96 protein-coding genes and 3 tRNA genes (1 of these 99 only partly in view) are annotated in these 113,450 nt (G+C 53.3%); 43 read left to right on the top strand and 56 right to left on the bottom strand.

Going from position 1 to position 113,450, the window contains the following annotated elements; translation table 11 throughout:
- The first annotated feature begins 152 nt into the window (after nt 1–152).
- Complete coding sequence (locus WKJ03_RS13145; RefSeq protein WP_337842671.1) at nt 153–1,544, top strand: TolC family protein; 1,392 nt, start codon at nt 153–155, stop codon at nt 1,542–1,544.
- 15 nt (nt 1,545–1,559) lie between these two features.
- The gene (locus tag WKJ03_RS13140; protein WP_337842676.1) at nt 1,560–2,942 is read left to right on the top strand and encodes a copper oxidase; all 1,383 of its coding nucleotides are present in this window, start codon (nt 1,560–1,562) and stop codon (nt 2,940–2,942) included.
- Nucleotides 2,943–3,075: 133 nt separating this feature from the next.
- Here WKJ03_RS13140 and WKJ03_RS13135 read toward each other — a convergent pair whose 3' ends face one another.
- The 4 genes from WKJ03_RS13135 to WKJ03_RS13120 all read right to left on the bottom strand — a co-directional run bounded on the left by WKJ03_RS13135 (nt 3,076) and on the right by WKJ03_RS13120 (nt 8,597).
- A complete protein-coding gene (locus tag WKJ03_RS13135; RefSeq protein ID WP_337842670.1) occupies nt 3,076–4,917 on the bottom strand; it encodes a 2Fe-2S iron-sulfur cluster-binding protein in 1,842 nt (613 codons plus the stop codon).
- Complete coding sequence (locus WKJ03_RS13130) at nt 4,914–5,663, bottom strand: PepSY domain-containing protein (protein WP_337842669.1); 750 nt, start codon at nt 5,661–5,663, stop codon at nt 4,914–4,916. Before WKJ03_RS13130 ends, WKJ03_RS13135 begins: the two co-directional genes overlap by 4 nt.
- Before the next feature lie 141 nt (nt 5,664–5,804).
- Nucleotides 5,805–6,230: a Cu(I)-responsive transcriptional regulator gene (locus WKJ03_RS13125; RefSeq protein WP_337842668.1), complete on the bottom strand. Its 426-nt coding sequence runs from the start codon at nt 6,228–6,230 to the stop codon at nt 5,805–5,807.
- A gap of 12 nt (nt 6,231–6,242) precedes the next feature.
- Entirely contained in the window at nt 6,243–8,597 is a 2,355-nt protein-coding gene (locus tag WKJ03_RS13120) for a heavy metal translocating P-type ATPase (protein ID WP_337842667.1), read from the bottom strand.
- A 173-nt stretch (nt 8,598–8,770) separates the two neighbouring features.
- On the opposite strand from WKJ03_RS13120, the gene WKJ03_RS13115 reads away from it, so the two are divergent.
- Complete coding sequence (locus WKJ03_RS13115; RefSeq protein ID WP_337842666.1) at nt 8,771–8,962, top strand: heavy-metal-associated domain-containing protein; 192 nt, start codon at nt 8,771–8,773, stop codon at nt 8,960–8,962.
- Nucleotides 8,963–9,048: 86 nt separating this feature from the next.
- Here WKJ03_RS13115 and WKJ03_RS13110 read toward each other — a convergent pair whose 3' ends face one another.
- Complete coding sequence (locus WKJ03_RS13110) at nt 9,049–9,375, bottom strand: hypothetical protein (protein ID WP_337842665.1); 327 nt, start codon at nt 9,373–9,375, stop codon at nt 9,049–9,051.
- Between the two features lie 374 nt (nt 9,376–9,749).
- Between WKJ03_RS13110 and WKJ03_RS13105 the strand changes: the two genes are divergently transcribed.
- Nucleotides 9,750–11,543 carry a S8 family peptidase gene (locus WKJ03_RS13105; protein ID WP_337842664.1) on the top strand — a complete coding sequence of 598 codons (1,794 nt, stop codon included), beginning with the start codon at nt 9,750–9,752 and terminating at the stop codon, nt 11,541–11,543.
- Between the two features lie 38 nt (nt 11,544–11,581).
- On the opposite strand, the gene WKJ03_RS13100 is transcribed toward WKJ03_RS13105, so the two are convergent.
- On the bottom strand, nt 11,582–12,376 hold the full coding sequence (locus WKJ03_RS13100; RefSeq protein ID WP_337842663.1) for an NAD(P)H-binding protein: 795 nt from the start codon (nt 12,374–12,376) through the stop codon (nt 11,582–11,584).
- A gap of 168 nt (nt 12,377–12,544) precedes the next feature.
- Between WKJ03_RS13100 and WKJ03_RS13095 the strand changes: the two genes are divergently transcribed.
- The 9 genes from WKJ03_RS13095 to WKJ03_RS13055 all read left to right on the top strand — a co-directional run bounded on the left by WKJ03_RS13095 (nt 12,545) and on the right by WKJ03_RS13055 (nt 22,376).
- Nucleotides 12,545–14,110: a cytochrome ubiquinol oxidase subunit I gene (locus tag WKJ03_RS13095; protein ID WP_337842662.1), complete on the top strand. Its 1,566-nt coding sequence runs from the start codon at nt 12,545–12,547 to the stop codon at nt 14,108–14,110.
- Nucleotides 14,100–15,236: a cytochrome d ubiquinol oxidase subunit II gene (gene cydB, locus WKJ03_RS13090; RefSeq protein WP_337842661.1), complete on the top strand. Its 1,137-nt coding sequence runs from the start codon at nt 14,100–14,102 to the stop codon at nt 15,234–15,236. The genes WKJ03_RS13095 and cydB overlap by 11 nt, the downstream gene beginning before the upstream one ends.
- A gap of 10 nt (nt 15,237–15,246) precedes the next feature.
- Nucleotides 15,247–15,357 carry a cytochrome bd-I oxidase subunit CydX gene (gene cydX, locus WKJ03_RS13085; protein WP_337842660.1) on the top strand — a complete coding sequence of 37 codons (111 nt, stop codon included), beginning with the start codon at nt 15,247–15,249 and terminating at the stop codon, nt 15,355–15,357.
- Nucleotides 15,354–17,090: a thiol reductant ABC exporter subunit CydD gene (gene cydD, locus WKJ03_RS13080; RefSeq protein WP_337842659.1), complete on the top strand. Its 1,737-nt coding sequence runs from the start codon at nt 15,354–15,356 to the stop codon at nt 17,088–17,090. The genes cydX and cydD overlap by 4 nt, the downstream gene beginning before the upstream one ends.
- Nucleotides 17,077–18,690 carry an ATP-binding cassette domain-containing protein gene (locus WKJ03_RS13075; protein ID WP_337842658.1) on the top strand — a complete coding sequence of 538 codons (1,614 nt, stop codon included), beginning with the start codon at nt 17,077–17,079 and terminating at the stop codon, nt 18,688–18,690. The genes cydD and WKJ03_RS13075 overlap by 14 nt, the downstream gene beginning before the upstream one ends.
- 198 nt (nt 18,691–18,888) lie before the next feature.
- A complete protein-coding gene (locus WKJ03_RS13070) occupies nt 18,889–20,013 on the top strand; it encodes a porin (RefSeq protein WP_337842657.1) in 1,125 nt (374 codons plus the stop codon).
- A 9-nt stretch (nt 20,014–20,022) separates the two neighbouring features.
- On the top strand, nt 20,023–20,436 hold the full coding sequence (locus WKJ03_RS13065) for a phosphate ABC transporter substrate-binding protein (RefSeq protein WP_337842656.1): 414 nt from the start codon (nt 20,023–20,025) through the stop codon (nt 20,434–20,436).
- A 50-nt stretch (nt 20,437–20,486) separates the two neighbouring features.
- Nucleotides 20,487–22,100: a methyl-accepting chemotaxis protein gene (locus WKJ03_RS13060; protein WP_337842655.1), complete on the top strand. Its 1,614-nt coding sequence runs from the start codon at nt 20,487–20,489 to the stop codon at nt 22,098–22,100.
- 144 nt (nt 22,101–22,244) lie between these two features.
- Entirely contained in the window at nt 22,245–22,376 is a 132-nt protein-coding gene (locus WKJ03_RS13055; protein WP_337842654.1) for a hypothetical protein, read from the top strand.
- 52 nt (nt 22,377–22,428) lie between these two features.
- Here WKJ03_RS13055 and WKJ03_RS13050 read toward each other — a convergent pair whose 3' ends face one another.
- The 3 genes from WKJ03_RS13050 to WKJ03_RS13040 all read right to left on the bottom strand — a co-directional run bounded on the left by WKJ03_RS13050 (nt 22,429) and on the right by WKJ03_RS13040 (nt 26,984).
- The gene (locus WKJ03_RS13050) at nt 22,429–24,243 is read right to left on the bottom strand and encodes a family 43 glycosylhydrolase (RefSeq protein ID WP_337842653.1); all 1,815 of its coding nucleotides are present in this window, start codon (nt 24,241–24,243) and stop codon (nt 22,429–22,431) included.
- A 160-nt stretch (nt 24,244–24,403) separates the two neighbouring features.
- Complete coding sequence (locus WKJ03_RS13045) at nt 24,404–25,786, bottom strand: family 43 glycosylhydrolase (protein WP_337842652.1); 1,383 nt, start codon at nt 25,784–25,786, stop codon at nt 24,404–24,406.
- A 178-nt stretch (nt 25,787–25,964) separates the two neighbouring features.
- On the bottom strand, nt 25,965–26,984 hold the full coding sequence (locus tag WKJ03_RS13040; protein ID WP_337842651.1) for an arabinan endo-1,5-alpha-L-arabinosidase: 1,020 nt from the start codon (nt 26,982–26,984) through the stop codon (nt 25,965–25,967).
- 302 nt (nt 26,985–27,286) lie between these two features.
- On the opposite strand from WKJ03_RS13040, the gene WKJ03_RS13035 reads away from it, so the two are divergent.
- The 3 genes from WKJ03_RS13035 to WKJ03_RS13025 are packed head-to-tail and all read left to right on the top strand — an operon-like array spanning nt 27,287 to nt 31,989.
- Nucleotides 27,287–28,672, top strand: coding sequence for an MFS transporter (locus tag WKJ03_RS13035; protein ID WP_337842650.1), 1,386 nt, complete (start codon nt 27,287–27,289; stop codon nt 28,670–28,672).
- Nucleotides 28,673–28,698: 26 nt separating this feature from the next.
- Nucleotides 28,699–29,646 (top strand): glycoside hydrolase family 43 protein, encoded by a 948-nt coding sequence (locus WKJ03_RS13030; RefSeq protein WP_337842649.1) that lies wholly within the window; start codon nt 28,699–28,701, stop codon nt 29,644–29,646.
- A gap of 3 nt (nt 29,647–29,649) precedes the next feature.
- Entirely contained in the window at nt 29,650–31,989 is a 2,340-nt protein-coding gene (locus WKJ03_RS13025) for a beta-L-arabinofuranosidase domain-containing protein (protein ID WP_337842648.1), read from the top strand.
- Here the strand turns inward: WKJ03_RS13025 and WKJ03_RS13020 are convergent.
- Nucleotides 31,967–33,121: an FAD-dependent oxidoreductase gene (locus WKJ03_RS13020; protein WP_337842647.1), complete on the bottom strand. Its 1,155-nt coding sequence runs from the start codon at nt 33,119–33,121 to the stop codon at nt 31,967–31,969. The genes WKJ03_RS13025 and WKJ03_RS13020 overlap by 23 nt on opposite strands.
- 162 nt (nt 33,122–33,283) lie before the next feature.
- On the opposite strand from WKJ03_RS13020, the gene WKJ03_RS13015 reads away from it, so the two are divergent.
- From WKJ03_RS13015 to WKJ03_RS12995, 5 genes are all read left to right on the top strand, one after another.
- Nucleotides 33,284–33,922, top strand: a complete 639-nt coding sequence (locus tag WKJ03_RS13015) for a peroxiredoxin-like family protein (RefSeq protein ID WP_337842646.1) — start codon at nt 33,284–33,286, stop codon at nt 33,920–33,922.
- Between the two features lie 238 nt (nt 33,923–34,160).
- A complete protein-coding gene (gene aguB / locus WKJ03_RS13010; RefSeq protein ID WP_337842645.1) occupies nt 34,161–35,051 on the top strand; it encodes an N-carbamoylputrescine amidase in 891 nt (296 codons plus the stop codon).
- Nucleotides 35,052–36,158: an agmatine deiminase gene (gene aguA / locus WKJ03_RS13005; protein WP_337842644.1), complete on the top strand. Its 1,107-nt coding sequence runs from the start codon at nt 35,052–35,054 to the stop codon at nt 36,156–36,158. It abuts the gene before it with no gap.
- A gap of 201 nt (nt 36,159–36,359) precedes the next feature.
- The gene (locus tag WKJ03_RS13000) at nt 36,360–38,648 is read left to right on the top strand and encodes a S8 family serine peptidase (protein ID WP_337842643.1); all 2,289 of its coding nucleotides are present in this window, start codon (nt 36,360–36,362) and stop codon (nt 38,646–38,648) included.
- Between the two features lie 14 nt (nt 38,649–38,662).
- On the top strand, nt 38,663–39,193 hold the full coding sequence (locus tag WKJ03_RS12995; protein ID WP_337842642.1) for a hypothetical protein: 531 nt from the start codon (nt 38,663–38,665) through the stop codon (nt 39,191–39,193).
- A 132-nt stretch (nt 39,194–39,325) separates the two neighbouring features.
- Here the strand turns inward: WKJ03_RS12995 and WKJ03_RS12990 are convergent, their stop codons facing one another.
- Nucleotides 39,326–43,306 carry a S8 family serine peptidase gene (locus WKJ03_RS12990; RefSeq protein ID WP_337842641.1) on the bottom strand — a complete coding sequence of 1,327 codons (3,981 nt, stop codon included), beginning with the start codon at nt 43,304–43,306 and terminating at the stop codon, nt 39,326–39,328.
- 331 nt (nt 43,307–43,637) lie between these two features.
- Between WKJ03_RS12990 and WKJ03_RS12985 the strand changes: the two genes are divergently transcribed.
- Both WKJ03_RS12985 and WKJ03_RS12980 read left to right on the top strand, forming a co-directional pair.
- Nucleotides 43,638–43,916 (top strand): peptidylprolyl isomerase, encoded by a 279-nt coding sequence (locus WKJ03_RS12985; RefSeq protein ID WP_337842640.1) that lies wholly within the window; start codon nt 43,638–43,640, stop codon nt 43,914–43,916.
- Between the two features lie 2 nt (nt 43,917–43,918).
- Nucleotides 43,919–44,440 carry an N-acetyltransferase family protein gene (locus tag WKJ03_RS12980; RefSeq protein ID WP_337842639.1) on the top strand — a complete coding sequence of 174 codons (522 nt, stop codon included), beginning with the start codon at nt 43,919–43,921 and terminating at the stop codon, nt 44,438–44,440.
- Nucleotide 44,441: 1 nt separating this feature from the next.
- Here the strand turns inward: WKJ03_RS12980 and WKJ03_RS12975 are convergent, their stop codons facing one another.
- Complete coding sequence (locus tag WKJ03_RS12975) at nt 44,442–45,701, bottom strand: DEAD/DEAH box helicase (protein ID WP_337842638.1); 1,260 nt, start codon at nt 45,699–45,701, stop codon at nt 44,442–44,444.
- Nucleotides 45,702–45,753: 52 nt separating this feature from the next.
- Here WKJ03_RS12975 and WKJ03_RS12970 point away from each other — a divergent pair, with 52 nt between their 5' ends.
- Both WKJ03_RS12970 and WKJ03_RS12965 read left to right on the top strand, forming a co-directional pair.
- Nucleotides 45,754–46,098 (top strand): GIY-YIG nuclease family protein, encoded by a 345-nt coding sequence (locus tag WKJ03_RS12970; protein WP_337842637.1) that lies wholly within the window; start codon nt 45,754–45,756, stop codon nt 46,096–46,098.
- 46 nt (nt 46,099–46,144) lie between these two features.
- Entirely contained in the window at nt 46,145–47,059 is a 915-nt protein-coding gene (locus WKJ03_RS12965) for an AEC family transporter (protein ID WP_337842636.1), read from the top strand.
- Here WKJ03_RS12965 and WKJ03_RS12960 read toward each other — a convergent pair.
- The 3 genes from WKJ03_RS12960 to WKJ03_RS12950 form a co-directional block, all read right to left on the bottom strand.
- The gene (locus tag WKJ03_RS12960) at nt 47,019–47,513 is read right to left on the bottom strand and encodes an HPP family protein (protein ID WP_337842635.1); all 495 of its coding nucleotides are present in this window, start codon (nt 47,511–47,513) and stop codon (nt 47,019–47,021) included. The two genes, WKJ03_RS12965 and WKJ03_RS12960, sit on opposite strands and share 41 nt — an antisense overlap.
- Nucleotides 47,514–47,853: 340 nt before the next feature.
- A complete protein-coding gene (locus tag WKJ03_RS12955; protein WP_337842634.1) occupies nt 47,854–48,039 on the bottom strand; it encodes a hypothetical protein in 186 nt (61 codons plus the stop codon).
- Nucleotides 48,040–48,051: 12 nt separating this feature from the next.
- A complete protein-coding gene (locus WKJ03_RS12950; RefSeq protein ID WP_337842633.1) occupies nt 48,052–48,903 on the bottom strand; it encodes an SPFH domain-containing protein in 852 nt (283 codons plus the stop codon).
- 161 nt (nt 48,904–49,064) lie between these two features.
- Between WKJ03_RS12950 and WKJ03_RS12945 the strand changes: the two genes are divergently transcribed.
- Nucleotides 49,065–49,610, top strand: a complete 546-nt coding sequence (locus WKJ03_RS12945; RefSeq protein ID WP_337842632.1) for a helix-turn-helix domain-containing protein — start codon at nt 49,065–49,067, stop codon at nt 49,608–49,610.
- 34 nt (nt 49,611–49,644) lie between these two features.
- On the opposite strand, the gene tyrS is transcribed toward WKJ03_RS12945, so the two are convergent.
- Entirely contained in the window at nt 49,645–50,847 is a 1,203-nt protein-coding gene (tyrS, locus tag WKJ03_RS12940; RefSeq protein ID WP_337842631.1) for a tyrosine--tRNA ligase, read from the bottom strand.
- A gap of 162 nt (nt 50,848–51,009) precedes the next feature.
- On the opposite strand from tyrS, the gene WKJ03_RS12935 reads away from it, so the two are divergent.
- Together WKJ03_RS12935 and WKJ03_RS12930 are read left to right on the top strand one after the other, a co-directional pair.
- A complete protein-coding gene (locus WKJ03_RS12935) occupies nt 51,010–52,317 on the top strand; it encodes a peptidoglycan DD-metalloendopeptidase family protein (protein WP_337842630.1) in 1,308 nt (435 codons plus the stop codon).
- Nucleotides 52,317–53,408, top strand: coding sequence for an anhydro-N-acetylmuramic acid kinase (locus WKJ03_RS12930; RefSeq protein WP_337842629.1), 1,092 nt, complete (start codon nt 52,317–52,319; stop codon nt 53,406–53,408). Before WKJ03_RS12935 ends, WKJ03_RS12930 begins: the two co-directional genes overlap by 1 nt.
- Nucleotides 53,409–53,457: 49 nt before the next feature.
- Here WKJ03_RS12930 and WKJ03_RS12925 read toward each other — a convergent pair whose 3' ends face one another.
- From WKJ03_RS12925 to WKJ03_RS12895, 7 genes are all read right to left on the bottom strand, one after another.
- Nucleotides 53,458–54,000: an ABC-type transport auxiliary lipoprotein family protein gene (locus tag WKJ03_RS12925; protein ID WP_337842628.1), complete on the bottom strand. Its 543-nt coding sequence runs from the start codon at nt 53,998–54,000 to the stop codon at nt 53,458–53,460.
- A complete protein-coding gene (gene pqiB, locus WKJ03_RS12920; protein WP_337842627.1) occupies nt 53,997–55,748 on the bottom strand; it encodes an intermembrane transport protein PqiB in 1,752 nt (583 codons plus the stop codon). Before pqiB ends, WKJ03_RS12925 begins: the two co-directional genes overlap by 4 nt.
- On the bottom strand, nt 55,741–57,030 hold the full coding sequence (locus WKJ03_RS12915; protein WP_337842626.1) for a PqiA/YebS family transporter subunit: 1,290 nt from the start codon (nt 57,028–57,030) through the stop codon (nt 55,741–55,743). Before WKJ03_RS12915 ends, pqiB begins: the two co-directional genes overlap by 8 nt.
- Before the next feature lie 103 nt (nt 57,031–57,133).
- Complete coding sequence (locus WKJ03_RS12910) at nt 57,134–58,801, bottom strand: M28 family metallopeptidase (RefSeq protein WP_337842625.1); 1,668 nt, start codon at nt 58,799–58,801, stop codon at nt 57,134–57,136.
- 61 nt (nt 58,802–58,862) lie between these two features.
- Nucleotides 58,863–60,161: an amidohydrolase family protein gene (locus tag WKJ03_RS12905; RefSeq protein WP_337842624.1), complete on the bottom strand. Its 1,299-nt coding sequence runs from the start codon at nt 60,159–60,161 to the stop codon at nt 58,863–58,865.
- A 10-nt stretch (nt 60,162–60,171) separates the two neighbouring features.
- Complete coding sequence (locus tag WKJ03_RS12900) at nt 60,172–63,267, bottom strand: amidohydrolase family protein (protein ID WP_337842623.1); 3,096 nt, start codon at nt 63,265–63,267, stop codon at nt 60,172–60,174.
- Nucleotides 63,268–63,303: 36 nt separating this feature from the next.
- Nucleotides 63,304–66,282: an EAL domain-containing protein gene (locus tag WKJ03_RS12895; protein ID WP_337842622.1), complete on the bottom strand. Its 2,979-nt coding sequence runs from the start codon at nt 66,280–66,282 to the stop codon at nt 63,304–63,306.
- A gap of 110 nt (nt 66,283–66,392) precedes the next feature.
- On the opposite strand from WKJ03_RS12895, the gene WKJ03_RS12890 reads away from it, so the two are divergent.
- The gene (locus WKJ03_RS12890; RefSeq protein ID WP_337842621.1) at nt 66,393–66,845 is read left to right on the top strand and encodes a cytochrome c; all 453 of its coding nucleotides are present in this window, start codon (nt 66,393–66,395) and stop codon (nt 66,843–66,845) included.
- A gap of 16 nt (nt 66,846–66,861) precedes the next feature.
- On the opposite strand, the gene WKJ03_RS12885 is transcribed toward WKJ03_RS12890, so the two are convergent.
- Nucleotides 66,862–67,506, bottom strand: coding sequence for a cytochrome b/b6 domain-containing protein (locus tag WKJ03_RS12885; RefSeq protein WP_337842620.1), 645 nt, complete (start codon nt 67,504–67,506; stop codon nt 66,862–66,864).
- A 59-nt stretch (nt 67,507–67,565) separates the two neighbouring features.
- On the opposite strand from WKJ03_RS12885, the gene WKJ03_RS12880 reads away from it, so the two are divergent.
- Both WKJ03_RS12880 and WKJ03_RS12875 read left to right on the top strand, forming a co-directional pair.
- Nucleotides 67,566–69,914, top strand: a complete 2,349-nt coding sequence (locus WKJ03_RS12880; RefSeq protein WP_337842619.1) for a penicillin acylase family protein — start codon at nt 67,566–67,568, stop codon at nt 69,912–69,914.
- Nucleotides 69,915–70,080: 166 nt separating this feature from the next.
- Nucleotides 70,081–71,241 (top strand): chorismate mutase, encoded by a 1,161-nt coding sequence (locus WKJ03_RS12875; RefSeq protein WP_337842618.1) that lies wholly within the window; start codon nt 70,081–70,083, stop codon nt 71,239–71,241.
- Between the two features lie 16 nt (nt 71,242–71,257).
- Here the strand turns inward: WKJ03_RS12875 and WKJ03_RS12870 are convergent, their stop codons facing one another.
- The gene (locus WKJ03_RS12870) at nt 71,258–72,664 is read right to left on the bottom strand and encodes an MBL fold metallo-hydrolase (RefSeq protein ID WP_337842617.1); all 1,407 of its coding nucleotides are present in this window, start codon (nt 72,662–72,664) and stop codon (nt 71,258–71,260) included.
- A gap of 107 nt (nt 72,665–72,771) precedes the next feature.
- Here WKJ03_RS12870 and WKJ03_RS12865 point away from each other — a divergent pair, with 107 nt between their 5' ends.
- Nucleotides 72,772–73,647, top strand: coding sequence for a TIGR00730 family Rossman fold protein (locus WKJ03_RS12865; RefSeq protein WP_337842616.1), 876 nt, complete (start codon nt 72,772–72,774; stop codon nt 73,645–73,647).
- A gap of 26 nt (nt 73,648–73,673) precedes the next feature.
- Here the strand turns inward: WKJ03_RS12865 and gpt are convergent, their stop codons facing one another.
- The 4 genes from gpt to WKJ03_RS12845 form a co-directional block, all read right to left on the bottom strand.
- Complete coding sequence (gpt, locus tag WKJ03_RS12860) at nt 73,674–74,147, bottom strand: xanthine phosphoribosyltransferase (protein WP_337842615.1); 474 nt, start codon at nt 74,145–74,147, stop codon at nt 73,674–73,676.
- A gap of 11 nt (nt 74,148–74,158) precedes the next feature.
- Entirely contained in the window at nt 74,159–74,863 is a 705-nt protein-coding gene (gene deoD, locus WKJ03_RS12855; protein WP_337842614.1) for a purine-nucleoside phosphorylase, read from the bottom strand.
- Nucleotides 74,864–74,875: 12 nt separating this feature from the next.
- The gene (locus tag WKJ03_RS12850; protein ID WP_337842613.1) at nt 74,876–76,075 is read right to left on the bottom strand and encodes a phosphopentomutase; all 1,200 of its coding nucleotides are present in this window, start codon (nt 76,073–76,075) and stop codon (nt 74,876–74,878) included.
- Between the two features lie 135 nt (nt 76,076–76,210).
- Nucleotides 76,211–77,827: a methyl-accepting chemotaxis protein gene (locus WKJ03_RS12845; RefSeq protein WP_337842612.1), complete on the bottom strand. Its 1,617-nt coding sequence runs from the start codon at nt 77,825–77,827 to the stop codon at nt 76,211–76,213.
- A 167-nt stretch (nt 77,828–77,994) separates the two neighbouring features.
- Between WKJ03_RS12845 and WKJ03_RS12840 the strand changes: the two genes are divergently transcribed.
- Nucleotides 77,995–78,687, top strand: coding sequence for an SDR family NAD(P)-dependent oxidoreductase (locus tag WKJ03_RS12840; protein ID WP_337842611.1), 693 nt, complete (start codon nt 77,995–77,997; stop codon nt 78,685–78,687).
- On the opposite strand, the gene WKJ03_RS12835 is transcribed toward WKJ03_RS12840, so the two are convergent.
- Together WKJ03_RS12835 and WKJ03_RS12830 are read right to left on the bottom strand one after the other, a co-directional pair.
- Nucleotides 78,568–79,092 carry a 2-amino-4-hydroxy-6-hydroxymethyldihydropteridine diphosphokinase gene (locus WKJ03_RS12835; RefSeq protein WP_337842675.1) on the bottom strand — a complete coding sequence of 175 codons (525 nt, stop codon included), beginning with the start codon at nt 79,090–79,092 and terminating at the stop codon, nt 78,568–78,570. The two genes, WKJ03_RS12840 and WKJ03_RS12835, sit on opposite strands and share 120 nt — an antisense overlap.
- Nucleotides 79,092–79,853 carry an MBL fold metallo-hydrolase gene (locus WKJ03_RS12830; protein WP_337842610.1) on the bottom strand — a complete coding sequence of 254 codons (762 nt, stop codon included), beginning with the start codon at nt 79,851–79,853 and terminating at the stop codon, nt 79,092–79,094. The genes WKJ03_RS12835 and WKJ03_RS12830 overlap by 1 nt, the downstream gene beginning before the upstream one ends.
- A gap of 156 nt (nt 79,854–80,009) precedes the next feature.
- Here WKJ03_RS12830 and WKJ03_RS12825 point away from each other — a divergent pair, with 156 nt between their 5' ends.
- Nucleotides 80,010–80,984 (top strand): PHB depolymerase family esterase, encoded by a 975-nt coding sequence (locus WKJ03_RS12825; protein WP_337842609.1) that lies wholly within the window; start codon nt 80,010–80,012, stop codon nt 80,982–80,984.
- A gap of 83 nt (nt 80,985–81,067) precedes the next feature.
- On the opposite strand, the gene lepB is transcribed toward WKJ03_RS12825, so the two are convergent.
- On the bottom strand, nt 81,068–81,703 hold the full coding sequence (gene lepB / locus WKJ03_RS12820) for a signal peptidase I (RefSeq protein ID WP_337842608.1): 636 nt from the start codon (nt 81,701–81,703) through the stop codon (nt 81,068–81,070).
- Between the two features lie 146 nt (nt 81,704–81,849).
- Here lepB and hxpB point away from each other — a divergent pair, with 146 nt between their 5' ends.
- Nucleotides 81,850–82,521 (top strand): hexitol phosphatase HxpB, encoded by a 672-nt coding sequence (hxpB, locus tag WKJ03_RS12815; protein ID WP_337842607.1) that lies wholly within the window; start codon nt 81,850–81,852, stop codon nt 82,519–82,521.
- Here hxpB and WKJ03_RS12810 read toward each other — a convergent pair.
- Nucleotides 82,505–84,199, bottom strand: coding sequence for a cyanophycinase (locus tag WKJ03_RS12810; protein WP_337842606.1), 1,695 nt, complete (start codon nt 84,197–84,199; stop codon nt 82,505–82,507). The two genes, hxpB and WKJ03_RS12810, sit on opposite strands and share 17 nt — an antisense overlap.
- Nucleotides 84,200–84,215: 16 nt before the next feature.
- The gene (locus tag WKJ03_RS12805; RefSeq protein ID WP_337842605.1) at nt 84,216–84,425 is read right to left on the bottom strand and encodes a hypothetical protein; all 210 of its coding nucleotides are present in this window, start codon (nt 84,423–84,425) and stop codon (nt 84,216–84,218) included.
- A gap of 251 nt (nt 84,426–84,676) precedes the next feature.
- Between WKJ03_RS12805 and yfcC the strand changes: the two genes are divergently transcribed.
- From yfcC to WKJ03_RS12790, 3 genes are all read left to right on the top strand, one after another.
- Nucleotides 84,677–86,170: a putative basic amino acid antiporter YfcC gene (yfcC, locus tag WKJ03_RS12800; protein WP_337842604.1), complete on the top strand. Its 1,494-nt coding sequence runs from the start codon at nt 84,677–84,679 to the stop codon at nt 86,168–86,170.
- A gap of 25 nt (nt 86,171–86,195) precedes the next feature.
- Nucleotides 86,196–87,395, top strand: coding sequence for a beta-aspartyl-peptidase (gene iadA, locus WKJ03_RS12795; RefSeq protein ID WP_337842603.1), 1,200 nt, complete (start codon nt 86,196–86,198; stop codon nt 87,393–87,395).
- Nucleotides 87,396–87,793: 398 nt separating this feature from the next.
- Nucleotides 87,794–90,373 (top strand): TonB-dependent receptor, encoded by a 2,580-nt coding sequence (locus WKJ03_RS12790; protein ID WP_337842602.1) that lies wholly within the window; start codon nt 87,794–87,796, stop codon nt 90,371–90,373.
- Between the two features lie 124 nt (nt 90,374–90,497).
- On the opposite strand, the gene WKJ03_RS12785 is transcribed toward WKJ03_RS12790, so the two are convergent.
- The 10 genes from WKJ03_RS12785 to hemA all read right to left on the bottom strand — a co-directional run bounded on the left by WKJ03_RS12785 (nt 90,498) and on the right by hemA (nt 97,950).
- A tRNA-Phe gene (locus tag WKJ03_RS12785) sits at nt 90,498–90,573 on the bottom strand.
- A gap of 12 nt (nt 90,574–90,585) precedes the next feature.
- Nucleotides 90,586–90,661, bottom strand: a tRNA-Thr gene (locus tag WKJ03_RS12780).
- A 47-nt stretch (nt 90,662–90,708) separates the two neighbouring features.
- Nucleotides 90,709–90,784 (bottom strand) — tRNA-Phe (locus WKJ03_RS12775).
- A gap of 122 nt (nt 90,785–90,906) precedes the next feature.
- Nucleotides 90,907–91,758, bottom strand: coding sequence for a 3-deoxy-8-phosphooctulonate synthase (gene kdsA, locus WKJ03_RS12770; RefSeq protein ID WP_337842601.1), 852 nt, complete (start codon nt 91,756–91,758; stop codon nt 90,907–90,909).
- 29 nt (nt 91,759–91,787) lie between these two features.
- Nucleotides 91,788–92,579 carry a tetratricopeptide repeat protein gene (locus WKJ03_RS12765; RefSeq protein WP_337842600.1) on the bottom strand — a complete coding sequence of 264 codons (792 nt, stop codon included), beginning with the start codon at nt 92,577–92,579 and terminating at the stop codon, nt 91,788–91,790.
- Between the two features lie 13 nt (nt 92,580–92,592).
- Complete coding sequence (locus tag WKJ03_RS12760; protein ID WP_337842599.1) at nt 92,593–92,967, bottom strand: SirB2 family protein; 375 nt, start codon at nt 92,965–92,967, stop codon at nt 92,593–92,595.
- 122 nt (nt 92,968–93,089) lie between these two features.
- Entirely contained in the window at nt 93,090–94,643 is a 1,554-nt protein-coding gene (locus WKJ03_RS12755) for a DUF3369 domain-containing protein (RefSeq protein WP_337842598.1), read from the bottom strand.
- A 100-nt stretch (nt 94,644–94,743) separates the two neighbouring features.
- A complete protein-coding gene (prmC, locus tag WKJ03_RS12750; RefSeq protein WP_337842597.1) occupies nt 94,744–95,601 on the bottom strand; it encodes a peptide chain release factor N(5)-glutamine methyltransferase in 858 nt (285 codons plus the stop codon).
- Nucleotides 95,601–96,692, bottom strand: a complete 1,092-nt coding sequence (gene prfA, locus WKJ03_RS12745) for a peptide chain release factor 1 (RefSeq protein ID WP_337842596.1) — start codon at nt 96,690–96,692, stop codon at nt 95,601–95,603. The genes prmC and prfA overlap by 1 nt, the downstream gene beginning before the upstream one ends.
- A 16-nt stretch (nt 96,693–96,708) precedes the next feature.
- Nucleotides 96,709–97,950 (bottom strand): glutamyl-tRNA reductase, encoded by a 1,242-nt coding sequence (gene hemA / locus WKJ03_RS12740; RefSeq protein ID WP_337842674.1) that lies wholly within the window; start codon nt 97,948–97,950, stop codon nt 96,709–96,711.
- A gap of 110 nt (nt 97,951–98,060) precedes the next feature.
- Between hemA and lolB the strand changes: the two genes are divergently transcribed.
- The 3 genes from lolB to WKJ03_RS12725 all read left to right on the top strand — a co-directional run bounded on the left by lolB (nt 98,061) and on the right by WKJ03_RS12725 (nt 100,513).
- Nucleotides 98,061–98,666, top strand: coding sequence for a lipoprotein insertase outer membrane protein LolB (gene lolB, locus WKJ03_RS12735; protein WP_337842595.1), 606 nt, complete (start codon nt 98,061–98,063; stop codon nt 98,664–98,666).
- Nucleotides 98,654–99,499, top strand: a complete 846-nt coding sequence (gene ispE, locus WKJ03_RS12730; protein WP_337842594.1) for a 4-(cytidine 5'-diphospho)-2-C-methyl-D-erythritol kinase — start codon at nt 98,654–98,656, stop codon at nt 99,497–99,499. The genes lolB and ispE overlap by 13 nt, the downstream gene beginning before the upstream one ends.
- Nucleotides 99,500–99,577: 78 nt before the next feature.
- Nucleotides 99,578–100,513 (top strand): ribose-phosphate pyrophosphokinase, encoded by a 936-nt coding sequence (locus WKJ03_RS12725; RefSeq protein ID WP_337842673.1) that lies wholly within the window; start codon nt 99,578–99,580, stop codon nt 100,511–100,513.
- Between the two features lie 60 nt (nt 100,514–100,573).
- On the opposite strand, the gene rpoS is transcribed toward WKJ03_RS12725, so the two are convergent.
- The 12 genes from rpoS to WKJ03_RS12665 all read right to left on the bottom strand — a co-directional run bounded on the left by rpoS (nt 100,574) and on the right by WKJ03_RS12665 (nt 110,775).
- Nucleotides 100,574–101,587, bottom strand: a complete 1,014-nt coding sequence (rpoS, locus tag WKJ03_RS12720; protein WP_337842593.1) for an RNA polymerase sigma factor RpoS — start codon at nt 101,585–101,587, stop codon at nt 100,574–100,576.
- 65 nt (nt 101,588–101,652) lie between these two features.
- Nucleotides 101,653–102,501: a peptidoglycan DD-metalloendopeptidase family protein gene (locus WKJ03_RS12715; RefSeq protein WP_337842592.1), complete on the bottom strand. Its 849-nt coding sequence runs from the start codon at nt 102,499–102,501 to the stop codon at nt 101,653–101,655.
- Between the two features lie 4 nt (nt 102,502–102,505).
- The gene (locus tag WKJ03_RS12710; RefSeq protein WP_337842591.1) at nt 102,506–103,084 is read right to left on the bottom strand and encodes a YqaA family protein; all 579 of its coding nucleotides are present in this window, start codon (nt 103,082–103,084) and stop codon (nt 102,506–102,508) included.
- A gap of 41 nt (nt 103,085–103,125) precedes the next feature.
- Complete coding sequence (locus WKJ03_RS12705) at nt 103,126–103,764, bottom strand: protein-L-isoaspartate(D-aspartate) O-methyltransferase (protein WP_337842590.1); 639 nt, start codon at nt 103,762–103,764, stop codon at nt 103,126–103,128.
- A 3-nt stretch (nt 103,765–103,767) separates the two neighbouring features.
- Nucleotides 103,768–104,520 (bottom strand): 5'/3'-nucleotidase SurE, encoded by a 753-nt coding sequence (gene surE / locus WKJ03_RS12700; protein WP_337842589.1) that lies wholly within the window; start codon nt 104,518–104,520, stop codon nt 103,768–103,770.
- A 16-nt stretch (nt 104,521–104,536) separates the two neighbouring features.
- Nucleotides 104,537–105,577 carry a tRNA pseudouridine(13) synthase TruD gene (gene truD / locus WKJ03_RS12695; RefSeq protein ID WP_337842588.1) on the bottom strand — a complete coding sequence of 347 codons (1,041 nt, stop codon included), beginning with the start codon at nt 105,575–105,577 and terminating at the stop codon, nt 104,537–104,539.
- Complete coding sequence (ispF, locus tag WKJ03_RS12690) at nt 105,577–106,059, bottom strand: 2-C-methyl-D-erythritol 2,4-cyclodiphosphate synthase (protein ID WP_337842587.1); 483 nt, start codon at nt 106,057–106,059, stop codon at nt 105,577–105,579. Before ispF ends, truD begins: the two co-directional genes overlap by 1 nt.
- A complete protein-coding gene (ispD, locus tag WKJ03_RS12685; RefSeq protein WP_337842586.1) occupies nt 106,059–106,739 on the bottom strand; it encodes a 2-C-methyl-D-erythritol 4-phosphate cytidylyltransferase in 681 nt (226 codons plus the stop codon). Before ispD ends, ispF begins: the two co-directional genes overlap by 1 nt.
- Nucleotides 106,736–107,020, bottom strand: a complete 285-nt coding sequence (gene ftsB, locus WKJ03_RS12680) for a cell division protein FtsB (protein WP_337842585.1) — start codon at nt 107,018–107,020, stop codon at nt 106,736–106,738. The genes ispD and ftsB overlap by 4 nt, the downstream gene beginning before the upstream one ends.
- Before the next feature lie 73 nt (nt 107,021–107,093).
- On the bottom strand, nt 107,094–107,738 hold the full coding sequence (locus WKJ03_RS12675) for a hypothetical protein (RefSeq protein ID WP_337842584.1): 645 nt from the start codon (nt 107,736–107,738) through the stop codon (nt 107,094–107,096).
- A gap of 44 nt (nt 107,739–107,782) precedes the next feature.
- Nucleotides 107,783–109,078, bottom strand: a complete 1,296-nt coding sequence (eno, locus tag WKJ03_RS12670; protein ID WP_337842583.1) for a phosphopyruvate hydratase — start codon at nt 109,076–109,078, stop codon at nt 107,783–107,785.
- A gap of 59 nt (nt 109,079–109,137) precedes the next feature.
- A complete protein-coding gene (locus WKJ03_RS12665) occupies nt 109,138–110,775 on the bottom strand; it encodes a CTP synthase (protein WP_337842582.1) in 1,638 nt (545 codons plus the stop codon).
- A gap of 220 nt (nt 110,776–110,995) precedes the next feature.
- Here WKJ03_RS12665 and WKJ03_RS12660 point away from each other — a divergent pair, with 220 nt between their 5' ends.
- Both WKJ03_RS12660 and WKJ03_RS12655 read left to right on the top strand, forming a co-directional pair.
- Nucleotides 110,996–112,807: a PAS domain S-box protein gene (locus WKJ03_RS12660; protein ID WP_337842581.1), complete on the top strand. Its 1,812-nt coding sequence runs from the start codon at nt 110,996–110,998 to the stop codon at nt 112,805–112,807.
- Nucleotides 112,804–113,450, top strand: partial view of an EAL domain-containing protein gene (locus tag WKJ03_RS12655; RefSeq protein WP_337842580.1) — the 5' portion only. It continues 1,738 nt past the right edge of the window; 647 of the gene's 2,385 nt are visible here — the first part of the coding sequence; the start codon lies at nt 112,804–112,806; its stop codon lies off the right edge, out of view. The genes WKJ03_RS12660 and WKJ03_RS12655 overlap by 4 nt, the downstream gene beginning before the upstream one ends.

The raw sequence follows: 113,450 nt of genomic DNA, 5'->3' as shown, positions 1-113,450 counted from the left end.
GGGCATGGATCATTCCAAGCACCAGGGCATGGATCATTCCAAACACCAGGGCATGGACCACTCGAAACATCAGGGCATGGACCACTCGAAACAGCAGGATATGGACCACTCCAGGCATCCATCGAAAACACCAGAGCCGAAGGAGACTGACAATGCGCATTCCAACCATCACTAAAACGCTACTGCTTTGCGCTGGGGCTGTGCTGGCTGGTTGTGCCAGCCCGGCACTGGAACTGACACAACAGGTGGAGCAGCAGGCCAACAGGGAGCAACTGCAACTGCCAGAGCTGCCAACTGACCTGAGCAGCGACACCAGCGCCGCCGTGAAAAGCTTAGTGCAACAGCCTCTAAGTTTTCAAAGCGTCGCGCAAATTGCCGTGTTAAATAACCCGGATTTCCTGGCTGCTATGGCCGCCCTGCAAGTCAGCAAAGCGGATTTAGAACAGGCCGGTTTGTTACCCAACCCCGGCTTGAGTATCAGCCGTGCACGTGGTGAAGAAGGCTATGAGACCGAACTGGAGTTTGGTTTTGATCTCTTTGGCTTGTTATTTCGCAATCAAAACCTGGCAATAGCCCAGCAGCAGGCCAATCAGCAGCAGTATCAGCTGGCCGAGCAGCTGGTCGCCCTGGTGGCTCAAAGCCGTTTGGCACTGGCGGAAGCCGTGACCGCAGAGCAGCAGCTCAACTATTTGTTGCAGGTGCAGGACGCCATAGACGCATCAGCCGAACTGGCCAGCCGGATGTATCAGGTCGGCAATTACAGTGCGCTGCAGAAAGCACGGGCGCAAAAATATGCGGCCGAAGTGAAATTGCAACTGGCCCAGGCCCAACAACAGCAAATTCAAAGCAGGGAAGCCTTGTACCGCCAGCTGGGGTTATGGGGCCAAGACCTTGCACTGCAGCTGCCACAGCAATTGCCGGATCTGCCGGATACCTTTACCCCAGATCCGAATGCAGAACAGCTCGCGGTCAGTCAACGTCTGGATTTGCACCAAGCCAGAGCCAGTCTGGCCGCGATGGCTGAACAACTGGAACTGACCCAAAGCAGCCGCTTTCTGCGCGGACTGGATGCAGAGCTCTCCGGTTCAGCCCAGCACAGCGAAAGCCGCAGCCTGACGCTGGGTTTTGAATTACCCTTGTTTGACCGCCACAGTGCCCGACTGAATAAAGCCCAGGCGCAACTGCAGCAACAGTTTTATCTGGCACAGGCCAAAGCTGTCAATGCCCGCTCTGAAGTGCGGTTAAACCAGGCCACCCTGGCACAAAACTATGCCATTGCCCGGCACTACCAGCAGCAACTGGTGCCGTTGGCGCAGCGAATTAACCAGGAAAATGTGCTGCGTTACAACGGCATGCTGATTGGTGTATTTGAATTGATCGCCGACACTCAGGCTCAGGTGGCAACCATCACCCAAGCCATGCAAGCGCTGAACAACTTCCACCAGGCCCGGATCCGTTTTGAACAATCCTTGTGGGGCGCTGCCGCACCAGCCAGTTCTGCTCAGCCCGAAGCCAGTTCAGCCGCCGCACCGGCTGGCCATTAGGAGACCCAGATTATGATGACTCGTCGAGATTTATTAAAAAGCGTTGGCGCCATCACAGCCGCAGTTGCTGGAGCTTCTGTCAGCCGCACCGCCATGGCCGCATTGCCTGAACCCGTGATCCAGACCAGCCCCAATACCATGGACCCCCTGGTTCCCAACACAGGCCGCCCCTACAACCCTGTGGTCACCCTCAATGGCTGGACTTTGCCCTGGCGCATGAACAAGGGTGTCAAAGAGTTTCATTTGGTGGCAGAACCCGTGGTCCGCGAATTGGCACCGGGCATGAATGCTCACCTCTGGGGCTACAATGGTCAGTCGCCCGGCCCGACCATTGAAGTGGTCGAAGGCGACCGGGTGCGCATATTTGTCACCAACAAACTGCCTGAACATACATCCGTGCACTGGCACGGCCAACGGCTGCCCAACGGTATGGACGGTGTGTCTGGATTAAACCAGCCGTCAATTAAACCGGGTCAGACCTTTGTGTATGAGTTTATCGCGCGCCGTCCTGGCACCTTTATGTATCACCCACATGCGGACGAAATGGTGCAGATGGCCATGGGCATGATGGGCATGTGGATCACTCACCCGAAAGAACCGCATCCGCAGATTGCCGACGTGGATCGTGATTTTTGTTTCCTGCTTAGCGCTTTTGATATTGAGCCCGGTAGCGCCACGCCAAAAATTATGACCATGACCGACTTTAATCTCTGGACCTGGAACAGCCGGGTCTTTCCGGGCATTGACCCGCTGGTCGTGCGGAAAAACGACAACGTAAGGATCCGGATTGGAAATCTGACGATGACCAACCACCCTATCCATATTCATGGCCATGAATTTATGGTGACAGGCACAGACGGTGGCCCGGTGCCCCACTCTGCCCGCTGGCCGGAAGTGACCACCGACATCGCTGTGGGTCAGATGCGGCAAATTGAACTGCTGGCAGACGAAGAAGGCGACTGGGCTTTCCATTGCCATAAATCGCACCACACCATGAACGCCATGGGCCATGAAGTGCCAACCATGATTGGCGTCGACCACAGCGGTCTGATGCAAAAAATCAATAAATTGGTGCCGGACTATATGGTGATGGGCGAACGTGGTATGGCCGACATGGCAGAAATGCAGATGCCGCTGCCAGCCAATACCTTGCCGATGATGACGGGACAAGGCCCCTTTGGTGGGGTGGAAATGGGCGGCATGTTCAGTGTGTTTAAAGTTCGTGCCGATCAGGGCAAAGGCGACTATTCAGATCCGGGCTGGTTTAAACACCCGAAAGGCACAGTAGCTTATGAGTGGACTGGGGCTAAGCCAGAAAGCCATAGCGCCGAACCCGCACCTGCTGGCGCAGAAGTGGAACTGAAAGTGAAAAAACCTGGTCATCACCACCACGAATAACCCTCCCCCAGTAAGCCGTCCTTTGGACGGCTTTTTTCCCCCACCACAGCCAGGCCCCTGCTGAATCGCGACCATCCGGCCAAAAAAAGCCGCCCCGGTAACAGAGGCGACTTCAGAGTCAAATTTGCCTGCGTTAGCTGAACACGTCAAAAGCAATGTTTTCTGCTTTCACACCCCTTTGTTGCAGTATGGTGAGTGTATCCGCCATTAACCCCTTGGGACCACAGAGATAAAACTCCAGACCGTCCACCGGACCTAAACTGTCCCAGTTCAGTTCCAGCACATGCTGGGCATAGCCTGTTGCCCCTAACCAGCCATGAGCGGCTTTGGACAACACAGGGTAGTAATGGAACCTTGGATGACGTTTGGCTAACTGGTACAGATAATCCCAATAGATCAAATCGTCTTCGGTGCGGGCGCCATAAAAGAAATGCACAGGACGGCTTAAACCCTGGCCCTGACGTTCCGCCAGGGCCAGTTGCTCTTCCAACAAGGCTTTGAGCGGGGCCATACCAGAACCGGCGCCGATCAACACCATACTGCGACTCGACTCTGGTTTGGCGGCAAACTCTTCAAAAGGTCCCAAAGCATCAATGCTGTCACCGACCGCAAGATTTCCGAGGTAGTGGGAACCTATGCCGGGTAATAACTGGCCGTCGGGCGATTTTTGCAGTTTGATCACAAACACCAGTTCTGCACAATCCGGGCAACTGGCCAACGAATAATTGCGGGTGCAGGCCGGGTGACTAAAGCTTTGGTTCTGCACATCCTGCCAGGCGGCCCTAAAGGCGTCTGGCACATCCGCAGGCACGGCCTGAGTCTGACCCGCCGGGATAAAGAACCGCATAAAGGCTCCGGCTTTGTACTGCAGTGGCTGTCTGGTTCTGGCTTTAAAACGTAATTCCTTGATAAAGGGGCTGATAAAAGTGGCCTGGGTTAATGTCAGGCTGTAGCGCTGTGCCTGGGTCACATCCATCAGCGTCATATGCTCCACATCGTTGGCAAAATGCTGACAGGCCAGACGGTAGCCCTGCCCCAATTCATCCACACTGAAATGCTGCAGGTCGGCGCTGGTAGGAGTTACAGTGGCATTGATCAGGACTTTACAGCGGCCACAGGTTCCTCCCCCGCCACAGGTCGACGGCAGCACAATATTATGTTTGACCAGCCCGTCTAACAAATTCTGGTGCGTTGAAAAGCCCAGTTCCCCCAAACAGCGCTGATGGCAATCGAAAAGTTTGACCTGATGTTTTTTACCCAACCAGCTCAGCTGGTACTGGCCGCGCCGGGCCAAGTCCAGGCTCCAGATCAAACCGGTGCCAGCCAGCCACAAGGTCACAAAGGCGAACAACGTCATCAGGGGGGTATTAAAACTGCCTTGGTTACCATAGTCCATAAAATGTAACATCAGGAAAAAGTCGGCCAGCCGTTTGTCATCATCAACATGAGCGGCCACCCGGCCGGATGCCGCATCGATGTAGACGCTGGTATGCAGCGGGTCGTCAAAGTTCACCCGCCAGAGCGGGTTTTGCTCTTTGGGCAGTTCCTCCAGCGGCGGTTGCAACAGTTCAGCAGATTGCACCGCACCAGGTCCGCTGTAAGAGGCGGTAGCCAGTTCAGTCGCCCACCTCTGGTCCAACGTGACCGCCCGACCGGACAGCGCATCCACCAGGCTATGGCTATTGGCAAAGTTGGCATAGAGCCCCCGCTGGTGATTGAGCAGGTAATACGGCTGGCTGTTCAACCAAATCAGTTTAAGTTCGGTGCTGGGCGGAAAGTTAGCCAGCACCAGTGCCGGCTCCACCAGCGTCTGGCCGCTCCAGCCCTGGGCGGCCTGATGATGGGCCCTGTGGCTGTGCCCTGCGGCTTTATCATGATCCATAAAGTTGAAGTACATGCCGCTGCCAAGCCAAATCAAAAACTGCAGGCCAACCATGGCTGACGCCCATTTATGTAGTTTGCGGGTCCAGTTCATGGCAAATCCCTCCCTGGTGTCATTGCCAAGTCGGCGCCAGGCAGCACCAAATCGTCCTGGTCACGCCGCACCACCCTGAAATACACCAGCACCAGACCGGCCAGACAGGCAAAAATGCCAAGGAAGCTGAAGCAGAACAACAGCAGGTTATCCACATCTTCACCATCGTCGTAGTCCATCACATGGAAGCGGAACATCCAATCAAACAGCCGCCAGAAATTGTGGCGCTTGCCCACCAATTCACCTGTTTGTGCCGAGATATACAGGCTGGGTTCACCCAAATCTGCAAAATTCACCCGCCAGGCAGGCAATGCATGCTGGCTAAGTTCAAATGGCGGGTTGTCGGTGATCAGCTGCACATCCTGCACAGCACCGCTGCCGCTGTAATGGAACTGCGCTACCTTGGATGCCAACTGCTCTGACAAAGGCGGCAGCAACTCGCCATTTTGGGCATTCAGCATCAGCTGCTGATCCTGAGCTTTGAAGCGGTACACCGCGTTGCCCATAAAAGCCCCTAGCCGCACGTCTTGAGCACCTGGGTACTGGTGCAACAACTGATGAAGCGGGTAAGTGACCTGACGGGCATCCAACTTAACTTGTTCATTACGGACCAGCGAGTCACCGTGGATATAATCAATATCAAAAAACACCATATAGGCGCCGGTCAGCGACCAGATCACAAACTGCAAGCCGGCGACAGCCATCAGCCATTTATGCAGCTTGCGGCTGGTTTTTAACACTTTCATTGTGTTGTTCATGCATACACTCTCGTTGCACCCCCCCCTTAAAGTCGCTGTGTTGAACCTAAGCTCCGGCCCCGGATGATCTCAGGTCAAAGGCCACTTAAACCTGACCAAATAACAGGGGCGGTGCGCCTGCTCTGCCCGTTATTGCGACTCAGCCGCCAGGTTCTGGTTCGGTGCCAGGCCATCCAGAATGGCACAGTGCGGCGATAAATCGCCACAGCAGCGGTCTGATAGCTGCTGTAGCACCTGCTCCATCTGGCTTAATTCCGCAATCTTTTGCCGGATTTCCGCCAGATGAAGTTCGGCCAGCTGTTTCACATCCCGGCTGCTGCGGTTGGGGTCCCGCCACAGCGCCAGCAAAGATTCAATTTGTATCAGCGAAAACCCCAGGTTCCTGGCCTGACGGATAAACCCCAGTTGCTGCAACTGCTGGCTGTTGTATAGCCGGTAACCCGCGTCGGTTCTGGATGTTTTTTGCAGCACGCCAATGTCTTCATAATGACGGATCATTTTTGCCGACACCCCACTGACGGCAGCGGCCTCTCCAATAGTCACTAAGCTTTTCATCTTAACTCCCGCTTACTCTTTGTATCTTTGCAGCAATAACGCATTGCTGACCACCAGCAGGCTGCTACAGGCCATCGCCGCGCCAGCCAGCACCGGATTCAGCCAGCCTAAAGCGGCCGCCGGAATACCGATCACGTTGAAAATAAAGGCCCAGAACAAATTTTGCCGGATTTTACGGTAAGTCAACCTGGATAAACGCAAGGCGGTACTGACCAACGCCGGATCGCCCCGCATCAGACTGATGGCCGATGCACTGACCGCCACTTCGGTCCCGGTCGCCATTGCAATGCCCAAATCGGCCTGAGCTAACGCTGGAGCATCATTGATCCCATCCCCCACCATCGCTACCCGATAGCCCTGTTGCTGGTACTGAGCCACCACAGCGGCTTTATCAGCCGGCAGCACCTGCGCATGCACCTTGTCCAGTCCCAGTTGCTCAGCGACGCGCTGCGCACTGGCCTGACTGTCCCCAGTTAACATCGCCACCGCAATACCTTGCTGTTGTAACTGCGTCACCGCTGCGTAAGACCGAGGCTTGAGCTCATCGCTGAAACAAAGCAGCGCTAACAGCTCGGTAGCTCCTGCTTGCTGGCGGGCCAGCCAGGACACCGAAGCACCAGCCACCTGGATGTGTTCCAAGGGTAGCTCTAGCCCCAGCTCCTGCATCCAGCCACTGCTGCCAAGCAGAAAAAGCGAGCCGTCCACCTTGGCTTGCACACCTTTGCCGGCCACCACTTTAAATTCAGTGGCGTCCAGCAAGGTCAGCCCTTGGGCGCTGGCCTGGTTTACCACAGCCCTGGCCAGCGGATGTTCACTGTGTTGTTGCAGACTGGCAGCCCACTGCAGCAGCGGGTCTTGAGTTGGCCTGAGTGCAGTAAACTGACTCAACACCGCTTTGCCCTGCGTCAGGGTTCCTGTCTTGTCAAACACAACCAGATCAATAGCGGTAGCGTGCTCCAGCGCCACCGCATCCTTGACCAGTACGCCAAGCTTCGCGGCGGTGCCGGTGCCAGCCATAATGGCGGCCGGTGTCGCCAGACCCAAGGCACAGGGGCAGGCAATCACCAACACTGCGACCGCATTAAGAATTGCAGCTGTCCAGTCACCACTGGTCAACCCCCAGCCAAGCAGGGTGATCAGGGCAATCAACAGCACCAAAGGCACAAAGACTGCACTGATTTTATCCACCAGCGCCTGCACAGGTGCTTTGGCCCCTTGCGCCTGCTCGACCAGACGAATAATACGTGACAAGGTGGACTCACTACCGACACTGGTGGCGGTCAGCTCAATCACCCCGTCCAGGTTGACCGAACCGCCAGTAACATGGTCACCATTGGCTTTGGCCACTGGCACAGACTCTCCGCTGATCAAGGCTTCATCAACATGGGTTTGCCCTGAGCTTACCAGACCATCCACCGGCACCCGTTCCCCCGGCAACACCCGCACCCAATCTCCGGCTTTCACCGCCGCCGCGGCCAGCATCTGCCACTGGCCACTGAGCTTGACTCTTGCCTGGCTGGGTTGCAGGTTTTCCAGCGCTTTGAGCGCATCTGTGGTGCGGCGTTTGGCTCTGAGTTCCAGGTATTTTCCCAGCAGCACCAGGGACAGCACTGCACTGCTGCTTTCAAAGTACAAATGCGGCATGCCCTGGTGCCCCTGGTGATTCCACCACAGATACAAGGACAAGCCATAAGCGGCACTGGTGCCAATAGCCACTAATAAATCCATATTACCGGTACGGGCTTTCAGAGCCCCCCAGCCCGCACGGTAAAATCGCGCGCCAAAGTAAAACTGCACCGGCGTCGCCAGCAACCACTGCCAAAAGGCTGGCAACATCCAATCACGCCCAAACAACATCCCAATCATCGGCACGACCAAAGGCAAGGTCAGCACGGCACTGCCAATCACCGGCCATAACGGCTGCCGGTGCCAGGAGACCTGGCTGGCATCCTGCTTCGCTTGTCCAGGTTGTGAAATTGCACTTAACTGATAACCGGCCTTGTCTAACGCCGTCGCCAGCTCTGCCTGAGTCACAGTGCAGAGCACAGACAGGCTGAGTTGTTCAGTCGTCAGGTTCACTGTCGCCTGCAGCACACCGGGCACTGCCAGCATGGCTTTCTCCACCCGCGTCACGCAGGAAGCACAGCTCATGCCACTGACCTGATAGACACGTTGCTCAGTGGGCACCTGATACCCCGCCTGCTGCACCGCTTGTACCAAGGCCAGCATCGCCGCAGTCCCGGTAATTGTCGCAGTTTCAGTGGCAAGATTTACGCTGGCGTCTGTGACACCGGGCACCGCTTTCAGTGCTTTTTCCACACGTCCTGAGCAGGACGCACAACTCATTCCTTCTATCGCTAACTGCATGTTCTGTTGCATCCTGGCCTCTTATTTAGTTACCTGCGGATCTTTGTATGTCCTTCAGGCTAAACTTTCCCCTCATGGTAAGGTCAAGCCGAAAGAAAAAAAACTTCATCACTTGACCTTGCCCCTGTCGGAAGGTCAAAGCTGCGCAGGGCTTTAACCAAGGAGAACCCTTTATGATTGAACTGACAGTTGAAAACATGACCTGCAACCATTGTGTCAGCATGGTCACCAAAGCCATTCGTCAGCTGCAAAGTGACGCTCAGGTGGAGGTCGATCTGAAAACAAAGCAAGTGAAAGTGCAAAGCCAGCTTAGCAGTGAAGAGCTGCAGCAGGCGCTGGAAGAGGCTGGTTACAAGGCCACGTAAAGTAAGCATTGCTGTTCGAAACAGCAAAGTTGCCACCACGACTAAAAAAAGCGGCGGCTGCCGCTTTTTTTCCAGCCGCCATCCCTTCAGCCGAAGTTATGGGCCAACTGCCAATAGCTGCGGGCCGCAGACGACATATAACCGCCAGATAAATCAACCAGCTCCCAAGGCTGCGAATCCAGCACATCTTCCGAACTCAGCAACACCAGCAGCGGCTCAGAACTCAAAACTGCCTGTGCATCTTGCACCCGTCTCCAAAAACTAAACACCTGCAGCTGACTCCCCCTGACAACACAACTCATCCCTTCACAGCCTGATTGCAGCAGCTTGTGCAACCAGCGGGTCTGAATCGCCTGCTCCAGTTGTTCCAAGCGCCCGGGAAAGGCGGTGAAGGTCCGGCTAAGCATGATCATAAGTTCGCTCCAGTAACAGTCAAGTACAAAACAGAATGCGGCTTGCCCCGAGGACAAGGTCAAGCCAGCGCCACCGCTTTTATAGAGCAAACGAGCATTTTGTTAGATTATTTTGAAATATAAAAATTAATTTTCAATATAAATACAATTGTGATCAATTGTAATCAAAACCTGATTTTTCGTCGCAAACAGACAGCACACCACCGCTAAAACTGCATTAAATTTGATAAAAACAGCATTAAAATTAAAAATCAGTAAAAACACCAACATTTACATTAACATTTTATTGACCAATGATTGGCCCTGCACGCCAAAAAAAAGAACCAATTCAGGTACAGGCGTGTTTACTCTAACAACTATCCAGAGAGAACTATATGCAAGCTAAAAAATTTACCCTGAGCAAAGTGGCTGTACTTTGCATGTCCACTGCCGCCCTGATGACTTCTGTCTCCGCTGTTGCCGCAAAGGAGAAAGACCCGGCGGCAACTGCTCAGCAGCAAAGCAACCAGCTGGTGACCCGCTTTATTGTTAAATACAAAGAAACCACTGAAAATTCTGTAGGTGAAAGCAACGCTTTCGGGTCTGCGCTATCTGAGCAGCAACGCACCCGTTTTGTGAAAGAGCACGTTGCCGGTGCACTGTCCACTCTGGCCGGAACTCAGCTGGACTTTGTCCGGACCAGCGGCATCAACTCCAAAAGCCACATTGTCAAAGCCGATCGTAAACTGAACGACAAAGAAACCAGGGAAATGCTGAAAAACCTGGCCAAAGACCCCAATGTTGAGCAGGTAGAAGAAGACAGAATGTTGCAAATTGCCGCAACCCCCAACGACACTCAATACACCAGCCAATGGCATTATTACGAATCCACTGGTGGCTTACGTGCCAACACAGCCTGGGACAATGCGACAGGCTCAGGTGTTGTAGTGGCCGTACTGGATACGGGTTACCGTCCTCATGCCGACCTGAATGCCAATATTCTGCCGGGTTATGACATGATCTCTGACAGCTTTGTTGGCAATGACGGCAATGGCCGTGATTCCAACGCACAGGATCCGGGCGATTGGATCCTGGCCAATGAATGTGGTGGCACCCATTCAGCACAAAACTCTTCATGGCACGGTACGCACGTTTCAGGCACCATTGCCGCCGTCACCAACAACAACAGTGGCGTTGCCGGTGTTGCCTATGGGGCAAAAGTAGTGCCGGTACGTGTACTGGGTAAATGCGGCGGCTACACCTCGGATATCGCCGATGGTATTGTCTGGGCGGCAGGGGGCACCGTTTCAGGTTTACCTGTCAACGCCAATCCGGCCAAAGTGATCAATATGAGCCTGGGCGGCTCCGGCGCCTGTGATTCGACCACCCAACAGGCCATCAACACAGCACGGGGTTTAGGTGCAGTCATTGTGATTGCCGCTGGGAATGACAATGGCAATGCCAATAACTTTAACCCAGGTAACTGTGCCGGTGTGGTGAATGTGGCCTCAACCAACCGCAGCGGTGGCCGGGCTTATTATTCCAACTATGGCACCTCCATTGACGTGGCAGCACCAGGCGGTGCCATGAGCTCAGCCAATGATCCAAATGGTGTGTTATCCACTTACAACACTGGAACCACCACCCCAGGGTCTGACAGCTATGGTTACAGCCAGGGCACGTCAATGGCGGCACCTCACGTCGCTGGTGTAGCGGCGCTCATCAAGCAAGTGAAACCTTCGGCCACGCCGGATGAAATTGAAAGCATCCTGAAAACCACCACCCGCGCTTTCCCGGCCACCTGCACCAGTTGCGGTACAGGTATTGTTGATGCCGCTGCTGCTGTGGCAGCGGCAGCCGGCACCGGAGGTGGCGGCACTGGCGAAGGGGAAACGGCCACTGTGACCAATATTTCGGTGGCAAAAAATGCCTGGAAACATTACACCCTGGCGGTCCCCGCCGGCATGTCCAACCTGACGGTGAGCATCTCTGGAGGTACAGGGGACGCAGACTTGTACGTACGTCAGGGGGCACAACCAACCACAAGTACTTACGATTGCCGCCCTTACCTGACAGGCAATAACGAGACCTGCAGCTTCACCAACCCAAGCGCGGCCACTTATTACATTAGCCTGCGTGGCTACACCGCTGCGTCAGGTATTACCCTGACTGCATCTTACCAGCCATAATCCCTGGCTCATTTGTGCCGGCCTTCGGGCCGGCTTTTTTAACAAGAGGCGATGGCATCAATCGCCGACAGACACCCATACTGAAAACCAGCGATCTGAAGCGATTTGGAACTGTCAATCTGACGCCCCGGCGCCGCCTTATCTGCAAAGACAGGTTCAGGGCCCCCCAAATCCGCACAAGCCTTCAGGTAGAAGGCCCGTCTGGTACAAAACTGCGGGCAAGACAGGTTAAATACGGCAGGCCAAAGCCGCTGTTGCAGCACCTGCAGCATAAAAGCGGCCACATCGCTGCTGTGCACCATATTCACGGCACCATCAGGATCGGAGCTGACGTTGCCAGCCAAAAAACGCCCCGGATGGCGGCCCGGCCCTATCAGGCCGGATAATCGCAAGGTGCAGACGTCGCGACTGCGTTGCAGTCTCAGTTCAGCCTCAAACAACAGTTTCACTCTGGGGTCTGTTAACTTAAGACGAGAATTCTCGCTGACGAGGCCTGTCAGCCCCTGATAGATGCCTGTGCTGCTGATATGAATACAAGCCAGGCTGCCAGCTTTTTGCATCAGCGCTGCCAGCGCATCTACTGCAGACAGATACAGCTGAGGCTGTTGACGACTGGCAGGGATCAGACAAACCACCACTGCCCCGGCAAAAAGCTGCAGCACGCGTTGATCCTGAAGCTCATCCCCATTCAGTGGCAGCACCAGACCTGCAGTGCCAAATTCAGCAGCTGTCTGAACACTGCGGCTGGTCAGACACACTGTAAAACCTGCCTGCTGCAAAGGTTGCCATAACTGTCGGGCTAACCAGCCGGCCCCTACCAAAATCAGTTTCATCTGTGTTCCATCTGGTTTGCCATCCTTTAACTAAACTCAGCCTGTCCAGAACCTTGATCTTTATCAAGATCCGTAGCGACTGAAATCAGTACATTGAACTTAACTAACAGCAGCTGTCGCTGTTTTAGCCAATTGTATGCCCATCAATCCGTTTACAGGAGCCCTCCGATGGATGTTGTAGAACTTTCCAGGTTGCAGTTTGCTGCAACTGCAATGTACCACTTTTTGTTTGTTCCCCTGACCCTTGGCATGACCTTTTTACTTGCCATTATGGAATCTGTGTACGTGATGACGGGGAAAGAAATTTACCGTGATATGACTAAATTCTGGGGCAAACTTTTTGCCATTAACTTCGCGCTGGGGGTCACCACAGGTATTGCGATGGAATTCCAGTTTGGCACCAACTGGTCTTATTATTCACATTATGTCGGGGATATCTTTGGGGCCCCGCTGGCCATTGAAGGTCTGATGGCGTTTTTCCTCGAATCCACATTGGTCGGGCTGTTTTTCTTTGGCTGGGATCGCTTGTCCAAAGTCCAGCATTTAGTGGTGACCTGGCTGGTTGCCCTGGGGTCGAACCTGTCGGCGCTTTGGATCCTGATCGCGAACGGCTGGATGCAACACCCTGTGGGTGCTGAGTTTAATTACCAGACCATGCGCATGGAAATGACCAGCTTCACCGAAGTCATTTTTAATCCGGTGGCCCAGGTAAAATTTGTCCATACGGTGTCCGCCGGCTATGTCACAGGCGCCATCTTTGTGCTGGCAATTTCTGCCTGGTATTTACTGAAAGGCCGGGATCTGGCTTTTGCCCGTCGCAGTTTTGCCATTGCCTCCGCTTTTGGCCTGGCCAGTGCATTGTCTGTCATAGTTCTGGGTGATGAATCCGGTTATGAACTCGGCGACGTCCAGAAAACCAAACTGGCGGCAGTCGAAGCCGAATGGAAAACCCATGAAGCCCCAGCTGCATTTACCGTCTTTGGACTGCCTAATGAAGACACCCAAAGCACCGACTACGCGCTGAAAATTCCCGGCGCCTTAGGCCTGATTGCGACCCGCTCACTGGATAAACCCGTCACAGGTATTGCCGAGCTGAAACAACAGCACCGTGAGCGTATTCTCAACGGGCAACAGGCCTATGGCCTGCTGAAACAGCTGCGCGCCGGAGATGACAGTATTGAAACCAGAACCGCCTTTGATGCCGTGAAAAAAGATCTGGGCTATGGTTTGCTGTTGACGGCTTATACAGAAGACCCGACCCAGGCCACTGCAGCACAGATTGACCAGGCGGTGGAGCACAGCGTGCCTAAAGTGGCCCCCATGTTCTGGAGTTTCCGTATTATGGTGGCCAGCGGATTTATCATGTTGCTGGTATTTGCCGCCGCCTTTTACCACAGCGCCAGGCGCACCATGGACAAACCCAAGTGGTTACTCAAAGCGGCCATATTCTCTCTGCCTTTGCCCTGGATTGCCTGTGAAGCCGGTTGGTTTGTTGCCGAATACGGCCGTCAGCCCTGGGCTGTGGGTGAAATTTTACCGACCCATCTGGCGGCATCGCAGCTGAGTGTCGGCGAAGTCTGGTTCAGTCTGGGCGCAATCACCTTGCTCTACACCATTTTTCTTATCATTGAAGTGTATCTGATGCAGCATTTTGCCCGCAAAGGCCCGTCTTCACTGCATACAGGCAACTATCATCACGAACAGGATCTGCAGGGGGTTAACCATGGACTATGAATTTCTGCGTTTTATCTGGTGGTTACTGGTTGGTGTGTTACTGATTGGTTTTGCCATTACCGACGGTTTTGATATGGGGGTCGGCGCCTTACTGAAAGTGATAGGGAAAGATGACACCGAACGCCGGGTCATGATTAACGCCGTCGCCCCGCACTGGGATGGTAACCAGGTGTGGCTGATCACCGCTGGTGGCGCCTTATTCGCCGCCTGGCCGCCTGTGTACGCCACCGCCTTCAGCGGCTTTTACCTGGCGATGATGACCACTCTGGCGGCATTGTTTTTGCGGCCCATCGGCTTTGATTACCGCTCCAAACTGGAGAGCCCACGCTGGCGCAGTAACTGGGACTGGGCGCTGACAGCAGGATCGGCCATTCCGCCTGTGATCTTCGGTGTGGCCTTTGGCAATCTGCTGCAGGGCGTGCCTTTTCACTTCGATGAACTGCTGCGTATCCATTACACAGGGTCATTTCTGGCACTGCTGAACCCTTTTGCCTTGCTGGTTGGTGTGCTCAGCCTGCTGATGTTTATCAATCAGGGCGCCACTTACCTGCAAATGAAAACCGAAGCTCCGCTGCGTCAGCGGGCAGAAACTGTCGCGTGGGGCTCGGCTTTATTTGCTGCTCTGCTGTTTGTGCTGGCTGGTGTCTGGTTATCGGCTGCAGGAATGGGCTATCAGCTGACCAGCCCCCTGGATCACAACGCCATCAATAATGCGGTCAGTAAAAGTGTGCAAATCAGCCCTGGAGCCTGGCTGGCTAACTTCAACAGTACCCCGCTGTTGTGGCTATTCCCGGCCTTGGGTGTAGCGTCCTTTTTGCTCTCGGCACTGTTGAGCAAAGCCGCCAAAGCCTGGCAAGCCTTTGTCGCCTCTTCATTGGCGATGACCGGGGTTATTATGACCTGCGGGGTGGCCATGTTCCCCTTTATTATGCCGTCCAGCAGCAGGCCGGATCACAGCCTGACCATGTGGGATGCCACCTCCAGCGAACTGACACTGAAAATCATGTTTGTTGTCGCCTGCATCTTTGTGCCGATCGTTTTGGCTTACACCTGCTGGAGCTATTACAAAATGTTTGGCCGGTTAAACCAGGACAGCATCAACAACAACCCGCATTCCCTGTATTAAGGAGCTGATTATGTGGTATTTCACCTGGATCCTCGGCGTTTTACTGGCCTGCTCTTTTGGCATTATCAATGCGATGTGGCTGGAGCTGAACGGTTACCCGGATGACAAGGACGGCGAGTGAATCACTCTGTGTCCGAGCTAAAAGACTGGCTGGCCCCTTACCGGGCTGGCCTTTGTTTTTCCGTGCTCGCCGGAACACTGGCGACACTGCTGTTGCTGCTGCAGTGCTGGTGGCTGGCCTGGTGTTGTGGCCAGTGGTTTGCCGGAGTTGCCATCAGCCTGACCGATAGCCTTTGGTTTATTCTGTGCTGGCTCGGCCGCACAGTGCTGCTGGCGCTGAAAGACTTACAGGCCATGCATGTCAGCCAGCAGGCACGGCAACACTTGCAACAGCAGCTGCTGCAGCAGCTGGAGCTTGCTGGCCCCCGCCGCACTCTGGTGGGCAATGATGGTGAGCTCTCCACCTTGTTACTGGAACAGGTGGACGCGCTGGATCCTTACCTTAGCCGCTATTGGCCACAACTCTGGCTGGTTGTGCTGACGCCGCTGCTGATTGCAACTGCAACCGCTTTTTTCAGCCCCTTTGCTGCTGGCCTGCTGCTAGTGACAGCACCGCTGATCCCACTCTTTATGATTTTATTGGGGAAAAAAGCAGCGCAGGAAAGCCAGCGTCAAATCAAAGCACTGGGGCTGCTGGGTGGCCGTTTCCTGGAGTTTTTGCGTGGTTTCGCCCAAATCAAACTGTTGGCTGCTGAAGATCAGGTGCTGCAGCAATTGGATGAGGCCAGTGCACAGTACCGTCGCCGTACCATGAAAGTGCTGCAAAAAGCCTTTTTATCCGGTGCGGTGCTGGAATTGCTGTCAGCTTTGGCCATTGCCTTTGTCGCTTTGTATCTGGGGCTGGGTCTGTTGGGTGAATTGCCCTGGGCCAAACAGCAGGTACCTGTGCCTTATCAGAATGCCTTGTTTATTTTGTTATTAGCCCCTGAATTTTATGCACCGCTGCGCCAGCTGGGCAGCGACTACCATGCCAAAGCTCAGGCCGTCGCCGCCTGGCAAAGCCTGAAGCCACTGTTGCAGCTTCAAGTACAGCAGGGTGGCGGGACCATGCCTGCTGCAGAGCCACAGCCACTGCATTTTGCCACCACCGCCTTTTTCAGCGCGCCTGAGCGACCTGCCCGTCTGGCGCCATTGCAGCTGACTATCCAATCAGGCCAGCGTGTGGCATTGATGGGTCGCAGTGGGTCTGGCAAAAGCTCGGTGCTGGAATTAGTGCTCGGATACGAACCTGAACTGAGCCAACAGATCTGGCTCGGCCCCCATCGTCTGTCGGAACTGGAACTGACCAGGTGGCGCCAGCAACTTCTGTTCCTGCCTCAACAGAGTCCATGGCAGACTGGCAGCATCAGACAGAATTTGTTGTGCCGCGACTATGACGAGTATGAGCTGCTGACCGCCTTAGAAAACAGCCAATGCCTGGAATTCTTGCAGCAGTTACCGCAAGGGCTTGAATTTGAGCTCGGAGAAGCCGGGCTTGGACTTTCGGGCGGGCAACTGCAGCGCCTGGCCTACGCCAGAGCTTTACTGAAGCCAGCGCTCTACTGGCTGCTGGATGAACCCTTTTCAATGCTGGGCAAAACGCAGCAGCGGCAACTGCAACAGCAGTTAAACTGCCTGAGCCAGGGCAAAACCTTATTGCTGGCCACCCATCAGCTCGACGGCCTGGAGTGGTTGGACCAGGTCTGTTACTTCGAGGCCGGACGGCTGAGCTGGCAGGGCACAGTGCAGCAGGCCAGACAACAACACTGGTATGGCGCATTGGAAGAACTGGAGCCTGACGATGCTGAAGCCTGAATCCCCCCTGAAATTGGGCAGTTTGTTGGCTGCGGAGCCGAAATTCTGGGCACTGGCGTTGATGGCCGGCTTGTTGTCCACCTTGGCAGCCTTTGGCCTGATGACGGTCTCCGGCTGGTTTTTAAGTGCCTGTGCACTGGCAGGCCTGCAGCTGGCAAACGCCGGCAGTTTTAATTATTTCAGTCCGGCGGCGCTGATCCGTTTGTCCGCCCTGACCCGTACCGCCGGACGTTATGGCGAGCGGCTGCTGTCGCATCAGGCTGTGCTGACTGTTTTGCATCAGCTACGGCTCTGGTTTATGCAAAGGTTTTTGTCCACCGCGCGCCCCTGCCAGGAACAGCAATCTGCCAACCTGCTGAACACTCTGCTGAGAGATATAGACCGCCTGGATATGTGGCCTTTACGGTTTTTATTGCCCATAGGCTGGGCTGTGCTGATCAGTCTCTGCTGGCTGGCTCTGGTGGCCTGCTGGTTTCCCAAGGTGCTGCCTTGGTTTGGCATGGCACTGATACTGCTTTATCTGTTGCTTGGCTTGCTGAACAGCCTGGCTTTTTCCAGCGCAAGACAACTTGAGCATCTGGATCAGCAACGACGCCCCGGATTACTGAACCCACTGCAACAGACCCCTCTGTTGCAGTTACATGGCCAATCCCTGACCAGCTGCTGCCTGCGGTTAGAACAGCGATATCAGCAACAGCTGTACCGACAGAAGTTATGCGATTTATTGCTGCAAGTGGCCCTGAGTTTTGGCTTTTTATGCGCCGCCTCAACCCTGTTACTGCAACAGCAGCAGACCCGGGATGATTTACCCGCTCTGGTCGGCTGCCTGCTGGGCCTTTTTGTACTGCTGGAGTTGCATCTGCCATTGCTCACTCTCTATCAAAGCCTCGCTCAGGCCAAAGCGGCACTGTCCAGGTTAAATCTGCAACAGTATCAGCCCGCTGTGCCACCTCTGCCCCTGTCTGTCCATCAGCTGCGCTGGCGGCAACTGAACGCAGGCTACCCCGGCAGTGCTCAATCTGTCCGCTGCAGAGATATCGATTTGGCTCCAGGCGATTGCTTATGGCTGCAAGGCCGATCGGGCAGCGGCAAATCAGCGCTGCTCTACACACTGAGCGGCTGGCTGCCCGCTTTGTCTGGCCAGATCTGGCTCAACCAGCACCAGGTCAAGCCGGAACATGCCCCGGCCTTGCGACAGCAGATAGCCCTGGTACCACAGCATGTCACCTTATTTAACCAAAGCCTTGCTGCAAACTTACGGCTGGGGAATCCCAAGGCCACTGCGGAGCAAATGACCACCTTGTTATACCAGTTAGGTCTTGCAGACTGGTTCAGCCAGTTACCCAAGGGCTTGCACACCCTGATGGGGGAATACGGCACCTCCGTTTCCGGTGGTCAGGCCAAACGACTGGCGTTGGCAAGGGCTTTACTGCAACAACCCAAAGTACTGCTGGTAGACGAACCTTATACGGGGTTGGACGCCGAAAGTGTCAGGGCCGTGGAAGCTTGCCTGAACAGGTTCAATGGCATCCTCCTCATTGCCAGTCACCAGAAACCACAGGGCCAAAAAACTTTATCCATTCTGGACCTGACCAACTAAACGATAAAAACGATAAATTTGATAAAAATATCTATCCTTTGATTTATAAAAAATTTATACTAACCGTTAATGGGTGCTTAAGCGTCTGCTTTACTCCAGGTATTAAATTTATTTTCAGTAAAAACAATAATCAGGGACGATCGATCTTTAGTTAGCATGGGCTCTTGGGCCTTACTTTGAACACGATGAGGATAAGGTATGCTAAAACGTTCTCTGTTGGCTGCGCTGATCACTGCCGCCTGCTGGAATCCGGCACAGGCCGAAGTGGAAATCAATGGCTTTGCGTCCATCAAAGCCGGCATGACACTGGGCAGCGATGAGTCTCTTTACGGTTATGACGACACACTGGATTTTAAAAATGAAAGCCTGGCTGCATTGCAGATTAAATCAGACCTCGGCGACAAACTGTCGGTCACAGCTCAGCTGTTAGGCCGCGGCACTGAGGACTGGGATGTCGGCTTTGAGTGGGCTTTTTTAAGTTATGACTTAACCGACGAGTTGCGGGTCAATGCTGGCCGTTTGCGCACGCCTTTTTACAAGTACTCGGATTTTCGTGATGTAGGTTATGCCTACGACTGGTCACGGGTGCCACAAAGTGTCTATGGCCTGGGTTTCGACACCATTGAAGGTGCTTCGTTGTACCACAACACCACACTTGGCATCTTTGATTCCAACCTGCAACTGATTATGGGCAGCTATGATGGCGAAGCTCAGATTACCAGTGAAGTGGCAAACGCCAAAATCGACAATATTGCCGGTTTGGCCTGGGATTTAGGTTATGACGGTTACAATTTAAGGGCCGCGTATCTGGTGGGAAAAACCACTTTCAGTCAGGCCGATTTTGATAGCTTTATGGCACAGCTGACAGGTTTTGGTTTGGGTGCTTTGGCAGCCCAGCTCGACGTACAGGACGAAAGCAGCTCGTTCACAGGGGTCAGTTTCAGCGTCGACAAAAACAACATTGTCTTTGTCACTGAAATCACCAAAGCCCAGGTCGATAACTCCTTTATTTCTGACCAGGAATCCTGGTATGCCTCTTTAGGCTACCGTTTTGAAAGCTTCACACCTTATATCTCGTACGAAAATGAAGACAATAACGCCAAACGGGAGATTTATGCGGCCCTGCCAGTCGCATCGCCTGTGTATGCGCCGGTCGCCGGTCTGGTCGAAAGCCTGGAGCTGGACCGCACCACCATCAATCTGGGGATCCGCTATGATTTCCACCCTTCAGCTGCGCTGAAAGTTCAGTACAGTGATGCCGACAACAAAACCCTGGACCGGGACGACAGAGCCCTGGTTCTTGGCGTCGACCTGGTGTTCTAAGGAGAACTTATGCTGAAAACTATCTTCGCAGCTGCAGCGCTGAGCATCAGTGTGGCCGCATTTGCCAACGTGGCAGTGATCGTTCATCCATCCAATGGCGCCGCTGTCAGCCAGGATGACCTGAATAAAATTTACACCGGCCGCAGTAAAAGCTTTGCCGATGGCAAAGCCGCTGAAGCCGTGAATCTGGCCGACTCAGTCGCTGTCAGAGCTGATTTTGACCAAAAAGCCCTGGGCCGCTCATCCAGCCAGATGAAAGCCTATTGGTCTAAACTGGTATTCACCGGCAAAGGCACACCCCCTAAAGAACTGGCTTCTGAACAGGAAGTTCTGGATTACGTGGCCAAGACACCGGGAGCCATTGGTTATGTCAGTGCCGGTGCCGTCAATGCCAATGTCAAAGTTGCCCTGACGCTGAACTGAAGCCCATAGCGGGTGCCTTGCACCCGCTTTTTGCAGTGTGGACACTCATTATGCTGAAACACCTGAGTTTGCTGAAAAAGATCTGGCTGATTATTGCCATAGCTATCCTGGCCTTTTTAATAGTTCTGAGTTCGTCGATTTATTTTACCGCCCGCAATGGCGGTAACATTAACCTGCTGAAAGACACCATGTACGACAGTGCCAAACTGGCCTCTCAGACCGTTGTCGAGTTTAACGCGGTCGAGGAGTTTTTTACTCAGGCGGTGTCCTTATCCGATCCTGATATTTTGGCCACAGCACAAAATACCCGGGAACGGGTACTGGCCAACCTGGCGAAATTAAAGCAGCTGGATACCGGCAATATCAGTCAGCTCAATACCTTGGAGCAGATGTTTTCAGAGTATTCAGCAGCCGCCAACGCCATAGCCCAGTCGATGATCGACGGCACCCTGGATTTAGCCGAAGCGCCGAAGAAAGTGCAGGAAAAAACCCAGCTCTATGAAAAAGCCAAAGCAGCATTTGAAGCTTATGGGACCCAGACTGACCATAACTTCCAGGGCGTTTTGGTCGATATGGATGAAACCTCCACCCGCTCAGTCACCATTGTGATTGTGGCAGGCAGCCTGTTGTTACTGGCGATGGCAGCCGTAGGTCATGTGATAGGCCGTGCAATCAGCAATGCAGCAAACAATCTGGCCAGTTCGCTGGAAGTGTTGGCATCAGGCAAAGGTTCATTGTCCAGCCGCCTGCCTATTGACTCCCAGGATGAATTCGGCGCAGTGGCGCACAATTTCAATAACTTTATAGCCTTGTTACAAAACTCATTTTTATCGATCGCCAACCTGGTGGATCCGCTGAGCCGCAATGCCGATCAACTGGCCGAAGGCATGCGTGAGTTGGACCGGATGGCTGGCCAGCAGAAAAACGATGCGGTCACTGTGTCCCAGTCGATGGAAGAAATGCAAAGCAGTGTTGGTGATATCAGCCAGTCTGCGGTCGCAGCGTCTGGCAGTGCCAACGATGCCAGCCAGTTGGCGAAGTCCGGTCTGCAAAAAACCACCACCTCTGTGCAGGCGTCCAAAGCACTGGCCAGCGAAATAGCCCAGACCAGCCAGGTTATTACAGAGCTGGCGCAACAAACCCAGGAAGTGGGCGGTATTTTAAAAAGCATCAATGACATTGCCGATCAGACCAACCTGCTGGCCTTAAACGCCGCTATTGAGGCAGCGCGGGCAGGCGAACAAGGCCGGGGTTTTGCCGTGGTCGCAGACGAAGTGCGGTTGTTGTCATCCCGCACTGCGGCCTCAGTGACCACCATTCGCGAACTGCTGGCCAAGCTGACTCAAAATGTCGACAGCGCGGTCAAACTGATGGATAAGGCGGTCAACAGGGCCCATGACAGTGCGGAGCTGACCTCGGAAGCCGGTGGCTCCATTGAACAAATTCACCAGGAAATCGACAAGATCAACCTGCTGAATGCGCAAATCGCCACCGCGACTGAAGAGCAAACTATGGTCGCCAGCCAGGTTTTGGACAACACCCACCAGATGGCCGCCTCGTTCAGCCGGACCATTGAAGTGCAACAAACTGTCGCCCATATTTCGGACCAACTGCGTCAGTTAGCTGGTGACCTGCACCAGGTGGCGTCGAAGTTTAAAGAGTAACTTCATCTCTGTTTTTGAAGCCGGCATCTGCCGGCTTTGTTTTTTTCCTGCCAGCCATTTCCCTTGCAAATTGCCGGTATTATGCCTAAAATTCACCCAGCTCAATTTGTATTACAATAACACATTTATCATTAAGGATAAAAAATGCAACAGACTCTGCCGCCGGGCCATAGTGATGCCTGGCGTTCTTTGCCCACCCCAGAAGGCGAATTAACTTTACCTCCGGCCGATGAACCGGACGAAGCTGAAGCCATAGTGGAACTGGGTTATAACTAAAACTGCTGATCTGATCAGAAGAGTTCGATCCCGGCTTTGTTGTGCGCTTAAGTCAGTCAGGTTCCCGCAGATAAAATTGCTGGCATAAGCTGTCAGCTTCGGCTGGCGCCTGACGCAGCACTCTGTCCTCTGCCAGTGCGCAACTTGGTAAATCCAGTACCTGCTGGCTGTGCACTGACTGCAATACCACAGCCCCATTGGATTGATGCTGCATTGTCCAGACCGCCGCTTTAGCTTCGCAACTGCCCAACACCAGCTCCGCACCTGCCGACAATGAATTTGCATGGACCTGGGCACAAAGATCTGGCGCTTGAGCTGGTTTAAGCAGCATGCCCTGCTCTGCATTCTGCCATAGCCACAACTGACAGGCCGAACCATCCCAGCTGTGCTGCGTCAGAGTTACCCCTGCTTTCAGTTCACAGCCGGAGCTGGAAAGCACTTTGCCGCTTTGACGGCTGCTGAGCACTGTGACGCCTTGTGGCAACAACCGCAGCTCAGCGCATTGGCCGCCCTGGCATGGCAGGCTCAACTTTTGCTGCGTCGCACTGTTTTCCAGTTGCCAGCCAGCTGTTCCTGCAGGCAGCAGTTGCCACTGCTGTGCCGCACTGTTCAGCCAGGGTCCTGTCGTTAAATCGGCATTGAGTACCAGACCTTCCTCGCTGACCAGTCGGTAGCGGCCTGCTGTTGTTGGGTCCAGCACCCAATGGCTCTGGTCACAACCGCCGGCACCGCTATAAGTCATGCACTCTGTGTCATTCAGACGCAGGGCCCAACGGATTCCTTCCGGCCGCACCACTAAAGGCCCGTTCTCCCCACTGGGAGCGGTCACGGCCCTGCCTTCCGGCACTGGTTTGCCAAACAGCGGCAGACCACTGTCGTCAAAACTGAACGGCTGAGCCCGCACCGAGCGGCTGGCCCCGCAGCCGTCCGTCTCCTTATTATTGCCGTGATACACCAGCCAGCGCTCAGTCCCATCCGGTGATGTAAAGAACCCATTATGACCAGGTCCATAGACATCGTCAGTACGTTCAAAAAACGGCTGGTCATATTTTTTCCAGGCGGCCGGGCTCATTGGATTATCGCCAGTTAATTCCAGCACACCCAGCTTGTAATCCGGGGTGTCGCAGAAGCTGGCGGAATACACCACAAAGGTACGGCCCTGGTGTTTCAGCACTTCCGGCCCCTCGTTCACTTTGCGTCCGGATTGCTCCCAGGGCAGCTCCGGGCGCGACAAGACCATGCGCTCACCGGTTAAGGTCCAGGGGTTGGACATTTCACTGATCCAATTGAGCTGCTCATCCCCCACCCACTCCGACCAGAGCAGGTACAACTTGCCATTGTGCGCCAGATAGTTGCCATCGATATTCCAGCTGTCCGGCATCGGCGAGCCTTTGTAGCTGTATGGCCCCATAGGATCATCGCCGGCACTTTCCAGCACCGACAAATGCTGACCATCCAGGTTTTCCTGTGTGCCTGAGGTGTACATCAGGTACCAGCGCGGGCCACTGGGTCCCTGCAGGCGGTGAAATTCAAAAGCCCAGAAATTGCAGCAACTTTTCGGGTTGGTTTCAGACCAGACATTGACCGGCGTCGCGGTTGCCAGACCCGCCAAAGTCGGTGATTTACGCATCACCAGTTGCGAGGTCCAGGTGGTCGTAGTCAGGTAGTAGTTGCCATTCCAGTATTCCAGCCAGGGGTCGGCACCGTTGACAAACAGCGGGTTGGTAAACTGCTGGCTGCTTGCTTCAGGAACACTGGCCACAGGTTCTGGCGCAGCAGCGGCTGGTTCAGTGGCTTGTTGCGCTGGTGTGCAGGCCTGGAGCGAGAGGGCAAGGCCAATGGCCCAACCCAGGCTGGTCAATTTCATATCCAACTATCCCCTGTGTCATTGGCCTTGTCGGCAAGGCGCTGGCGGCTGTGATCAGCCTGCGATTTTATTTGTAATACAATACCGCTATAAAATAAATCAGCAACCCATATAACACAAGAGGGCCGCCGAAGCCGCCCTTTTTTAGAAATATCAAAGACTAAAGGCGTTCAAGCAACCACTGCTGATTGCTGCCGCCAGTCTGGTTCCATTGCACAACATTGGCATCATTGGCCGTACTGGCACCGCTGACATCCAGCACCAGACCACTTAATACCGAGCGGATGCGGACATAACCAGCACCAGCATCCTCAAGAGTCCACTTCTGACCTGTTCCCCCCCAATAAGGCCACTGCGCAATATTGGCGCCGGCGGCAGTCGACATTTCCCAGACATCCAGCGCCTGACTACTGTGGCTGTTGATCAGGCTGTAGCTGCCATCACCCAGACTGATCAACTGCCATTGTTGATGCAGGCCCGTGCTCAAAGCATTCTGCTCTATATTGGCACCATTGCTGGTGCTGGCGTTATCCAGCGTCAGGTATTTGCCGCTGTGCCGGGCTTTGATCCGATAGCTGCCTTCGCTGATACCGCCGCAGGACGCCACCGAAAAACTACGGCTGAGGCTGGGCCAGCCATTGCTGAAACTCATTTTCAGCAGATCCAGTTTGGCATTGCCGTTGTCGTTCAGATCGTAATAATGAGTGGACACATACTGACAACCACTGTCTTTGAGCACACCGACATGGCCAGGCCCTTTGTATTGTCCGCTTTGGTTGGGCAACAGTGCGCGTTCATCCTGGTAAGGTCCCCAGACTGAACTGGCCCTGGCTACCTGAATGTAATAGCTGCTGTTACTGCCCTGGCAACAAGCGCCTCTGTTGATGTAGAGGTAATAGTAATTGCCCTGCCGGCTGATATAAGGCGCTTCAATGCTCTGGTGGTTGCCGCCATAAAGGTGCTGCACATTGCCCAGTGTTTTGCCGGTAGCCGGGTTGATTTCCACCAGACCAATGCCAGCAAAAAAGGAGCCGTAACTCATATAAATCCGGCCATCATGATCACGAAACAACGCAGGGTCTATCGCATTGATGTCGGTAGCAGCCCCACTGGAACTGACCACCATACCTAAATCCTGCCAGCTTGGGTTCTTCAGGGACGGGCTGCGGGCCACACCTATGGCCGAACGCGAACTGCCAAAGGTCGATACCGAATAATACAGGTAGTAATACCCTTTCATCTGGATCAGATCCGGCGCCCAGAACGAGCCACTGAAGCCTGGCACTGCGCTGTTAATCCAGGACGGCCAGCCACTGGGAAACACCGGGCCTGGTCCTGCAGTCCAGTGCGTCAGATTGGTCGAGGTGGAATACCAGATCCCTGCCCCTGTGGTGAAATGAAAATAGGTGTCGCCATCTTTGATCAGCCCGGCCGGGTCATGCGAGTTAGGCACGCCGGTGATGCCAATGGCAGCCGAATTCAGGCTAAAAGCACTGAACCAGAGCAGAAAAAGGCCGAGCAACGGCCTGTGCAGTTGTTGCATATCGTCTGTCCTCGTTTTGGTTATCTTTTTTGTAGCGCCATGATTTGTATTATCATAACAACTAAGTAACCTAGTTGAGTTCAGCCTGAATGCAAACTGCACAGGAAAAATTCTGCAGAGGATGCGGCAGAGAGCCCTGGTGCTGGCGGCCTCAGGGATGTTATGGAAAGGCGCCGGCTCAAGGCTGAATAAGCTGGCTTTGATAGTTCAGCCAGTCCTGTGGGTTCACCACTGGCCAGCCGTCCTGCCAGTCGAGCGCCGTAATTTTCAGTTTTTGCAACCCATTGTCGGCCTGCTCGTACGCGTGGAAAACCAGGTAGTCTTTACCATCCAGCCTATACACCGAGTTATGGCCCAAGCCAGGCCAATCCGGGGTGCCTTTGAGCAGCACTGTGCCACCGCCTTCAGTCATCGGCTTGCCGTCTTTATCCAGATAGGGGCCCTGCAGGCTTTTTGAGCGACCTACCACCATGTGGTAAGTGCTGTCTTTGCCGCGGCAGCATTTACCATAAGACACAAAGAGGTAGTAGTACCCTTCCTTCTGATAGATAAAAGGCGCTTCCAGCTCTGCCGGGCCAGGTTCAGTGTCGGCCAACGGCCAGGGGCGATTTGCTTTTGCCAGTGTCACCCACTGTTCAGGTTGTGCCACTTTGGTCAGGCTTTGATCCAGCCTGACCAACTTTAAACCAGCCCAGAAGGAACCAAAACTCATCCAGGGCTCGCCAGCTTCATCCAGAATCACCGCCGGGTCTATCGCGTTCCATAAATCCCGCTCAGGCACGGATTGCAGCACTATGCCCTGATCGGTCCAGCCGTACTCCGCATCGGCCGGGTTCAGTGATTTGCTGACCGTCACGCCAATGGCCGAGGTGTTTTTGCCAAAGGCCGATACGGAATAAAACAGGTAATACTTACCCTGGAAGTGGAAGATATCAGGTGCCCATAAATGGCCGTTAAACCCCGGCGCCACCTGCTTTGCCCAGTCAGGCTCTGTGGCAAACACCCTTCCGGCCAGAGTCCAGTGCTGCAGATCGGCAGATTGGTAAAACGTAATACCAGGCCCTGTACTGTATAAAAAATACTGACCATTTTGTTTGGCCAGCACGGGGTCGTGAATGCTGACCTGCTGAGGCGTCGCTTCACTGCAGCCCAGACTCAGGCTGACCGCCAAGGCCAGTCCCATCGAAAACCCTCTCATGTGATCCCCTGTCGTTGCTGTTTTTTAATTTGTCATACAAATAACACAAGATTTTCGCCTCGCCAATCTAAAGTCGGCAGACAAGGCCTCATCAATTCAGATAACACAGGCGGCTCACCAGGAAAAACCCTTCAGAAGCATTAGCTAAGCCATTGATATAAAACCATAAAACAAAGTAGTTCTGGCGTAAGCCAAACAGGCTTGTCAAACCAACTTCATTAGTAATACTATAAGACTTAATATAACACCGCACTCAACAGCACGGCGTCAGACCAGTGCAGCGGGCTCAACAGGGGACAGACATGGCCGGTTATAAATTGTCGGTTATGGAGAAAATAGGCTTTGGTGCCGGCGATATGGCCGTCAACGTGGTGATTTCCTCCATGATGCTGATTATTACTTTTTTCTACACAGATATTTTTGGTTTAAAGCCGGAAGATATCGCCCTTTTGTTTTTAGTGGTGCGGATGATTGACGCGGTGACTGACCCACTGATGGGCATGTTGACGGATAAATTCACCAGCCGTTGGGGCCGCTACCGCCATTACTTTTTGTTTATGGCCATCCCTTTTGGTATCTCGGTGTTTTTAACCTTCTCCACACCGGATCTGGACTACAACGGCAAACTGGTCTGGGCCTATGCCACCTATATCTTTGTCACCCTGATGTTTACGGCAGTAACCATTCCCTATATTTCGCTGATTGGCGTGTTAACCGACTGCCCGAAAGAGCGGCTATCGGCCAACGGCTACCGCTTATTTTTCGCCAAAATTGCCGCCTTTCTGGTCACCATTATTGTGCCTGTGCTGGCGCAGTATTGGGATGCACAAAACCTGGCGGCCGGCTATCAGGCGGCGATGGGCCTGATGGCCGCTATGGCCAGCCTGCTGTTTCTGTTTTGTTTTTTCACCACCACTGAGCGGCTGCAACATCAGGTGGATAAAAAACTATTCTGGAAACAATGCTGCTTACTGCTGAAAAACGATCAGTGGCTGGTGCTCTGTGCCGTTTGTGTGACCGGCACCATTGGTTATGTCATTCGCGGCTCAGTAGCGGCCTACTACGCCAAGTACTATCTGGGCGGTGATGCGGCGCTGATGTCGGCGTTTTTATCCACCGGTGTGGTGGCCGCGATTCTGGCCATGGTGGCGTCCACCTGGATCACTAAAAGTTACTGCAAGGTCAGACTGTTCCGCGAAAGCCAGATCCTGGTCGCACTGCTAAGCGGTCTGCTGTTTGTGCTGGTCAGCCCAGGCGACGTCTGGCTGGCCTTTGTGTTGTATTTCCTGCTGTCTTTTGTGGTGGATTTGCATGCACCAGTGTTCTGGTCGGCCATTGCCGAAGCGGTGGATTACGGCGAACACAAATCCGGCCAGCGTGTTTCAGGCCTGGCCTTTGGTGGCATCTCCTTTTGTCAAAAGGCCGGTATGGGGATTGCCGGTTTTATGGTGGGCTCCTTGCTGACGTACTTTGGCTACCAGCCGGATCAGCCTCAGACCGAATTCAGTTTATTGGGTATCGCCCTGATGCTGTCGGTGATCCCAGGCCTGTTTCATTTGCTGATGGGCCTCTTGATGTACAGATACAAAATTACCGACCGTTTTTATCTGCATATGCAACAAGGGGCGCCTGTCAGCCCAAAGCCTGATACAGCGGCTGCGCAGATAAACACTGTCAGTGCCAATTAACAGCATGGAGCAATAACGGAGTTGTTATGCAGTTACTTCAGCCATTGATCGAACAGCGGGCCGACCCCTGTATTTACCGCCATAGCGATGGCTGGTATTACTTTACTGCCTCAGTACCAGCCTATGACCGGGTGGAACTGCGCCGTGCCCGCACTATCGCCGAATTACCACAAGCCGAACCTGTCACGGCCTGGCTCAAACCTGACACTGGCCCTTATTCAGAGCTGATTTGGGCGCCGGAAATCCATTTCCGCCAGGGTGCCTGGTACATCTATTTTGCCGCCGCACCCAGCCGCGAAATTAAACACAAACTGTTTCAGCATCGCATGTATGTGATCCGCTGTCAGGATGCTAACCCTATCGAAGGCCATTGGGAATTTTTAGGCCAGATTGACACCGGCATCGACACCTTTTGCCTGGACGCCACCACCTTTGAACACAAAGGCCAGCTGTATTACCTCTGGGCCCAAAAAGACATGGCCATTGAAGGCAACAGTAACCTGTATATCGCCACCATGGATACACCGGATCGCCTCAGCAGCGCGCCAGTGCTGCTGAGTAAGCCTGAATACGACTGGGAGATCATTGGCTTTTGGGTGAACGAAGGCCCCAGTGTGCTGCAACGCAACGGCAAACTTTTTATCAGTTATTCCGCCAGCGCCACAGACGCCAACTACGCCATGGGCCTGTTGTGGGCCGATGAAAACGCCGATCCGATGGACCCGGCCAGCTGGCATAAATCGCCAACGCCAGTGCTACGAAGCTGTTTTGAACACAAAGTCTATGGCCCAGGCCATAACAGCTTTACGGTGGCCGAAGATGGTGTCACCGACTTGCTGGTGTATCACGCCCGCACCTACACTGACATTGTCGGCGATCCACTCTGGGATCCAAACCGCCATACCTATGTCAAAGCGCTGCGCTGGGATCAGCACGGCATGCCGGTGTTTGGCAGCCCGTCCATGCAGGAATAACCCATGAAACGGTTGTTGGTTGGGGTTGCGCTGTTGCTCTGCGCCAAACTGCAGGCGCTGGAGCTGGCACCGCTGTCGCAGGTGCGTTTGCAAGGTGGCCCGTTATTGGCCGCACAACAAACCAATCTGCGTTATCTGCTGGCGCTGGAACCTGAGCGGCTACTGGCACCGCTAAAACGCGAAGCTGGGCTCCCACTCGCCTCCCCCTCCTACGGCAACTGGGAAAACACCGGATTAGACGGCCATATGCTGGGCCATTATTTATCGGCGCTGGCGCTGATGCTGGCCACGACGGACGACCCGCTTATTCGCCAGCGGCTGGATCTGGTTTTAAATGAACTGGTCAAAATCCAGCAGGCCCACGGCAATGGTTACCTTGGCGGCGTGCCCGGCAGTAAAGCGCTGTGGCAACAAATTCAACAGGGAAAAATTGACGCCGACTTTTTCAGCCTGAATAAAAGCTGGGTGCCTTTTTACAATATTCATAAAACCTTTGCCGGGCTGCGCGACGTGCTGATCCACACAGGCGATGCGCGCGCCAAAAGCCTGCTCAGCCAGTTTGGTCAGTGGCTTCAACAGCTGACAAAGGATCTGACCGAGGCTCAGCTGCAACAGCTGCTGCTCACCGAACACGGCGGTATGAATGAAGTGCTGGCCGATATGTCGGTGCTGCTGCAGGACCCGGCCTATTTAACCCTGGCGGAGCGCTTTACCGAACGGCGTATCGTGGAGCCTTTACTGGCGCACAAAGACCAACTCACAGGCCTGCATGCCAATACGCAAATTCCGAAAATTGTCGGCATTGCCCGCCTGGCCCAACTGACAGGTCGCACCGACTACCTCAAAGCCGCTCAGTACTTTTTTGATCTGGTGGTGAAAGAACGCACTGTGGTGATTGGCGGCAACAGTGTGCGTGAGCATTTTCACGATAAAAACGATTTCAGCCCTATGCTGAACGAAGTGGAAGGGCCTGAGACCTGCAACAGCTACAACATGATGAAGCTGGCGCTGCTGCTGTATCTGCAAACTCAGGAGCTGCGGTATCTGGATTATTACGAGCGCACCTTGCTGAACCATATTCTGGCCAGCCAGCACCCACACCATGGTGGCCTGGTGTACTTTACGCCCATGCGGCCGCAGCATTACCGGGTTTATTCCAAAGTGGACCAAAGCATGTGGTGCTGCGTTGGCTCCGGTATTGAAAGCCACAGCAAACACGGCGAAGCCATTTACAGTCTGGACCCGGACTATGTGGCAGTGAATCTGCTGGCCCCCTCCAGCCTGCTCAGCCCGCCGCTTCAGCTGACCCAGTTCAGTGACTTTCCAGACAACAGCCAGAGCCGCATTCGTATTGATGCCGACAGCAGGGCCACCTTAAAAATCCGCCATCCTGGCTGGGTGGCTGCCGGTCAGCTCAAGGTCCGTCGTAATGGCCAGGTGCTGGCGGTGCAAAGCCAGCCCCGCCAGTACCTGACCTTGTCCGGCCCCTGGAAACAGGGAGATCGTATTGAGATAGACTGGCCAATGCAGCTCAGCCTGGAAATGATGCCCAAGCAACCGGACTATTACGCCGTGCTGTACGGCCCGCTGGCGCTGGCGAAAAAGAGCCAGCCATTTGCAGGCGAGCGCTTGCAGCTGATGGGTGATGACAGCCGGATGGGCCATATCGCCAGCGGTCAGAGCTGCCCTTTATCCGCAGCCCCACTGCATATAGGAGACCCACAAGGTTTTTTACGGAGCATTCGTCCTGTCACAAGCCAGCCACTGCAATTTCAAACCGGGGCGCTGACTGGCGGCCCGGCCACCTTGCTGCCATTTTTCCGCCTGCACGACAGCCGTTATCAGCTGTATTTTCAGCAGTTAAGTGCGGAGCAGGCGCAAGCGCAGCAGCAGGCGCAGCGCAAAGCGGATGCCGCTGCCGGGCGGCTTGCTGCAGCAACCCTGGATAAAGTCTTTCCCGGCGAGCAGCAGCCTGAATCGGATCATTTTTATCAGGGCGAACAAAGCGAAGCCGGAGTCAACAGCAACAGGCATTGGCGCCATAGCCGCGGTTGGTTCAGTTACCAATTGGCAACTCAGGGGGAAACATCGGCCCTGCTGCAGCTGGACTATTATGGTTTGGACCAGAACCGCCAGTTTGAGGTATGGATTGACGAGCAGAAGCTGGCCGATGTCAGCCTGAGTGGCACAGGCCAGGCCGACTGGTATAGCGTGGATTACCCGATCCCCGCCGAGTGGTTACAGGGAAAAACCAGCTTCCGGCTAAAGTTTGTCGCCAAACCCGGCCATATTGCCGGCGGTATTTATGGCGTGAGGCTACTCAAAGCACCGCGTAGCGACTGACCAGCCGCTTCAATGGCCCGGCCCGCTCGGCCAGGGTCAGGCCCAATTGCCGCGCCAGTTTCAGTGGCGGTAACTCATTGCTGAACAGCTGATAAAACCCATCCATCGCACTCATCATCAGGCCATTGGCGCGACGTCGTTCGCGCTCATAACGCGCCAGCAGAGCTTCACTGGCCAGCTGGCCAGTGTCGGCACCGAGCAGTAACTCAGACAGCAGACTGGCATCCGCAAAGCCCAGATTCACGCCCTGCCCCGCCAGCGGATTAATGCTGTGGGCGGCATCGCCAACCAGCACCAGCCGGCCTTTGGCATAGCTGTTGGCATGACTGCGGGCCAGCGGGAACCAGGCACAGCGGCTGACCTGCACCTGACCTAATTTGGCAGGAAAAGCGGCCTGCACCTGACGGCTTAGTTCCTGCAGGCTCAAAGCCGCCAGTTGCTGTACTTTCTGATGGGCGTCGTACCAGACCAAGGAGGCTTTATGGCCGGGTAAAGGCAACATAGCCCGCGGCCCTGTGGGGTGAAACTGCTGCCAGGTAATGTCCTGCTGCGGCAATTCGGTATCCACCTCCAGCACCAGACAAGCCTGCTGATACATCCAGCCGGTGCTGCCAATGCCAGCAAGCTGACGCAGCTGCGACTGGCCACCGTCCGCCGCGATCACCAGCTCTGCGCTTAAATTGCCAAATTCTGTCGTGCTTAACTGCGCATAATCCCGGTACTGAGTAAAACCTGTCACAGTGGCCGGACTAAACAGCGTCAGCTCCTGAGGAAACTGCTGCCATAAGGCTTGTTGGATCAGGCTGTTTTCGACTATATGCCCCAAATGCGTAAGCCTGAGCTCGTCCGCGGTAAAAGTCAGACCCGGTGTATCGCCTTCAAAGGCCTGCAAGCGGCGGTACGGGCACAGCCGCCATTGCTGCAACAAACTCCAGGCCCCCAGCGTTGTCAGCCAGGCTTCACTGCGTTGGTTGATGGCAGAAACCCGCAAATCCAGCGGCTGCGCCGCATCGTACACTTTAGGCGTCTGACGCTCCACCAAAGCGACCTTGAGACCGCCTTGCGCCAGTTTCAGAGCCACAGAAGCGCCCACCATGCCGCCACCGACGACAATCACATCAAATTTTTGCATGCTGCTGCCTTGTTATCCGCTGCTTTGCGACCCGCTATTAACTCCATTCTACCGGAAAAAACGTCGCTGTTTTTTGCGCTGGCGCAGGAGTTTTTTTCAAAACCCTGAAAGAAAAACCCGTTGACGCCGGTTTTATCAGACACCAAAACATGGAGAATCCCAATGAAACGCCTTTATACCACTTTATTTGCCTTACTTAGCCTGACTGGCGCAGCTCAGGCCAGCGAGATAGCTGCAAGCCAGATGGAAGTGCGGCCTGTGCCGGCCGGCTTGCCAGCGCCAGATGTGGCGCTGCAGAATGAAACCGGCGCGCCAGTGCAGTTAAAAAGCCTGCTGGGCAAACCCACAGTATTGGTGTTTTACCGCGGCGGCTGGTGCCCTTATTGCAATACCCAACTAGCTGGCCTTCGGGAACTAGAACCTAAATTGACTGCACTTGGCTATCAAATTCTGGCCATTACCCCAGACAGTCCGGCGGCTATTGCCAAAAGCCGCCAGGACACCAAAGGTGGCGCTTTACCTTATACTCTGTTGTCCGACAGCCAGTTTGTTGCCGCCAAAGCTTTTGGTATTGCTTATTACCTGGACGCCAAAACCAGCGATGCTTACCTGAACCAGTACAAGCTGAACCTGAATAAAGAAGAGCGCACTGGCAAGGTGGTGCTGCCGGTCCCAGCCGTGTATCTGGTGGGGGCAGACGGATTGCTGCAGTACAGCTTTACGCATATCAATTACAAGGTGCGGTTACAGCCCGAATTATTGCTGCACGCCGCCCGGCTGGCTTTGGAAAAAACCGAATAAAACTCGCATTTTTGCCCGTGAATGCTGCATAAAAACCCTGCTTTTATGCAGCATTTATCCTGCCCCTGAAAGTCATTGACGCACGCTGAAAAATACGGCATTTTGCGCGACCATTTTCCCCTGTACTGCTCCCCTTTTGTGGCTTTTGGTTTTGCCCTTCGAGGCAAAACTGACTAGAGTAGGCGGGGTTTTTAATTACAACTTCAGTGTTTACAACTCTGGCTTAAGGAGACTTTGCATGCGTAAGGTAACTGTGGCCGCCACCCAAATGATCGGTGGCTGGAATGTGGAAGAAAATATCGCCCGTGGCGAGCGTCTGGTGCGTGATGCGGCCGCTCAGGGTGCACAGATCATCCTGTTGCAGGAGTTGTTCGAACGCAATTATTTCTGTCAGAAACAGAAGTACGATTACCTGGCCTTTGCCACCACTGTCGAACAAAACCCGGCCATTGCGCATTTCACCAACATTGCCAAAGAGCTGAAGGTGGTTCTGCCGATCAGTTTTTATGAAAAAGCCGGTAACTGCCTGTACAACAGCGTGCTGGTGATTGACGCCGACGGCAGCCACTTAGGTATTTACCGTAAGAGCCATATTCCGGATGGCCCGGGCTACTCTGAGAAATTCTACTTCACACCAGGTGATACAGGTTTTAAAGTCTGGGACACCGCTTATGCCAAAATCGGCATCGGCATTTGCTGGGACCAATGGTTCCCGGAAACGGCCCGTTGCATGGCCCTGATGGGTGCTGAACTGCTGTTCTACCCAACCGCCATTGGTTCTGAGCCGCATGATGGCAACGTGAACTCACGCGACCACTGGCAGCGCACTCAGCAAGGCCACGCGGCCGCCAACCTGATCCCGCTGATCGCATCCAACCGTATTGGGGTGGAAAGCGAAGAGGATTACAGCATCACCTTCTACGGCAGTTCCTTTATTGCCAACGAATTTGGCGCCAAAGTGCAGGAAGCGGACGAAGTCAGCGAAGCCGTACTGGTGCATAGCTTTGATCTGGACCAGGTGGCAGCCCATCGCCGTAACTGGGGTGTGTACCGTGACCGTCGCATTGATATCTATGGCGCTTTGCAAACCAAAGACGGCCGTACAGTGCCAACAGAAGGAAACAACTAAGTGGCGCTTCCTCTTTCCTCCACCCCTCGTGCCGATGGCTTTTTTATGCCGGCCGAGTGGGCACCACACAAACAAAGCTGGATGGTCTGGCCTGAGCGCACTGACAACTGGCGTTTAGGCGCCAAACCGGCACAACAGGCCTTTTGCGCCGTGATTCATGCCATTGCCCGCTTCGAGCCTGTGACAGTGCTGGCTTCTGCCGCCCAGTTTGCCAATGCCGAAGCTCAGTTGTTGTCGACGCCTTCTGTGCACCCTATCCGGGTACTGGAAGTCAGTACGGATGACGCCTGGTGCCGTGACACAGGCCCGACTTTTGTCACCAATGGCACTGAAGTGCGTGGGGTCGACTGGACCTTCAACGCCTGGGGCGGCCTGAAGGGTGGTTTGTATTTCCCCTGGCAACGTGACGACCAGGTCGCGCATAAAATTCTTAATGTGGAGGGCTTAAAGCGCTACCGCACACAAGGTTTTGTGCTGGAAGGCGGCGCTATTCACACCGATGGCGAAGGCACCCTGCTGACCACCGAAGAATGTTTATTGAACCCAAACCGCAACCCGGATTTAAACCGCGAGCAAATTGAACAAATGCTGTCGGATTATTTGGGCATCGACAAAGTGATTTGGCTGAAAGAAGGCATTTTTAACGACGAGACCGACGGTCACGTTGACAATATGTGCTGTTTTGTCGGCCCGGCGGAAGTGTTATTGGCCTGGACGGACGATAAAAACGACCCGCAATACGAACGCTCACGCGCGGCGCTTGAAGTGCTGGAAAACAGCACAGATGCCAAAGGCCGCAAATTCACCGTACATAAACTGCCGGTGCCAGGCCCGTTACTGGCCAAAGCCGAAGAATACGCTACAGTGGATTTAACAGGTGTGGCGACGGCCCGTGAAGCCCAGGCACGCCTGGCCGGTTCTTACATCAATTTCTATTTGTGTAACGGTGGGCTGGTGTTGCCGGTGTTTGATGACCCGAATGACCAGGTTGCAGTTGAAATTCTGTCGAGGGTGTTCCCCAAACACCAGGTGGTGACTGTACCGGGCCGTGAAATTCTGCTCGGTGGCGGTAACGTGCACTGCATTACCCAGCAGCAACCACGTTAAAGGCCTGCTTCCCTCAGCGAAAGCCAGCAGCTTATGCTGGCTTTTTTATTTCAACAGACAAACACAATTGATAAACAAAATTAACAAATAAATTTCAACCATTCTGTGCTCGTGGTAGGATTTCCCGGTTCTGTGCACCCAAAGCGCATCGGGCATACGGAACAAATGGATTTCATCTTAGGAACACAGAGAGCAACACTAATGTTAAAGTTAAAACACTCTGCACTGGCCGCCGCTGTGCTGGTCGCATTAACCGCCTGTGGCGGTAGTGATGGCGATAATAATATCGCCCCTCAAGCCCTGAACGTGGATTTGTCTGGTATTCAGGCCCGTGACTGGGTCCCGGTGACAGGCAGCTTTTCTGCTGCAGACTCCAATAAAGGTGACACGCTTTCCATCAGTGCAATCACTGAGAATGGCGCAGCCCTAAGTGCCTCTTCAGGTGTCTATACCCTGAGCAAAGGCAAGTTAACTGTCAGCGGTCTGAATTTTACTTTTACCCCAACCGCAGCCGGCCAGCAGGTGTTTGGCTATACCGTCACTGACGGTGACAAAACCGCCTCTGCCACTGTGACCATCGCTGCTGCAGGCACAGACCCATTGGCGACCCAACAATGGCATTTGCATAACACAGGCCAGGCCGCCTATTCACAAAGTGACTCTTTGTATGAAACTTATTTCACCTTGCTGACCGACATATTCGGCCTGAGTGCTGAACGTGCCAACGCTATTGTGGAATCCCGTAAAGATCCGGAAATTCGTGTCGCGGGTGAAGATATGAACGTTCGCAAAGCGTACGAAGCCGGTGTGACCGGTGAAGGTGTTGTGGCTGTGGTGGTCGATTCAGGCTTAGAAATTGCCCATGAAGACCTGGTGAACAATGTACTGCCAAACCGTTCCCTGAACTTTGTGCCAGGCGTACTGAATCCAATGGATCCAACCAACCAAAGTACGACCGGTGATCATGGCACCAGCGTGGCGGGTCTGATTGCCGCAGAAGGCTGGAATGGTCTGGGTGGCCGCGGTGTAGCACCAGATGCCAAACTGATTGGTATGAACTATCTGGAAGAACAAAGCACGTTGGCCTATCTGTTAAGCCATGGTATTCCGGGTAGCGGTATTGCCGCCGATGAACAGGTTGCAGTGTTTAACCGCAGTTACGGCGCCACTATCCCTGCTGCTATCGCTTTTTCAGAATTTGATGAAGCGGTACAACAGTTCAGTGTCACTGAGCTGCGCTCTGGCTTAGGTGCGGTCAACACCAAATCCAGCGGCAATAGTTTTCAGGATGGCAGAACCGAATATGACAATGATCTCTGCGATGCCAACGGTGCCAACGATTTAGGCTTAACCTGTTACAACGCTAATATGGAACCATCACAGGCCACCTCCTATTACTTCAGTGTGGCGGCTGTGAACAGTGACGGTAAACACACAAGCTACTCCACAGCCGGTGCGAACCTGCTGGTGTCTGCGCCATCAGGCGAATACGGTGACTTTGCGCCTGCCATGGTGACCACGGATCAGATGTCCTGCCTGCGTGGTTACAGCAGTTTTGATTACGCCGACATCTATGACAGTGCCTATTTCCCTGGTTTCTTTGCGGGTTTTTACCCCTTTAACAACCCGGGTCACCCTGAGAATGCCAGCTGTAACTACACTTCAACCTTTAACGGAACCTCATCTGCTGCACCAAATGCAGCCGGTGTAGTGGCGCTGATCGCCTCAGCCAACCCGGCGTTAAGTTACCGTGATATCCGCCATATTCTGGTGAGCACCAGCAGCAAAGTCGACCCGGACAACGCCCCTGTGGTGCTGGAAACGGCCGACGGCGATTTTACAGCCCATCAGGGTTGGGTCAAAAACGCAGCCGGTTATAACTTTAACAATCTGTATGGTTATGGCCGTGTCAACGCAGGTGCCGCTGTGGCGATGGCGAAGAGTTATAACGTCAACTTGGGTGAAGAAGTGGTTTCTGACTGGAAAGGTGTCGGGGTTTATGCCGCTACAGAACCAGCCTCTTTAGGCCTGGCCGTCCCGGATAACAGTGCAGCTGGCGTCAGCCAGACCATTGAAGTCACTGAAAATGTTGTGTTGGAAGCCGTACAGTTTAAGTTTTCTGTTTCTAACCCGGAAATGGCCAGAGGCTTCACAGAAACAGTTCAAAGCACTGCAGGTATTGACCTGGCCATAGAAGTGACCTCTCCAGCTGGAACCAAAAGTGTATTGCTGTCGTCAAAACAGGCATTGATCCTGCCAGCCCTGACGGAAGATTACTACTTCCAGCCAAGCTATATCCTGAATGACACAGTGTTTTTATCCAATGCCTTTTACGGCGAAAATGCCAAAGGGACCTGGACCATTAAAGTTCTGGATGCTAACGGCAGCGATTATGCGGCAACAGGTGGTTTCCTGGACGTTGAAAGTTATGTGAACAACAGCACACTTTCAGAAGTTCGTGGTGTTGCGTTACGGGTCATGGGCCATTAATTAAGGAATTTAGTATGCGTTTAAAATTAACTTTAGTGGCGCTGACCTGTGCAGGCATGGCAGCGAGCGTACAGGCTCTGCCAACCAACCCGGTATTGCAACAGAAACCTGTAGCAAACACGGAATCACTCAAAACCGAAAAGGCTGACTTCGGTGTCTACCAGATACAAAGCAGCTTAACTGTGGCACCAGCCAACCTGGCGACGGGTAAAGTGGCGGAAGTCTCAGGTCAGGCGATAGTACAGGCCCCTCAGGCCACCACAGATAAAACCGTAAAAGCCAATACTGTGGTTCGCAATTTGTTGACTGGCGATTATGGCGTGGTCACTGGCCGCTTGTCGGTGCTGGTGAAAGACAAAAGCGCACTGACGGCTCTTGAACAGCAATTCGGCTTGAAGCCAGTCAAAACGGCCGGGCTGCGCATTGCCCTGCTGCAAGCACCAGCTGGTGCTGATTTGACGGCCTTATTGCAGTCAATCCGCCAGTCCGGTCTGGTGACCGAAGCTCGGCTGGATGTACTGGAAAAACGCAATAAGCCGCAATAAGCTGAGCTGAAAGCAAAAATAGCCGGTCAACTGACCGGCTTTTTATTGGCTCAAGGCAAAATGGCCATCACAGCGTGTTGGCATAAAAAAACCGCCGGACCAGCCGACGGTTTTTATCAGAGCATTACTTCATTATTTACGACGACGTAACAGTGCCAGAGGTAATAACAGCAGTGTTAACCAACCTGAACTACCACCTGAGCTCTTCTTCGGCTCTGGTACATCGGTAACATTCAGAGTGACCTGAACCGGAGCTGAGCTCAGGGTGCCGTCAGAAGCAACAACACTGAAAACAGCTGACGAACTGGCGGTTACAGCTGGCGCCGTCACAGTCACTGAAGCTGTAGTTGCATTGATCGCAATGGTCGGACCTGAAACCTGAGTCCAGCTGTACGTCAGTGGATCGCCATCCACATCAGCACCAGTCACAGACAAGGTAGCGGAAGCGCCTTCGTTGGCCGTGACTGCAGCACCAGCTGTCAAGGTTGGTGCATCATTCACAGCAGCCACGTTGACTGTCACTGTTGTAGGCACTGTTTTCACACCAGCTTCATCTTCAGACTGATAGGTGAAACTATCAGTCCCGTTGAAGTTTGCTGCAGGGGTATAAACGAACTTGCCTTCAGACACAGTCACTGCGCCGTGAGCTGGAGCTGTAACAACTTCTGGCGCAGATAATGCACCTTCTGGTTTAACCGTCAGTTTGTTGAACGCGCTTTGCGTCTGACCATTATTGGTCACTTTCACCTGGACTACTTTCTGGAATGAAGTCGCATCGTTTACCATCACGTCGACAGCTTCACTGACGCTGTCTTCATCAACCGCAATAGTGTCGGCTTTGCCTAAGGCCAGCTCGCCAGTGTTTTCCAGTTGATAGTTCATGGTCAGCTTGCCGCCACCTACACTGACTAAGTCCAGGCCAGTGGAAGATGCTGGCGCTGTACCACTGCCATTGTAGTAACGGGTGACCCCCAGAGTACCAGCTAAGTCTTCTGCACCAACAGTGACATCAGCTGGCATTGCGGCCATATCTACGTAGTTAAAGAAGATGTCTTGTGGTGCATTCAACGCCATCCAGGCCTGGAAGGTATATTCCTTGCCCGTTGTGTCGGCATAGACCTGAGCCTTATTCCATTCAACCACCAGGTAACGTACCCCCCCCACGGTATAGACACCGTAATACAGGTCGCCACCACCAGTGCTGCCACCGGTCAGATCTAAATCTGTCCAGAAAGGTGCTATCAGGTTATTTGGTGCTGTACCGCTTGGTAACTGTTGGTTTGCATAAGAAGGTGAAGGTGCTGTCGTGCCATTGGTAAAGTTAATAATACCGTTATCTGACAGGTACACACGGTTATAGGTCTGACCGTTAAAGGTCACAGGTAAACCTGCACCACCTAAGTTCAGGCCGGTATAGAACTCGTCACAGTCACCAGTACAAGCCACACGAGTACCACCAGTTCCTGCCACAGTAAAACCGCTCAGGAAGGAGCCGGCATTTAATTGCATTGACGGTGTGCTTAACGCACCTGACCAGGCGACAGTGCCTGCATCTTCGTTGGCATCAAACAAGTACTGAGTACCGTTTTCTACCGCAACAGAACCGCTGGATTCGACCAGTTTGGTGCCTGCAGGCAGCTTAGAGATAACTGAAATCTGACCAGTGAAAGATTTGTTGTTAAAGGTTGAAACCACAGCAGCAGGTGTAGACGAAGTTAATTCGCCAGACGCCACTGTAGACACAGCTGAACTGTCTGATGACATCGCAACCCGCACGGCAATTGGCATAGTAGCCGAAGGAATAGCCGAATCACTGGCTGTCCACAGCACATGACCAAAACTCCAGCTATCCAGAGCCGCAAAATTGCCATTCAGTTTCAGGCTGAATTCTGCAGAATCACCTTCTGTACCATAAGGTTTCAGAGTTACCGAAGTGACACTGAACTCGCCAGTCATGGCCGGATCGGTCAGTTCCAAAGACGGTGTCCAGATGACTTCTTTATCCGTCATATTGCGGATAGTGCGGGTGAAGGTACATTCGCCGACACAAGGGTCCTGCGCAAAAGATGGTTTGTCAAAGGTCACACCGGCTTTACTGGCGCGTTGCAAATCCAGACGACCGGCACCAATATCAAATGGCGTGGTCGGCGTTACTGCATCTTCTTTTTTCAGGCCATTCACTGCTGTTGACGTCAGGGCTGTTTTAATTTCAACCGGAGTCCACTCCGGGTACAACTGCTTCATGATGGCAGCGGCACCGGCCACATGTGGGGACGCCATAGAAGTACCGCTGTTCAGCTGGAAAGTCCGTGAGTCAGCAAAGGCATCAGGTGAGGTCGCCGACAGAATGCTGCTGCCTGGAGCACCGATATCCGGCTTCAGGAAGCTGCTATTACCATTGGGTCCTCGTGACGAGAAATCACTCATAATGTCGGCAAACTGAGTGGAAACAACCCGATCAGCGGTGATACTGATAGTCACAGCTGCATCACCAGCTTCAGCCAGCTTGGCACCATCGGCTTTACTGATCATCACTGCAGGGATAGTGATCCCTGGCGTTGACATAATGGACGGTGCACCATCCGAGTTCTGAATCACAATTAAACCAATAGCACCAGCGGCAGCGGCATTATTGGCCTTATCACTAAAAGCACAGGTCCCGCGGGAAATCACTGCAATTTTATCTTTAAACGCATCGGCCGGGAATGCAGTACAACCTAAAGCGTTGTCTGGAGCAACGTCCGTGGCAAACACCACAGGAGCGACCACGTCAGCGGTCAGGTCTTGTACATTTTCTGCAAAAGTTGAACCAGCAATGGCCAAATAGTCGGAACCACCAACGCTGACTTTGTTGGCAAAATAACGGCCATGAGTGGTACTAGCCACCGAAATGCCACTTTCAATACAAGAAGGGCAGCCAATGGTTTTGGCGGCAGGACCATCGTTACCTGCAGCTGTCACCACCACCACACCTGCTGCTTCAGCCGCATGGAATGACGACAGGTATGGGCTGGCAGCTGGATCGCCGCCAGCGCCGCCCCCCCAGGAATTGTTAATCACATCAGCGCCATCTTTGACAGCCCAATCCAACGCTTCCAGTAACATCACGTTAGAACCACTGCCTGTCACAGTCGTGACACCATTGGTCGTGCGGTAGACCTGGAATAAAGCCTTATAGGCCATCAGATACGCCCCCGGGGCCACACCTGACACTTCCACCTGGGTGTAACCTGGTGTTGGCTGAGTGACCACTTCGCCATCTGCGTCCGTATTGCCTGAACCATTAAAATAAATAGTGGTTGGCATCCCCAGCACTGTACCTGCAACGTGGGTACCATGACCGCCCTGGCCCAGTGGGCTCATATATTCTTGTTCAATAGTGGCAAAGGTAGGTGCGCTGTAACGGGCCACGATCAGTTTGTTGTTACAGAAATCAGGCTGAATAGTGGCACAGTAGTCGTCAGTCGGGCGGTGTGCCGGAGCAGTCATGCCATCGTCTCGGAACATCGGGTTTTCTGGCCGGATACCACCGTCAATCACTGCAACTTTAATGCCTTTACCCGCTTCGGCACTGCCCCCCAACTGTTCCCACACCTGCTTGGCTTTAATCAGGCTCAGCGATGCGTCCATCTGCTCGTAATACATTTCTTCGCGGAACACTTTAGTGACACCTGGTAAAGCAGACAGTTTTTCGAAAATATCATCCTGTGAGGTCACCACCACACCGTTAAATACAGTGTCGTAATGACGCTCTACCTGAGCATCCGGCAACGCCTTTTTCAGGCTTTGGGCAAAGCTGTTACGTTCAGCGGCCAGCACAGCAGAATGCTTAGTCGCAGCGGCTGAAGACATATCCAGGCGGTTACCTTTGGCGGATGCGGACACTGGTGCAGCAGAGACAGCGGCTTCAGCCAATGGAGCATTTTCCAGCTGAACGATAAAATAGTGTGGACGTTCTTCTAAATTGATTTTGTTTTTCACTGCAGTGTCGTAACTGACAATGCCTTCATACTCAGGTGAATAGATGGTTTTTTGTGGGGTGGACGCGAACGCCTGACCGGCCAATGCCGCAGAAACCGCTACTGCGAGCAAAGAATACCCTTTATGTTGCATATGAACCTTCCTAGATTTTAAGTTTTTTATTATTTACATTGCGTGAAACAATGCAGCTGCGCCTTAAACTTATATTACTTTTGAATTACAAATTACAAGTAGTTGTTAACTCCTCTCGTCGCAAGATTGCATAGAGATTTAGACAATCAATTAAAAATAAACAATAAAATCATACAGATAAAATTAATTCACTTATTAAAACAATACACTTGACTTAAACTTTTGTGAAAACAAAGTTAAAATCATCGAATCATCGGGGTTTTACGTCTGTTTCACGCCTTTGGTAATAAAGAGGTAGAATGCCGGAACAACGTCAACTAAGGTGTTCCCGATGCCCAAAGCCTGTGCCTGCCATATTCTGGTGAAAACTGCTGCAGAAGCAGAAAAATTAAAGCAACTCCTCGCCAAGGGCGCCAGTTTTCATGAACTGGCGAAAAAGCATTCGCTTTGTCCTTCCGGCAAAAAAGGGGGGGATTTAGGTGAGTTCAGACCAGGTCAGATGGTGAAGGCCTTTGATGAGGTAGTGTTTAAAAAAGCCATCCTTGAAGTGCACGGGCCGGTGAAAACCCAGTTTGGTTACCATCTGATTAAAACATTGTACAGGTCCTGATCATGCAGTTTGTTCATTGCTCCTTTGACCAGCATGCTGAAGCGATACTGGCTATTTTTAACCATGCCATTTTGCATACCACAGCCCTATACGAATACAAACCCCGCACCATGGAAACCATGCGCAGCTGGTTTGCGGCCAAAGAGGCGGGCAACTTCCCTGTGCTGGGGTTGATGGATGAACAAAACCGTCTGGTGGCGTTTGGCAGTTACGGTACCTTCAGAGCATTTCCTGCCTTTAAGTATTCAGTGGAACATTCGGTTTATGTGGCGCCAGACCAGCAAAGCAAAGGCTATGGCAAGCTGGTGCTGCAGCGCCTGATTGAACAGGCGGCAGCAGACAACTACCATTTGCTGATTGGGGGCATTGATGCGGCTAACGAAGGCAGCATTGCGCTGCACAAAAAACTCGGTTTTGTGCACAGCGGTACTATCACCGAAGCAGGTTTTAAATTTGGCCGTTGGCTGGATTTAGCCTTTTATCAACTGACACTGCCAACCCCAGCCAAGCCCATCGACGGGTAAGTTATTTTTTCCCAAGTGCCTGAGCCCGCAATTTGGCTTTTTCTTTGGACAGCTGCCGGTTGCGGCTGGGCAGCTTTTTACCGCTGTGCTCTTGGTCCGGCTTTGTGCTGCGATGATTCAGGCTGGCATTATGTTCGTAACCCGGCAGCACCTGGGGCTGCAGCACCTGCCGCGTCAGCTTTTCGATGCTGCGCAGCATGGGCATGTCGTCCTGCGTCAACAGTGTTAACGCCAGGCCAGACAGACCCGCCCTGCCGGTTCGCCCAATACGGTGTACATAATCTTCGGCATCCTGCGGCAAATCGTAATTGACCACCACAGGCAGCTGTTCAATATCCAGCCCTCTGGCCGCCACATCAGTTGCCACCAGCACGTTCAGTTTATTGCTTTTAAAATCGGCCAGGGCTTTCAGCCGGGCGCCCTGGCTTTTATCGCCATGAATAGCACCTGCTTCCAGGCCATCCAGCCGCAGTTGTTTACAAAGCCGCTCTGCGCCGTCCCGGGTACGGCAAAATACCAGCACCTGAGTCCATTGCCTGGAGCCTATCAGATAAGACAACAACTCACGTTTGCGCTGTGAGTCCACCTGATACACCAACTGCTCGACGTTGTCGGCGGTGCTGTTGGCGCGGGCCACTTCAATTTGCTCTGGATTGTTTAGCAAGGTTGCCGCTAATGCCTTCACAGCTTTGGAGAAGGTGGCGGAAAAAAACAAGGTTTGCCGGTTGGCGGGCAGACGCTTCAGAATACGCTGGATGTCAGGCAAAAAGCCCATATCCAGCATACGGTCGGCCTCATCCAGCACCAGGTACTGCAATTCATCCAGACGGATTGTGCCCTGATGCAAGTGGTCCAGCAGACGGCCAGGGGTGGCCACCAGCACATCTAGGCCGCGGGCCGCTGCATCATACTGGGGCCGGATCGACACACCGCCATAAAACACCGCTGATTTCAGCATCAGACCTTCACCATAACTCTGCAAAGAATCAAACACTTGCTGCGCCAGCTCTCGGGTCGGTGTCAGAACAAGTGCTCTGGCCTGCAAAAAATTGACCGCCTTGGCCTGATGGAGCAACAGGTGCAGCAAAGGCAATACAAAAGCAGCCGTTTTACCAGTGCCTGTCTGTGCCGCCGCTAACAGATCCCGGCCCTGCAACACCAGCGGAATACACTGTTGCTGCACAGCGGTGGGTTGCTGATATCCCAGCTGCTGCACTCGGGCTTGCAGGCGTTGATCCAGGGCAAAGCTGGCAAATGACATCACAGATCCTTTACAGTAGGCGGCAAAAAACGGCGCTAGTCTAATTCCTTCCATGCAGCTTAGCAAAAACAAGTCAGAACTCTGGTTTCTCTACCTGGTGAAAAGCCCGGCAGGGTTGCTTTATACAGGGATCAGCACAGAACCAGAACGCAGGCTCAGACAACATAACGGTGAATTGGCTGGTGGTGCCAAAGCACTGCGCGGTAAAGGCCCTTTTGAACTGGCATTCAGCCTGGCGTTTGCCGATAAAAGTACAGCCAGCAAAGCCGAAGTCCTGGTTAAAAGCTGGAGCAAAACACGTAAACTGCAACTGTGCCAACACAGTTCACAGCTGCTCGACCAGTTAAATCAACTGTGCGGCGAAAGTCGTATCGAACCTCAACAGGCAGGCAGTTAAACTAGGCGAGGCTGATTCAGCCGTCACCGCCAGCCCCGGAGCCCGTATGGAAAATTTTGTGTTAGTTTTGGTTTACCTGCTGTTGGGCTACGTTCTGCGTCGCCTGCCGCAGTTTCCTGCTAACACGGGCCTGGTGCTGAATCAGTTTGTGCTTTATATAGCGCTGCCAGCTTTGGTGTTGCAAAAAATTCCGTTGCTGCAGTTTTCCAGTCAGCTGTTGTTGCCTGCACTGGTGCCCTGGCTGTTGTTGTTATTGGTCGCCGGTGCTGTGGTCACAGCAGGCCGTGTTTGGGGCTGGCAACGCCAGACCACTGCGGCTTTACTGGTGGTGTTGCCTCTTGGCAATACCTCTTTTTTAGGCTTTCCGATGGTGGAAGCTTTTTTTGGAGCCCAAGCGCTGCCTGTGGCGATGATTTATGACCAGGCCGGTTCTTTTGTCGCATTGGCGACCTGGTCCACTATTATTGCTGCCTTGTACAACCCCAATGCTGAGCGGCCAACAGTCGCCAGTATCAGCCAACGTATTTTACTTTTTCCGTCTTTTATCGCTCTGGCCCTGGCATTGCTGTTACAACCCTGGGCTTACCCTTATCCGGCTTTGGTCGATTCCGTGCTTGGCAGCCTGTCGGCCACTTTAGTGCCGGTGATTATGATTGCTGTAGGCTTTCAGTTCAGATTGCAGCTGGAGCCCGGCGAAAAGGGCCCTTTGGCGTTTGCCCTGGCAGTGAAATTGTTGGCCATGCCATTAACCGCCTGGTTGCTGCTGCAAGCCTTGAATGCACAACCACAAATCCTGCAGGTGACTGTGTTTGAAGCGGCAATGCCACCTATGGTGTCTGCGGGCGCCATCGCCATAGCGGCAGGCCTGGCACCACGTTTTGTGTCTGCGCTGGTCGGTTTGGGCTTGGTATTGAGCTTTCTTACTCTGCCTTTATGGTCGGCGCTGCTCGGCGGCGTCTGAGCCAGTTAAGACTCAATTGATGGCGATGATGATAAACCCAGGCGACCAGGGTCATCACTGAAGCACCGGCAAGCACCGGATTGAACAAAAACCACCAGTCCGGTGCAGTCAGCATCACCAGCAAGGCCGTTGCCCCTGCCGGAGGATGCGTCAGATGCAGCAGCACCATCAGGCCGATGGACAATCCCACAGCCAACGCGACGACAGCAGTGCTTTGCCCAAACAGGTGCAACAACAGCAACGCAACCAGTGCACTGAGTCCATGCCCGCCTATCACATTTTTAGCGCTGGCGAGTGGGCTGTCAGGCAAAGCAAACAGAATCACAGCCGTCGCACCAAAGGGTGCCATCAGTAAAATATGCTGCCACTGCTGTAATGCTGCCAGTGTCGCTATAGCTGCGGTGGCACCAAGAGTTGAAACTAACGCTTTTAGCCACAACGGATAATGCTGCATCAATGAGAATCCGGCTTCACAAAGTGCCACATCTTAAAATTTGCATCTAGGGCTTGTTGACGTTTCGAGATTAAATTTTGTTCGCTCTGGCGGCGTTCTGAACGCGAAACGAGGAGCGAAGTTTAGTCATTCTAAATAAGCGACGAGTGACAAAGTGCAGGGCGCCGCCAGACCGAACCCGCAGGGCAGCGCTTGGCCGGCCTTTCTGCTGCGTTAGTGCTCGTTTATGTAGACTAACTACACTGCACTCGCACTGCCTTGCATAAAAACCGGCCAGACTGCTGCAAAAATAACCCTGAAACGTCAACAAGCCCTAGTCTGAGCAAGAACAAAGCAGGCATTATTTATCCACTTTCGGCTCCGCTGTGCCCGCCTGCGATTTTGGCAGGCGTCCGGCTTTGCGCAGCGCATCATGCAGCAAATATTCAATCTGACCATTCAGGCTGCGAAACTCCTGATCCGCCCACTGCTGCAATGCAGCCAGGCTCTGTTCATCCATTCGCAGCGCAAAAGGTTTTTTGGCCACACCAGCCTCCGGTTAGTAAAGAGAGCCAGCGTTCACCACAGGCTGCACCTGATGATCACCACAGAGCACGACCAACAGATTACTGACCATGGCCGCTTTGCGCTCTTCATCCAATTCCACAACCCCTTTCTCTGATAGACGGGCCAGCGCCAATTCCACCATACCCACAGCCCCTTCTACCAGCTGCTGCCTGGCCATCACCACAGCGCGCGCCTGCTGCCGCTGCAGCATGGCGCTGGCAATTTCCGGGGCATAAGCCAAATGGCTGATGCGGGCTTCCAGCACTTCAACACCGGCTTTTTCCAGCCGGGCCTGAATTTCCTGCTTCAGTAACTCGACAATTTCCTGCCCATTACTTCGCAAGCTCAGCTCGTGTTCCTCAGCTGCTTCATAAGGGTAACTGGACGCCAGGAAACGCAAAGCCGCTTCACTTTGAATGCTGACAAAGTTTTCATAGTCTTCTACTTCAAAGACGGCTTCGGCGCTGTCGACCACTTTCCACACCACCACAGCCGCAATTTCCACCGGATTACCGGCATGGTCGTTGACTTTCAACTTGCCACTTTCGAAGTTGCGCACCCGCAACGAGACACGTTGCTTGCTGTAAAAAGGATTGGCCCAGCGCAGGCCCGTCTGATGATCAGAACCCACATAACGGCCAAACAACTGCAGCACGGCAGCCTGGTTAGGCTGCACCATGTAAAAGCCAAACCAACAGACAAACACCAGTATCGCCAACACCAGCGCCAAAGCTTTCAACAGGCCCATCAAGAACACAACGGCACTAACGCTGAGTAACTGCAACACCAGCAAGGCCGCTAACATTGCAAAACCACTGCGGCTATTCACTTGAGTTTCTTTCATGATCACACCTTATTGATATCAATTTGATATCAATATTTATCATCGCTGCTCAAAAATCAAGCACAGGCACAAATTAATCTTTGAAAAAATTGATAAACACACAGATTGACATTGGTTCAAATGATAAATATGATAAAAACATACAAGTCAGAAGTTGTGTTATGTCAGATCATCATCAGTTACTTTCCACCCGTCAGGCCGCCCAAGTGCTTGGCGTGTCCGTCAGAACCATTCAGCTGTGGGTTGAACAGGGCTTATTGCATGCATGGAAAACCCCAGGGGGCCACAGGCGAATTGACCAGCAATCCCTGTTACAGCTGTTGCAACAAAAGCAACGGGAAATGCCTCTGCTGAATCTGGTGGCCTTGTCGTCTGAACCGAGTTTCGCCACACAGATAAAACTGCATCTCAGTCAGTGGCAATTGCCGGTGGAAGTCAGCTCGTCCCAGAATGGCGTGCAGGCCTTGTTGCTGGCCGGAAAGACCAAAGCCGATTTAATGCTGGTCCATCAGTTACCCGACGACATGGATACGAATTTACTGATTGGAGAGTTACAGCAACAAAATTGCCAGTTCATATTATGCTCAGATCCACAGCAGGCACAGCAGTATCAGGTGCCTTATCTGACTTACCCTTTTGAGCCCAGGTTCCTCAAGCCGCTGTTACAGCAGACCCTGTTACAGCGGGTTCGACAGAAAATAGACTAAAAAGGGCCTTGACGGCCCTTGTCTGTCACTATGTTCAATTCAGTGTGACTTTGGCAAATTTGCGCTTGCCGACCTGGAAAATATGGCAGGAGCCTTTGCTGAACTCCAGCTTGCTGTCGTCCACTTTCAGCTCACCATCCAGCTTGACCGCACCTTGTTTGATCATCCGCATTGCTTCCGAAGTGCTCTCCACCAGACCAGCTTCTTTCAGCAGGTTGGTAATGACAATGCTCGCCCCCTCCAGAGTTAAGCTCAGCTCTGGGATATCATCCGGCAATGCATTTCTGGAAAAACGCTGGATAAAATCCTGCTCGGCGGCATCGGCCGCGGCCTGATCGTGGAAACGGGCAATCAGCTCTTTGGCCAGCTCAATTTTAATGTCCCGAGGGTTACGGCCTGCTGCTGCCTGTTGTTTCAGCTCTGCAAGTTCAGCAAGCGGGCGGAAACTCAGCAAGTCGTAGTAGCGCCACATTAAATCGTCACTGATCGACATCACTTTGCCAAACATCTCTGACGGCGTGTCGGTGATACCGATGTAATTGCCCAAGGATTTGGACATTTTCTGCACACCGTCCAGACCTTCCAGCAGTGGCACCATAATAATGGTTTGCGGACGCTGACCTTCGTCTTTTTGCAACTCACGGCCCATCAGCAGGTTAAAACGCTGGTCGGTGCCACCCATTTCCACATCGGCCTGCAGCGCTACTGAATCCCAGCCTTGCACCAGCGGGTATAAAAACTCATGGATAGCAATGGACTGATTATTGGCATAACGTTTTTTGAAGTCGTCACGCTCCAGCATACGGGCAACCGTCTGACGGGATGCCAGTTTGATCATGCCAGCCGCGCCCAGCTGCTCCATCCATTCGGAGTTAAAGGCTACCCGGGTTTTCGCCGGGTCAAGAATTTTAAACACCTGCTCTTTATAGGTCTGGGCATTGGCCAGCACATCGTCGCGGGTCAACGGCTTGCGGGTGACATTTTTGCCGGTTGGGTCACCAATCATGCCGGTGAAGTCGCCAATCAGGAAAATGACTTCATGGCCTAACTGTTGGAAGGTGCGTAATTTGTTAATAAGAACCGTGTGGCCCAAATGCAAATCTGGTGCTGTTGGATCGAAGCCCGCCTTGATTTTTAAAGGTTTTCCTTCCTTTAACTTTTCAATTAAATCCTCTTCCAGCAAAATCTCTTCGCAGCCGCGTTTTATCTCAGCCAGCGCCTGCTCCCAGTGAGCCATGGTGCACTCCTACATCAAGTTTTGGTTCTTTAAAATCTAACACCGCATTCTACTGGAACATTTCTTTGGATCAAACCGACAAAACAGTAGCATCGGCTAAAAAATCGTTATATCCTCATTTTTTTAGTGGTTTGTCTGATAACAATAAGAGATGCGCTATTCATGTTTTCTTCTTTGCCTATCAAACATCGGTTATTAATCGGCGCTGTAAGCAGTATTGTTGCTGTTTTACTGCTGATCCCGTCAGAACAAGCCTCAGCGTCCAGAAGTACAGAAACCTCTGAGCTGGAAGTTGGGAAAAGATACAGTCTTGAAGTTCCTATGGTGGAGGAGAAAATTGCCGGACAGCAATTGGGTACCCTGCCGCAGGAAGATAACTCTTTAGAATGGGTCACGGTCGAAGTAAAAAAAGGCGACAACCTGTCGTCTGTGTTCAAAAAAGCCAATTTAGACCAGACAGTCATGCGGGATGTGTTGAGTCTGGGCAAAGAGGTGAAAACCCTGACCCGGATTTTTCCCGGTGAACAAATTGAGTTTGGTCTGAATAACCAGGGGTTATTGCAGGAAATCCGTTACCCGGTCAGCAACCTGAAAACGCTGCGGGTGACCCGCCACGGCGACAATAAATTTGCCGCCGAAGAACTGTTGAAAGAAGTGGAAGTGCGCACTGAGATTGTCAGTGGCGTCATTAACGGTTCATTCTGGAATGCCGGTCTGGAAGCGGGCTTGTCCGAATCCCAAATGCTCACCTTAGCCAACAGCATTTTCAGCTACGACATCGACTTTGGTCTGGATATTAAAGCGGGCGACAGCTTCAGCGTGTTGTTTGAAACCAAATACGCCGACGGCCAGTTTGTCGGCAACGGCGATATTCTGGCAGCGCAATTCCGTAACGAAGGCACCCTGTATCAGGCGGTCAAACACAAAGACGGCGGTTACTACAAACCGGACGGCAAGGCGATGCGTCAGGCGTTCCTGCGGGCGCCGGTCAGCTTCCAGTACGTCAGCTCCAATTTCAATCCAAAACGTTTCCACCCGGTGTTAAAGAAGGTTCGCCCGCATAATGGGGTGGACTATGTGGCCGCGGTCGGCACTCCCATTATGGCGGCCGGTGATGGCAAAGTCATTGCATCCACTTACAACGGTGTGAATGGCAACTATGTGTTTGTTCAGCATAAAAACAATATAGTGACCAAGTACCTGCACCTGTCCAAACGGGATGTGAAAAAAGGTGAAACTGTACGTCAGGGCCAGGTGATTGGTCGTTTGGGCGGCACAGGCCGGGTCACCGGCGCTCACTTGCACTATGAATTTGTGGTCGGTGGTGTACACCGTAATCCACGTACAGTGAAACTGCCGCAGGCCGAGCCGCTGTCAAACAAAGACCGCTTAGCTTTTGTGGCTCAGGCGCAACAACTGATCGCTCAGTTGGATACTCACGAACGTAGCATGACTGCTGCGGCAGAATAATGTCGCAGCTTTATGTCGGTATTATGTCCGGCACCAGTCTCGATGGGATCGATCTGGTGCTGGTCGATTTCTCCCCCCCTGCCCCTGTACTTGTCCGGACACATCACTGTGCCTTCCCAGCGGCATTACGCCAGCAGTTGTTCACCTTAAGTCAACCCGGCGCCAATGAAATTGACTGTTTAGGTCTGGCAGAAGCTCAGTTGGCAGAGGCCTATGCGACCGCCACCCTGCAGTTGCTGGAGCGTGCCGGCGTCACAGCGTCCGCCGTCAAAGCCATTGGTTGCCATGGTCAAACCATACGACACAGGCCTGACGGCCATTATGGCTTTAGCTACCAGGCCGGTGATATGTTCAGGCTGGCGGTGCAAAGCCAAATCCGGGTCATTTCAAAGTTCAGGCAAAAAGATATGGCATTGGGTGGCCAGGGTGCTCCGCTGGTCCCGGCTTTTCACAAGGCAGTCTTTGCCAGCCCTACAGAAGCACGGGCTGTAGTCAATATTGGCGGCATTGCCAACGCCACCCTGCTGCGCCCGGGCCAGCCGGTCACCGGCTTTGACACAGGACCAGGCAATTGCCTGATGGATTTATGGGTTCAACAGCACGGCCTGGGACCTTATGATCAGAACGGCGATTTTGCCGCTTCCGGCCAGCTGCATGCGGGGCTGCTGCAGTCCTTGTGGCAAGACCCTTATTTCAGCCGCTCAGGCCCCAAAAGCACAGGGCGCGAACACTTTAACCAGCAGTGGCTAAATAAGGCCCTGAAAGATTTTGCTCTGCCAGCAGCCGATGTGCAGCGCACTCTGACCCGCTTTACCGCAGAAACCATCATGGCCGCCTTACCGAAGAATGTGGCTCAACTCTACCTCTGTGGTGGCGGCGCCTACAACGCACAGCTGGTACGGGAGCTGCAGCAATTAAGGCCTGCCGCCGCTGTTGACAGCACCAAAGCGCTGGGCATAGACCCAAACTGGGTGGAAGCCATGGCTTTTGCCTGGCTGGCTTTTGCTTATGATCAGAAGCTTCCTGGCAATCTGCCCGAAGTGACAGGGGCCAGCAAAGCCACTGTGCTTGGCATCGAATTCAGCTATTAAAAAACCAATAAAAAAGCCGCAATCGCGGCTTCTTTATTGGGATTACGCCTTACAAATTTTCGCTGATTTGCTGCGCCAGTTGGTGCCAGCCCTGCCCCAATGTCTGCACGGCCACCGCATAACCATCATCCGGCAGGGGCAGACTCAGGCTGAAGCTTTGTTGTTTCAGCTCAGCCCCGTTGAGCAAATGCATACGGGCGCTGATCAGCACCTGACCTGTGCTGCTGATCTGAAACTGGCTGACCTGCACCGTCAGGCGTAAATCACTGGCTGAACTGGCTTCGCTGGCAATCTGGTAATCAGGCCTGAGTTTCGACAGTTGTGCCACTAAACTGCGGGTCAGTTGTTGGTCCAATGGCTCAGCCCACTGATGCAAACGGGTTGGGTTCAGTTCTACCTCAGACTGCTGATAAATCAGTGCATTGGTATTGAGGAAACTCGCCACCTGCACAGGTTCCAGCACCAGGCGTTTTTGTGCCTCTGCAGTAAAAGCCGGTTGCACTTCAGGCAACAGGTAATACTGAATGGTCGGCGCAGAGCTGCTGCAGGCAGTCAGCAGCATCACAGTTGCGTACACAGAAAATCTGATCATTTCGATGCCTCCGGCTCTGGATCATCAGCAGGTTCGGCCGAAAAAATCAGCGCATTACTCTGACTGTTCATGGTTTTAATCACAGGCTGTAAATCACGTAATAGCTGGTCCATCGCCTGCAGATTGCTGTTCAGTTTTTCGTAAGCCGGGGCGCCGGGGGCAAAACCGGCCATAGTCCGGCGCAGCTCCAGCAGGGTTTTTTGCATGTCCTGTGGCAACTCCTTCACCTGCTGGCTGCCCACCAGCGCGTCAAGTGACCGGAGCAGTGCGTCGGCGTTTTTCAGCATTTGCTCACTTTGCAGCAGCGTCTGTTCGCTTTGTTTCAGCACAGACTCGACCGGCAGCTGGTTCAGTTTATCCAGCACCTGCAAAATTTTCTGTTCTATATTCGCCAATCCGCTGGGAGAGGTCGGCAGCAGTTTGTGGCCCGCCAGTTCTGGTAACTGATAGCCGGGCACCATCCCTTCCTGGCTCTGAAAATCTGCTTTAGCCGTCGTCGACACGTCCACCTCTGAGTTATCTGCATCCGCGGCAAGAGCAGGCACGGCGGGGGCCTGTTTCGTCAGTTTGGTGTCAGTACGCACCAGCTCGATGTACAAGGCGCCGGTTAACAGACTGCCGGTTTTTAACACGGCCCGCAGGCCCTGTTGCACCGCCTGCTCCAGTTCAGATTCCAATAGTTTTAACGTCAAATCACCGGCCAGCCGACCAGACTCCAGCCGGATCAACACCGGAATGCCCTGGTTAAAGGCCACATCCAATGGGTTTTTCAGCTGAAAGAAATATGGCGCTGCCGCCACAGTACCAATACGGATCCCTTTGTATTCAATGGGTGCCCCCGGGCTTAAACCGCGGATGGATTCATCAAACAACAGCACGTATTCCAGGTAATCCGTGTACAAGCCTTCCTGAATACTCTTCTGGTTTTTAAACAGCTGAAATTGCGTGTTACTGGCCACCTTGTCGCCAACAGGCCAGCCTTCGAGCACATCAAAATGCACCCCGCCACTCAGTAAAGTCGCAATGGATGCCAGTTCAACCCGAATACCCTGCGCCGACATATCCAACGCCATACCACTGGCCTGCCAGAACCGCACGTTTTCAGTGACCAGGCTGTCATAAGGAGCGCGCACAAACAGCTGATACTGCATATGGCCAGCTTTGGCATCAAATTCACTGCGTTCCACAGTTCCCACCGCATAACCGTGATACAGCACAGGATCACCGACCGCCAATGCAGTGGCATCGTCACTGAGCAACTGCACCCGCACGCCTGCGGCATCAGCCGGTGCTATGGGCGGGCTGTCCAGCAATTCGAAATAATACTTCTGTACATCGGTTTTCCTGCCTGGCTGCAGCTCAATATAAGCACCAGATAACAAAGTATTCAGACCACTGACGCCACCACGGCCTATGGTCGGTTTGACGACCCAAAGCTGAGTATCTTCATTGAGCAAACCTTCAACGCCTGGGTCGAGCTGGGCTTTGACCAGCACTTTGCTCAGGTCCTCCGACAACTGCACAGATTCCACCCGGCCTATATCGACACTGCGGCTTTTGATCTGGGTTTTGCCTGCCACTATACCTTCGGCATTCAAGGTCACCAGAGTAATGACCGGCCCCTGGTTTTTCTGGGTGTAATACAACATCCAGATCCCTATGGCGATTGCAATAAAAGGCACTATCCAGATCGGTGACAACTGGCGGATTTTTTTCACTGCCGCCACCCTGTTCTGTGTTTTAGCCACCCTGTTCCTCCACAGTTTGTTGTTTTCGCTGATCCCACAGCAAGCGGGGATCAAAACTCATGGCTGCCAGCATTGTGGTGATCACCACGCAGGCAAACACCAATGCCCCCATACCAGGATACACACCCATTAATAAATCAAACCGGACCAAAGCCGCCAGTATAGCCACCACCAGCACATCCACCATAGACCAGCGACCTATCCAGTCGACCACCAGATAGACCCGGGTAGAGAGCAATTGCCGCTTGTGACCAGGCAAAGCCGCCAGATAACAAAGCCAGAACATAATGGCAATTTTCAGCACTGGGATCACCACACTGGCCAGCAGGATAATAATGGCCACTGGGTAAGCCCCGTCGCGCCACATCAGAATGATGCCGCTGATAATGGTGGACTGAATGCTGCTGCCCAGAGACACAGTTTCCATAATAGGCAGCAGGTTAGCCGGAATATACAGCACTGCAGCGGTGAGCAGCCAGGCCAGGGTTTTTTGCAGACTGTATGGTTCACGCAGCACCACTTTGGTGCCACAACGGCCACAAAACTTTTGCTCCACCGCCACTATGGCGGTACAGCAGCTGCAACTGGCCAGATTCAGTGCAATGCCATTGCGACCAGCCATTTCTGCGGCTGCCGGTTGTGGCGCTGGCGCAATGGACTGCCAGAGTGCATGGCGGTCAATCACCTGAAAGGTGCGTAAATGCAATAAACAAAACAGGCAAAAGGCCCAGAAGCTCATGCCGAGCGAAATATCGGCATACACCACCAGTTTGACAAAAGCGACCAGAACACCAATCAGGAAAATATCGACCATGCTCCAGGGCTTCAGCAGATACAGCACTCTGGCCGTCCAGACCAAGCCCCTCAATGGCCAGATCATGCCCAGCTTCAGATAGATCACCGCCAGCATGCACAGGGCCGGCACCGCCTGAATAAAAAGCCAGACCAGCACCGCCAGCCATTGATGCTGCTCTTCAAACAACACAGAGGAGGTGTCAATAAAATCCATAAAGTGGCTGTTACCCGCCACATTCATACCAATAAAAGGAAACAGGTTCGACAGCACCAGCATCAGTAAGGCACTGAGGGCATACAAAATGGGTCGTAGCACCGGGTCTTTTTGCCGCATATCCAGCAAATAACCGCAACGGCTGCAAGCGGCTTCCTGGCCCACCTGAAGCGGTGGCAACTGCTGCAGCAGATCACAATGACGGCACAATACCAGCTCATGCGGATGAGCTGTCTCCTTATGCACACTGGTCAAAGCCAGGTTCTCCGTCAAAACCACACCTCTGGTCATAGGTACTCAGACAGCCATTGTAAAAGTTTGACCGGATAAAACAAAGCCACCCGAAGGTGGCTTTTGGTTTTGTTTTTCTGCAGTACTATTTTTGCACGTTGTAACTCTGGCCAAAAATTTTGCCAAAGAAACTGTCTTTTAACCAGACCGGACGTTGCGGCGCATTGGCCACTTCAGTCGCAATGGCGTAGTTCAGGTCGGCAAATAAAGCGCCGGCATCGTAGCGGATAGCGCCAAAATCAGCCGTCAGGCCTGCGACATCGTCGCTTGGCTTGTGGTAGTGTTTGGCAAAAAACTTGCCCCAGACTTCACCGCCCTTTTGTTTCGGGTCCTGTGACGTAAAACCCGTCATCAGGAACACCGAAGGCACACCTTTCTGCACCAGAGTGTAGTGGTCGGAGCGGGTAAAAATAGCCTGTTCCGGCATAGGGTCTGCACTTTGTTTAATGCCCACCGACGCGGCCGCTTTATCCACCACAGCCCCCAGGCTGGAATGATTGGCACCAAACGCCACCACATCGGCAAACGGATACAGCAGCACCGGCATGTCCAGGTTTACGTTCGCCACCAGTTTGTCGATAGGGCGGGTCGGGTAATGGGCAAAATAATCCGCGCCCAATAAACCTTTTTCTTCCCCTGTCACAGCGACAAATAAAATGGAACGTTTGGGTTTTGCTGGCGCCTGACTGAACAAACGGGCCGTTTCCAGCAGAATGCCAACACCGGCGGCATTGTCCATCAGGCCATTGTTGATTTTATCTTTGCTGCGTACGTCATTGCTCAAACCAATATGGTCGGAGTGCGCTGTGACCACCACATATTCGTCTTTTAATTGTGGGTCTGAACCTGGCAGCACGGCCGCCACATTCGGGCTCTGAATCTCTTCCAGGGTGGATTCACGGTGCAGACTGACTTCACCTTTTAACGCAAAACCTTTTGGATGTTGGCCCGCGTCCATCTGGGCAAACACAGCATCCAGGCTTTCTGCTGCACCTTCAAACAAGGTTTTGGCCGTGTCGGTGTGCAGGTAAGCCCCCCCTTTCAGCTCTTTATGCTCGCCTTCAACAGAACCATCTTTATGCACCCAACCCATGCTTGGGCTGTTCAGATACAAAATGCTGGTGGCGTAAGGCCGTACTTTTTCACGTTCCGGTGTATGAATGGTCAGAATGCCGACAGCGCCATGTTCAGCCGCCAGTTTGCCTTTCAGACTTTGAATATGCGCGGCTTCTTCACTCGGCAGTGACTTAGGCCGGCCACTGAGCATCACCACAATTTTGCCTTTGACGTCCAGGCCCTGGTAATCGTTAATGCCAAACTCTTCCGATACCAGACCATAACCAACAAACATCAGACCGGCTTTCACCTGCGACACAGCCTCACTCAGACTGGGGCCGGTAAAAAACTGATTTGGGTAGCCAAAGTCAGTGGTTTTGCCATTCACCGTCAGGCTCATTTTGGCACTGCCCGGCTTCAGCAAAGCTTTGCGCATAGGTACGGTTTGAAAATAACCTTGTTCACCGGCTGGAGCCAGGCCCAAAGCCTGCAATTGGGTGGCAATATAGTGTGAAGCAATCTGATGCCCCCGGCTGCCAGTATCACGTCCTTCCAGGCTGTCATCCGCTAAAAAGGTCATATGAGCTTCTATGGCGGTCGCACTGGCTTTGGCCAAAGGTGCCGGGTTCTGGCTGGTTTGCTGGCAACCTGCCAGCAGCAATGCCGCTGTGGCGGCAGCAAGTAGAGATAATTTCATCGCTGTTCCTTTAAAAAATTCAGGGGCCGCAGCCCCTGAACAGGTCGTTTCTCTTGTTGGTTTAATTCGTATCTTGGTAGCGCTGCTGGTATTTGTCCCGCAGCTGGGTGTGCCGGCTGGATAAATCCACCTGACGACCGTCAATCCATAAATAACGGACCTTGTGCCCCAGATAGTCAAAAATGTCACCGTCTGACACCACTAAAGTGGCCGCTTTGCCCACTTCAATACTGCCTATTTTATCAGCCACCCCGGCAATAGCAGCGGCGTCAAGTGTAACAGAACGTAACGCAACCTCTTTGTCCAGCCCGTAACTGATCGCCTGACCTGCCGCAAACACCACGTTGCGGGTGTCCCAGTAGCCATCCAGTGACAAAGCGAACTTCACCCCTGCTTTGGCCAGCTGTGCCGGCGTGCGGAACGACTGGTTGCTGGCTTCATCGGCCCGTTCAGGAATACCGTAAGGCGTGGTGTAAATCACCGACACCTTGGCTGCAGCCAGTTGCGGCGCAATACGCCAGGCGTCACGGCCTCCGACAAAGGTCATGGCAAAACCGTATTGTTTTTGCAGCTGCAGGGCCTGCTCCATCTGGCGCTGATCATCCGCGTGCACAAAAACCGGTTTCTGACCGGCAAATACCGGGATCATCGCCTGCCAACGCGAATCCACAGCCACATCAGTGCCTGCGTTGACAGCATCGGCATAGGCTTTGGCGGTTTGAAAGTAGCGATAAAGCTGCGCTAAGTCTTTGGCGCTTTGTTTACGGATATCCTCCGGTTTTTGTGGCCGCCAGGGGCTGGTTTGTAAATCCGCTTTTGGCCATTTCAGATGCAGCGCCACCGAATCTGAGACTGTCGCATCCTGCCAGTTCCAGGCGTCCAGTTGCATCAGCGCTGACTGGCCCATCAGCATTGAGCCATTGGGGTACACCATACTGTAAGCAAAGCCATTGGCCCGAATGGTTGGGATCACTTCCGAATCGGCGTTGTAAGCAATTTGTGCTTTCAGGTCCGGGTTGGTCTGAGTCACTTCGGTGGTGTCGTCTGTCGAGCGTACCGCTTCAATTTCGGTCAATCCCAGCTGGTTTGCCAGTGCAATCAGCCCCGGGTACAGATGCTTACCTGTTAAATCCACCACTGTCGCGCCGGCTGGTGCTGTTAAATCTGTGCCAACAGCACTGATTTTGCCGTCCACCAGCAACACATCCGTGTTGTTCAGAGTGCCTTGGGTCACCGTATGCACTGTGGCATCCGTCAACAAAACAGGCGCCGACTGCGGTGCAGCCGGAACCACATCGTTGGCCATCACGCCGCTGCTGAATGCAGCCAGCAGAGCCAGTTTGAATACTGATAATTTCATCGCAGACTCCTTAGTGGCTATGGCCAATCAACTGATAACCGCCAACAGTCATCAGGTCGTGGTTATCTTCACAATGCCAGACCGGGTTGTTCGCCTTGTAACTGGCACCTGAACCTGCTTTGTCTTTGTCAGGTGCATTCAGCACTTTTTGGATCAGTTGCTGCTTTTCGGCTGCGACCTGCTGTTGCATCAGTTCATCCTGCTGCTGTGAGTAATACATAGCCCCTTCAATCCAGGTGGATTTGGCCTGAGCGTACACCGACAGCGGGTTGGCAGTCCAAATCACAAAGTCAGCCTGTTTGCCTTCTTCAATGGAGCCCACTTTGTGGTCAATTTTCAGCTGTTTGGCCGGATTAATGGTGGCCATATTCAATGCCGCCTGTTCATCCATGCCACAGTACACCACGGCTTTAGCCGCTTCCTGGTTCAGTCGGCGTTGCAGGTCAGGGCTGTCCGAATTGATGCTGGTCAGCACCCCTTGTTGCTGCATCAGACAGACGTTGTAAGGAATGGCATCCTGCACTTCCATTTTATAGGCCCACCAGTCGGCAAAACTGGAAGCGCTGGCACCATGTTTTTTCATCTCGTCGGCCACTTTGTAGCCTTCCAGAATGTGGGTAAAGGTGGTGATGTTAAAGCCCATTTCTTCAGCCAGTTTGATAATCATCAGGATTTCAGAAGCCACATAGGAATGCACATGAATAAAACGTTGTTTATCCAGAATCTCCACCAAGGCATTTAAGCGATAGTCCGGCCGTGGTGCGGCAGTTTTGGCTTTCTCCGAACGGGATAAATCCCCGTAAGCCGCCAGCTGGGCCTTGTACTCTTTCGCCGCCTGGAACGCATCACGGATAATAGTGTCCACGCCAATGCGGGTTTGCGGATACCGGATGGTAAAAGCTTCCCCCCAGTTGGCCTGTTTGACGTTTTCACCCAAGGCAAACTTGATGCTCGGTGGTGCGCCTTTAAATTTCAGTTGCGGCGCGCTGTCGCCCCAACGCAGCTGAATGATCTGTGCCTGGCCCCCAATTGGGTTGGCACTGCCGTGCAACAGTTGAGCTGTGGTGGTACCGCCTGCCAAACCGCGGTAAATATTGATATCGTCGGCGTCCAGCACATCGCCAATACGCACCTCGGAGGTAATGGCATCCGACCCCTCGTTCACGCCCTGATCAACCGCAATATGCGAGTGTTCGTCAATAATACCGGCGGTCACATGCAGGCCTGTGGCGTCAATGACCGTAAAACCTGAAGGGGTTTTCAGGTTCTGGCCAATTTTGACAAAGCGGCCGTCTTCCACCAGCAGATCGGTGTTTTCCAGCTTGCCGGCTGCTGCGGAGGTCCAGACCGTGGCATTCTTAATATGCACATTTTGCTGCCTGGCTTTGGTCATCACGCCGTAAGCACGGTTTGGTGTGGTCAGGCTGGACAGCAGGGTGATGTCAGGTTTCGCTGCTTTTTTATCCTCAGTTTTAGCGGCCGGCTGGCGTGCGCTGCTGACAGGGTAGCGCTGGCCATCCGCCATCACTAAAGTACCGGTCAGCACATTGCCGTCCAGCACACCGCTGAACTGAACCACCCCAGTCCCCTGCTCCAGCGCTTTCAGATCCAGGCTGAACTGCAGCTGGTTACGCTGATTCAGCACATGGCTGAGTTTGCTTTCTTTCCCTGCAACATTCACTTTTCCTTCCACTTTGCCGTCTTTGTCCGTCAGCTGCACCGGCACACTCAGGCCTGCCGCCGACAACGTATAAGTGCCGGCAAATTGCGGCATATCCATGGCTTTAAACTGCTGTTGCTGACCGCGGATCCAGGTCGCCACAATTTCACCGTCGGCGAATAAATCGCCTTTACTGACCACTAAATCGGCCAGGTAACCAGGCGCTACCTTGCCCAATTGTGCTTCCAGCCCCAGCCACTTTGCCGGTACTGTGGTTAACGCCGCTAACGCTTGCTGTTCACTCAGGCCATACTGCACGGCTTTACGCAAGTTCGGCCAGAATTGTTCTGGTTTTTCCAGCTTGTGTAGGGTCAGCGCAAACGGAATTTCAGCTTTGGCCAGTGCCGCCGCGTTGGCAGGCGCCCTTTCCCAGTGTCGCAATTGCGCCAGCTCCACATCCAGTTGGTCGTTTAGCTGCTGTACATTTGGCGCCGCCGGGAAGGCCAGCGGCAGAATGACTGAGCGGCCTGAAGCTTTCAGCTCTGCCAGACGGTTGTATTCATAGCCCGTGCCCACCAGGCTGGCTTTGCTGATACCAAATTCTTTCAGCAGCAGATCCGCGCGCAGCAGCGCCTGATCGTCGGTCACTTCGAACACCACACCTTGTTGTGACAACTGACCTAAAGCCGCCAGATCGGCATTAAACTCAACCGGCTGGTTGTAAAAACGCCAGTCGGTTTTGCCATGCGCCTGCGCGTACCAGCTGGCGTCCGACAGGGTCTGACGAATCAGCGCAATACTGCCCATCAGTGACGATGGATAGCTTTGCTGTGAGCTGCCTTTGCTAAAGGCCATAAACTGGTTGCCCGTGCTTTTGATCACCGCTTCGTTTGGTAAGCCTGGCAGCAATGACGCCACAAAAGCCTGACCGCGAAAAATACCGTCCTGACGGGCGGACTGCACTGTGGTAAAGCCCTGCTGCTGGTAACTCCTGGCCTGTTCTGCATCGGGTTTAAATTGGTCCACCCAGTTCAGGCGGGCATGAATAGCGGCATTGCTGGCGTTGCCACCCTGCCGTTCATTGCTGTAGTTCGGCTTGCGGCCAAAGCTGAACCCTTCACCTTTGCCGGCTTTTGGCACCCCATACTGGCTGAACAGGTCAATAAAACCCGGGTAAATGTAATAACCGCTGGCATCAATTTGCTGATAACCGGCCGGTACAGCGGCATCGCCGCCCACCCGGATAATTTTTCCGTCTTGAATCAATACCGTGGCGTTATCCAGGCGTTTGCCCGGCTCTGTCACCACTGTGGCATTGGTGAAGGCATACCAGTGCAGGGATTTGTCGCGGATCCCCTGCACAGGTGTCGTCTGGTCGGCATGGGCAGCAGGCACAAGCGCGCAAAGCAAGGCCGTACTGCACAATGACAGTCGTAATCTGGTCATGAATTGTTCCTGGTTTAATTAGTAGTGTCAGGGCCTTCAGGCGTCAGCGGCCTGATGGACCAGAGGCTGATAGTTCAGGTTATACAGCTCTTGTTCTGCTTTGGGCATACTGAAGTAATAGCCCTGAACCAGGTAGCAAGCATTATTATTTAAGAACTCGATCTGCTCCGCAGTCTCCACCCCTTCAGCCACCACCCTCAGGTTCATTTTTTGCGCCATCGCAATAATGGCGGCAACAATGTCCATATCATTGGTGTCTTCCGGAATGTCTTTCACAAAAGAGCGGTCGATTTTCAGCTCGTCTACCGGGAAACGTTTTAAGTAACTCAGCGAAGAATAGCCTGTACCAAAGTCGTCGATAGATAAAGCCACACCGAGCTGTTTTAACTCATTTAGTTGGGTAATAGCCGCATCGGTATCCCCCATTAACATGGATTCTGTGATTTCAAAAGTCAGTGACTGCGGTCTGGCGCCGGTTCTTTGTAAAATACGCTCAACCATAGCCGCCAGACTCTGGTCCGAAAATTGCCGCGCCGACAGATTCACCGCAATGGTGACATCATGCCCCTTACTTTGCTGACGACTGATAAAACGGCAGGCTTCCCAGATCACCCATTCACCTATTTCAACAATCAAGCCTGTGCTTTCCGCCACCGGAATAAAACGCAGCGGCGGGATCATACTGCCATCGGGCCTGATCCAGCGCAGCAGTGCCTCATAACCAATAATTTTATGGCTGCGGATATCAATTTTCGGCTGGTAAAACAGCACAAACTGATGCTCACGTATCGCCTCACGCAACTGGGTTTCAATCAGCAGTTTTTCTTTGGCGGCGTCGTTCAGATCCTGACTGAAGAAATGGTACGTATTTTTGCCACGGGCTTTGGCTTCGTACATGGCCAGGTCTGCATGCTTGAGCAGCAACTCTTCATCGGCGGCGTCTTCGGGCGCTATGGTGATACCTATGCTGGCACTGATCGCCACTTCCTCACCGGCCAGTTTCACCGGGGCTGCAAAACTTTGTTGCAGGTTTTCTGCGGTCCTGGCGGCCTGCTCACGGTCTTTCACCCCACTCAAAATCACCGCAAACTCGTCGCCGCCCAGCCGGGCTATGGTGTCTTCTTCACGTAACCTGGAGATCAACCGCCGCGCCACTTCTTTGAGCAGCTCATCACCCGAATCATGGCCGAGAGTATCGTTAATCCGCTTAAATTCATCCAGATCAAAGTACAACAAGGCAAAGTGGTAGTAGCCTCTGGACGCCATCGCTATCGCTTTTCGCAACTGGTCACGGAAATAACTGCGGTTGGCAATGCCGGTCAGCACATCGTAGTACGCCAGCTGTTCCATTTTGCGCTGGCTCTCTTTGATAAACGAAATATCCTGCATAGCACAGACATAATTGCTCAACTCACCTTTTTCATCGCGGATAGGCGCTATCGCCAGCGACACCCATAGCTTACGCTCAGCATGTTGCATCAGCATATCGCCGCGCCAGTGATGGCGTTCCTGCAGTGTCTGAGCAATCTCTTCACCGACAAAAAACATTTCCACCGCAAACAAGGCCGACAAGGGTTGGTGTTGGAGTTGCTCTGCACTGGAGCCAATCAGCTCCAGCATAAAGGGGTTGGCGTATTCAATACGCAAGGATTTGTCAGTCAGCACTATGCCTGAACTGGAAAACGCCACAGCTTTGGTCAGTTTACGGGTGGCCCGCTCGGCTTCCTCTTTTTCCTGAATCCTGCGGTTCAGGCCAGTAATGAGTTGATGAATTTCTTCAGACATTGAGTTAAACGCTTGATTCAATAGTCCAATTTCATCCGTACTTTGGTCCAGCTCAGGCAACTGACCGTCACCCCGGCTTAATTGCTGCACAGCACCGGATAACCGGGTCAGGCGTTTTAAAATAAACTGGTAGATAAAAAACTGCAGCGACAGTGCCACCACTACAGCCACGGCCAGAAAGGTCAGCATCAGGTTGTCACGAAAATCATCCAGCCCGGCCAACACCACTTCTTTGTCCTGGTACAGGGTTAAATACCAGCCGAGCCGCTCTATTTTGGCGTTGGCCACCAGGTAACCCGGCAAATCAGCCTGTTGTTGCCACTGTTCAGGCTGGCGGACCAGTTGCTCAATATAATTGGCTAATTCCGGCTGACGGGGTTTAACCGCCGAATAATCGGTTGGGAAGTTCGGTCTGGAAAGATCGACAACAGGTTTGTTGCCCTCCACCAGTAAATTGCCTTTCTGGTCGTACAACAAAGCCCGCACACCGGTGGCGGTCTGATCCATCGCCGCGAGATTGACAAATAATTCATCCAGCACAAAGTCGGTGCCTGTAATCCCCAGAAACTCATCCTGCCGATACAGCGGCACCACCAGGCTGGTCATCCACTTTTGCCAGATCGGATCGTAATAAATTTCGGTCCAGCGCGGCAGGCGATTCGGGTTTTGTTCTGGTGTACCGATGCGGTAGAACACTTCACTGGTAATAGGATGATCCACCGGCACTTCCAGCGCCCAATCGGATGGCGCTATCCTGACCATGCCCTTCGTGGAGATAAAGTAGAAACTGAAGAAATCTTCCAGCAACAGAGGTGCCAGCTGTTGCCACAATGGCCCGGTTTGTTGCAACCAAAATTTGTGTTGTTCATCCAAGACCGCCGCTGGTAAAAACGCGGCGGAAATCTCGTCCTGAATGCGGATACTGCCATCGGCGGCTACAGTCAGCTCCTGGTCAGGTGCTTTGAGCTGTGGAAAACGGCTGACCACGGCGTTGGCGCTTAACGCTATTTTTTCCCGCGCCAGAAATTCGGCATCCAGTTGCCGCGCATACTTGGCAACTTGTAGCTTAAGCTCTTGTTTTTCTTGCCCTAAAAGCACATGGTGCTGCAGTTGCATAACGGCATAGGCAATAGCCGCACTGGCGGTAAAGGTGAGTAAAAACACCAGCACCGCAAAGCGGATGCTTAAGGAGTGGATACCATCGGGTTTGTGAAAATTGACGTCTTTCACTTCATTTCCTGAGTTGACAGTGGCTGTTGCCAACTGTAATGCTCAATGCATGCGGGTCAGGTGACTGCACTCATTATTGCATCAAATTCCAACAAATGAGAATCAAGCCAATGAAAAATCTGTTATTTCTAGTTGCTCTTTCCGCTACATCTGCCGGTGCTCTGGCAGCCAGCGCTTTTACTGATGCTGAAGATGCGGTCAGCTACCGCCAGCACAGTTTTCAGCTGATCCGGCATAACTTTGCCGATATAGGTGACATGGTGAAAGGTCAGGTGCCTTTTGATGCCGAGCGCGCCAAACGCCGTGCTGCAGCTTTGGCCAGCCTGACCAGCCTTCCTTGGGAAGCGTTTGAAGTACCGGGCGCCGACAAAGCCAAAAGTGAAGCCAAAGCTGAAATCTGGCAGAACCTGCAGGATTTTAAGCAAAAAGCGGAGAAGTTTCAGGCCGATGCAGCGGCATTGAATACCGCTGCCGCGTCTGGCTCACTGGATCAAATCAAACCTGCGGTGATGGCCTTTGCCAAAAACTGCAAAGGCTGTCACGACCAGTACAAAGCCGACTAAGGGCTGGAGCTCCGTCTTACAGCAGGGTCTGCTGAAACAGCGGCCCCTGCCACCAGACAAAAACTGTCAGGATCAGCACCACCAGGATCAGATAGACCCAAAAGGGCTTTTCTGCCGGCTGAGGCATCTCAGATTGTTGTTTACCTGTGAACATGGCCGCAAGAGTTCCGTCACGCCGCACGGCATGCAGCAACGCCGCTGCGATATGAATGGCAATAAAACCGAGCAGAAGATTAAAGCCATTGTGGTGCCACCAGCCAGCCAGAGACGCCAGACCGGAAGGCACAACACTGTAGAGCGGGCCTTCAGTAAAGACCTCATCCGTCGTCATCAGACCGCTGACAAACTGCAGCAACATCAGCACCATCAGCGCCAGCACCATATAAGCAGATAAACCTTTGTGACCCAGACCTTTTTTAGCCTGATCCCAGTTTCTCAGCGCCTGAAAGGGTTTTTGCACAAAATGACTGAAGCGTGCAGTTTCGCTGCCAACAAATGCCCAGACCAGTCGAGCCAGCAACACAGCGGCCAGGCTGTAAGCCAGCACCTGATGCCATTCCATCATGCCCTGCTCTGCGGTCCACCAAAGCCCGCCCAGCAGCAACACCTGGCTCCAGTGATAAAACCGCACCGCCTTGTCCCAGACCCGTACCACTTTCATCTTTTGATCACCCTCTTTATGATAAGACGTTGATTTTAACCGATTGGATACAAAAACCTATGCGTTGGCTGAAATGGATCCTGCTCTCGTTATTTAGTTTGGCTTTAGTTAGCCTGCTGTCACTTTACCTGGCACTGAAGTCAAATCAACCCCAGTACGACGGCTTGGTCCAGGGTGCCGTTGAACACCAGGTCGAGCTCAGCCGAGACGCCCAGGGTTACCTGAGCATTTCGGCACAAAACCGCAGCGATGCTTCGTATGCACTGGGCTTCAGCCATGCGCAGGAACGCTTTTTCCAGATGGATTTATTACGCCGCAACGCCGCAGGCGAGCTGTCAGAGCTCTTTGGTGAAATGGCGCTGGATTTGGATCAAAAACGCCGGATGCATCGCTTCAGACACAGGGCAGAACTTGGTTATGAAGCGCTGGCCGCCGAGCAAAAACAGCTGCTCGACCGTTACACAGCAGGGGTGAACGAAGGCTTACACCAACTGGGCCTGCCGCCTTTCGAATACTGGCTGTTGCAAAGCAGCCCAAGAGTCTGGTCTCCAGCCGATTCGTTTCTGGTGCTGTACAGCATGTTTCTCGATTTACAGGGCAGCGAAGGCAAAGACGAGCTGGCGATGGGCTTGATAAAACAGAAGTTGCCCGCAGACTGGTATCAATTCCTGATGCAGCACAGCCCCGACTGGCAGGCTGCAATGGATGGTTCCGAAGTGACCGCTATCCCTCTGCCAGCAAGCCCCTACCCGACTGTACTGAAACAACAGAGTGCCTGCTCAGATTGTGGTCTGTTTGACAGCCGCGACATTGGCTCGAATAACTTTGCCGTCGCTGGCAGCCGCACTGCCGACGGTCGCGCTATTCTGGCCGACGATATGCATTTGGGGATCAGGGTGCCTGGCACCTGGTTCAAAGCCCGGTTGCAATGGCAACAGGAAGGCAAAACCAAATGGGTGGCGGGTGTCACATTGCCTGGCACACCGGCTGTGGTGGCGGGCAGTAACGGCCGTATTGCCTGGGGCTTTACCAACAGCACAGCGGACTGGACTGATGTCATTGCACTGAAACTGGATGAGAAAGCCGAACGTTATCAAACCGATGATGGCTGGCAGGAGTTTAAGTACCAGAATGAAGTGATTAAGGTGAAAGGCCAACCTGATCTGGTCCGTCAATACAAAGAAACCATTTGGGGCCCCGTCATGCCAGAACCTTTTGCCGGTTATGCGCTGCGTTGGGTCGCTCATGACCCGCAGGGCGCCAATTTTAATTTGTTGCAACTGGAACAGGCTGACAGCGCCAAAGCTGCGTTACAAATTGCCACCACAGTGGGGGTGCCCACCCAAAACCTGCTGGTGGCCGATGACCGGGGCGTGATTGGCTGGACCCTGATTGGAGCCCTGCCTGAGCGCCAACTGACCGACATGGACACTCCACAGGATTGGAGCACAGGGAAAAACCGCTGGATGGGTTACCATAACGCCAAAGCCTACCCCACCATTCTGCAGCCTCAATCAGGCCAGCTCTGGACAGCCAACAGCCGGATGATTGGGGGCGAGCAGTTAGCGCTGATTGGCAATGGCGGCTACGACCTTGGCGCCAGGGGCCAGCAAATCCGGGATAGCCTGACGGCTCAGGCACAACACTCCGAACAAAGCCTGCATCAAATTCAACTCGATCACAGAGCGCTGATGCTGGCCCGCTGGCAACAGCTGCTACTGAACCAGGTGCTCACTCCGGACTTTATTGCAGAGCATCAACTGGCCGCGTACCGGGACTATGTAATGAAAGATGCCAGCGCAGCCAGTATCAGTTCGGTTGGCTATAGCCTGGTCCGCTCTTTCCGGGCCAAGACTATTGAATTGGCCTTTGCCTCTTTGACTGCACTGCTGGAAGAAAACCGGCTCAGTGGCCGCGACCTGAAATTTTCACTGGAAACCGCAACCTGGGCGCTGTTGCAGCAGCCACGGCCAGATACAGTACCTGCCGGCTTTGACAGCTGGAAAGCCTTGTTGCAACGCGCTGTGCTGGACAGTAAAAATGCGCTGGAACAACAACAGGGCAACCTGGCACAGGCCACCTGGGGCGCGCTGAACACCAGTCAGATTAATCATCCGCTGGGTTCGGCCATTCCTGTGTTGGGCGACTGGCTGAATATGCCGGCCATGCCAATGAACGGCGACAGTCATATGCCGCGGGTGCAAAACAAGGTGCATGGTCAGTCTGAGCGGATGGTGGTGTCTCCCGGCCATGAAGAAGATGGTTTACTGGTGATCCCGGCGGGCCAGTCTGGTCACCCGTTGTCGCCTTTTTATCAGGCCGATCACGCCTTCTGGTTACACGAAAAATGGCTGGGCTTTTTGCCTGGGGAAACCACCTATTTATTAAAGATTGAACCTAAAGCTTGACTTTAGACGTCTAGACTGATTATTTTGCTGACTATGAAAACAATTTTAACCGCTCGCTTTTTTCGCCTCTTTACCACCCCAACGGGGAGGCGGTAAGTCGCGCGCGCGTGATAAACCTGAAAACCTCCCTCAGTGGGAGGTTTTTTTTTGCCAAAGGATCAACACCATGAGTCATGATTTAGACCAAATCCGCAAGGATATCAGCAGTACCGATCAGCAACTGCTGCAACTGCTGTCCAGCCGCCGTCAGCTCGCGCTTTCTGTTGCCGACGCCAAACTGGCGCAAAACAAACCTATCCGCGATCAGAAACGTGAGCAGGAACTGCTGGTGTCCCTGATTGAAAAAGGCAAAAGCCTGGGTCTGGACGCTCAATACATCACCAAAATTTACCATGTGATTATTGAAGACTCTGTGCTGCAGCAGCAGGCCAAAGTGCAGGGCCAGCTCAATGGAGCCAATGGCCCTGTGGCGCGGGTTGCTTTCCTTGGCCGACAGGGGTCTTACAGTTACTGGGCGACTCAGAAGTACTTTACCCGCCGCGCTGAAACTCTGATTGAAATTGGGTGCGACAGTTTTAACGAAATTGTGCAGTCGGTGGAAACCGGCCATGCCGATTACGCCGTGCTGCCGATTGAAAACACCTCGTCCGGCAGCATTAATGAAGTCTATGATCTGCTGCAGCACACCCGTTTGTCTATTGTCGGCGAGCTGACCCACCCGATAGAGCATTGTCTGCTTGGCATTGCCGGCACTGAACTCAGTAAAATCCGCACTATTTGCGCCCACCCTCAGGTGATTGCCCAGTGCAGTCAGTACCTGCAGGGGCTGTCCAGTGTAAAAATTGAGTACTGTGACGCCTCATCCGACGCCTTTAACAGAGTACGCCAGGCGCAGGACCAGGCTGTGGTTGCTATTGGCGGTGAAGAAGGCGGCAAGCTTTATGGTCTGGAGGTATTAGGCCGTGGCCTGGCGAACCAGAAAGACAATGTCAGCCGCTTTATTGTGGTGGCCCGTAAAGCCATTCAGGTGGATAAAGCCATTCCGGCCAAAACCACTTTTATCATGTATACGGGCCAGCAGCCGGGCGCCTTGGTGGATGCACTGACCGTACTGAAACAACATGGCATCAGTATGGGCAAACTGGAATCCAGGCCTATTCCGGGCAACCCGTGGGAAGAAATGTTTTATGTGGATGTGTACGCCAATCTGAATGACTACGCGATGACCAGAGCGCTGGATGAACTGAACCGGATCACCCGCTTTGTCAAAGTGTTGGGCTGCTACCCCAGTGAAGATATCAGCCCAACCCTGCCGCCACACAGCTAAGCTCCATTCTGCTGAGTCAGAGTGGAATGCTCTGCCCCTTTTGCGCTATCTGACACTGCAGGCCCTGCTCCAGCATCCGCTGTTGCAGCGCCTGTTGCGCTTTCGGCTCGCCATGCACCAGATAAAACTGCGGTTGTCCGCCAATAGCACTGGACCAGCTTAACAACTGGCTTTGACCCGCGTGGGCGGAAAAGCCGCCAATCGTATGAATTTGCGCTTTCACTGCAATCTGCTGACCAAAAAGCCGGACCCGTTTTTCCCCATCCACCAATTGCCTGCCCAAGGTGCCCTGCGCCTGAAAACCAACAAAAATAATGTGATTCGCCGCTTTCCATAAATTGTGCTTCAGATGATGCACAATGCGCCCGCCATTGCACATGCCGGAACCGGCAATAATAATAGCGCCAGAACTGACGCGGTTCAGCGCAGCCGACTCCTCGGCTGTAGCAGACAACCGCAATACAGGCAGGAAACTTTGCAGATCCCTGGCGCCGTAACGTTCCAGTAGTCTGGTGTCCTTCGGGTCAAACTCATCCATCAGGCGCGAATAAATTTTGGTGATCTCAATGGCCATCGGGCTGTCCAGCACCACCATTTTCTGCTTCAGCCGTTTTTGCTGGTACAGCAAGCCGAGGTAATACAGAATTTCCTGACTGCGCCCCAGCGCAAAAGCCGGAATAAACACATTGCCACCTGCGGCGTAGGCGTTATCCAAAGCCTCTGCAAATTCATCCAGAGTGCGGTTCAATGGCTGGTGGTTGCGGTCCCCGTAGGTACTCTCCATCAGCACTATGTCGGCCATCGCGACCTTGCTTGGGTCAGGCATCAGCACCGTCGCCGGATTGCCCAAATCGCCGGAAAATACCAGCCGCCGGCTGGCTTTACCATTCTTCAGCTGCAGCTGTACTATGGCGGACCCCAGAATATGGCCGGCGTCAAGAAACTCCAGCTCAATGGCTTCGGTGACACTGTGCTTCTGCCGGTAACCAACCGGCTGCGTTTGCTCCAGCACCTGCACCACATCACGCACCGCCATCACCGGGTCCAGTAAACTTTTCCCCTGACGGGCGCGCTGGCGGTTCTGCCATTCCAAATCTTTCAGATACAGCTGCACTGAATCTTTCAGCAAGACGCCAAGCAACAAAGCTGTGCCCTCAGTGCAGCAGATTTTTCCGCGAAAACCGCGCGCCACCAACAACGGCAACAAACCACTGTGGTCAATATGGGCGTGGGACAGGATCACTGCATCAATGTCTTTTGGCCGGAACGGGAAACTGAATTTGTGCCATTCCCGAATTTGATCGGCCCCCTGACTCATGCCGCAATCCAGCAACACCCGTCTGGCACCTATACGCAGTAAATAGCAGGACCCAGTGACTTGTTCAGCGGCACCATAAAAGGTCAAACTGGCATCTAATGGCATACTTATCTCCCTGTTGGTGATAGAGATTGTTATAACCCAGCTTTGAACGCTTAAGATTAGCCTATATCAAAGTATTGATTCATTTCTGAATTTTTGACGGAGCCCTTATGTCAGACAGCAACTTACTGCACCAGCGTCATTTGCTTTCAGCCAGCGAAGCCGACGGACACAGCCAGGGCCTGCAGGCCCATCCGTCCTACCGGCTGGCCTTCAGTGACAAAGACTTTCTGATGCAGGACGAATTGCGCCATGTCCGTCTGCAGCTGGAATACCTCAAACCGCAACTGGTGATGGAACAGTATCAGGTGCAGGCCACCATAGTGGTGTTCGGCAGTGCCCGCTTTTTATCGCCGGAGCAGGCCGCAGAAAACCTGCAGCAGGCTCAGGCCCGGCAGGCAGCAACGCCCACCGACAGCAGGCTACTGCAGCAGTTACGTCAGGCACAGCGGGATCAGAAGAACAGCCGCTACTACGATGCTGCCCGTCGTTTTTCGCACCTGGTCACCGAACACAGCAGGCAACACCCAGAAAACGCTGTGATGGTGATCAGCGGAGGCGGACCTGGCGTGATGGAAGCGGCAAACCGTGGTGCTTACGAAGCGGGCGGCCAGAGTATAGGGCTGAATATAGTGCTGCCGCATGAACAGCGGCCAAACCCTTACATCACCCCTGAGTTTTGCTTTCAGTTTCACTATTTTGCCATTCGCAAAATGCATTTCCTGCAACGGGCCCGCGCCCTGGTCGCCTTTCCTGGTGGTTTTGGCACCCTGGATGAGTTGTTTGAAACTTTAACGCTGCTGCAGACCGGCAAAGCCCGTCAGGTGCCGGTGATTTTGTACGATAAAGCCTTCTGGACCCGGTTAATCAATTTTGACATGCTGGTCGAGGAAGGATTGATCAAAGCCGACGACTTGCAACTGATCCAATTTGTCGACAGCCCGGAGCAAGCCTGGCAGGCCATTTGTGGCTGCTATCAGTTGTAACAAAGGCCGCGAAGCGGCCTTGTGGGTTATTTCTGTTCGGCCAGCGGAGTGCTGTAAGCCAGCTCCATATCCCAGGGCAGCTGGATCCAGGTGTCCTGTTCAATGTCCGTCACATAGAGATCCACCAAGGGTTTGCCCTGGGGTTTGGCATACACAGTCACAAAACAGGCGGTCGGGAATAACTCACGCAATGCCCTGGCGGTTTCCCCCGTATCCACCAGGTCGTCCACCACCAGCAATCGTGGGCTGTCACGCAATGCGGCATTTTTCAGTATGGTCAGCTCACGTTGTTGATCATGGTCATAGCTGGACACACAGATGCTGTCCACCACCCGGATATTCAGCTCACGCGCCAGAATAGCCGCTGGCACCAGACCGCCACGGCTGACCGCCACTATGCTGTCAAACTCACGGCCCAGCAGGTTCTTTGCCAGCTCTTTGGTCGCACGATGGAAGGCTTCCCAGGACACATAAAACATTTTGTTGCTTGTCAGCGACATTGCAAGGCTCCTTAAATCAGTTCCAGCGCTATTTCGACCATATCGTTGAAGGACGTCTGGCGCAGCTCCGCACTTAAGGCTTCGCCGGTACGGATATGGTCACTGACCGTCATGATCGCCAGTGACTTGATACCAAACTCGGCGGCCACACCATACAAGCCGGCCCCTTCCATTTCCACACCCAGCACACCGTATTTTTCCAGACGGTCAAACAGCGTCGGATCCGGGTTGTAAAACAGATCCGAGGTAAACACATTACCGACATGGGTCGGAATTTGTTTGGCACGGGCCGCCTGCACGGCTTTTTCCAGCAGACCATAATCGGCCAAAGCGGCAAAATCCAGGTTGCCGCCCAGACGGTTGCGGTTGACCATCGAGTCGGTGCTGGCGCCCATCGCAATCACCACATCACGCACTTTGACATCCAGTGGCAAGGCGCCGCAGGAGCCAATACGGATAATGTTTTTCACGCCATAAAACTTCACCAGCTCAGTGGCATAAATCGACATGGAAGGAACGCCCATCCCAGAACCCTGCACACTGACTTTTTTGCCTTTGTAAGTGCCGGTGTAGCCATACATATTGCGTACTGTGCTAATCAGCTGCACATCCGTTAAAAAGGTATCAGCAATATGTTTGGCACGCAGCGGATCACCCGGCATTAATACGGTGTCTGCAAAAGCCCCTTCGGGCGCATTGATATGAGGAGTAGCCATAAGAGTCCTGAATTAATTTAAAAATGACTGGCCATAGCTCAGAGGCTGCAGCCCAAAATAATCTGCCAGCGTCTGGCCCATATCGGCAAAACTCTGACGTTCACCCAACTCACGGGCTGGTTGGAATTTATTGAACCACAGCACAGGAACATATTCACGGGTGTGCTCAGTCCCAGGCCAGGTCGGATCACAGCCATGGTCGGCTGTCAGCAGCATCACAGCATCCTGATCCAGCGCCGCCATCAGTTCCGGTAACCGGCTGTCAAAATACTCCAGCGCTTCGCCATACCCAATAGGGTCACGGCGATGGCCATAATTCTGGTCAAAATCGACCAGGTTGGTAAATACAATGCTGTGGTCCGGCGCCTGCGCCATTTCCTGCAAGGTCTTATCCACCAGAGCGGCAAGCCCAGTGGCTTTGACTTCTTTGCTGATGCCCTGATGAGCATAGATATCGGCAATTTTTCCGATACTGATCACTGTGCCTCCGGCCTGGGTCAGCATATCCAGCACTGTCGGAGCTGGCGGTAATACCGAATAATCTTTGCGGTTGCCGGTGCGGGCATAGTTGTCGGCCGCAGTGCCAAGAAAGGGCCGTGCTATCACCCGGCCTATGTTGTAGCTGTCCAAAAGCTCTCGCGCGACTTCACAGAACTGGTACAACCGCTCCAGGCCAAAATGCTCTTCATGAGCGGCCACCTGAAACACGCTGTCGGCTGAGGTGTAACAAATCGGCATGCCGCTACGGATATGCTCATCCCCCAGCTTCACCAGAATGTCGGTGCCCGAAGCATGGCAGTTACCTAAAATGCCGGGCACGCCAGTGCGGCGCACCAGCTCATCTATTAATGCGGCAGGAAAGCTGTTGGTTTTGTCATGAAAATAGCCCCAGTCAAATAACACTGGAACGCCAGCAATTTCCCAGTGGCCACTGGGTGTGTCTTTGCCACTGGACAACTCGCGGGCAAAGCCGTAACTGCCTGAGATCTCTGCACTGTCTTCCACCAACGCCAATTCACCACTGGCCGCCAAACCTGCTTTGACTAAACCCAGGCGGGCCAGATTCGGCAACTGCAGCTGACGGCCCTTCTCAGCAAAAAATGCTTTACTGATGCTGGCAAACGTATTGGCCCCGGCGTCGCCAAACGAGGCTGCATCCGGCGCACTGCCGACACCAAAACTGTCCAGGACCAGAATCACCGCCTTCTTCATGACATCGTACCTCGATTGCTTTTTACTCTGCGTCAATGGGGCCCAAACGCCCCTGCAACAAGCAGTAAAAATTAAAAAGGGCACGCAGCTTATGCAAAATGTGCCCTGTTCGCAATGAATTTGTGAATGCTGGTGTTAACTGATTTTAAATTTACCGACCAGACCAAACAAAGTATCGGATAACTGCTTAATTTCCGACGATAACCGATCATTGTTACGGGCAATATCGCCGGCGGCACTGGCCTGATCATGCAATGCATACAGGTTTTTGGTAATTTCCTCCGACACCAGCGCCTGCTCTTCAGTCGCAGAAGCCGTCTGAGTTGCCATATCATTTACCCTCAGGGACGATTGCTGCAATTGCACAAAGACCTGTTCCGCTTCAGCAAAACTGCTGACAGTGCGGTCTGCATTGGCTTTGCCACTGTTGATCGCACTAGACGCTTCATTGACCCGGCTCTGTAAGGTCTGGATCATCTCCTGAATATGGTTGGTGCTTTGTTGGGTGCGCGACGCCAGAGTCCTTACTTCGTCAGCCACCACCGCAAAACCCCGGCCCTGCTCACCGGCACGAGCGGCTTCAATAGCCGCATTCAGGGCCAGCAGGTTGGTTTGTTCAGCAATACCACGGATCACATCCAGCACCGAGGCGATATTGCCAGAACTCTGTTCCAGCTCCGAAGAACAAGCCAGCGCCAGATCGACGTCCTGCGTCAGTTTGCTCATCCGCTCAGTCACACTGTTGACAACCACAATACCGGCTTCGGCATTGCGTCTGGCTTCATCGGCTTCATGGGCAGAATCCGTCGCCACCTGTGCCATTTCTTTGTTGGCCAGCGTCATCTCATGCACTGCACTGACAATAGAATCGGATGCCACATTCAGCGATTTGGTAATTTCATTGGTTTTCAGCGCCGACTCCGACAGCACAGAGGTCAGCTGGCTCAACTGAGAGGCTTGTTGCAGCACCGACGCAATCAACTGACACAGATTGGCGACAAAGCCGTTAAACTGCGCGGCCAAATCCGCAAATTCATCTTTGGAACTGGCATCCAGCCGGGCTGTTAAGTCGCCATCGCCCGAGGCAATTTCGGCCAGGCGGGAAGTCAGCTGGTTGATTTGATCGGTCAGCGATTTTGGTACCGCATAGCTGAACCAACCGGCAATCAGCAAAATCAGCGCACTGATGCCATAACTGCTGTTTTGAAACAGGTTGATATCAGAGGTCAGTTGCTTCTGTTCCGCAATAGAGGTACTAAGCGCCGCTTCGCCAGCTTTATCCAGTACATCCCGCAACTCTGCAAACAGCTGCTGTTCCTGCTGCTGCAGCTCTGCAGGCACAGCCCCTGCATGGCTGGCCTGCAATAAGGCCTCTCCTGCCGTCAGCCAGCTTTGGAAACGACTGTCAAAATGATTAAACTGCTGTGCAATCTCCGGGTACATACGCAAGTAATTCAGGTAGTCGCCAAAGCGCTGTTTCACCTGAGCCGCATTGTCTGCAAAATCCTGTTCCAGGGCTGCGGCGTCACCCTGTTTCGCCATATGCTGGGTACTGGCGAGCTTGGCCTGGTACAAATCCCGGTCTGCATTGAGCACTACTGAGATGGCTTTAAGGAAATTCTCTGCCTGTAAATCCAGAGCGCGGCTTTGCATCGACGACAGGTAGCTGAACAAAGACACCACCACAATTAAAGTCAAAGCAAGGATCAGCATAGGTAAACTGCTTTTAACCCGGATACTATGAAGATTCATAATGGAACTCACTGATTGGCTGAAAAAACTACGTACTGCTAAGTATTGATAGCAGAATGAGTTTTCGCAAAAGCACCTGACGCAAAATCTTTGTAGAAAAATCAGGACAGGACTTTTAAGATGCGCTGAACCTGTCGCCCCAAGCCAGCACAACCACAGAGGATAGGATGAAAACTGCAGTCATTACCGGAACCAGCCGGCGTTTAGGCGCCTACTTGGCTGAACAGTTAAGCCTGTCGGGTTACCGGGTGGTTGGCCTGACCCGACAGAAGAATCCAGCACAGCAGTTTATGACTCAGTTTGAAGTGGATTATCAGTGCAGCCGTTCTGTGTTGCAGGTGACACAGCAGCTGGCACAGCAGTTCAGTACAGTGGACCTGCTGATCCATAACGCCTCCCTGTTCGAAAAAGATGCGGCTCATCAGCAGGATCTGGCTGGCTTTTATCAGGCGTTGTTTGCCATACATATGCAAATGCCGGCGCTGCTGAACCAGCAGTTGTTGCCATTACTGCAGGCCAGTGGTGCCGGTACTATTATCCATATCACAGATATCTATGCCGACAACCCAAATCCTGCTTTTGCGCTTTACTGCAGCAGCAAAGCCGGGCTGGAAAATCTGATGAAGTCTGCCGCCAAGGCGTATGCGCCTGCAGTCCGGGTCAACAGCATTCAGCCGGGCCCTATTCAGTTTTTACCTGAACACAGTGCAGAGGAGAAGCAGCAGGTGCTACAACAGACCTTAATTGCGTCTGAGGCAGGTTTCGAGCCAATTCTCAAAGGCGTCCGTTTTCTGGTCGATAACCCATTTGTCACCGGTCTCAGCCTGAAAATAGATGGCGGCCGGGCTTTGGGGAAGTGACAGCGAGTCAAGCCAGAGTTCAGCTTTCACACTGTCCGGTGCCAGCACTTTGGCCAGATAGGGCTCGGTCAGCACAGCTTGCCAGTCAGGGTTAAATTCGTGCCCGGCCCAGAGGATATCCAGATCACAGCTGCGATCTTTTTTGCTCCGGTCTGGGTCCGTTCTGTCTCTGCCCAGACAGGTTTCAATCCGACACAACTGCTGTTTCAGCTGTTCAGCTGTTTCGTCCGCAGAGATCCAGCATAAGGCATTGATAAAACGCCTGTCGGACTCAACCAGACAAGCTTCGGTATATACCCCGGGAAAGTAGTACAGGCTGTGATAGCGCAGCAGCAGATGTTCAAGGGCCAAAGGGGTGTTTTGTTCTGGCGCAATATTGCCGCCGAGCGACAACAAATACAGCATCAGCACGTTGCTCCGTTCAGGCGGTTCAGATCAAGCCGCTGGCCCTGCCAGGCAAAACCGGCAAACTCCCGGGCAGCCAGTTCTGAAAACCCAGCCCAGTGGTCCTCATAACTCATCAGAAAAATTCGTTTGCGCAATGCTTCGGGGTAGTGCTGTAACAGGCTGGAGATGGGTGCATGTACAGGGTTCCAGTCGGCCAGGGTGCAATCATGAAAAATCCACCGCACAGCTAACTGTTCCAGCAGCTCCGGCAGCACCAGGGTGTCGCCGCTGTAAAACACCGAGCCATTAATTTCAATACCAAAACAGGGTTTGCCCGGTGTGTGTGTCACAGGATGCAGCCGGTACTGGTTACCAGCGAACTCAAACTGGTTGTGTTCAATCCAGCAGACCTCGAAATAATCCTCCAGCTCACACTGCCCTTCACCATTGCGGCCTAACGAGCCTTTTAATGTCTGATGCCATAACTCGTCATACAGCTGTGGCTGCAGGTAAAGCCGGACTTTGCGTTTGAATTTATAACGTCCCTCATTGGCCAGCCGTTCCAGACCAAACACATGGTCGGCATGCACATGGGTGATCACCACTGCATCAATGTCCTGCAGGGTCAGCCCCTGGGCAAACAAGGCGGGTTTAATGGTGTAACCACAGTCCAACAGCAGGTTGCCCTGTGCGGTGCGCACCAGGGCATTGTTGTTAAACAGGGTGTCGGCTTCGGAATGACCACAGCCGAGGATCAGTAATTCGTTTAGTGCTGTCACTTGTACGTCCGTTCACGGGCGTCTGCAGAATGGCTGGCAGTGTATCACCAACAGGTGGCTGCGAAAAAACCGAAAATGATGCTGTACCTAAGTGCTATGGATTTTTTTTGCGTCACAGCGTATCACTGCAGTCCAAGGTACAAAAAAGGACACCCCATGAAAACATTAGCTTTTGCCCTGTTGCTGGGCTCAGTACAGGCGGCGCCGTTGCCCAAACTGCAGCTGGATTTAAGCCAGACCACTGTGTCCGGTTTATCCAGTGGTGGTTACATGGCCGCCCAGTTTCATCTGGCCCACGCCGACTGGGTCAAAGGTGCAGCCATTGTGGCCGCCGGTCCGGTGTACTGCGCGCAAAATAACTTGCTGACGGCACTGGATCACTGCATTCACAAAGTCGATTCCGCAATCCCACTCGATGCCATTAATCAACAACTGAACGACTGGATGACCCAAGGAAAACTTGCAGGTAAAACACAACTGGCTCAGTCCAGAGTCTGGTTATTGCATGGCAACAAGGACCAAAAAATTCACCCTGACGTAGCAGCCGGGCTGTATCAGCAATACCAGCAATGGCTGCCTGCCGCCCAGCTGAGCTATGTGTCTGACAAGCCCTTTGCTCACCATATGCCCACCCTGAATGCCGGGTCCGACTGCGCAACCTCCGAAGCACCTTATCTGGGCAACTGCAACTATGATGCAGCCGCTCAGGCCCTGGCCTTTATCCTGCCTGGCTTTCAAGCCGCCACCGCTGAAGCGGCAGGCCAGGTGTACCCGCTGGCACAACACCAAATAGCCGGTGACGCCGCAGCAACCATGGCGGAGCAGGGGTATGTCTATATTCCCAAAGCCTGCGCCGAAGGTGAACCTTGCCGGCTGCATATCAGCTTTCATGGTTGCAATCAGGCTGCTGAAGCGGTGCAGATGGCCTATGTGGAGCAGGCCGGTTTTAACCGCCACGCCGACAGCAATAAGCTGGTGGTGCTCTACCCTCAGGCCAGAGCATCGAAGCTGATGCCGCTGAACCCGCAGGGCTGCTGGGACTGGTGGGGCTATACCAATGCAGATTACGCCACCAAGCAAGGGCCGCAAATTCAGGCGGTGGTGAAACTGGCCCAGGCGTTAAAAGGCTAAACGCCGATGTCAGGTTTTGTCCGTAGCGGCGGGGTTTACCCCGCTTTTATCACGTTGTATTCGCCACTACTGATAGTTACGGCTCACAATGCCACAAAAAACCGGTCGCTGCGCGGTAAATAATAGTGATCCGGATTAAAGGACATCACTACCATTTCGCCTCTGCCAATAATTTCCTGACGTGGCACCAAACCAATCACCCGCGAATCCGCACTATTGTTACGGTTGTCCCCCAACACCAGATAAAAACCGGCCGGAATACGCAGAGGCTCGAAGCTGGAAAGGCCAGAACGGTGCTGAGTCAGCCGGATCTCATGTTTCACCCCAAGTAAATTCTCCTGCCAGTCTGCGCCTTGTCCCGGCTGGTACAATAAAGCCTGACCATTGATACGCAACTCGTTATCCCGCATTTCCACCCAATCGCCCGGCATCCCCACCACCCGCTTCACCAGCCTGTTGTTGGCCGCTTGCGATTCAAAAATGACCACATCGCCCCGTTGTGGATCCGCCAGTCTGACCAACGAATGACCGGTAAATGGCAGTTGGATATCATAAGCCAGTTTATTGATCAGAATACGATCACCTTCTTTGATGGTGGGCTGCATAGAGCCGGACGGTACATGGTTCCAATCCGCGACGGCACTTCGAAACACAAACATCAGCGCCATACAAAACACAAAAGCCCAATGTTCACGCCAGAACTGTTTTACCTTTTGCATAAAAATTCTCCTGTAAAGACCTGAACTTTGGTCTGCTGTCTGCGCATTTAGTTGCGCAGCCGCCTGCACAAAATTGTTACCAGATTTTGCCAGCCTCAGTTCCTCCCTTTAAAATGGCCCCACAGAGCAGACAGCAGGAGAACAAAATGCCGCATGCGGTTATTTTCGATATGGATGGAGTGCTGATTGACTCTGAACCTTACTGGACAGAAGCAGAGCAACATATCTTTCAGCAATTGGGGGTTCGACTGCCACCCGAAATCACAGCGCAAACGGCGGGCATGAGTACCAAAGCCGTCACTGCCCTCTGGTACGCACACAGTCCCTGGACAGGCATGACACTGGCCGAAGCTGAGCAGGCGGTGATTGATTATGTCGCCCGGGCCGTGCTGGAGCGGGGCCAGGCTAAATCCGGTTTATTACCACTGCTCGATCGGCTCCGGGCGCAGAATATTCCGCTGGCCGTCGCCACCAACTCGCCGGCAACACTGATGCACACTGTGCTCGATCATCTGAAAATCCGTGATTATTTTCAGGCGCTTTGCTCGATTGAAGAGGTCAGCCAGGGCAAACCCCAGCCAGACATCTATCATCTGGCCGCAGAGCGGCTCGGCGTTCCAAGCCGCCACTGTCTGGTATTCGAAGATTCAGTCACAGGAATGACGGCTGCGTTGGCCGCCGGTATGCAGGTCATAGCGCTGCCGGCTGAGCATCACTGGCACAAAGCCGATTACCAGCAGGCGTTGACCAAAATCCGCAGTTACCATGAGTTACCTGCTCAGCCTGCCCAGTGGTTGCAGCTCAGCGCTGTTGGCTGATCCGCACCTGCACCGCCTGATAGGAACAGTAAGCTGTGCTCTGGCTGTTGCGCTGATACTGGCCAAATGCCAGTTGACTCTGGCTTTGTAGCTTTAAGCTCAGCAGATAACCCGTCTTTGGTTCCTGCGCCTGCAGCTCAGGTTGGCCAGTCTGACAGAACTGACCGGCCAGCTGTCGGTACTGGTCGTGTTGCAGCCAGTCCAGCCGCTGCAGCTCTGTGGCAGCAGCCCTTTGTTTTGCCGCCGGACGGGCCTGCTTCCAATCAGCAAACTTTATCCGTAACTGGCCGTTGTTCAACTGCAGCTCATCATCACGGCTCAGGTAATGGCTGGTCATGACCAGCGGCTCGCCTTCAGTGTTGTCCTGTTTTTGTGCAAGCACATAGACTCCGGCAGCCCCTGTTACCCGCATTCGGACCTGCTCAGGCTGACCTTGTGGCCAGCCGACCAGCAAAGCAGTGGCTTCGTCCACACCAAAGCCAAACTGGCTGCCACTCGACTGCAGCAGCTGCATTAAACGCCCTTGCCGCCCCCGCTCAGAAAAATGCGTATCCAGCACCCCATAACGAAACAGCCCCAAACCTCCAGCAGGCCGGTAGGTCAGGTGCTCGCTGCTCAGTCCTGCCGGGCAGGACTGGTCGATGTCACAGCCTTCATCCGGTGCCGCTGCGGCCACGGCGCCAAACTGCAAGGCCGCCCTGCTGCTGCCGTTACTGATCATCGGCACCGGCTGCCCTTGCCAGATGCCTCCGGCCATCACGGCGGTACCAGCACTGGTACCGGCCACTATCAGCCGGCCTTGCTCCACTTGTTGCCTGATCAGCGCAAGTTCGGCGCTGGTTTCGCCATTTTCTTCTAAAAAGGCCGCCAGCGTCAGACTCTGGTTGCCGCCGTTAAAAAACAACGCATCCGCCCCACGGATTTTGTCCAAAGCGGCTGCAGAACCTGCCATACAGAACTGCTGAAACTGCTGGTATAAATCCGGGTAAACCGCCGATCTGCGGTAGGTTTGATGAAGCTCTGCCAAATACTGGTCGAGTTGCTGGCAGCCATTCCTGTCATTCGTGGCGCTTTGTTGAGCCTGTTGCCAGGCGGCATTCAGCGGCAGCCACTCCACCTCAGCACCGGCCTGACGAAAGAGCTCCAGGTAAAAGTCGACGGCTGCAAAGGGATCCCGACTGGAAGCCGTCAGCACCAGCAGCTTTGGCTTATCTGGACTTTTACTGATTTTAGCTGCCTGTTCAACGATTTTTCTGTAGATTTCCACACTGAATTTATCTTTGCTATCGGTCAGACGAACCTGTTCACGTTGCCGCCCTGCGCCGGGCTGATCCGGCGAGATCCAGGCCGGCTGTTCCAGCTGATCCAACAGCAGGTTGAATTCAGCATCTGACAGCTGGGCCACCAGCCCGTCGCCCAACAGGCGAAGCAACTCTGCTTTGGTCAGTACTGATGCCCGCTGCGTCTTGGGCAATTGCGCTAACCCTTGGAGCAGTTGTTGTTTCACACTGGCACGCCGGTCGGACCAGCCTGACCAGGTTGCAATGCGCTGCTGCGCCTCGCGGCTCCAGCGGTAAGACAACTGGTGCAGCGCTGCCGCGTCAAAACTGAGGTCACCTGCACAGAGCGACGGAGTCATCGAGCTGCAAGTGCTCAGGCCACCTCCAACCAAAACCATTGAATAATCTGGGAAATTATCTGCAGCCTGCAGCGGCAATACAGAAAAACACCCCAACAGGCAGCTGCGGCTGAGGCGGGTTTTGAATGGGCGAATCATTGAGAAATTCCTGCTGGATTTTTGCTGTTTTTTTACAACTACTACCAATGCCGTGTAAAAATCCAGCACTTTTTTTTCTGAAACCCGACTTGACAATCAAAGCAAAAAACAGGGATTCTTCTGCCACTTGCCCATCACGGGCCTGACTTTTTGGTAGCGATATGCTGAAAAACGCGTTTAGTTTGAGCAGTTATCACTACTCGTCCTACTACCTTTCTGAGTGGTTTAACGAGTAGACACCAGCTTCACTTTGGGTGAATGCCGGCGTCTTGCCGTTTTCTTACGTTTTTTTATTTACACCAAGACAGGATGATCAGATGGCTGCTGACGCTGTATGCGTGTTGCGTCCCGTTTGATGTCCGCCCACAGGACAGGATGATGACTACAAAAACCTCCGTTCAGACCAAAGCAGTCGCGATGCCGGATGCTTTTGTTATTTTATTTTTTATTATGCTGCTGGCAGCGCTGGCGACCTACCTGATCCCGGCAGGTTCATTCGAACTGCTGGAGCCTGCTGCCAGCAGCGACAGCGCCGTTAAACCCAAAGCCAAAATTGACCCAAGCAGTTTTCGTCTGGCCCCTCAAGACAGTGGCGGCGTGCCGCTGTTTGCCGAGGGCGGTGGCATTGGTTTTTTCAATTACGCCTTTGAAGGCATGGTGTCCGGTAACAAATGGGGCTCTGCCATAGGGGTGATGGTTTTTATTCTGCTGACCGGTGGCGCCTTTGGCATTCTGATGAAAACCGGCGCCGTCAGCCATGGCATTGTCGCGCTGATCGACAAAACCCGCCGAATGGAATTTGTCTTTATCCCTTGCCTGTTTTTGTTGTTTTCGCTGGGCGGTGCTGTATTTGGCATGGGCGAAGAAGCCATCGCCTTTTGTATTCTGCTTTGGCCTCTGATGCTGGCCTTAGGCTACGACGCCATCACCACTGTGCTGGTCACCTACGTTGCGACTCAAATTGGTTTTGCCACCTCCTGGATGAACCCTTTTAATATCGCCATCGCTCAGGGCATTGCTGGCATTCCGCTGTTTTCCGGCAAAGAATTCCGCCTGCTGATTTGGTTCTGCTTCACCTTGTTTGGCACCATGTTTACCATGAGGTATGCCGCCAGAATCAAAGCACAACCACAAAGCTCCCTGAGTTTTGCCTCGGATGAGCAGGCCAGAACGCAACACCAGCTCAGTGTCAGCAGCCAGTTCAACCGGCTGGACAGCCTGATCCTGCTGACATTTTTCGCAGGTTTGGCCTGGATTATCTGGGGCGTCACCAGCCGCCAGTATTACATTCCAGAGCTTGCCAGCCAGTTTTTTACCATAGGTATTCTGATTGCACTGGTGGCGGTACTGGGCAAACGCATGACGGTCAATGAAGCCGCAGATGGCTTCAAACAAGGTGCGGCCGAGCTGTTACCAGCGGCCATGATCGTCGGTATGGCCAAAGGTATGGTCCTGCTCCTCGGCGGCGACAGCCCGGAGAATCCTTCTGTCCTCAATACGCTGCTGTACCACTCGGCCGCTGTGCTGACTGGCCTGCCGGAGTACCTGTCAGCCTGGCTGATGTTGTTGATCCAATCCGTAATTAACTTTTTTGTGTCGTCCGGTTCAGGCCAGGCGGCGCTGACCATGCCGCTGATTGCCCCCCTGTCAGACCTGATTGGTTTGTCCAGGCAAATCGCGGTGCTGGCCTTTCAGTTGGGGGATGGCCTGACCAACTGCATTATCCCCACCTCCGCCGCATTGATTGGCTGTTTGGGGGCTGTGCGGCTGGACTGGGCCCTCTGGCTGAAATTTGTCTGGCGCCTGCAGCTGTGGCTCTTTGCACTCGCCAGCCTGACCATGCTGGTTGCCGTGTTCATCGATTTCCAATAAATCACTCTGGCCTGAGGATAGTCCATTGAATTCCATCATTTTAATTAAAAACGCCCAAATCTACGCCCCCAACGCGCTGGGCCGGCAGGACTTGGTGATTGCTGGCGGTAAACTCTGTGCTTTGGGACAGGATTTTTTACTGGCTGGCAGCAACCTGCCTGTCACTGTCATTGACGGCAGCGACCAGATCCTGGCGCCGGGTTTTGTCGACTCCCTGGTGCATTTTATCGGCGGCGGTGGCGAAGGCGGTTTTGCAACACGCACCCCGGAAATGCAACTGACAGACGCCACTCTCGGCGGCGTCACCACGGCCATAGGTGTGCTGGGCACAGATGCCACCACCCGAACTCTGAGCAATCTGCTGGCCAAAGCCCATGCTCTGGACAGTGAAGGCATCAGCACCTGGTGCCATACCGGCTCGTATCAGGTGCCGTGCCGCACCCTGACCGGCTCTGTGACCGATGATCTGATCCTGATCGATAAATTTATCGGGGTTGGCGAAATTGCCATCAGCGACCATCGCTCGTCCCAGCCCACCACTGAGGAAATTCGCAAAGTAGCGGCCGCCGCCCGGGTCGGCGGCATGCTCGCAGGCAAAAGCGGGATAGTCAGTGTGCATATGGGGGCCGGCGAGCGCATACTGCAGCCGATTTATCAGGCTCTGGCTGGTACTGAGCTGCGAATTCAGCAGTTTTACCCCACCCATATGAACCGCAACAGAGCCGTGTTTGACGCGGGCCTGGAGTTTGCCCGTCAAGGGGGGGTAATCGACTTCACCACCAGCACCACGGCTTACGATTTGCAGCATGGCGAAGTGGCCGCCGCCGCCGCTTTGGCCGAAGCCCTGGCGTCTGGCATCGCACCAATGCAGCTGACCATGAGTTCCGACGGCAATGCCAGCCTGCCGGTGTACAGCAGCGATGGCGAGCTGCTTGGGCTTGAAGTCGGTCAGGTGCGTAGCCTGTTCCAGGCCGCACGACAGGCAGTCACCGACCATGGGGTGGAACTAAGCCAGGCCTTGTGCAGCATCAGCGCCGCTCCGGCTCAGGTGCTGGGTCTGAAACAAAAAGGCCGCATTGCCACTGGTCTGGATGCCGATCTGGTCTTGTTACGCGCCGATGATTTACACATTGATTCAGTGCTCGCCAAAGGGCAGTTATTGGTGCAGCAAGGCCTGCCCCTGGTAAAAGGCACCTTCGAAAGGGTGAAGACCGGGACCTGTTGACGCAACAGCTGACATACTTTGTGCTATAGCTGAAAAAAACCGGCTTGACTTCTGTTGAAGCTTCAGCCAACGTAAATAAGAGTCCAATTTTTCAACTGACAGGAGAGCAATATGCAACGTTGTGCTGCAAACCCGCGTAGCTACTATTGCTCTACCTATTACCTTTCCGAGTGGTTCAATAATTAGTCTGTCTCTGCCAGTAGCAGAGACAGACTGTTTACGTCTTCATTTCTGATCAGACTTAACCAGTAAACTGCGTGTCGTGGTGGCTTTGGCCTTGAAGGCGCTTTGCCGTGCCGATTTCACCCAGGACAGATCCGTTCTCTGACTAGTGGCTGCTTTGCCCGATTTAAACAACAGATTGCCAGCAGGCAACAGTCAATCCAGAGGAACGTCCGATGTTAACAAGCAACATGAAGCTGAATAAACTCTCCGCCGCCAGCTTGCTGGCTTTATGCCCTGCACTGCTACAGGCTCAGCAGGCCGCACCTGCAGAACCTGAAGTGGAAAAAATTGAGGTCACTGGCTCCCGTCTGAAGGGCGTGGATATGGAAGGTGCCAATCCGCTGCAAATTTTTAGCAAAGATGATTTGCAAAAACGGGGTTATGAATCCATAGGCCAGTTTTTGCGCGACCTGCCACAGGCATCCAGCGCCGGTACCTTTACCGATAACGGTGCCGTGGGCGGTGCGGATGGCTCACCTGCCGGTGCGGCTGGCGTCAGCCTGCGTGGTTTGGGTTCAAGCTCCACTCTGGTGCTGGTCAATGGCCGCCGCGTGGCAGTGGATTCGTTTTCAAATGGCTTTGACTCCTTTGTCAACGTCAACTCCATTCCGTTGTCAGCACTGGAGCGGGTGGAAGTCCTGACCGACGGAGCGTCCTCCGTGTACGGTTCTGACGCCATTGCCGGGGTGATCAACTTTATTCTGAAAAAAGACATGCAAGGCCATGAAGTATCAGTGTCATACGGCGATGATTTTGCCAGCAGCGACTTTTCCAAAACCAACCTGACCTACACAGGTGGCTTTGCCACCGCCAACAGCAATACCACTCTGGTGGTCGATTACGCCGACCGCAATGCCTTGTTTAACCACGACCGCCCCATCAATGTGACCCTGCTCTCCAGTACCCGCGTGACTATTGATGGCCGCGACTACGCCGAACCCTGGTGTGGCGATGCGACCAGCAATGGTGGCAGCCGCTGTCAGTACGACTATGTCTCCCAACGCGCTATTCAGCCAGACAGTGAGTCGTTGGGCCTGACACTGAACCATGTGACGCAGCTGGGCAACAACAGGGAGTTTTTCTCAGAAGCCATGTACCAGCACAATACCGGTTCCGCCTATGACGCACCGGGCGCTTTTGATGTGCGGGTGTCTGCAGGTTCGGCCCTGGTGCCGCAATGGGCGCAGGCCATTGATGCGCAGGACGGGCAGCAGAACCAAATCCGTGTGCGCTCCCGCTTCCCTGAAATGCGTATTCAGGACTATGACACCAGCAGTTACCGCCTCTTGGCTGGCCTGCGGGGAGAACTGGGCGACTGGGCCTGGGAGTCCGCGGCCATCTACGGTAAAACCGAAAATGAAATTACCCATGTCTCAGGTTATATGGGCCGGGATAAAGTCGCTGCAGCCCTCGCCAATGGCCAGTTTAACCCCTTTGATCTGGGTGCAGGCAACAGTGCAGAGCAAATTGCTGCCTTGCGTGAAGCTGCGCCAAGGCTGGGTGAATCCGAAGTCTATTCACTGGATTTCACCTTAAATGGAACGCTGTTTGATACGGTCAGTACCGTCTTTGGTGCCGAATACCGTGGTGAAGACATCTTCGACCGCCCGTCAGAGATTGCCGTGAATGACGGTGTCTTTAACCTGGGCGCCAGCGACGCCGCCGCCGACCGTACGCAATACGCCACTTATGCCGAATTTAATCTGCCCGTGACAGAGCAACTCGACCTGATTGGTGCACTGCGTTATGACCACTACAGCGATTTTGGCGGCGACGTCAATCCAAAACTGTCAGCCCGTTTTCGTGCGACCGACGATCTGATCCTGCGCGCCTCCTGGAGCACTGGCTTTCGGGCGCCGTCCCTATCGCAACTGGGTGCAGGCACTTCATTAGGCACCGCCTATATTAACTGCGGTGCAGGTGAAGCCTTCGATGCACTTTGTGGCACTGCGGGGGCCAGTTTGGGTGAACTGGAACTGGACCAGGAAACCATCGGTAACCAGGGGCTGGATGCCGAACAATCTGAGGCGGTGAATCTGGGTCTGTCCTGGAACCTGACTGATGATCTGAACCTGACCCTCGACTACTGGCGCTACACCCATGAAGACATTGTGGATGTGGACGCCAACACCACCTTAAAAGCCTGTGTCAACGGCTCAGCCCCTGTGGTGGACAGCATAGCCCAGCTGGGTACTGCTTTTGGTTGTGTGCTGGATGCAGGCGGTGACTTAACGTTTTTGCGCACCGGCTTCTTTAACGTAGGTGCACAGGAAACAGACGGTATCGACTTTAAACTGGATTACCGCATTGCCACCCAGTCTTATGGCGACATTAAACTCTACGCGTCCGGCACCAAGACCTTGTCGTACGAGCGGCAGCTGAATGCTGAAACCCCGAAAGAAGATCTGTTGGGTAAACTGAGCGGCGCCAATGAAATTGCCCGCCCTGATTTTGTCGCCGACTTTGGAGCTGAATGGTCACGACAGGACTGGTCTGCCAGCCTGGGCGCGCATTACATCAGCTCTTTAGGCGACGGTGACTTTAAGTTTGATAACGACACTGTGGCTTCGTGGCTGATTTTTAATGCCAGCCTGGGTTATGACATCAACGCCAATCAAAGTCTGTTGTTCAGCGTGCGCAACCTGACTGACAAAGAACCCCCCTACGCTTCGTCACCAACCAATGGCTACGCCTCGTCCGTACACGACTGGTACGGTGCTACCTGGACCTTGCGTTACAGCGTGAAATTCTGATTTCTTACCTGGGAGTTTGAGGCCTTCGGGCCTCTTTTTTCCAGGCAAGCTGAATTTCAGCTTTCACAGCATAAAAAGCAAAAAGCCAGCATTAAGCTGGCTTTTTCACTTTTCATCCGAAGGATGGTGCCCAGACCCGGAATCGAACCAGGGACACGCGGATTTTCAATCCGCTGCTCTACCGACTGAGCTATCTGGGCAAAAAAGGTTACTGGTGCCGCTTATCCGAGTCGAACGGATGACCTACTGATTACAAGTCAGTTGCTCTACCAACTGAGCTAAAGCGGCGCCTTGAACAAGGCCGTGACAGGATAAGCACCAATCACAAAAATTCATGGTGCCCAGACCCGGAATCGAACCAGGGACACGCGGATTTTCAATCCGCTGCTCTACCGACTGAGCTATCTGGGCAACGGGGGGTATTAAACGGATTTCGCCGAATCAAGTCAACTTATTTTTGTTACAGCAGATGAGTTCGCTTAAATCCTGAGCAAAGCGGGCAAAAAATCATAGTTTTGCCCGCCAAATCAGTATTAATTGGCCGATGTGTCCAGCGCTGGAAATGATTTTACCAGCTGATCCAATTGCTGCATCTGCGCCAGATAGGCTTCCAGTTTATCCAGAGGCAAGGCACAAGGGCCATCGCATTTGGCCTGGTTTGGATCCGGGTGGGCTTCAATAAATAAGCCAGCCAGGCCCAGCGCCATACCAGAGCGGGCCAATTGTGCCGCCTGAGCACGACGGCCATCAGCTGAATCACTGCGCCCGCCCGGGCGTTGCAGCGCATGGGTGGCATCAAAAATCACTGGCGCAAACTGCTTCATATCGTCCATGCCCAGCATGTCCACCACCAGGTTGTTATAGCCAAAGCTGGACCCCCGCTCGCAGAGGATCACTTTTTCATTACCCGCTTCTTTAAACTTGGTCAGGATATGACGCATTTCATGCGGGGCCAGAAACTGTGGTTTTTTTACGTTAATCACAGCACCTGTGGCGGCCATTGCAATCACCAGGTCGGTCTGGCGTGCCAGAAAAGCGGGCAATTGCAACACATCCACCACTTCCGCCACTATGGCCGCCTGGTAGGGTTCATGCACATCGGTAATCAAGGGCACATGAAAGGTCCGCTTAATTTCTTCAAATATCTTTAGCCCTTCTTCCAGGCCAGGGCCCCGGTACGAATGCACGGAAGAGCGGTTGGCCTTGTCAAAGGACGCTTTAAATACATAAGGAATCCCGAGTTTTTCAGTGACTTTGACATAATGCTCAGCCACCTGCATCGCCAGGTCACGCGACTCCAGCACATTCATGCCGCCAAACAGCACAAAGGGTTTATCGTTGGCCACTTCAATAGCACCAACAGCAACAGATTGAATTTGACTCACCTTGTTTCCTTCAGCCGTCATACGGCCTTTTAATGTAAAGACTGAGAATAACAGGACAACTGGCGGATTTGTTGCTGGATTTGTTCATTCAGCGGGTCATCCGGTCGTTGTTCCACAAAATACTGATAATCGGCAATGGCTAAAGACCAGTGATCCAACAGCTCGAGGATCAAGGCCCTTTCCCGGCGTAAATACGGGTCGTCAGGTTTCTGACTGAGCAGGTGTTGCACTATCGCCAGCACTTTCTCTTTTTCACCGGCCAATAAAAATAGCTGTTTCTGCTGCTGCCACAGCTGCAGTTCCAGTTGACTGAAACTGCAGGGTAACTGGTCCAGCTCGGCAGAAAGGCTGCTGGCCAGGCCATTTTCTGGTTTCAACAGGCATTGCCATTGGCCGGACACAGGATCCAGCCATATCTTCTCGGCATCAGACAAGCGGACCTGCAATAACAACTGCTGCTGATACCAAAATGGCTGCACCTCCAGACCGGACAGCAACAGCATGTCCGCCAGGATCAGGCTTAATACCAAAGGTTCAGCTTCCCGTTTGAGCAAGGCGTGGTGAATTAATGCAGGTTCGGCCAGACGGCTCAACCTGAGTTCACGCTGCGGTGGTGTAAACAGCGCCTGCCGGTAAAACAGCTGCAATACCGCGTCAAAACGGCTCATCAGGCTACCCTGAACCGGCAGCTGTGCACGCAGTTGCTGCCATTGCAGATGCGCCTGTTCGATCACTAGAGTGTCAGACCATTGGGCTTCGATCCGCAGCCATAATTCAAGCTGACTAAGCGGACGAATGTCCGCGGAATGAGGTAAAGACATCGGCAGCGGCAAATTAACCAAAAAGTACGGGTGTTTTAGTCACAGCAACCTTGGCCACCATCACTAACCAGCTCAAGGCACCTAAAAAGGCTAACCAGCGCAGTACCAAAGTGCGGCCTTTTAACGCCATAAAAGCCAGCGCTATATACGCCAGCACACCAATCAGTTTGTCGGTCAGCCAGGGGGTTTGAAACGGGTACTGCTGGATAGTCCACATCAGGCCTACAGCCGTCAACAGCAATAAGGTATCAATGAGGTGCGGTGCAATTTTAAAAAACTTGTTCTGCAATACGGCCGGAGCTTTCAGACTTAATAAGAAACGCACCACCAGAAAAGCCACACTCAGGGCTACAAACAGCATATGTGAATGTTTTAATGCCATATACATCAGGAAAACTCCTTGAATTGAACGACCGAACCGGGCAGCGACGGCTAAACACAGACCCAGGTGGAAAAAAACCACCCGAAGGTGGTTGTACACAAAACTGCCAGCGGAGGGCTTCGGATACCTTACTCTTCGTCTGGGTATTTTTGCAGTATTGCTTCCAGTTTGTCGACCCGGCTTTTAAAAATTTGCACCAGTTTGGGGTCAAAATGTTTGCCAGCTTCGCTGTCGACAAAAGCCAACACCTGTTCCAGCGTCCAGGCCGATTTATAACAGCGGCGGTGGCGCAGCGCATCATACACATCGGCCAAGGCAGCAATACGGGCGTATAAGTGAATTTCTTCCCCTTTTTTGCCTTCCGGATAACCAGTGCCATCCCATTTTTCATGGTGGTCGCGGGCAATCACTGCGCCAGCCTGAATAATAGTGCGTTTGGAGTTTTTCAGGATCTCATAACCAATACTGGAGTGGGTTTTCATCACTTCCCACTCCTGATCCTGCAAGCGCATCGGCTTATTCAGTATGCCATCCGGAATCCCCACTTTGCCGACATCATGCAAAGGCGAAGCAAACATCAGCTTTTCGGCTTCTTCTTCTTCCAGACCATAAGCTTTGGCCAGGTCATAACAGATAAAGGCCACCCGTTTTACATGGTTGCCGGTTTCAATAGAGCGTTGCTCCACAGCTTCGCTGAGGCGATAGACTATTTCACGTTGGGTGTCTTCAATTTCGTTTTGCAGCTGCACGTTTTCATAGGCAATCTGCACATTTTGCGAAAAGAGTTCAATCAGACGCTTTTGCGTATCGGTAATCTGATTAGGCAAACCCGACACATAAAGCAACGAGCCGGAGGTAAATTTACTGGTGCAATACGCCACCAGGTAGTTATCCCGGTACACAATACTGCGACTGGCTAACGCCTGCTTAAAAGCTTCCAGTAAGGTGGCATCCAGCACCTCCTGAATGGCTTTGCCTTCTTTGCGCTCAAACTCCCCCAAACCGGCAAACACAATCAACCTGTCCGGGTCAGCGTCATCATTTAAGGTACCAGCCACCAGTGAGGAATTGGCTAACAGCGCATTGTCATTGCAGCCCAGAATAGACGTCAACTGCTGCAATACTCCATCAATAAATTGTTCCATCGAATGGGAAGAAAACAGGTTTGCAGAGGCCGAGATAATTTTCTCCAGCCCCTGACGGCTATGGTCAATCGACAAAATATCGCGGTAGGACCTCAAACTGCTCATCACCACAGTAAACAGCTTTTGTGCCGTCAGTTCAGTTTTGGATTTGTAATCGTTGATATCGTAGTTGACGATCACCTGCCGCTCCGGCGCCTGACCTGGCTGGCCGGTGCGCAGAATAATACGTACATAGTGGTTATGCAGTTCTTCACGGATATAACGGGCCAGCAACAGACCGGCGTCATCACTTTCCATCACCACGTCGAGCAGAATAATAGCGGCATCCGGGTGCTGGGCAATCAGGGTTTTCGCTTCCCGGCCAGAATAAGCGCTGACGAACTCCAGATTTTTCCCCTGAAAAGAAAAATCACTCAATGCCAGTTTGGTGACTGCATGCACTTCAGGTTCATCATCAACAATCAGAACTTTCCAACTGCCCCGATTCGGACTGACAACCACTTCCGGCTCATCAGCAAACAGAAAATCATTGGCCATCTATCACTCCTTCCCCACCGCATCCAGGTCCCGCGTTGTTTATTTATATGCGGTTATCGGGCAAGGGTCAAAGCAAAGTCGTTGAAATGGATAAATTTTATCAAGCAACCCACAGCCCACCGCTGATCCGCCACTGGCCGCCGTAATCCCGAACCGACTGGACCTGCCGGAAGCCTGCCTGTTGCAACAACTGCTGTACTGCGTCAGCCTGCTGATAACCATGTTCCAGCCACAGCCAGCCCTGTAGGCTCAGGTGTTTGGTCGCGCCTTGAATAATTTGCTGAATATCGGCCAGACCAGCACCGGCGGCCACCAATGCAGTGCGGGGCTCATAGGCGACATCGCCCTGGCTCAGATGCGGATCAGTTTCATCAATATAAGGCGGGTTGCTGACAATAAGTTCAAACTGCTGGCCTTGCACTGCAGAAAACCAGTTACTTTGCACAAACTGACAATTCGTCAGTTGCAACTGTGCGGCGTTGTGTTGTGCCAGGGTCACGGCCTCTGGCTGCAGATCCAGCCCGGTCAGTTGCCAGTCGGGCCGCTCTTTGGCCAAAGCCAGTACAATGGCCCCTGTGCCTGTGCCTAAATCCAGCACACGGGCTTGTGCGGGCAAGGTTAACTCCAGGGCTTGGCGCACCAGGGTTTCGGTATCAGGCCTTGGGATCAGGGTGCAAGGGGCGACCTTCAACTGAAAATCCCAGAAGTACCAATACCCCAGGATATAAGCCAGAGGTTCCCCCTGCAGCCGCCGCTGCAGCGCAGCAGTCAACCGGCTGTCCAGTGCCGGATCCAGCGGCTCGTTTTCGCGCAGCACCAGCTGTGTGGCCGACCAGCCGGATAGCTCCTGCAGCAGCCGCCTGGCCTCCTGACGTGCATCGACCGGCACTGGGCCGGTCGATACCAGGGGGTGCAACGCGCTGCTGGCCTGCAGCAGCCACTGCCGCACTGTTTGCATCAGTTATTTTCTTCCGACAATGCTGCCAATTGGTCAGCCTGATACTCGTGTTTCAGCGGGTCAATCACCTGCTCCAGTTCGCCTTCCATCACTTCGTTCAGCCGGTAAATGGTCAGGTTAATCCGGTGGTCGGTTAAACGCCCCTGCGGGAAGTTATAGGTGCGGATCCGCTCGGAGCGGTCACCACTGCCGACCAAGTTACGGCGGGTGGTTTCTTCGGCAACACGACGTTTTTCATCTTCGGCCGCCTGAATACGGGATTGCAGTACCGCCATAGCCCGGGCGCGGTTTTTATGCTGTGAACGTTCGTCCTGACACTCCACCACTATGCCTGTGGGTAAGTGGGTGATCCGGATCGCGGAGTCCGTTCTGTTGACGTGCTGACCACCGGCGCCTGAGGCGCGGTAGGTGTCCACCTTTAAGTCAGCCGGATTGATTTCAATGGCTTCGCTTTCCGGAATTTCCGGCATAATAGCCACAGTACAGGCCGAAGTATGCACCCGCCCTTGCGATTCAGTGGCAGGTACCCGCTGCACCCTGTGGCCGCCCGATTCAAATTTCAGCGTGCCGTAGGCGCCCTCGCCCTGCACGCTGGCGATAATCTCTTTGTAGCCACCGTGTTCACCATCGTTGCAGCTGACCACTTCCACTTTCCAGCGCTGACGTTCGCAAAAGCGGCTGTACATGCGAAATATGTCACCGGCAAAAATAGCGGCTTCGTCACCACCGGCACCGGCCCGGATCTCAAGGAAGCAGCTGTTGCCGTCATTGGGATCTTTTGGGATCAATAAAATCTGCAGTTCAGCATCGAGCTGTTCAATCCGTTCCTTGGCCGCCTTAAACTCATCCTGCGCCATCTCGCGCATATCCGGGTCTGAGTCTTTCATCATCTCTTCGGCGCTGACTAAGTCATCCTGCGCCTGACGATAGGCATTAAACGCCTTACTGATGTCCTCCAGCTGGCTGTATTCTTTTGACAGTTCGCGAAAGCGATTCTGGTCACTGATAACACTGGCGTCGCTGAGCAAGGCCTGCACTTCTTCATAACGCTCTACCAGGCCTTCGAGTTTACGATACACAGAGTCTTTCATTCGGTTTTGATACCTGTTACAGATCCAGCAAACTGTGGATCAGGGTTTGTTGTTGAGGTTGTTCATCCTGCAGCAATTGCCGCAAGGCTTTGGTTGGCGCATGCATCAGCCGGTTAGTCAGTTTCCCCGCCAGTTCAGTCACCACTTTTTCCGGGTCCTGGCCTGCAGCCAATTGTTTCAGCGCTTTGGCGGTCAACTCGTCCCGCACCGCTTCGCCTTTGTCCCGGTAGTTTTTCACCCAGTCAAGCTGACCATGCAAGGCCAGCCACTGGCTGAACTCCAGCACACCGGCCTGGATCATCTGCTCCGCCTGAGCCGCTGCTTCCTGCCGGTTTTGCAGGTTCTGCGCCACTATGCTTTGCAGGTCATCCACTGTATAGAGGTATGCATCTTCCAGTTCAGCAACCTGCTCTTCAATGTCACGTGGCACCGCCAAATCGACAAAAAACATCGGTTTGTGCCGGCGTTTTTTCAGCGCCTGTTCCACCATGCCCTTGCCAACAATAGGCAAAGTGCTGGCGGTGGAGCTGATCACCACATCGGCATTGGCCAAAGCGTTTGGCACCTGGCTTAAACTGACCACGTCACCGCCAAACTGCGCCGCCAAAGCGGCTGCCCTGTCGTACGAGCGGTTCGCCACCGTCATTTTTTCAGCGCCTTGCTCCAGCAAGTGTTTCGCCACCAGTTCTATGGTTTCACCTGCGCCAATCAGCAGCACTTTGACCTTACCAAGCTGGCCAAAGATCTGCCGCGCCAGACTGACAGCCGCAAAAGCGACCGACACGGCGCTGGCGCCTATATCGGTTTCAGTACGGACTTGTTTGGCCACCGAAAAGGTTTTCTGGAACAGCCGTTCAAACTGTGGGTTAATGGTACCGGCCTGCCGTGACTGGCTGTACGCCTGCTTCACCTGACCCAAAATTTGCGGCTCACCCAGCACTAAAGAATCCAGGCCACAAGCGACGCGCATCAAATGGCTGCTGGCCTGTTCGCCCTGATACAGATACAGGTGTTGGTTCAACTCGCTGCTGTCGAGCTGATGGAATTCACTTAACCAGCGAATTACCTGTTTCGATTGTTCCGGGCTGCCGTTAAAATACAGCTCAGTTCTGTTGCAGGTGGATAAAATCACCGCATCACTGACCTGAGTCAGTGATGTCAGCTCACGCAAGGCATCCAGAATTTGCTCAGGTGCAAATGCCACCTGCTCGCGTAATGCGACCGGGGCAGTTTTGTGGTTGATACCTAAAGCAAAAATAGCGATTCACCTGTCTGTACAGAGTGGGTTCAGCCACTCAGTCCTTATAATGAGGGCGAATTGTACGAAAAAGCCCGGTTTAAAAAAAGCATAGAGAAGGAATTAAAGTGTTGTCGAGTGCAAAAATGGCCGCTGCTTTCGCGCTGGCCCTGCTGTTATCCGCCTGTGCATCCAGCCCGAAAACAAGCCCTTATGTGCCGTTATCTGCCCAGCAGCGGCAGCTGCAACTGGAGCAGTTGCAGGAGTTTCAACTGACGGGCGCTTTGGGGGTGAAAGCACCGTCTGACAGCATCAGCGGCAGCCTGAACTGGCAACAACAGGGCCCCTTCTACAAAGCCAGCATGACCAACTTTGTCGGTATCAGCATTTTTGAGCTGGAAACCGACAGCCGTGGCGCCACCATCAAAGCCGACGGCGAAACCCATCAGGCGCAATCCGCCAGCGCGCTGCTGGATTATTTATCCGGCTGGAGCCTGCCGATTGAAGAAATGCCACTCTGGCTCAAAGGGCTCGCCAGCAGTTCAGGCAGCAATCATCAATGGGACCAGCTCGGCCGCTTAACCGCCTTTGAACTGAACGACAATCAGGGCAGAAGCTGGACGGTCAGTTACCCCGAGTTTTTCCCTGATGCCTTAGCCCTGCCCAAACGGGTGCTGCTGGAATCCAAAACCGACGGAACCCGAATCCGGCTGGTGGTGCGTCAATGGCAACTTTAATTCTGCCGGCTCCGGCCAAACTGAACCTGTTTTTGCACATTACCGGCCGTCGGGCCGATGGCTACCACAACTTACAAACCTTGTTTCAGCTGCTGGATCAGGGCGATGAGCTGCACTTCACCCCACGCCATGACGGCCAGGTGACGCTGCGCTGCAATCTCAGCGAGCTGGAAACGCCGGACAATCTGGTTCTGCGTGCCGCAGCGCTGCTGAAAAATAAAGCATCACCTGCAGCAGGGGTGGACATTTATCTGGATAAACAAGTGCCTATGGGGGGCGGTTTGGGTGGTGGTTCTTCTGATGCGGCCACCGCGCTGGTCGCACTGAACCAACTCTGGCAGCTGGGCCTGACGAAAGCAGAACTGGCAGCTTTGGGGTTGCAGCTGGGTGCTGATGTGCCTGTGTTTGTCCATGGCCAGACCGCTTTTGCCGAAGGTGTCGGCGAACAGCTCAAACCGGTCAGCCTAGCGGAAAAATATTACCTGGTTGTGACACCTGACGTGCATGTCAGTACGGCTGTCGTATTTCAACATCCGGATTTACCCCGCAACACAACCGCCCTGACGCTGGCGCAACTGCTAAACTCAGACTGGAAAAACGACTGTGAAGCACTGGTCAAACAGCTCTACCCCGAGGTTGCATTGGTGTTGGACTGGTTGATAGAATACGCGCCGTCTCGAATGACGGGTACTGGCGCCAGCGTATTTGCTGAATTCCCGGATGAATTCAGTGCTCGTCAAACCCTGCACAAATTACCGTCTCAGTGGCGCGCTTTTGTCGCAAAAGGGGTTGCTCAGTCCCCGTTGTGGACTGAGTTGAAGGATGCTGTATAGCCTGCAGTTTGTTTGATGGAACAAGCTGTTTTAATTCAACCGGACCACAACTGCCCTGAGGATCCTACCGTGCCCGACATGAAGATTTTCGCTGGTAACGCCGTACCAGAACTCGCCAAGAAGATAGCCAGCCGTTTATATATCAAGTTGGGCGATGCCGAAGTCGGCCGTTTTAGCGACGGTGAAGTCTGCGTACAAATCAATGAAAACGTCAGGGGCTCTGACGTTTTTATTATCCAGTCCACCTGCGCACCGACCAACGATAATCTGATGGAGCTGATTGTGATGGTCGACGCTTTGCGTCGTGCTTCTGCCGGCCGGATCACGGCAGTGATGCCTTATTTTGGTTACGCCCGTCAGGACCGTCGTGTCCGTTCTGCAAGGGTCCCCATCACGGCCAAAGTGGTTGCCGATTTCCTGTCCAGCGTGGGTGTGGACCGGGTATTAACTGTTGACCTGCATGCCGAACAAATTCAGGGCTTCTTCGATGTGCCGGTGGACAACGTATTCGGTAGCCCAGTGCTGCTGGACGATATGCGTAAACGCGAATTTAACGCCCCAGTTGTAGTCTCGCCGGACATCGGTGGTGTGGTACGGGCCCGTGCTATTGCCAAACTGCTGAACGACGCCGACCTGGCCATTATTGATAAACGTCGTCCCAAGGCCAACGTGTCTCAGGTGATGCATATCATCGGTGATGTAAAAGACCGCGACTGTATTATTGTGGATGACATGATCGATACAGGCGGTACCTTATGTAAAGCAGCAGAAGCTTTAAAAGAACAAGGCGCTAAACGGGTCTTTGCTTACGCCACTCACGCCGTGTTCTCGGGCAATGCGCCGGACAATATCCGTAACTCGGTAATCGACGAGCTGATGATCACTGACACCATTCCGCTGAGTGCTGAAATGCGTGCCATCAGCAAAGTGAAACAGCTGACCTTAAGCGATATGCTGGCTGAATGTATCCGCCGCATCAGCAATGAAGAGTCAATTTCTTCGATGTTCGACTAAACTCAGTTGCATAAAAAAACCCGGCAGGCCGGGTTTTTTTATATTTAAAACTTACAGAGTTTATTCCTGAAACAAGGTTTCGATATCCAGCCCCTGATGGCTGACAATTTCACGCAACCGCCGCAGCGCTTCCACCTGAATTTGTCGCACCCTCTCCCGGGTTAACCCAATTTCTTTGCCAACATCTTCCAGCGTGGAAGGTTCAAAACCGAGCAGGCCAAAACGCCGCGCCAGCACTTCACGTTGTTTGGCATTCAGTTCATCCAGCCACACCACCAGATGCTGGCGGATATCGGCATCCGTCAGTTCAGTTTCCGGCCCCAGCTCTTTTTCATCAGCCAACACGTCCAGCAACTGCTTCTCCGAAGAACCCGCCACAGGCGTATCAACTGAAGTGATTTTTTCATTCAATTTCAGCATTTTACGCACTTCATCTACAGGTCTGTCCAACGCAGCGGCAATTTCTTCCGGGGTGGGTTCATGGTCCAGCCGTTGTGACAACTCGCGGGCAGCCCGCAGGTACACATTCAGCTCTTTCACTACGTGAATAGGCAAACGGATGGTACGGGTCTGGTTCATAATGGCCCGCTCTATGGTCTGACGGATCCACCAGGTTGCATAGGTAGAGAAACGGAACCCCCGTTCTGGGTCAAACTTTTCCACGGCGCGGATTAAACCTAAATTGCCTTCTTCAATCAGATCCAGCAACGCCAGACCTCTGTTGATGTAACGACGGGCAATTTTCACCACCAAACGCAAATTACTTTCAATCATACGTTTGCGGGCCGCTTTGTCGCCACGTAGCGCCAAGCGGGAAAAATAAACTTCTTCTTCGGCCGAGAGTAACGGAGAAAAACCTATTTCGCCCAGGTAGATCTGGGTCGCGTCCATCACGCGTTGGTTATCATTGGCAACAAACACATCATCAGGTGTGTTGTCTTCTTCGGGGGTTAAAGTGGCTAAATCAGGCTCGGCATTATCGTCATCCGACAGAGTGACATCATCGCCTAATTCGTTGTCTTTGAAATCAATTACGTCTTCATCGTCTTTATGACCCATATCCTTCTCCCACATCAACAAGCTTTGGGTATCACCTGTGCAAGCAGGTTTCCTTACCTAGTCGCCCTTTTCGGGTGATCTTATTTTAGGTACTTCCTGGGATCGACGGACTTGCCACGGAAACGGATTTCAAAGTGCAGCCGGGTAGAGGTTGCATCTGTATTTCCCATTTCAGCAATTTTTTGTCCGCTGACGACGGTGTCACGCTCCTTTACCAAAAGCCTGCGATTGTGCGCATAAGCACTCAGGTAATCGTCGTTATGTCGGATAATCACCAGATTGCCATAACCACGTAAGGCGTTACCGGCATAAACCACCTCGCCCGCAGCTGCGGCCCGGACTGGTGTGCCTGCAGCGCCGCCAATATCTAACCCTTTATTCCCATGCTCTGCATTGGAAAAAGTCGCCAGTATCGGCCCCCTCACCGGCCAGTTCCAGACGATCTTGGAGCTGGCGATTGGACTGGATGCAGCTGTTGCGTTTTCCTTCACCGTCTGAGGTCGAACATAACCCGTTTGATTCTGAGGTGCAACAGCTTTATTGGCTGAAAGCGGTTTCACAGGTGAAATATTTGATAAATTTGAACCATTCAAGCCTGGCTTTTGCGTTCCAGCTGTTATTTTCTGCGTTTCACCGCGTATCGCTGCAGTTTTTGCGTTAACAAGATGTAAAACTTGTCCGGGGTAAATACGGTAAGGCACCGGAATATTGTTTTGTGCAGCCAGCTCTCTGTAATCTAAACCGGAACGAAAAGCGATGGAGTACAGGGTATCGCCAGCCTGCACTGTGTAGCGGGCATTGGCTTCCCCCTGAGGGTACTTTTTATAGTAGTTGCGAATATCATTCAGGCTGGTCACGGGTGCAGGAGCCTCTCGTGAACTGCACGCAACCAGACCGCACAACACAACCAGCAGCAGCGATAAACGCATCACGTCAGCTATACACCAGGTACAACACGGCGCCCAGTGCAACAGTGCCCCAACCTAAAGCGTCGACTATATCCCGCAGTTTTTGCTGCATTTTTTCGCCGCCCCAGTACATCAGGCCTGCCACCAGAAAAAACCGGCTGGCACGGCCAACAAACGAAGCAATGACAAAAGGAACAAAGGCCATACCCATCAGACCGGCACCGACCGTAAACAACTTATAAGGAATAGGTGAAAAACCGGCAATAAACACCACCCAGACGCCATAGTCGGTAAACCATTGCTGTACTTTGGCAAAGGTCTCCTGTTTACCCAGATATTCAACAGCTGGCAACACCACAGGATCGAACAGCCATAAACCAAGAAAATAGCCACAAATACCACCAAACAGCGAAAACAGGGTGGTGATCCAGGCGAAACGCCAGGCCATGGCGGGACGCGCCAAGGCCATAGGCGCCAGCATCACATCAGGCGGAATAGGGAAAATCACCGATTCAGTAAAACTTAGACCCGCCAGATACCGTTCGGCATGCCGGTGTTTGGCCCACAGCAACGCTTTGTCATACATCCACTGGAATATACGCACTTAAAATTCCTTTCATTTAGTGTACTTGTCAGTAGGTCCAGTTAAGCCAGCTCGCCCGGTACCAGCGGCACAAAACGCACCGCTTCCACATCTTTCTGTTCAAAGGTCTCGCCGCAGCGGGTAAATACCCGCAGTACCTGCTCCTGAGCTCCGACCGGGATCACCAAGCGGCCACCTTCCGACAGCTGCTGCAACAAGGCCTGCGGCACTTCATGAGGGGCCGCTGTAACAATAATGCAGTCAAAAGGCGCTTTGCTGTGCCAGCCTAACCAGCCATCCCCATGTTTCATCGATACATTGTGCAGATCCAATTGCTGCAAACGACGTTTGGCCTGAAACTGCAGCGCTTTGATGCGTTCCACACTGCACACCTGGTCAAAAAGCCGTGCCAGTATGGCGGTCTGATACCCCGACCCTGTGCCAATTTCCAGCACCTTCCGGCACTGTGCCGACTGCAGCAACAACTCGGTCATGCGGGCGACAATATAAGGTTGGGAAATGGTCTGGCCCTGGCCTATTGGCAAGGCGGTATTTTCATAAGCTTTGTGTGCCAGCACGGCCTCGACAAACAAATGCCGTGGGGTCTGGCTGATCGCCGCCAGCACCCTGCTATCCTGGATGCCGTCCTGCTGTAGTTTTTGTGCCAAGACAGCGGCACTGCGATGTGTGACAACAGCCATAACTTACCACTTGATCCCTTCTAACCACTGGCCTAACTGCTCCATACTGCGATAGGCCGTCATATCCACATGCAAAGGCGTCACCGACGCATAGCCCTGCGCCACTGCATAAAAATCTGTACCTGGGCCAGCATCCAGCTCAGGCCCCAAAGAACCATACCAATAAATAGGCCGTCCCCAAGGGTCGGTCGATTGTTGCATAGTCTCGGCTTTATGCCGCCGCCCCAGTCGTGTCACCTGAATGCCTTTCAATTGTTCCAGCGCAATAGCCGGCACATTGATATTCAGAATTTGATCAGCGGGCAACGGCTGCGACTTCAGCTTTTTAATCACCTGTACCGTCACGGCAGCCGCCGTCGCAAAATACTGTTCATCCCGCCCGGCCAACGACACGGCAATAGCTGGCAACCCCAAATGACGGCCTTCAGTGGCAGCAGCCACTGTGCCTGAATACAACACATCGTCGCCCAGATTGGCACCATGATTAATGCCTGACACCACCAGATCCGGTGCTTTGTCCAGCAACTGATTAATCGCCAGATGTACACAGTCTGTCGGAGTGCCATTCACAGATACAAAACCATTCTCCAGCAATTGGGTGCGCAACGGGTTGAGCAAGGTCAGTGAATTGCTGGCACCACTGCAATTTCGGTCCGGCCCGACTGTGGTCACCTCTGCAATTTGTGCCAGCGCCTGCTGCAGCACCTGAATGCCTTTGGCATAGACGCCATCATCATTACTTAACAGAATCCGCATGAGGCCTCCAAATTGGTTAATCCAGCGGCGCCTGATGGCGCTGCACATCCTGATAATTCACCAGCTCTCTGAGCACTGCAGTGGCAAAACAGCCAGCATACAACTGAAAACTCAGACAAATATCCTGCCCCTCGCGCCGCCACTGCAGTTGCCGTGGCACCAGACGGACAGCACGGCGCTCTGCGCGCATATTCAGCGCAATCAGTGCATCCACCCAATGCTGCCAATTGTGCAGGCTTTGCAGTTCAAACTCCAGTGCTTCGCCCTGCACCAAAGGCTCACCACAACCCGCCAGCGCCGCTGTCGGGTGAAGATCAAACAGAGCCAGACGCTGCAGCAATACCTCATCCGGTTGGTCCACTTTAAACACAGAACCAGAGCCATCGAGTTGCACCACTTCACCCTGCAACAGGGTGTTAAACAGCCCCAGTTCCAGCCGTCGCGCCAGTTGAGTATTAAATAAAAATGATCGGGCCGCCGACAAAGCCAGGCCACGAATTTGCCGGTCCGTAATACTGCCGCCATTAAACAGCCGCTCAGCCAGAGCCAGATTGCCGCCGTCGCGGCCAAAGCGCTGTTCGCCATAATAATTGGGCACGCCTTGCTGCACTAGCGCTAAACGCTGCTCCAGCTCTTCGGGTTTTGATACTTCACGCAAACGCAGATAAAAGCTGTTATGGGCAATAGCGCCTAACCGCAAACGGCGCTGGTGGCGGCTGACCTGCAGGATACGGCACCCTTCAATCTGCCAGTTCAGCCAGTCAGGCTCCTGTTTAATCGGAAAAGGTACACAGAACCACTGACGGGTGACCGCATGGCGGTCTTTCAAACCGGCATAGCTGACCTGACGCGCTTTGCAGCCGACGATGTCTGCCAGTTGCTTCGCGACAAACTGGGTGTTCTGGCCAATTTTTTCAATAAACAGCAACAAGTGCTCCCCTGCCCCTGTCGGTGTGAAACTCAGGGTTTCTTCCACCACAAAGTCATCGGGTTGCACGCGCAATAACGCCTGGCCTTTGGGTTTTCCGTACAAATAAGGGAATTCGGGCAGTTGCATCAGTTGTGTACCAACAGCACCACAGCTTCAACAGCTATGCCTTCTTTGCGACCAACAAAGCCCAGCTTTTCAGTGGTGGTGGCTTTAACATTCACCTGAGCCAGCTCTGTCTGTAAATCTGCGGCCAGGCACTGGCGCATTGCGTCGATATGAGGTGCCATTTTTGGCGCCTGCGCCAGAATAGTGACATCCAGATTGCCAAGCTGATAACCCAGCGCCTGCACATCGGCAAAGACTTTCCGCAGCAGAATACGGCTGTCGATGCCTTTAAAGGCGGCATCAGTGTCCGGAAAATGATGGCCTATATCCCCCAATGCCACAGCACCCAATAAAGCGTCAGACACGGCATGCAGCACCACATCCCCGTCGGAATGCGCCAGCAGTCCCTGTTCATAGGGGATTTTAACGCCGCCCAGGGTCACCGGACCTTCACCACCAAAGGCATGCACATCAAAACCGTGGCCAATACGAAAAGGTAACATCAGTGTTGCTCCAGATAAAAACGGGCCAAAGCTAAATCTTCAGCCTGGGTGATCTTGATATTGTCGGCATGCCCCGGTATCAGCAACACGGGCTGCCCGGCCCATTCCATCGCACTGGCTTCATCGGTAACCGCAGCACCAGCGGCCAAAGCGCTCTGCAAGGCACCGCGTAACAATGCCGTTGGAAACAGCTGTGGCGTATAGGCATGCCACAACCCTGCCCGCTCCACTGTCTGTTCAACCAAAGTACCGCCACGTTTCATGGTGTCTCGCACAGGTGTGGCCAGAATGCCGCCGGCATTTTCGCTCAGGCAACGCGCTATCAGCAGTTGGACATCCGTCACCCGGACCACAGGACGGGCGGCATCATGCACCAGCACCCAGGGATACTGCGCGGCATCGATCTGCACCAAGGCATTGAGCACAGAGTTGGCGCGTTCAGCCCCACCATCGACCCGCGTCAGGCCTGGTTGCTGCAAGGAGGTTAATCCAGGGTAATAAGGATCATCTGTGGATACAGCGATATAAAACTGCCGGAGCTCAGGCACCTGCTGCAGACGCCGCACCGTCTGCTCCAGCACAGTGGCCCCAGCTAATTCCAGATATTGTTTTGGCCGGTCGGCCTGCATACGTTTCCCGACACCAGCGGCTGGGATCACAGTCGCTATCTTGGGGATCATTTGATTTCCATCGGCGTCACAATGCGGAAGAATACTTCGTTTTGTTTAATCAGGCCCAGTTCATTGCGAGCCCGCTCTTCAATGGCGTCCAGACCTATTTGCAAATCGGTGACATCGGCCCGCAGTAAGTGATTACGTCTGGCCAACTGGGCATTTTGTTGCTCAATTTTGGTCAGTTGGTTCTGATGCGCCCAATACTCCATCACACTGTGCTGTCCCAGCCACAGACGGTGTTGAAGTGCCCCTAACAGCAGCAGCAATAATAAAACCAATAATCGCATCAGATAGTTCGCTCCGGATCTCTGGTTGTATTATGAAGGCTGAACAGTGCGCAGGAAAGCCCCACAACAGCTTTCAGGGCTGAAAAGGTTTGGCAAAGTTCTGCCAGTTCAGCCGACTGGCCAGCAACAACTCCCTTAAACTGAGTAATCGGGGCGGTTTTCGTTCTGCATTCAACCACTGATGGCCGCTGCAGGCCGCTGTCATCAGACTTTTGCTGGGTTTGAGTAAAAACTTATCAGCGTTGTCAGCAGACAAAGGCGTGCCATTAAAACCAAACCAGCCATGCTCGTTGCAATGCAAACGGCTGCCGTCCAGGTCAATTTCATCGACTGAATCCAGCCAGACGCTTTCCAGCCCCTGATGTTGCTGGTAGACCGGCACTATCAGGGCTTTTTTGGCATATTTGCGATAGAACTGCTCAATTTGCTCAATACCTTGTTCTTTGGCCGGGCAAGCCGGCGACTGCCGGGCCAGCCAGCTGGCATTCTGGCCATCAAACTGCAAAGGGGATGGATGCTGCACAATACGTTCCGCAGCGCGGCGGATATAAAAAGGCAAGCTGGCCAGACGTTTGGCCAGGGTCGGCAACAGTTCGGGCGGTAATTTGGACAAACGGGCTATTTCACGCTCGTACAGCGCGTTGCACAGTTCGGTGTAGGCCTGACTTTGTGCTTCGTCCTGCCAGAGCTGATGTTGATCAGCATCACGTTTTTTCATAGCCGCAAGCATGGGGTCAGAGTACTACTCTGACCCCATCTTTATCAGGCCTGGCCTTTAATTTCTACGCGGCCACGATACGGCGCTTTGGCGCCCAGTTCCTGCTCAATACGCAGTAACTGGTTGTACTTAGACACACGGTCAGAACGGCATAAAGAACCGGTTTTGATTTGACCAGCCGCAGTACCTACCGCCAAATCCGCGATAAAGGCATCTTCAGTTTCGCCTGAACGGTGCGAAATCACCGCCGTAAAACCTGCATCTTTGGCCATTTTAATGGCAGCCAGCGTTTCGGTCAGCGAACCAATCTGGTTGAACTTGATCAGGATGGAGTTACCTATGCCCTGCTCAATGCCTCGGGTCAGAATTTTAGTGTTGGTCACGAATAAATCGTCACCGACCAACTGCACTTTGGCACCAATTTTGTTGGTTAAATCTTTCCAGCCGTCCCAGTCCGATTCATCCAGACCGTCTTCAATCGAAACTATTGGGAAACGGGTCGCTAAACCTGCCAGGAAATCGTTGAACTCATACGAAGTGAATTCTTTGCCTTCCCCAGACAGTTTGTATTTACCGTCGACGTAAAACTCTGAAGCGGCACAGTCCAGCGCCAGCGTCACGTCTTTGTTCAGCTCATAACCAGCGGCAGCCACGGCCTTGGAAATCACAGTTAAAGCTTCTTCGTTGGACTTCAGATCCGGTGCAAAGCCACCTTCATCACCGACAGCGGTGTTTAACCCCTGGCTGTGCAGTTCTTTCTTCAACTGGTGGAAAATTTCAGCGCCCATCCGCAGTGCTTCAGCGAAAGTTTTAGCACCGACTGGCTGCACCATAAATTCCTGAATGTCGACGTTATTGTCGGCATGCTCACCGCCATTGATGATGTTCATCATGGGCACTGGCATGGAATAGACACCTGGTGTGCCGTTCAGATCAGCAATGTGCTGGTACAGAGGGATTTTCTTATCCGCAGCTGCGGCGCGGGCTACCGCCAGTGACACGGCAAGAATGGCGTTGGCTCCCAGTTTGGATTTGGATTCAGTGCCATCCAGATCAATCATGATCTGGTCAACAGCCGCCTGGTCGTAAGCAGATTTGCCCAGCAGCGCTGCTTTGATAGGGCCATCAATATTGGCCACAGCGGTGCGCACACCTTTACCTAAATAACGGCTTTTATCACCGTCACGCAGCTCCAGCGCTTCGCGGGTACCGGTCGAAGCACCTGATGGTGCACAACCACGGCCCATAGCACCGCTTGCTAAAATAACGTCAGCTTCGACTGTTGGATTGCCACGGGAGTCCATAATTTCACGGGCAATGATGTTGACGATCTCAGACATAAATAATCCCCTTACTTGCTGCGCAAAAAGCCGGATTGAGGCCCGGCTTTTGTTAAAAATTAAACTAACTGTTGTTTTTGATGCTTATACGCGGCCGCGACAAAACTGCGGAACAGCGGATGGCCGTCCCTCGGTGTCGAGTTAAATTCCGGATGGAACTGACCGGCAACAAACCATGGATGTTTTGGAATTTCCACCATCTCTACTAACTGGTTGTCGGCTGACAATCCGGAGAACACCAATCCAGCCTCTTCTAAACGGGCAACAAAGTGATTGTTCACTTCATAGCGATGACGGTGACGTTCAGAAATCACGTCCTGACCGTAAATTTCGCGGGCTTTGGTATTGGGCTTGAGGTTACAGTTCTGGCTGCCCAGACGCATAGTGCCGCCCAGATCCGATTTCTCGGTCCGTTGTTCCACTTTGCCTTCTGAATCCAGCCACTCAGTGATCAAACCAACCACTGGGTAAGCGGTATTTTTATTAAATTCGGTAGAGTGTGCGCCGGTTAAACCCAGCACGTTACGGGCGTACTCAATCAGGGCCACCTGCATACCTAAACAAATGCCCAGATACGGCACTTTGTTTTCACGGGCATAACGGGCAGCCATGATTTTGCCTTCGACCCCACGCTCGCCAAAACCACCAGGTACCAGAATAGCGTCCAGGCCAGCGAGAATATCGGCACCTTTGGCTTCAACATCCTGGGAGTCAATGTATTTGATATGCACAGTCAGGCGATTTTTCAGACCGGCATGGCCCAGCGCTTCATTAACTGATTTATAAGCATCCGGCAGTTCAACGTATTTGCCGACCATACCAATGGTCACTTCACCCGTTGGGTTGGACTCCTGGTACAGCACCTGTTCCCATTCAGACAAATCCGCTTCTTTGGCAGTTAAATGGAACCGACGCACAATTAAATCATCCAGCCCCTGAGATTTCAGCAGCGCCGGGATCTGGTAAATACTGGACACGTCTTTTAACGAAATAACAGCGCGCTCTTCCACATTGGTGAACAGCGCAATTTTGGCTTTTTCATTGGTCGGAATAGCCCGGTCTGAACGACAGACCAGAATATCCGGCTGAATACCGATGGAACGCAGTTCCTTAACCGAGTGCTGTGTCGGTTTGGTTTTAATTTCACCAGCAGTCCCCAGGTAGGGCACTAATGTCAGGTGCATAAACATGGCGCGTTCACGGCCAATTTCGGTGCCCAACTGGCGGATGGCTTCCAGGAATGGCAGCGATTCGATATCACCGACAGTGCCGCCAATTTCAACAATGGCGATGTCATAACCTTCTCCACCAGCGACAACCCGGCTTTTAATTTCGTTGGTGATGTGTGGGATCACCTGAATAGTGGCACCTAAATAATCACCGCGGCGCTCACGACGCAGCACGTCGGAATAAATCCGGCCTTGGGTGAAGTTATTCAGTTTGGTCATTTTGGTGCGGATAAACCGCTCGTAGTGGCCCAGATCCAAATCAGTCTCTGCGCCATCTTCGGTGACAAAAACTTCACCGTGTTGAATGGGGCTCATGGTACCCGGATCCAGGTTGATATAGGGATCCAGTTTCAGAATGGTCACTTTCAGACCACGCGCTTCTAAAATAGCGGCTAACGAGGCTGCTGCAATACCTTTACCCAAGGAGGAGACAACCCCACCCGTCACGAAGATGTATCTAGTAGTCATGAGACCTCTGAGACGCCAATGGCATTAAGAATTACGTACTTAGGACGGGCGCAAAGTATAACAAAGCCGCTGCTGTCGCTCAATGTAAACCGTATAAAACCGCCAAGAACACAAAGATATGCTTGTCGCTCAGTGATTTATCTGCAAAACGGCAGAATAGTTGTTTGCTTTTCAAACTATGGCTGTCTACATTTTGCAGACAATTAAGAAGGATTTTAATGTGCAGCCGTCTGACGTATTGACCCACCTAGGGCTGTCCACCCTGGCGACTCATCTGCCAAACGGAATAGCCGTACTGGATACCGACTTCAGGTATCTGTTTATTAACCCGACCCTGGCAGATTTCAATGGCTGCTCGGTGCAGGACCATTTGCATCAGCATGTCACGGACATACTGCCGCATCTGGCGGGAACCATAGTTCCCATGCTGACGAAGGTGCGTGACAGCGGCATAGCTCTGGTCGATTTTGAACTGACACCCCACGCCACAGCACCTGAAAACCATTGGCTGGGTTCGTACCTGCCAGTTAAAAACGAACAGCGGCAAGTCGTCGCCATTGCCGTCATCGCCCGCAATCAGACGCGTGAGATGGAAATTCAACAGCACCGCCAGCGCGATCTGAAGCGAATGAAACAGGTGCTGGACAATATGTTTGCCTTTGTCGGTATTTTGCAGCCAGATGGCACCCTGCTCGACGCCAACGCGCCTCCCCTGTTGTTAGCCGGAATTACCATTGAGGACGTGGCAGGACGCAAGTTCTGGGAGTGCTTCTGGTGGTTACACAACCAAGCTGACGCAGAGCTGATTGAAGCGGCCTGTCGACGGGCGGCCCAGGGTTACACCAGCCGGTTTGACGTTCAGGCAAAGATGAAAGACAGCCTGATCATTATTGATTTTATGATTGCCCCTGTGTTTGACGAATTTGGCGTTGTGCAGTTTCTGGTGCCTTCAGGCATAGACATCACACGTCGTAAACGCAGCGAGCAGGCGCTGCAGGAAAGCGAAAGCCGGTTTCGCAAAGTGTTCGACAGCGCCGCTGACGCACTGATCGCGGTCAATGCCGAAGGTGAAATTACCCTGGCCAACAAACGTGCCGAGCAGATGTTTGGTTATTCTCAAGCCGAATTATTGGGTCGGCCCGTGGATCTGCTGGTCCCTGCCCAGGCGCGACCGAATCATCACCAGCACAGACATGGCTTTATGCAGCACCCCACCAGCAGACCCATGGCGCAGCGCCAGGAACTCTTTGCCCAGCGTAAAGACGGTTCGCTGGTACCGGTGGAAATTGGCCTGACTTATCTGGAGCAGGATCCTAAAGCGGCTGTACTCGCCACAGTGACCGATGTGACTGTGGCTGTGCAGGCGAAACAACATCTGCAAAGCATTATCGATGATAAAACCGCGCTGCTGCATGAGCGGGAGCTGTTACTGAAAGAAATTCATCACAGAGTCAAAAACAATCTGCAGATCGTGTCCAGTTTGCTCAACCTGAGATCGCACAATGCGGCTGGTGAACTGAAAGATGTGTTGCAAGACAGTCAGTTACGCATCCGTACCATGGCATTAACCCACCAGCTGCTGTATGAACAAAAAAACTTCAGCTTCATTCCTTTAGGCGCCTATTTACGCCAGTTATCCCTGTTGATACGGCAGAGCATCCTCAGTCCTGATCTGGTGCATTTCGATTTAGAGCAGATTGATGATGAACCCCAGCTGCCGTTACAGCAGGCCATTCCTTGCGGCTTACTGGTTACCGAAATACTGACCAACAGCATTAAACACGCGTTTCCTGACGGGCGCTCAGGCCGGATCCAAATGACGCTGAAGCAGCTGGATGGTCAGCTCTGCCTGCAGCTCAGTGACAATGGCCAGATCCGGCGCGATTTTTCGCTTGGCCAGGGCAATTCATTAGGTATGCAGTTGATCCCGGCTTTCCTTGCTCAAATGGGTGCACAGGCTGAACTGATCAAATCCGAGGGCACCTCGTACCGGATCCGTTTCAGCGTCAACACAGGAGCAACACCAGAATGAATCACCAAATTCTTGTGGTTGAAGATGAATACATTGTGTCGCTGGATATTCGTCGTACGCTGGAGCAGTTGGGACACAAGGTCGTGGCGACATTGGCCCGGGGTGAGGACGTCGTTGCGACAGCTCTGGCCACCAAACCAGATTTAGTACTGATGGACATCAAACTGGCAGACAAAATGCGAGGCACCGAAGCTGCCTATGAACTCAGACAGGTCAGCGATGTGCCTGTCATTTTCCTGACAGCTTATTGCGATGAACGGGTATTACACCAGGCCTCTCAGAGCTTCCCGCATGGATACCTGATCAAACCTTTTGATCGCAAAGAACTGGACGCAAGCATCCGGATGGCACTGCTCAGACACAAGGCTGAAGCAGAAGTCCGGCGCTCCGAACAACGCTTACGCCTGGCTTTGGCGGCCGCCAGGATGAGTCCCTGGGAGCTGAATCTGACCCACAACAGTTTGCAGCTGATCCCCGAAACGGACGATTTTTTCAGTCTGCCCGAGCCCTGCAACGGCGGTACCGAACAATTTCTGAGTTTGGTCAGCGAAGTCGAACGACCTCGGCTTGCCCGGTTGCTGGACAGGGGTGCAGCGTTCAACTCCATTTTCAGCAGTAATCTGTCTTCTGCGGAGTCCTATAT

This window comes from Rheinheimera sp., assembly GCF_037442525.1.
Taxonomy (GTDB): Bacteria; Pseudomonadota; Gammaproteobacteria; order Enterobacterales; family Alteromonadaceae; genus Pararheinheimera.
The sequence above is the reverse complement of the archived record's forward strand: the minus strand, read 5'-3'. Positions and strand labels throughout refer to the sequence as shown.

Excerpts from the sequence above, each read along its gene's own strand:
- surE (WP_337842589.1), bottom strand. The coding sequence starts at position 104,520 with ATGCGGATTCTGTTAAGTAATGATGATGGCGTCTATGCCAAAGGCATT.
- WKJ03_RS13065 (WP_337842656.1), top strand. The coding sequence starts at position 20,023 with ATGCTGAAAACTATCTTCGCAGCTGCAGCGCTGAGCATCAGTGTGGCC.
- WKJ03_RS12980 (WP_337842639.1), top strand. The coding sequence starts at position 43,919 with ATGCAGTTTGTTCATTGCTCCTTTGACCAGCATGCTGAAGCGATACTG.
- WKJ03_RS12875 (WP_337842618.1), top strand. The coding sequence starts at position 70,081 with ATGAGTCATGATTTAGACCAAATCCGCAAGGATATCAGCAGTACCGAT.
- WKJ03_RS12930 (WP_337842629.1), top strand. The coding sequence starts at position 52,317 with ATGTCGCAGCTTTATGTCGGTATTATGTCCGGCACCAGTCTCGATGGG.
- WKJ03_RS13000 (WP_337842643.1), top strand. The coding sequence starts at position 36,360 with ATGTTAAAGTTAAAACACTCTGCACTGGCCGCCGCTGTGCTGGTCGCA.
- WKJ03_RS12935 (WP_337842630.1), top strand. The coding sequence starts at position 51,010 with ATGTTTTCTTCTTTGCCTATCAAACATCGGTTATTAATCGGCGCTGTA.
- prmC (WP_337842597.1), bottom strand. The coding sequence starts at position 95,601 with ATGCAAACAGTGCGGCAGTGGCTGCTGCAGGCCAGCAGCGCGTTGCAC.
- WKJ03_RS12880 (WP_337842619.1), top strand. The coding sequence starts at position 67,566 with ATGCGTTGGCTGAAATGGATCCTGCTCTCGTTATTTAGTTTGGCTTTA.
- WKJ03_RS13025 (WP_337842648.1), top strand. The coding sequence starts at position 29,650 with ATGAAACGGTTGTTGGTTGGGGTTGCGCTGTTGCTCTGCGCCAAACTG.
- prfA (WP_337842596.1), bottom strand. The coding sequence starts at position 96,692 with ATGAAAGACTCTGTGTATCGTAAACTCGAAGGCCTGGTAGAGCGTTAT.
- WKJ03_RS12885 (WP_337842620.1), bottom strand. The coding sequence starts at position 67,506 with ATGAAAGTGGTACGGGTCTGGGACAAGGCGGTGCGGTTTTATCACTGG.
- WKJ03_RS13110 (WP_337842665.1), bottom strand. The coding sequence starts at position 9,375 with ATGATCATGCTTAGCCGGACCTTCACCGCCTTTCCCGGGCGCTTGGAA.
- WKJ03_RS12945 (WP_337842632.1), top strand. The coding sequence starts at position 49,065 with ATGTCAGATCATCATCAGTTACTTTCCACCCGTCAGGCCGCCCAAGTG.
- ftsB (WP_337842585.1), bottom strand. The coding sequence starts at position 107,020 with ATGCGATTATTGGTTTTATTATTGCTGCTGCTGTTAGGGGCACTTCAA.
- WKJ03_RS12705 (WP_337842590.1), bottom strand. The coding sequence starts at position 103,764 with ATGGCTGTTGTCACACATCGCAGTGCCGCTGTCTTGGCACAAAAACTA.
- WKJ03_RS12870 (WP_337842617.1), bottom strand. The coding sequence starts at position 72,664 with ATGCCATTAGATGCCAGTTTGACCTTTTATGGTGCCGCTGAACAAGTC.
- WKJ03_RS13015 (WP_337842646.1), top strand. The coding sequence starts at position 33,284 with ATGAAACGCCTTTATACCACTTTATTTGCCTTACTTAGCCTGACTGGC.
- ispE (WP_337842594.1), top strand. The coding sequence starts at position 98,654 with ATGGCAACTTTAATTCTGCCGGCTCCGGCCAAACTGAACCTGTTTTTG.
- cydB (WP_337842661.1), top strand. The coding sequence starts at position 14,100 with ATGGACTATGAATTTCTGCGTTTTATCTGGTGGTTACTGGTTGGTGTG.
- WKJ03_RS13050 (WP_337842653.1), bottom strand. The coding sequence starts at position 24,243 with ATGAAATTGACCAGCCTGGGTTGGGCCATTGGCCTTGCCCTCTCGCTC.
- WKJ03_RS12845 (WP_337842612.1), bottom strand. The coding sequence starts at position 77,827 with ATGAATCTTCATAGTATCCGGGTTAAAAGCAGTTTACCTATGCTGATC.
- WKJ03_RS13100 (WP_337842663.1), bottom strand. The coding sequence starts at position 12,376 with ATGAAACTGATTTTGGTAGGGGCCGGCTGGTTAGCCCGACAGTTATGG.
- WKJ03_RS12715 (WP_337842592.1), bottom strand. The coding sequence starts at position 102,501 with ATGCGTTTATCGCTGCTGCTGGTTGTGTTGTGCGGTCTGGTTGCGTGC.
- WKJ03_RS13140 (WP_337842676.1), top strand. The coding sequence starts at position 1,560 with ATGACTCGTCGAGATTTATTAAAAAGCGTTGGCGCCATCACAGCCGCA.
- WKJ03_RS13070 (WP_337842657.1), top strand. The coding sequence starts at position 18,889 with ATGCTAAAACGTTCTCTGTTGGCTGCGCTGATCACTGCCGCCTGCTGG.
- WKJ03_RS12665 (WP_337842582.1), bottom strand. The coding sequence starts at position 110,775 with ATGACTACTAGATACATCTTCGTGACGGGTGGGGTTGTCTCCTCCTTG.
- WKJ03_RS12765 (WP_337842600.1), bottom strand. The coding sequence starts at position 92,579 with ATGTCTTTACCTCATTCCGCGGACATTCGTCCGCTTAGTCAGCTTGAA.
- WKJ03_RS13060 (WP_337842655.1), top strand. The coding sequence starts at position 20,487 with ATGCTGAAACACCTGAGTTTGCTGAAAAAGATCTGGCTGATTATTGCC.
- truD (WP_337842588.1), bottom strand. The coding sequence starts at position 105,577 with ATGCAACTGCCCGAATTCCCTTATTTGTACGGAAAACCCAAAGGCCAG.
- WKJ03_RS13035 (WP_337842650.1), top strand. The coding sequence starts at position 27,287 with ATGGCCGGTTATAAATTGTCGGTTATGGAGAAAATAGGCTTTGGTGCC.
- ispF (WP_337842587.1), bottom strand. The coding sequence starts at position 106,059 with ATGTTACCTTTTCGTATTGGCCACGGTTTTGATGTGCATGCCTTTGGT.
- WKJ03_RS13075 (WP_337842658.1), top strand. The coding sequence starts at position 17,077 with ATGCTGAAGCCTGAATCCCCCCTGAAATTGGGCAGTTTGTTGGCTGCG.
- lepB (WP_337842608.1), bottom strand. The coding sequence starts at position 81,703 with ATGCAAAAGGTAAAACAGTTCTGGCGTGAACATTGGGCTTTTGTGTTT.
- WKJ03_RS13040 (WP_337842651.1), bottom strand. The coding sequence starts at position 26,984 with ATGAGAGGGTTTTCGATGGGACTGGCCTTGGCGGTCAGCCTGAGTCTG.
- WKJ03_RS12950 (WP_337842633.1), bottom strand. The coding sequence starts at position 48,903 with ATGAAAGAAACTCAAGTGAATAGCCGCAGTGGTTTTGCAATGTTAGCG.
- rpoS (WP_337842593.1), bottom strand. The coding sequence starts at position 101,587 with ATGTGGGAGAAGGATATGGGTCATAAAGACGATGAAGACGTAATTGAT.
- WKJ03_RS13105 (WP_337842664.1), top strand. The coding sequence starts at position 9,750 with ATGCAAGCTAAAAAATTTACCCTGAGCAAAGTGGCTGTACTTTGCATG.
- ispD (WP_337842586.1), bottom strand. The coding sequence starts at position 106,739 with ATGATCCCCAAGATAGCGACTGTGATCCCAGCCGCTGGTGTCGGGAAA.
- gpt (WP_337842615.1), bottom strand. The coding sequence starts at position 74,147 with ATGTCGCTGACAAGCAACAAAATGTTTTATGTGTCCTGGGAAGCCTTC.
- WKJ03_RS12900 (WP_337842623.1), bottom strand. The coding sequence starts at position 63,267 with ATGACCAGATTACGACTGTCATTGTGCAGTACGGCCTTGCTTTGCGCG.
- WKJ03_RS12925 (WP_337842628.1), bottom strand. The coding sequence starts at position 54,000 with ATGATCAGATTTTCTGTGTACGCAACTGTGATGCTGCTGACTGCCTGC.
- WKJ03_RS12835 (WP_337842675.1), bottom strand. The coding sequence starts at position 79,092 with ATGCTGTATTTGTTGTCGCTCGGCGGCAATATTGCGCCAGAACAAAAC.
- eno (WP_337842583.1), bottom strand. The coding sequence starts at position 109,078 with ATGTCTGAGATCGTCAACATCATTGCCCGTGAAATTATGGACTCCCGT.
- WKJ03_RS12790 (WP_337842602.1), top strand. The coding sequence starts at position 87,794 with ATGTTAACAAGCAACATGAAGCTGAATAAACTCTCCGCCGCCAGCTTG.
- WKJ03_RS13095 (WP_337842662.1), top strand. The coding sequence starts at position 12,545 with ATGGATGTTGTAGAACTTTCCAGGTTGCAGTTTGCTGCAACTGCAATG.
- WKJ03_RS12850 (WP_337842613.1), bottom strand. The coding sequence starts at position 76,075 with ATGAAGAAGGCGGTGATTCTGGTCCTGGACAGTTTTGGTGTCGGCAGT.
- hxpB (WP_337842607.1), top strand. The coding sequence starts at position 81,850 with ATGCCGCATGCGGTTATTTTCGATATGGATGGAGTGCTGATTGACTCT.
- WKJ03_RS12970 (WP_337842637.1), top strand. The coding sequence starts at position 45,754 with ATGCAGCTTAGCAAAAACAAGTCAGAACTCTGGTTTCTCTACCTGGTG.
- WKJ03_RS13020 (WP_337842647.1), bottom strand. The coding sequence starts at position 33,121 with ATGCAAAAATTTGATGTGATTGTCGTCGGTGGCGGCATGGTGGGCGCT.
- WKJ03_RS12960 (WP_337842635.1), bottom strand. The coding sequence starts at position 47,513 with ATGCAGCATTATCCGTTGTGGCTAAAAGCGTTAGTTTCAACTCTTGGT.
- WKJ03_RS13120 (WP_337842667.1), bottom strand. The coding sequence starts at position 8,597 with ATGCAGTTAGCGATAGAAGGAATGAGTTGTGCGTCCTGCTCAGGACGT.
- WKJ03_RS13125 (WP_337842668.1), bottom strand. The coding sequence starts at position 6,230 with ATGAAAAGCTTAGTGACTATTGGAGAGGCCGCTGCCGTCAGTGGGGTG.
- yfcC (WP_337842604.1), top strand. The coding sequence starts at position 84,677 with ATGACTACAAAAACCTCCGTTCAGACCAAAGCAGTCGCGATGCCGGAT.
- tyrS (WP_337842631.1), bottom strand. The coding sequence starts at position 50,847 with ATGGCTCACTGGGAGCAGGCGCTGGCTGAGATAAAACGCGGCTGCGAA.
- WKJ03_RS13135 (WP_337842670.1), bottom strand. The coding sequence starts at position 4,917 with ATGAACTGGACCCGCAAACTACATAAATGGGCGTCAGCCATGGTTGGC.
- aguB (WP_337842645.1), top strand. The coding sequence starts at position 34,161 with ATGCGTAAGGTAACTGTGGCCGCCACCCAAATGATCGGTGGCTGGAAT.
- WKJ03_RS12965 (WP_337842636.1), top strand. The coding sequence starts at position 46,145 with ATGGAAAATTTTGTGTTAGTTTTGGTTTACCTGCTGTTGGGCTACGTT.
- cydX (WP_337842660.1), top strand. The coding sequence starts at position 15,247 with ATGTGGTATTTCACCTGGATCCTCGGCGTTTTACTGGCCTGCTCTTTT.
- WKJ03_RS12810 (WP_337842606.1), bottom strand. The coding sequence starts at position 84,199 with ATGGTTTTGGTTGGAGGTGGCCTGAGCACTTGCAGCTCGATGACTCCG.
- WKJ03_RS12995 (WP_337842642.1), top strand. The coding sequence starts at position 38,663 with ATGCGTTTAAAATTAACTTTAGTGGCGCTGACCTGTGCAGGCATGGCA.
- WKJ03_RS12755 (WP_337842598.1), bottom strand. The coding sequence starts at position 94,643 with ATGGCCAATGATTTTCTGTTTGCTGATGAGCCGGAAGTGGTTGTCAGT.
- WKJ03_RS12865 (WP_337842616.1), top strand. The coding sequence starts at position 72,772 with ATGTCAGACAGCAACTTACTGCACCAGCGTCATTTGCTTTCAGCCAGC.
- WKJ03_RS12990 (WP_337842641.1), bottom strand. The coding sequence starts at position 43,306 with ATGCAACATAAAGGGTATTCTTTGCTCGCAGTAGCGGTTTCTGCGGCA.
- WKJ03_RS12825 (WP_337842609.1), top strand. The coding sequence starts at position 80,010 with ATGAAAACATTAGCTTTTGCCCTGTTGCTGGGCTCAGTACAGGCGGCG.
- WKJ03_RS13055 (WP_337842654.1), top strand. The coding sequence starts at position 22,245 with ATGCAACAGACTCTGCCGCCGGGCCATAGTGATGCCTGGCGTTCTTTG.
- WKJ03_RS12725 (WP_337842673.1), top strand. The coding sequence starts at position 99,578 with ATGAAGATTTTCGCTGGTAACGCCGTACCAGAACTCGCCAAGAAGATA.
- WKJ03_RS13130 (WP_337842669.1), bottom strand. The coding sequence starts at position 5,663 with ATGAAAGTGTTAAAAACCAGCCGCAAGCTGCATAAATGGCTGATGGCT.
- WKJ03_RS12910 (WP_337842625.1), bottom strand. The coding sequence starts at position 58,801 with ATGAAATTATCTCTACTTGCTGCCGCCACAGCGGCATTGCTGCTGGCA.
- WKJ03_RS13145 (WP_337842671.1), top strand. The coding sequence starts at position 153 with ATGCGCATTCCAACCATCACTAAAACGCTACTGCTTTGCGCTGGGGCT.
- WKJ03_RS13115 (WP_337842666.1), top strand. The coding sequence starts at position 8,771 with ATGATTGAACTGACAGTTGAAAACATGACCTGCAACCATTGTGTCAGC.
- WKJ03_RS12760 (WP_337842599.1), bottom strand. The coding sequence starts at position 92,967 with ATGTATATGGCATTAAAACATTCACATATGCTGTTTGTAGCCCTGAGT.
- WKJ03_RS12905 (WP_337842624.1), bottom strand. The coding sequence starts at position 60,161 with ATGAAATTATCAGTATTCAAACTGGCTCTGCTGGCTGCATTCAGCAGC.
- WKJ03_RS12675 (WP_337842584.1), bottom strand. The coding sequence starts at position 107,738 with ATGAAAAAACGTGATGCTGATCAACATCAGCTCTGGCAGGACGAAGCA.
- WKJ03_RS12985 (WP_337842640.1), top strand. The coding sequence starts at position 43,638 with ATGCCCAAAGCCTGTGCCTGCCATATTCTGGTGAAAACTGCTGCAGAA.
- WKJ03_RS13030 (WP_337842649.1), top strand. The coding sequence starts at position 28,699 with ATGCAGTTACTTCAGCCATTGATCGAACAGCGGGCCGACCCCTGTATT.
- WKJ03_RS12975 (WP_337842638.1), bottom strand. The coding sequence starts at position 45,701 with ATGTCATTTGCCAGCTTTGCCCTGGATCAACGCCTGCAAGCCCGAGTG.
- WKJ03_RS12840 (WP_337842611.1), top strand. The coding sequence starts at position 77,995 with ATGAAAACTGCAGTCATTACCGGAACCAGCCGGCGTTTAGGCGCCTAC.
- deoD (WP_337842614.1), bottom strand. The coding sequence starts at position 74,863 with ATGGCTACTCCTCATATCAATGCGCCCGAAGGGGCTTTTGCAGACACC.
- WKJ03_RS13045 (WP_337842652.1), bottom strand. The coding sequence starts at position 25,786 with ATGCAACAACTGCACAGGCCGTTGCTCGGCCTTTTTCTGCTCTGGTTC.
- WKJ03_RS12890 (WP_337842621.1), top strand. The coding sequence starts at position 66,393 with ATGAAAAATCTGTTATTTCTAGTTGCTCTTTCCGCTACATCTGCCGGT.